This is a genomic window from Paenibacillus sp. BIHB 4019, assembly GCF_002741035.1.
Lineage (GTDB): Bacteria > Bacillota > Bacilli > Paenibacillales > Paenibacillaceae > Pristimantibacillus.
In genome coordinates, this window is sequence record NZ_CP016808.1 from 5,886,632 (window position 1) to 6,001,974 (window position 115,343).

Consider the following 115,343-nt stretch of genomic DNA (forward strand, 5'->3'; position numbering starts at 1 on the left):
ATTACTAAATTTCGCAAGGACAAGTACCGCTGCTTCAAATCCGTGCTGGTGTCCAGCAGTTGCTGATCGTATAGCATATGTCCATGATCCATCAAATAGGCAAGGCGCTTCTCCATTAAAAGTTTGTGCTCATACAGCAGGTGATACGCACGCAGGTCAAATTTTCTATATTCAGATGATGAGGTATCCATATCCTGTGGATCTGTAAGAAGCCGCTGCAGCGCTTGAAATCCAAATTCGAACTGCTGCTCCACCACCATATCAAACGTAGGTTTGGAGTATAAATAATTTTGCATGCCTGCAGCGATTTGTGCCATGTCAATATGGCATTCAAAGTCTGTGTTGCGCTTCAAAAAGCGAATTTCTGTATAGAAATCGTATTCATCGGACACACGCCAATAACCCTCCTCCAGCTCCGAAAAAGGGCATTCCGCCGCTATAAACTGCTCCACAAAGTTGTCTGCGACAAGCGCCATATCCTTGTCCAAATCATATCCGTAAATTAATAGCTCATGCATATGATGGCCATTTTTGTACGAATCTGTCAAGGATATATAATACCGGTCTACGAAAATATGTACATAATAGCCAAGATCTATCGACTCGATAATGACATCCTTTAATGATTTTCCCCATTTGGCAATGACTATGGCCCGAGGAAGCTGATTATAGGATAGGCCGGGACAGATTTTGAGAAGGATATGGTGATTGTCAAAAGCGAACATTTCCCATAAATAAGCATATCTGATTTGAATAAAATTATTGAATACCCACCGCCATAGCGGTTCGCTTATGATGGAAAACAAGATTCCGTATGGGGTGTACGTGCTAACTTCCGGTTCCTGAAGGTAAAGCGCTTTTCTTGACATGACCTGCCTCCATCCGTTGTGTAATGGCCCTTTTAGACTGCTGCCCTAAAAAATATGACAGCCTGCATCGACATGGAGAACTTCACCAGTAATGCCTCTCGAAAGACGACTTAGCAAAAATATCGCCGCATCGCCTACTTCATCCTGATCAATATTGCGCCGCAGCGGCGCCTGCTGCTCCATGGCCGTCAGCTTATCTTGAAAATCAGCAATCGCTGAAGCTGCCGAGGTGAGCACCGGTCCAGCCGAGACGGCATTCACACGAATGCCATGCTTGCCTAAATCCTCAGCCAAGTAGCGAACGCTCGCTTCGAGCGCAGCCTTCGCAACGCCCATGACATTATAATTTTTCACGACACGACCAGACCCTATGTAGGTTTGCGTCACAATGGCGCCTCCCTCTTTCATTAAGCCGCGGGCCTGCTTGGCCATGGCCACTAATGAAAAGCTGCTGGCGTTTTGCGCCAGCAGGTAGCCTTCTCTCGTCGTGTCAATATATTCACCTTGAAGTTGATCCGCATAGGCGATGGAATGCACGAGGCCATGAATCGTCCCGACCTGTTCTCCAATGGCGCTGAATGCCTCTTCAATGCTCGCATCATTCAGTATATCGCATGGGACAATAGCTGCCGCCTCTATGCCGTGCTCCTGAAGCAGCTTCGTCAGTTTACGCAAAGACTTATCCTTTCTGTAAGTAAACACAAGCCTTGCTCCTTCTCGATGAAGCGATTTAGCAACTCCCCACGCTAAACTCTTCTCATTGGCAACGCCTGATACGACAATGGTACGGTCTTTCATCAGCATCAGCTCTATCTCCTCCAGGCAAGTTATATTCCTATAAGCAGCTAGCTGTTAATAATTAATGGAGCATGGAAAGCAGGCTTTCCAGCTCCTCATAATCCAGTTCTTTAAAGATGGGCTCCGTTTGCTGGAAGGTACATAGTGCCAGCGCATGATCATCATCTGCAAAGGTTTGCGTAAAATAAGCGGCAGACGCCCCTGCTTCAAGGCTTGCCGCCACTTCACCATCCTCCTTGATTAAAAAAGAAAAGGAGTCAAGCGGAATCGACATTCCTTTGCCTACTGCCTTGATATAGCTTTCCTTCAACGTCCACAGCTGGTAAAAATACGTGAGCTGGCGATTTCCAGCCAAACTCATCAGCATCTCATATTCAACCGGAGCGAAGAACCGCTCTGCTATCGACAAGTCTTGCGGCTTCATGAGCTCAACATCAATTCCGACCGGGCAGTCGCCGAAGGCGCAGACTACCCAGTCTCCGGAATGTGACACATTAAACTCGCAGTCGATGGCAGCGTTATCTAGCAGCGGCTTGCCAAACTCATTTTTGCAGAAAGAAAGCTCATTATTTGATAACTGCCACCGCTTGCTAATCGCAAGACGGGCCAAAATCTCACCCGTCAGCGATCGGTAAGCGTCAATCGGCCGGCGAAAGCGGCGGACAGCTTCTTGCTTGCTTTCTGAAACGTATTTCAGCATATCGGGGTAAAGCGCCGCAGCTTTCCTCTCATCCAGCCGCAGCATATAAACCTCTATCATGGATAAACTCCTATCGGGAAATTTTTTCTGCTAGACGTGAAGGAGCAAGATAGTCGTTTAATTCATAATACATGCCAGTCTCGTCAATAATTTGATGGAACCAGCGTGTCTGCTCTTCTACCGAAACCTTCTTCGTATCCAAAATGATTTTCAGCAAATCGAGCGCTGTTCTCATTTGTTCCAAAGATGGCTTCTCCCCTGTTTCCTCAAGACGATCCTGGATCTCCTGAATTTTGCGGTACGACTTCACAACCTTCTCCTGGTACTCCTCATTATCCCAGTTTTGGTTAAGGGTAGCTACTGCGACAGCCAGGCTTCGCGTAATAATCGTCGGGATATGCTTTCTTAGACCCGGATATGCGGCTAAAATTTGCTCGATTTTTTTGCGATCCTCCTTCGTGCCGTAGCAAAGCGCTTCAATTCCATCCACGTTCGCCTTCACCATATTGGTCAATACATTTTTAGGTCCCATTTCAACCGTAAGTGTAACGCCCTTATGTTTAAAATATTGCATCGTACGTTCCCATTGTACCGGGCTAGTTAAATGCAGCGCAAGATTTTGCGCTACTTTCTCCGAATGTGCCATCGGCTCGGCATTGCGGTTCGTAATGACCGGATATTTGAAAAAACCGTACTCCAGCCCGGACAATTTGTCCAATAATTGGTCAGCCAGCGGCTGCATAAAGCTGCAGTGGAACGGAGCACTCGCAAGCAGCGGCGTTGCCAGCCCGCCATGATTCGCGAGCCTATCCTCTAGTTCCATAACCGCGTCGCTTTCCCCGGAAATCGCGGTTTGATTCGGCGTATTATAGCAGGACACCCAAACCTGACGGCCCTCCTGCTCCATCGCTTTGCACTCATCCACAACCAGCTTGCGCTCAACGCCATCAATAATGGACATGGCTCCAACATCGCTTGACGCGACCTCGTCGGTCATTTTTCCCCGTTCGTGCAGCAGCTTCACCGCATCGGAAAAACGAATCGCTCCCGCGCAAGTAAACGCCGCATATTCGCCAAGGCTGTGCCCGGCAAGAAATTGCGGAACTATACCAATCTCCTGCATATAAACGCGGAAGCTGGCTACGCTTGATACGAGAATGGCAGGCTGGGCATTTTTTGCTTTGGAAAGCTCTGCAAGCGAGCCTTCAAAGCAGAGCCTTGCCAAATCATAGCCAAGCACATCGTTAGCTTCCTCGAACGTTTGCTTCACGATCGTATATTGGTCATAAAGACCTTTCGACATGCCGACAAAGTGAGAGCCTTGACCCGGGAACAGAAACGCCATTTTTTCCATTATTACTTCCTCCAATATCATATTAGCCGTATTTTTTCCGTAAACAGGCACGCACGACCACCTAACCTGCTATCCTGCTTTCAGCTATACCCTCTAGCCGATGTTCATCGTGAACCTGTTTTGTTTATTCATCCATTCATTCAACACGGCTGATTAAGGTGAGATAGTCTGGAGCACTTTGCAGATGGGCAGCATCATGCTCGAAAATGAGCAGTCCGTCCCGCTCCTCCACGTCCTTAAATCCGGCAAATTTATACGTAAGCAGCATCATGCGATTACGGTCTGTAGGCACAAACTCAGCGCGCAGTACCGCTCCCGCGTCATGCGCCATCCTGGCGATGTATTGAAGCATAACGCTGCCTACGCCTCTGGACATGACACGGCATGACATTAACAGCAGCTTAAGCGTCCAAATATTATCCTTGCATTCAAGCAGCGTTAAGCCGATTTTGCCATACGTGCCGTATTTATCCTCCAATTCGGAAATAAACAGCTTATGGTTCGGTGAATGGCGGAATGCATCCAGTTCCTCATAGGAATACGTGTAACCCGTTGCGTTCAGCTGATGAGTTCTTACCGTCAGCTCCTCCGCCCGCTTCAAATCGTCTCCCTCAACCGAAGAAACCGTAAACACCATACCCAGCGAAGCGAGAAAATCCTCCTGTGAGCCATCGAAGCTGGCTTCAACTTCATTGCGTACGATATCGCTCATGTACAGGCTTCTGCGGTTCCGGGAGTCCTCGGTAACAAAGGTTGGATTAAATTCCGGCCTTTCAAGCAGCCCTTCTGTGTCGGCAGCATCTATGCACAGGACGTCTGGATGGTTGAAGCTGACCTCTTCCCGCTCAAACGGCTGATCATCGATAAACGCAATCGTATCCATCCCAATATTAATCGATTCGACGATTGTCTTAATTGAAGAAGATTTGCGGTTCCAGCTGATTTGAGGGTAGATGAAATAATGATCAATGCCGAGCTCTCTCAATTTTTCCATCGCCACTTCATGCTCATTGCGGCTGGCAATGGACTGCAGGATGCCCCGCTCATCCAGCGTTTTGATGACGTTGACAATATCGCTTCGCAGCTCAACGGTAGTATCCTCCATTAAAATACCATTCCAAATCGTATGGTCCAAATCCCACACGACACATTTGATTTTACGCTTGGCCGTGTCCTTCTTCTCCTCAACATTGTACGCCACAGGCATTCATCTCCTTATGAATTGGCTGTTTGAGCCATTGTCCGCCCTGCTCGGCGGCTGGTCACGAACTGCTGCTCAGCAATCAGCATTTCATGCATCTGCGACGTTCCCTCGATGATTTCATTAATTTTGGCATCGCGGAAATAGCGTTCAACCGGAAAGCCGCTATGACAGCCGTTCGCACCATGAATTTGCACCGTATCGCTGGTGATTTTGCCCAGCATAGTTGAAGCAAAATATTTGGCCGTCCACGTTTCCATAATGCTGTCGGGATCGCCGCTATCGCGTAAATATCCGACTTTATAACAAAGCATTCTAGCCGCTTTCACCTGTACGGCCATTTCGGCAATCATCTTCTGAATCAATTGATTGTCCCGAAGCGGTCGTCCAAATTGGACTCTAGTGCTGCCGTATTCTAGAGAAGCCTCCAGACAGGCCTGCGCCAAACCGACACAACCGCACGCTATGGTGTACCTGCCGTAGTCGAGACAAGGCAGCGCGATATGCGTCAGTCCCATTCCGAGCTTGCCAAGCAAATTCTCTTGCGGAATTCGGCAGTCGGAAAGCACGACCTCGGCAATCATAGATCCCCTTGCACCGAGCAGGCCGGACATGGGCAATACCGATACCCCGATTCGCTCCCGCTCAACGAGGAATGCCGCTGGCTGGCCGCCCACTTTAGCGAAGATGAGAAACAGATCGGCAATTTGCGCGATAGTAATCCATTTTTTGCGGCCATTCAATACGTATTCGTCCCCGTCTAACTCGGCCGTTGTTTCAATACTCTTGGCATCGCTGCCGGCGTTTGGCTCCGTTAGTCCAAATGCTGCCAATGCGCTGCCGGTCGCAAGCTTGGGCAGCCAGTTGTAGCGCTGCTGCTCAGTTCCCCAGCGCAATATAGCAAGGGACACCATTCCGTGAACGGTCAACAAGCTTCTTGCGGACGAGCAGCCGCGACCCGCCTCTTCGTTAAGAATGCCTAGCGTGACGTTGTCCAGCTCCATACCACCGTATTTTTTGGGCAGCATCGATCCTAGATAGCCAGCCTCTGCCATTTTCCTAAGCATATCTGGATGAATACGCTCCTCGCTGTCATTGAGATCAGCTAACGGCACCATTTCGCTATCAACAAACGCGCTGAACTCATTTTGCCAATTTTCCTGTTCTGGAGTCAGTTCAATTTTCATTCTTAACCTCCTGATACTTGCGAAGATGGCTGATCAACCGCTGCTTTCTCTTGAATCAGACTGACCATCCGGTTAATGGAGCGGAAGTTGTCCAAATCCATGTCACGGCTATCGATAGTAAGCGCAAATTCCTTCTCCAGAAACATAACCAGCTGCATCGCGAACAGGGAATTGACAAATCCTAATGCGAAAATATCCTCATCGTCCCCAAGCTCATGCTTGCGGAAAAACCGCGATAAAAACTTCTTGATTTTAACTTTCATCTCTTCCATTATTGGCACTCTCCTCATCCCGATTCGGGTTAATCTAGTACGAAATCCATTCATTAGCAGTCAATAGCATGCATTAGCATGCATGATTACGCATTAATACGTATAAAACCCTTGACCGCTTTTGCGGCCATGCAGCCCCGCGTCGACCATTTTCCTAAGCAGCGGACAGCAGCGGAACTTCGAGTCCTGATAGCTTTCATAAAGGACATTCAAGGAATGTACGACCGTGTCCAGACCGATCAAGTCAGCCGTTTCAAGCGGCCCCATCGCATGTCCGTAGCATTTTTTAAAAATTTCATCGACTTCCTCCGCGGACGCCACCTGATCCTGCACGACATAAGCAGCTTCATTCATAAACAAATGGGAAATACGATTGGATACAAAGCCCGGATAGTCGTTAACGACGATCATTTCCTTGCCCATGCTGCCCATAAGCCCATCGACCGCTCGGATACATTCCTCAGAGGTATGAAAACCGCGAATGACCTCGACCGTTTTTTTGGTTGGCACCGGATTCATAAAATGAGTGCCGATAACCTGCGGCGCACGTGTGGTCACAGCGGCCAGCTTTGTAATAGAGATACAGGACGTGTTAATCATAAAAATGCAATCTTGCTGGCAGATGCCATCAATAAGCTCGTAAATGCTGCGCTTGACGTCCCAATTTTCCGTAGCGTTCTCAATGACAAAGCTGACGTCGCTGAGATTATGATGCTCCGTCGTAAACACGATGCGGTCCATAATTTGCTCTGAAGCCTCCAAGTTTCCCGAGGAGCCGAACAGCCCACGGAATCGCAGCTGGGTGGCAATTTCCTCCCTCGCCTGTTCAAGCTTCGCTTGCTCAATGTCTACAAGCACCACCGATGAGCCTGATTGGGCGAGCGCTTGGGCAACCCCTCTTCCCATTACACCTGCTCCGATTACCCCGATTTTCACAGCGAGCTCCACTTCTTTCTTCATTGGATTTTAATAGGTCTGCTCCCTAGCCAGCTAGCCGGCCAGCACGATTGCAAGACAGCCTTCCTGCTGGCTAGCAAAATGTTGTCTAGTAAGTCGATTGGGTACCTTCCAGCTCAAACGTCTCGGGATGCATGCCCACAAGCTTTGCCGCGTATTCGCGTTCCAGCGCGAGTGCCGAGTCCAGCTGCTGGTTCAGCATAACGGCAGATTTGGCGCTTAATTTGGCGGCAAACACCGCTTTTGCCACTAAGGCACGAATTTGCTTCCAAGCTTCCAGGCTCTCTTCAACCGCGCCTTGCAGCTGAGTATACTCACCAGCTAATTTCTCATAGCGATATAGGTCTACGAGCTTGGCATTTACGATTTGATTAAGTGTATCAAGCAAGCTTTCGCCATAATCTTTGATCAGCTGCCCGTCCCGCAGCGCTTGTTTAACCTTCTCCAGAAAGCTGTACAGCGACTGCATGCTGCTGTCTAGAAGCTGCTGGCGATGTGCCGCGGCGGAAGCAGTCGTTTCTAGCAAGCTATCTGTTTCAGGCACTACATCATTGGTATGAATAGCTGAAAATTCATAATAAACAGGCATTTCGCTTCCAAAATGGTCCATAAAGCCAAGATGCCCCTGCAGCGCATCCTCGTAGCTCACCCATCTTTTCTCATAGGTCAGCCTTTCAATATGGTCATGCTCTATGACGCCGAACATCTGCTTGCTGTCATCAAAGCCGAATACGAGCCATGAATGCGGCCAATGCTGCTTTTTGTACGTTTCAGCCCGGTTTGAGGCGTAGTAGCAGTCAATTCGCACAATAACCGGCTTATTGCTGAGGACTGCTCGCTTGAGCTCCTCAATAACGGAATGGCCGACCGTTCTCGTTTCCGTCCGAATGCCTATTCCTAGCAAAAGCTGCTCTATTGGCTTTGCCGCTGCGTAATCTACCTGAAAGTGAACCGTATCCTCATCATATCGATAGATAACCGTATCATTGGCAAGAATCGGCAGCAGGCTTTGCTGGTAGTAGGACAAAATGGGAAACAGCGAGTGATAGAAACACTCCTTATAAAATAAATCGTTAAACGGTTGGATCCGTTCATCATGCTTGAGCGTCAGCAATGCTGCACTAGCGAATGCTTCAGATTCAAATGCAGCTCGGCTTTTTGGCGAAAAGGTTGCTGCCCCTGCTCCTTCGCCATTCATCCGCCGCAGAAAGCCCCTAATCGTCGGGTAGCGGTAAATCTCCTCGCTTTCGAAGGAAAACCCAGCTTTCTCCAGCTCGACCTCCAGCTTCAACGCTTTTAGCGAATGGCCGCCGACATTAAAGAAGTCGTCGGTTACGCCAACCGTCTCTACCTCCAGCACTGCCTTCCAAATGCGGAGCAGCTTCTCCTCCTTCTCATCTGCTGGCGGCTCGCCGATGGATAGTCCGCTGACCTTTTCATATGGGCTGGGCAGCTGCTTCCGGTCTATTTTTCCGTTTGGTGTATACGGAAGCTCGCTCAGCGGAATATAGAATGAGGGCAGCATATAGTCGGGCAGCCGGGAAGCTATTGCGCTTCTTATGCCATCCGCCAACAGAGCCGCCGAGGAAACATAGTAGGCGCAAAGAATGTGGCTTCCTTCGCCATCTTCCTGTGCAATGCACACAGCCGCTTTTATCTGCTCTAGGCTTAATAGGGCAGATTCGATCTCGCCCAGCTCGACTCTAAACCCTCTAATTTTCACTTGATGATCCATGCGCCCCAGAAACTCAATATCCCCGCCGGGCAGCCTTCGTGCCAGATCGCCTGTCCGGTACATCTTCCCACCGTTTCCATAAGGACATGGCACGAATTTGTCAGCCGTCAGCTCCTCCCGCTTCCAGTAGCCGATCGCGACGCCGTCTCCGGCAATACACAGCTCCCCAGCCACGCCTTCCGGCAGCAAACGCAGAAGCGGGTCGACAATATACATTTGCGTATTGGCGATAGGTGCCCCTAGCGTTATGCTGCTCGCACTCGTCACATCCTTTACTGAAGACCAAACCGTCGTCTCCGTCGGGCCGTACATATTGTAAATGCTGGCCCCTCCGCACCGTTCCCGAAGCTGGTGAAGCAGCTCATCGGGGAAGGCTTCCCCGCCTACCATAAGCGTCGTTAGCTGTTCCAAGCCAGCTTCTGCCGGCTTATCGTTCAGCAGCAGTTGAATCCGGGAAGGCGTCGCCTGCAGCAGCTCGATCCGATTGTGCGCAAGCCACCGCTGGAGCAATGCCGGATTATGCTGCTCCTCCTCGCCCGCAATGACGACAATTAGTCCCTGCGTCAGCGGCAGGAGCGTCTCCAGCACGAATATATCGAAGCATAGCGTCGTAACGGCAGCAATGGTTTTCCCTTCTGTGAAGGCCGGGATTCGGCCCGTAATGCCCGTTATAAAATTAACGACTGCCCTGTGCGGAACCAGCACCCCTTTCGGCAGGCCAGTAGAACCGGACGTATAGATTAAATAAGCGGCATCCTCCGGGTCATTCACATTAGACAGCAGAGGATCGAGCTCTCCATATACCCGATTGTCGTCGAGATTGACGGTTTCCCCCTGAAAATCAACACGGCTGATCAATCCATCCTGTGTAAGCAGGACGCCTGCGCCGCTATCTTCCAGCATATGGCTAATCCGTTCCGGCGGATAAGCCGGGTCAATGGGCAAATAGGCGCCCCCGGCCTTCAACACCGCCAAAATCGCGATCATCATTTCCAAAGACCGATTCGTCATGACAGCGGCAACCCGCTGCCTTCCAATGCCCTTGCTGCGAAGCAGGCAAGCGAGCCGGTCCGAACGATCCTTAAGCTCCCCGTAAGTAAGCTCCATCCCGCCAAAACGAAGCGCGGTCCAATCTGCAGTATTCATCGCTTGGGTGTCAAACAGCTCATGTACCGTTTTATCCTTTGGATAACGTATAGCGGCCGGATTTAACCGCTCAAGCGATTCTATTTCCCCTTGTGAAAGCAAGCGTATCTGGTTCAGCGGAATATCCGTTTGCTGGATCGCCTCTTCCAGAAAACCGACAAAATGATCAAACATCCGTTCCATATATCGCTGCGAATACATGGAACGTTCATAGAGCAGCTCCAGCTGCAGGCGATCCCCCTCCATAATGAAATAAAAGGTAACGGAAGCTTTCGAGTCCTGCATGTATAAAGGAGCATGCAGCGTATTCAGGGCAACGACCGTTTTGAAGGCAGGGACTGCTGCTTCGGGATTGTGCTTAAGCAGCCTGATAATGGCTTGGAAGGGAATGTGCTTGTACTTCCTTGCCTCCTGCACCGTTTGGCTAACTTGCTGTATATATTCTTTGAACGGCAATGCTTCATCGACATGCACCTGCAGGGCAATCAGCCGGTTGGGGGCAGTGTTTTCTGCCGTTTGTTGTCCGGATGGCATGCCGGTGGTCACGATTCGCTCCCCCGTATAGCGATGAAGCAAATAGAGTACACCTGACAGCAAAAACGCATACAAGCCTTGCTGGGAGTACCTGCATAAGGGCAGCAGCCGTTCGGTCAATTCAGGCGGAATCTGGCCTTTGACCAAATCGACCGCACCCGGGCGCAAGCCAGCATCCTTGAGGTCGCCCTCAAACGCATTCGGCTCAGCGGAAGGATCAAGCTTGCTAAGCCAATACTCTCTCTCCTGCTGCCATTTGCCGCTCGTCAACAGCATATTTTCCGAATAGGAATCCATATCCATTCCCTCCCTTCTTTTCTACATGGTTGATGGGAATGCCCGCCTAAAAATTAAAGGAGATTTCCTCATCATCCTCATATAACGGCTCCTCGGTTTTACCGCTGGCCAGTTCAATGTTCTGCAGAAGGATATCGGGCTGCTTGGCGATAGTCCCAAGAATGCTCAAGTAATCCTTCAGCATTCGCTCCGCTGTCTGCCGATCATACAGCCGCGTGTTGTACTCCAGCCTCAGCCGAAGCTTTCCGCCCTGCTCCATAGCCTCCAGCGTCAGTTCATAATCGGTCAGATTATAAACTTCATCGATAGAATGGCCAATCGCCCTTTCATCAACAGGAACATTTTGATAAATAAACACCGTATCGAACAGCGGGTGGCGGTTCGCGCTTCGCTTTACGTTCAAATGATGGATCAGCTCGTCAAGCGGATAATCCTGATTGTCGAAAGCTTGCACTGCGCTTGCTTTTATATGCTCCAAACAGCTTAAGAAGGTCAGTTCCTTACGGGGAGCCACCCGCATCGCCAGCATATTGATGAACATGCCGAGAATTTTGTCCATTTCCCGCTTTGGCCGTCCCGTAACCGGTGATCCGATGACCAGGTCGTCTTGTGCAGAATACTTGGACAGCAGCACGGCATAAGCGGCGAGCAGCAGCATATACATCGTCGCTCCGGATACGCTTGACTGCTGTTTCAGCTTTTCCGTCAGCTCACGGTCAGCCAAGCTCATGACGATACCGCCCTCAAAAACAAAATGCTCGGGCCTTGGCTGATCTGTCGGCAGCCGCAGCACAGGGATTTCGCCCGCAAACGTCTCTTCCCAGTAAAGCTGCTGGCGCTTCATTTGCTCCGTCTGCATGAAGGAGAGCTGCCATTCCACATAATCCTTGTACTGGTACGGCAGGGCAGGCGGCGATTCACCTTTGTACAGCTGGACAAGCTCCCGCATAAAAATTTCCATGGATACGCCGTCCGTAATAATGTGGTGGGCATCGTACAGCAGATAATATTTTTCCTCCTCGACCTTCACGAGGCCAAGCCGGAAAAACGGCGGTTCATTCAAATTAAACGGCTGCTTGAACCGATTAATAATGTCTTTCGCCTCTGCCTCTTCTGCTTCCCAATAGCCCATCTCGAATGGGACTTGCTCCCTGATCACTTGGACAATTTCCCCATCCATGCTCGTAACAGCCGTTCGCAGCACCTCATGCCGGTCAATCATGCGGCGCACAGCCAGCTCCATCCGCTCGGGCTCCACCCGGATGTTCAGCACTGAAACTCTGAACTGATTGGCGCTAGTGAGCTGCGGCTCCCGTTTAAACCCAAGGAACATGCGCTTCTGGGCATGGGATGCTGGATAGTACGGCTTAATAGCTGCATTCTGCATTGGCGGATACTGGCTCGAGCGGACGGGGGTCCGACTGGCGGATTGCTTTTGTAAATGCTCCGCCAATTGAACGACAGTCGAATATTCGAATAGATCGCTGATCGTCACTGCTTCGAACGTATGCGTCTCAATCTCGCCCTGGAGCTTCATTAATACGAGTGAATCTGCACCCATTTCAAAGAAATTGTCATAGATGTCGATCTCCTCATAGCCGAGGACAAGCTTGCAGCATAAGGCAAGCTTCTGCTCCAGCTCAGAGTAGCTGCCGGCCTCCCGGCCAAGCAGGACAACGCCATCCGCGCTGCGTTCCTTCTTCTGCACACTGCCGCCGCTTTGCTTCCGCTTGCTGTCTTTCTTCGCCGCAATCCGCTTCCGAATCGAATCGGAGCAAGCTACACCGGAGCGTTCAAGCAGCATAGCACCTGCGCCATCGTAGTGGATTTGTCCTATTAGCGCTCTGCTTGCACCGGTTTGCAGCAAGGAAGCGAAGCCTTCAAGCGCTAGCTCGGTCGGCAGCGTCCTGAAAATCGTATCGAATACGTGCCCGCCATCAAAGGCCATCCCGGTCTCTTTCCACGTCGTCCAGTTCACAGTAAGCGTGCGCCCGCCTCTTCTTTGCCGATAAGGAGCATAAGCATCCAAATAGGCGTTGGCTGCCGCGTAATCCCCCTGTCCGAAAGCACTGAACATGGTCGCGACCGACGAGAACATAATAAAGAAATCAAGGTGCTGGTCTTGCGTAAGCGCATCTAGCACCCATGCGCCGTACACCTTCGGAGCGTAGATGGCATTGAACATATCATCGCCTCTGTCAGCAAGCGGCCCGTCATTCGAGACGCCCGCACCGTGCACGATGCCCCGTATTTGCCCATACTTGCTTTTCAATTCAGCAATGACCTTCTCCATAGCACTATAGTCGGCTGCATCGGCACTGATGCATTCTACCGTCGCGCCAAGCCTCTCCAGCTCCTTCACTATGCGAAGCCGCTTTCTAAGCTTGTCTGAAGCCGCGCTGCCTTCTAGAACAGCTTGCCATTCCGAGCGCGGCGGCAGCGGAGTACGACTAATCAAAGCCAAATTGACCTTGCTCTGAGCTGCAAACCACTTTGCCACTTCCAGCCCAATGCCGCCTAAGCCGCCTGTAATCAGGTATACCCCTTGCTCCTGCAAATCCAAGCGGCGGCTGATTTCTAACTGTTCGTCCCGCAGCTCAGCAAATATTTCCGTATATCTATCACCATTTCGAAGCGCGACACCGTACACGTCATTCGCCTGAAGCTCTCCGATAAGCTGCGCAAGCGGAACCGATTCCTCTATATCCATATATTTGCATGACACATTTGAGAGCTCCTTGGCTATAACCTTGCCCATGCCGTAAGCAGGAGCATGATCGGGTATAAGCAGCTTCTCTGCGCCGGTAGCTTCTACAGCATTTCTAGTGAGGATATGCAGCGCAAGCGGCTGCTGAATTCCCGCCTGCACCAGCGCTTTTGTCAAATAAAACAAACTGTAGGCACCGCTTGCCTGCCGCCGTTTAAGCGTCTCCAGCGTATCGCTGGCATCATGTGCGTCCAGCGCCAAAAGATGAATGATTTGGCCAAACGGCACATCCTTCAATGCTTGCATAAGCTGGAAATAGCTTGCCTTGGAACCGTCAATCTCGTATCCTTCGCCGCTAGAATTTGCTTTGCAGCCAAAGGGTCCATCATCCTCTGCAAGCTTCACCTCGATAACGAGCCTGCCGCTTTCCCGCAAGGATGCAGCAATGGTCTGCCCGACTCCCGACGCATCCATAAATACGATGGCGGCTCCTTCAATGCCGGTTGGTTCAGGCCTTCTGCCGCACTTGCGCCACTGCATGGCGTAGTGCAGCGAAGCTTCAGCAGTATCATTGCCGTTCCGCTGCGGCATATTGAGCTCAAGCCAGCAGCGTTGCTTCTCAAAGGCGTAGGTTGGCGCATACGTTTTGCAGCGGGCCTCGCCTTGATACAGCTCCTCCCAATTGACATCCGCGCCGCGGACATACAGGCTTCCAATGTCATGAAGCAGCTGCTTGTCCTTTTTTCCGGTGCCGATAAATTGCCGGACCTTCTCGGCAGCGGTGCGGGTCAGCTCCGCATGCTCCGGCTTTTTAATTTCATTTTCAGCCAGAACCTGCTTATTGCCGGAGACGACCTTATGCCTGCCATAGCGGATATCATCATGAATGGTTTCATCAAGAGAATGGTCTGCTAACAGAGCCACTTTGCGCATTAGGTCGGCGGCATCCTCGAAAAGGATGGCAATGCGGTGCGCATAATGCCCCCGGCCGGTGTTAGCCGTATAGCATAAATCCCGCAGCGGAATTTGCGCTTCACGGTTTAAGTACTGCTCGTAGCCAGATACGATTCCAAGCAGCGGCGCGATGCTTTTGGCCGATATCGCAAGGATATGAGGCAGCCCAGCGTATACATCGTCTTCGTGCTCCGACTGCTGCGGCGGAGCATACTCCTCCAGAACGATATGGCAATTGGTTCCACTCAGGCCGAAGGCGCTGATGCCCGCTCTGCGTGGATGCTCTCCAGCCTCCCACTCCCGCAATTGGGTGTTGACATAGACTGGCGAATCGCTAAAGCCAATCGTTGCATTAGGGCGGTTGAAATGGGCCGTAGCCGGTATTTTGCGATGCCTTAACGACATAGCGGCTTTGATGACACCGGCAATGCCGGCGCATTCGTACAAATGGCCCACGTTCGTCTTAACGGTGCTGACTGCGCAAAATTGCTTGCGGTTCGTATGCTTTCGGAACGCCCTGTACAGCCCTTCAATTTCGAGCGGATCGCCAAGCCTCGTTGCTGTTCCATGCACCTCAATGTAAGACAACGTCTCTGGATCAATGCCTGCGTCCTGCCACGCCTTAAGCAGAACCTCAGCCTGGGCAGCCGAATTGGGAGCGGTTATACCGATCGAAGTGCCGTCCTGATTAATGGCACTCCCTTTTATAACAGCATATATCCGGTCCCCATCCTTAACGGCTTGGCTAAGCGGTTTGAGCAAAACAGCAGCACTGCCCTCTCCCCAGCCAGCACCTTCGGCCTCTGCGTCAAACGTCCGTGTTCGTCCGTCCACCGCTTCAACGCCCAGCTTGAGGCCCGAGTTATCGATCGGCAGAAGATTAAGCCTGATGCCGCCTGCAATCGCCATTTTGCAATCGCCGTTATGAATAGCTTTGCTGGCTAGATGAATCGCAACCGACGAGGAAGAGCAGGCTGTATCCAAAATGAGCGTTGGCCCCTTCAAATCAAGCATGTAGGAAATTCTCGTCGGAAGCATGGCGGCAATGTTGCCTGTTAATGCCGTTGCTGCTGATTCCGGCTCGGTTTCCAATATCATGGAATGATAGCTCGAGCTGCTGGAGTAGCCGACGTATACGCCTGTATGGCTTCCAACAAGCTTATTCCCGCCATAGCCAGCATCCTCTATCGCCTCCCAGGCCGTTTGCAAGAAGATGCGCTGGGAAGGATCCATCAGAGCGGCCTCGTTAGGCGTAATGCGGAAAAAGCTGTAGTCGAAGGAAGCTATATCGTGCATATACGCACCCGGCGAATATTTTAATTCCCAGCCCATTTCATCCAGCATATGGGTCAGGTAGCCGTCAATGTCAGCGCTTCTCTCTTTCGGAAAAGCTCCTACTAAATCAACGCCGGAGGCGATTTGCCGCCAGAACTCTTCCGAAGAGTCAGTGCCGGCAATATGGGAGGCCATCCCGATAATGGCGATGTCCTCCTTGCGGCTCTCCTCCTGCTCTGCCTGCGCCTGCCTAAGCAGCGTGACCATGCGGATCGCATCTTCTTTTTCAATTTTTCCTTCGGTAGCTCTCTTGAGAATATAGTGGTAAAGCTTATCCATAGCCTTTTACCCTCCGGGCGTCCAAAGTTGCTGCGCCAATTACTTTTTCCTTGTATCGCTGCTGTTCTGTCCGGTTTTCGTCAACTGGTCAATCGCTTGTTCAATGGATAGTGTGCCATTGCCCAGTTCCTCCATTAGCCGCTTCGTATCTTCCTCCAGGCTGGCGCCTGCACTTACCTGCTGCAATACTTGCGACATCTCGCGGTCGTACGCAAGATGTTCCAGAGCTTCTGTTCCTGTTGCCTCCTGCTCCTCTTCATCCTCCCGCATATACTGCTGCAGCTTGCTGACGGAAGTATATTCAAACAAATCCAGCAACCTGACCTTGCCCGGATAATGCTTTTCCAGTGAAGCGTGAACTCTGCCAAGCAAAATCGAGTCGCCGCCAAGCTCGAAGAAATTATCGTCCATGTCGATTTCATTAAAGCCAAGAACCTGGCAATAGATTTCCGCCAGCTTCGTTTCCAGATCGGTGTAATCGCCGTCTTTTCCCGTAAGCTTGATTTCGCCCTCGAAGCGTCTTTGCGAAGCCAGCTGCCTGGCCTCCCACCGTTTCTGGGACCCCGTTATGGCAGCATCAATCGGCGCATCCAGCAGCTGCGGAACGAGACCGAGCTCCCACAGCAGATCCGAGCCGTAGTTGAGCTCCCCAATTAAAACGTTCGATACGCTCCGGTTCAAAGCTTCTTCCAAACCGCGCATGGCCACTGCTGTAGGAAGTGCCTTGAAGGCGCCGTCTGCATTGACGCCGAACTCCACCGCCATACCGGTTTCCTTCCACGCGACCCAGTTGATGGACAGCGCTTTTTGCTGATTCAACGTTTTGTATTTTGCAAATGCATCCAAAAACGTATTAGCTGCACAGTAATCCCCTTGCCCCGGCACTGCGAAACGCGAGCTCATAGAGGAGAACATCAGGAAGAAATCAGGCCGATCCTGCTCGGTCAGCTTGTCGAGAATCCACGTTCCGAATACCTTCGGATGAACAACCTCGTTGAACACCTGCTCTTCTTTCAAATAAAGGAAGCCATCTCCGCCTACACCAGCGCCATGGACAATGCCATTAATGCGTCCATAACGTGCGCGTAGCCCGCCGACCAACTCTTCCATTTGCTGCATATTAGCGATATCGAGACTGTAGCATTCAACATGGGCACCCATTGCTTCAATTTCACGTACCGCTTTTATTCTTTGGATAGCCTTGCGGTCGGTTCTGCTGTTGCGGTCGATCATATCATCCCATGTTGCTTTGTCCGGCAAAGGCGTACGGTTAATGAGCGCAATATTGACTTTCTTTCTCGCCGCCAAATATTTGGCTGTCTCAATGCCCATGCCGCCTGTCCCGCCTGTAATGAGATAGATCCCTTCTTCTCTGACCTCGATCGGCTGCTCATTTGCCTCTTGCACGCGGTATTCCTTGAAAATTTCGGCATAGCGCTCATTGTCGCGAAAAGCGACAATATAATACGACGGTGCTGCCCCTATTTCGCGTATAATCGTATCCAAATTCGTTGCTTCATCGATATCAATAGCGCGGCACAGCATGCTCGGCAGCTCTTGCCTTGCGGATTTTCCGAGTGCCAGAAGCGGTGCATTCCACGGATTGACCCGGGATTCGCGGCCGCTTACAACATCGACATAATCAGAAATGATAACCGTATCGGTTACAGCGCTTAATCCGACTTGGGCTACCGCTTTGGATAGATAAAACAGGCTGTATACGCCTCGATACTGCGTTTCATTAAAGCCGTTCCAGTTGACCGCCATGCCTTCCGGCACGATGCTGAACAGATGGATGATTTTGCTCCACGTTGTGCCCTTGTTATCCTTCAGCAGCAACACATAATCGTCTACTGTACCGCTTACGTGATAGCTGCCGTCATCGAGCTTGGCATATTGCTTTCGCAAATAAACTTGAACGGTCTTGGTTCCTCTCCGGTTCCACTCAGCAGCGAGCGATTGTCCCAAGCCCTTCTCATCCATAAAGATAAGCACGGGTCCGGCCTGGCTTATCTGCTCTGCCATCAGCTGCTCCTGTCTTACCCACTGCCCCCCGTAATACAAGCCGCCAGCCGTTACTTCAGTCACAGCCTGTTCGTATTCAGGTATCTCAACCCAGCAGCGCTCTCTTTCGAACGGATAGGTTGGGAGGCTGATTCGATGCAGCTCTTCACCGAAGTAGAAAGGTTCCCAATCGGTTTCGACTCCTTGTACGTAAAGCTCGCAAATGTTCGGCAGGCTGCTGGCATCAGTGCGTTCCCCATCTACATAACCGTCGACCAATTGTCCGAACTGCTTCGTCATGCTTATCCGCTGGCTCTCTGTAATTTCGCCGTCGGATTTTTTCGCTTTCGTTTCCGAGACGATTTTATGGAAGCCGTAGAACAACCAAGGCTGTTGTACGTTTTCGAAACCGTATTCGTCCACTTCCGCGAGCTTCCGGTTGAAATCCTCCGCATCGTTTACGATAAGTACCAGCCTGTGCGCGTAGTGGCCGCGTCCAGTGTTTGCGGTATAGCAGGCGTTGCGGAAGGCAGCCGCCGTACCGTCGCCAAAACGCTTCGATTTGTACTGGCTGACGAGGCGCCGAAGTGCGGTATCCGTCAGTGCGGAGAGCGTAAACAGCTGCGGACGTTGACTAAGCTCCTCTTCGCCTTGCAGCTGCAAGGTTTCAGCGCCCAAATACTCTTCCATAACGACATGGCAGTTCGTTCCGCTCATGCCAAAGCCGCTTACACCGCATCTGCGCGGATGGCCTTCCGGCTCCCACAATTTGCGGGTTGCATTGACATACACTGGCGAGTTCATAAAGTCGATTTTTCGGTTCGGACGGTTAAAATACAGATTTGGCGGCAGCTCTTTGTTTTTGAGCGTCAAAACCGCTTTAATGACGCCCGCAATACCCGCAGCCTCTGATAAATGCGTTAAATTCGTTTTTGAAGATCCGACCGCGCAAAATTGTTTCTTCTGGGTATACCGTTTAAAAGCGCGCTGGATACCCTGAATTTCGATCGGGTCTCCCAACTGGGTGCCCGTTCCATGCGTTTCAATGTACGTAACCGTTTCAGGATCAATCGCAGCATCTTCCCATGCCTGAATAATCACTTCCTCCTGAGCAGCCGGGTTCGGCGCGGTCAACCCAGCGGAGCTTCCATCTTGGTTCGATGCGCTTCCCTTGATGACAGCGTAAATATTATCCCTGTCCTCTATCGCCTTCTGAAGCGGCTTAAGCAGTATCGCCCCAACCCCTTCGCCTGTTCCCGTCCCTTCGGAGAGCTCGTCAAACGCCCTTGTTTTGCCGTCTGTCGACTCCATGCCGATGCCTCTTGGCGAGCCTTTGCGGAAAATAGGCATCATGTTCAGCCTTACCCCGCCGGCAATCGCCATTTCGCAGTCGCCCATGCGTATTGATTTGCAAGCCAAATGCACGGAGGTCAAGGAGGAAGAACAAGCCGTATCAACAACGACGCTCGGGCCTTTCAAATCGAACAGATAGGAAACTCTGCCTGTCGCTACCGAAGCCGTATTGCCAACTAGCGAAGCGCCTTCCGACTGCGGCTCTACCTCGCTAATAATGCGGTGGAAATAGACCATATTGGACGCAAACCCGAGATAAACCCCCGTTTTCGTGCCATAAATCTTTTTGCCTCCGTAGCCGGCATCTTCGATGGCATGCCATGCTGTCTGTAAAAATAAGCGATGGTTCGGATCAGTCGTGCTCGCCTCCTTCGGAGACATTCGGAAAAAGCGATAGTCGAACTTGTCTATTTCGTCCAAATAACTGCCCATCTCGTAATCGACCGCATTGAGCGGCCAACCTTTGAAGGCAACGTATTTTTCCATATCCTTTCTTCTAACATCCGGATAGCCGCTGCCGTTATCAACGCCAGCCTGCAGCGCACCCCAAAATTCCTCGTTCGTGCTCGCCTTCGGGAACTGGAATGACATGCCGATTACTGCAATATCGCTGTCTGTTGACAAAGCTTCACGCGCGGCGATCGTCTGCTGAGGCATGCTGCTCTCCGTATCCTGCTCTACGATATATTCCGCCAGCTTGGAAATCGTTGAATGCTCGAACATGTCCGCAACCGATAACAAGCCGGTGTAGCGTTTATCCAGCTCCGCATGGATGCGCATCAGCAATATGGAGTCGGCTCCAAGCTCGAAGAAGTTGTCGTTAATGTCGATTTCGGCATAACCGAGCGCATTTTGGCAAACGGCGGCAATCGTTTTTTCGGTTTCGTTGTATGCCGCCCCGTCACGGCCAGTCAGCTGCACCTCACCGCTCTTTGCCGCTCCCTTCGGCTTCGCAGCCTTATTGGAAGTGGAGCCAGCGCTCGCAAGCTGCTGCTTATGATAATCGAGTTTGCGCTGAAGCGGCTCTGACAGCCTGACCGTCGCTTTTTCCAGCAATAAAATGCCCAACCGGTCATAGTTGAAGCTGCCGATTAACGCTCGGCGGCTTTGCTTGTTCAGCAATGCGGTAAACCCTTCAATGCCACTGGCCGTTGGAAGCGTCTGGAAGATGGTGCTCACCGCCACGCCGCTATTTTTCGCCATGCCGGTTTCCTTCCACGTCGTCCAGTTAATCGTCAGCGTCTTCTTGCCCAGCTTGCTCCGATAATGAGTGAATGAGTCCATATAAGCATTAGCTGCCACATAATCGCTTTGGGTCGAACCGTAATATATGGTAGCGACGGATGAGAACATGGCGAAGAAATCGAGTTGATCATCTTCCGTACATTTGTTCAGAAGCCACGTTCCGTTTACTTTAGGCAGCAGTACGTCGCGTATGACGTTTTCCTGCTTGTCCTTCAGCAGCTGGTCGATAGCCACGCCCGCGCTGTGAACGATACCGTCAATTTTTCCATACACGCTGCGAACTTCCGAAAGCATTGCTCTAAGCTCCTGCTCATCAGAAATGTTTGCCTGATACAGCTTGATCTGTGCTCCGGCTGCTTCCAACTCGCGAATGGCGTTAATTTTGCTGATTAACAGCAGATCCGTCCCGGTCTGGACAATCGCATCCCAGCGTTCCCGCTCAGGCAGCGCCGATCGGTTCACGAGGATCAGATTAATGGAAGAGGCATTTGCAGCTAGCGACTTTGCAACCTCAAGACCGATTCCTCCTGTTCCTCCCGTTATGATGTATACGCCCTGCTCCTTAATCGTTACAGGCTCATCCGCGATGCGATCAAGATCCATTTGGGCAAATTGCTCCACGTAACGGGCATTTGCGCGGAAAGCGACCCCATACGGCGATGATCCTGCGCCATACATAATCTCCTCATTTAGCTGCACCGCATCCGTATCCTGATCCAAATCAATGCTTCGGACATTGAACGGCGGATGCTCCTTCGTCACAACCTTGCCGAAGCCAATCGCGGTTGCGTGTTCCGGGCGAATGAGCGTTTCCACACCGCTCACCTCTTGGGCATTGTCTGTTAGAAGAGCAACGTCAAGCGGCTGCTTTCCGTTCGTATGAAGCCAAGCCTTATATAGATAGAAAAGACTGTATAAGCCGTGTTTTTGGCTCTCATCCAGCTGCTCTACGCTGTTGATAGGAGCGATATGTTCCAAATGGAGCATATGAACGATCTGCCCTAGCGTATCGGCTCCAATGTCTTCGAAAAGTCTAATATAATCGTCCTGCATGTTGCGGATCGTATAAGCACCGGCATGGTGCTGGATGTATTCCTCGCCTAGCGAGACATTAATAATAGCCCTCTGCTCTCGTGCACATGCTGCCTCCAAGCCTTCAGCGATTTGCTTATGGCTATCGCTTCTTCCGCCAAGGAGCAGGACAGTGCCAGCCAAATTTGCTCCGGTTTGGGACGAACGCTCCTCTGGCGTCCATACAGGCGCGAAGTAGAAGCCATCCTCCTGTGCTTCTGCTGGCGTTTCCAGCTCGGGAAACTCCAGCCAGCACCGCGAATTTTGCAGGGCATAGGTCGGCAGGCTAACGCGCTGCCTCCGTTCTCCTTCATAAAGCCCGCTCCAGCTCACATCGCCGCCGCTTGCATAAGCGGAGCAAAGCAAAGGCAGCGTCTGCTCATCCGATTTTCCAGATGCAATCCAGCTCTCCAAATGCTGTTCTGCCTCGCTGCCAAGTCGGCGCTTTTCCTGCTCATCGATTTCGCCTAGTTTCGGCGCGGCGTTGGCTCGTGCTACCCGGTGAACTCCATAGTAAGCCCAAGGGGCCGTGAAAGACTCCAGATCGGTTTCCAGGCAAGCACGGATTTTAACATGCAAATCGTCCAAATCCGCAGCCATTAGCGCCAGGCGGTAAGCATACGTACTGCGGCCCGTATTAGCTGTGTAGCATATATTGGAAAGCGAACATTTCCCTCCGCTTTGCTGCAAATATGCGTCGTAAAGCTGCAGCAGCTCCCGCAGCGCTTTACTGCTTCTCGCCGAAAGCGTAAACACCTCTGGCCCCGCAGATGCAAGCTCTGCAGCCACTTGCTCCGGCGCTTCCTCCAACACGAGATGGCAGTTGGTGCCGCTCATGCCAAAACCGCTCACTCCGCCCCTTCTTGGATGCCCGTCCGTTTCCCAATCACGAAGCTTCGTATTGACATACAAAGGCGAATCCGTGAAGGCGATTGAAGAATGGGGCTTTTGAAAATAAATCGTTGGCGGCAGCTTCTTGTATTTCAGCGACAGCGCCATTTTGACAATGCTCGCGATGCCTGCCGCCTCGCTTAAATGTCCGATATTCGTCTTGACAGAGCTGATTGCGCAAAACTGCTTCTTGTTCGTATATTTTTTAAAGGCGCCTTCAATGCCCCTAATTTCAATCGGGTCACCGAGAATCGTGCCAGTTCCATGTGTTTCAATATAGTCAAGCGTCTCCGGGTCGATGTTCGCTTCCTCCCACGCCTGCTGGATGACAGAGGTTTGCGATGCCGGATTCGGCACGGTAATGCCTGCGGTCTGGCCGTCATGATTGGCTGCATTGCCTTTAATGACGGCATAAATATGATCGCCATCTTTAAGCGCCTTCTTCAAAGGCTTGAGCAGCAACGCTCCTGCCCCTTCGCCGACGCCGGAGCCGTCGGCCGTATCGTCGAACGCCCGGGTTCTCCAATCGCCCGACTCAATGCCGATGCGAATGTTCTCGTCATCGACTGGAATAATATTCAGCTTAATTCCGCCAGCGATAGCCTGGTCGCATTGTCCTTGCTTAATCGCTTGGCAAGCAAGCTCAATGGCTACTAAAGCAGACGAGCAGGCTGTATCTACAACAAGCGCAGGCCCTTTCAAATTTAACAAATAGGAAATGCGGGTTGCCGCCATCGCCTGCATATTGCCCACCGTTGCAATCGGTATTAGCGTCGGATCGATATCCATAATCATTTTGCAATATAGATCCTTCGGGCTTTGCGTATAGCCGAGATAAACGCCGGTTTTGCTGCCTGTCAGTTTATCGCCACCGTAGCCGGCATCCTCAATCGCCTTCCACGCCTGTTCCAGAAAAATACGCTGATGCGGGTCGGTCAAGCTCGCTTCCCTTGGCGACATGCGGAAAAACTCATAGTCAAAGCCGTCAATATCCTCCAAATAGCCATATTCGGGATAAATGATTTTATCCTTGTCAAGCTGCTTAAATTTGATATAATCGTCGGTGTCATTTCTCCGGTTTTGCGGAATTTGCTTGACGGTGTCAATCCCATTTTCAATATTGCTCCAGTATTCATGGATATCCCGGGAGCCTGGAAGTCTCGCAGACATGCCGATAATGGCGATGTCATCCTCTACCTTCGCTCCGCCCTGCTTCAGCATGGCAATCATCTCGACAGCCGTTTCCTTGTCGATGTTGCCGCTTGTCGTCTGATTCACGATAAATGTAAAAATATTGTTCTGCACGGTTTTCCCCTTTTCCTACAGATCTTCAATCACGTGAATAGCTTCTTCCAGACTCATATTGCCCTCTGCAAGCTTTCCGAATATGTCTCTTGCTTCCTGGCGAACGTCCTTGGCTGCAGCAACCAACTGCTGCTCCTGCTCCTCTTTGTTAATATGCTGCGCTAGCCGCTGGACGGAAGGAAACTCGAACATGTCGGTAATCGTCACCTTGCCCGGATATTCCGTGTCAATCAATTTATGAATTCTCATCAGCAGCAGCGAGTCCCCGCCGAGCTCGAACAAAGTATCATGAATGTCAATTTCCGGATAGCCAAGAATGGTGCTGAAAATGTTGGCCACCTCCTGCTCGACCGCATTATAGCCATCACCCTGCTTGCCCCGAAGCGCGGCTTTCGAAGGTTTTGTGCTGTTGCTTACAGGGCTGCTGCCTTTCGGTAAAATAATGAGTCTGCCCTGGTCGAGCATGGCGGCATCATAATTTCCATTGGAGATGATTATATGCCCTTCCTGCTCGGTATTGCCGTTCAACAACCGGCTGACCCGATCATTCAGCTCTTCGGTTAAGTGAAATGGAAACGCCAAAAGCAAGGACAAATATTCCGGACTTTCATTCATTTCTCCGATGAGCACCCTCGTCATATTCCGCTGCAGCGCCGTATCCATGCTTTCAATCGCTTGCACGGTAGGCAGCGCCTTATAGAAGGAATCGACGTTGATGCCGAAGCGGACGGACATGCCCGCCTCCTTCCAGGAAACCCAGTTTAACGCCAGCGCATGGCGCTCCTGCTTTCTCCTGTAGGCAGCAAAAGCGTCCAAATAAGCGTTCCCGGAAACGTAGTCGCCTTGTCCAGCCTCCCCAACCATCGAAACGCCAGAGGAGTGCATAATGAAAAAGTCGGGTTGGTCTTGCCGGGTAAGCCTGTCCAATATCCAGGTTCCCGCCACTTTCGGCTCCAGCACGTTTTTGAAAATGTTCAAATCCTTCTTGAACAAATAACCCGCACCAGCTATGCCAGCGCCATGAATGACGCCATGTATTCGTCCAAACTTCTCTCTCAGCCCGCCGATTAGCGCCGCCATTGCTGCATAGTCCGCTATGTCCACGCTATGAAGCGTAATACGGCCGCCCATCGCTTCAATTTCCTGAAGCTTTTGTATTTTACGAATCGTATCCTCGTCCTCGCCGCCTGCAACAACAGCTGCCCACTCCTCCTTCGGAGGAAGCTGGGAACGGTTCACTAGGGCCATATTTACATTCGCCTTGGAAGCCAAATACTTGGCGTTTTCAAGCCCAATGCCTCCGGTGCCGCCTGTTATGAGGTATACGCCAGTATCGTGAATGGCTGTTTCGGCTTCTTCAAGCTTGAGCGGATCAATCGGGCCGTACTCCTCCGTATGCCGGAAGCCTTCTCGATAAGCCACATGATATTGCTTCGTAAAATGCTCCAATTCCGGCCATATGGCGTCCACTGGCGTGAAATCATCAACATCAATCGCTTTGCATACGATTTGCGCAAACTCCTGTGGAATAACCTTCCCTAACCCAACGAGCGTTGCCCATTCTGGGCTTAATTCAGCTTCCCGCCCCGTTGCTGCATGCAGCAGCTTCGTAAACAGCAGCATATGCCGTTTGGACCTCGGATCATGCCTCATGATGGACCTTGTTAAATAGAGCAGACTGTATATCCCGTACTGCTGGGTTTGCTCCAGCTCTTCCAGCGTTTCGGGAGCTGCATTTTCGGAAAGTCCGCTCATATGCAAAATATGGGTAACGGGACGTCCCACCAAGTCAGCCATGAGCTTGTCATAATCGTCCTCACGGTTGGCAAGCGTATAGCGGAAATCGTCATGCCGCTTGAAGCGATGCCCAAGGGAAGCAACGATGACATTCCGCCCTTGTGCCCGCAGCTTGTCAATCATCGACTGCACGAATGGGGAACGGGCTTCGTCCTCGATAAGGAGCACATCGGCCATTGGTGCGTGGTCCGCATCCTCTGACAGCGCTTCTGCTCTCCAATTAAACCCGTAGAATAGACCACGCTCTGCTTCTTCCGCCAAGGATTGTACTGGCTGCTGCAGCGGCGCATCCATCCAGCATCTGCTTCGCTCGAAAGGGTAAGCAGGAAGCGAAATCTTGGAGGGCTTCACTTCTCCAGCCAGCATTTCCCAGTCCACATCTGCCCCTTTGACATACAGCTGTGCTACTTGCTCGATTAAGCTGCTGGACGCATCCGGCTCAGCCCAGTAAGCAGCTATCAACATCGCCGCTTCTGCGCTTAACCGATCTTGTTCCTTTGTAGGCAGATCGTTTGCTTCAAGCGCTTCCTTCGCGGAATCGATGAGCCGATGAACCCCGTAATAGGCTGCGCCTTCGGCTTCATCAAGACGAGCGCTGAGCAGCTTGTCCCGCAAATCCGCTACGCTTGTCGGAAGCAGCGCTAATCGGTGCGAGTAATGGCCTCTGCCCGAATTCGCGGTATAGCAAATTTCATCTAAATTCAGCTGGCTATTATGCGCCAAAAATTCCGAGTAAAGATGAATTAATTCAAGCAGCACCTGTTCTGACTTGGCAGATAACGTAAACAGATGGGGTATCCCCGATTCCTGTGCAGAAGCTGCTTGAGCTGGCGCCTCCTCCAACACGACATGGCAATTCGTTCCACTAATGCCGAAGGCACTTACACCGCATCTGCGCGGCGCTCCATCCGTTTCCCAAGCACGCAGCTTTGCGCTTACATACACCGGCGAGTCTTCAAACGGTATCGACCGGTTCGGATGATTAAAATGAATCGAAGGCGGCAGCTGCTTCGTCCGCAAAGCCATCACGGCTTTTATAACGCTTACGATGCCAGCGGCCTCGCTTAAATGGCCAATATTCGTTTTCACGGAGCTGACTGCGCAAAACTGCTTTTTGCTCGTATGCTTGCGGAAAGCCGAATGAATACCTTGAATTTCAATCGGATCACCCAAATTGGTTCCCGTTCCGTGAGTCTCAATATAAGCAATTGTTTCCGGATCAATGCCAGCATTTTCCCACGCCTGCAAAATAACGTCCGTCTGCGCTTGCGGGTTTGGCGCGGTAAGTCCTGCGGACCTGCCATCCTGATTGGTGGCGCTCCCTTTAATGACCGCATAGATGGCATCCTTATCTCTTAAGGCATCTTTCAGCGGCTTGAGAACGATTGCGCCAATGCCTTCCCCTACTCCAGAACCGTTAGAATGGTTGTCGAACGTTCTTGACACCCCGTCGGTCGATTCTATGCCCGTTTGCATATAATCTTTGCTGAGCGGCACCGTATTAATGTTGATGCCGCCAGCAATGGCCATTTCGCAAGTGCGGCTGCGCAGCGCCTGGCAGGCCGAATCTATCGCGACAAGCGATGAGGAGCAAGCTGTATCAATGACCATGCTAGTCCCCTTCAAATCGAGCAAATAAGAAATTCTGCCCGAGATGACGGCGTTCAAGTTGCCAACCAAACCTATCGAAAGAGCAGTCGGATCAATGTCCTCAATCATTTTGGCGTACATGTCCCTATAATTGCTGGCATAGCCGACAAACACGCCTGTCTTCGAGCCCTCCAGCCTGCTTCCTCCGTAGCCTGCATCCTCAACAGCCTGCCAGCTTGTCTCCAGAAACATTCTCTGGCACGGGTCCATCAAGCTTGCTTCACGCGGGGAAAGCTTAAAAAACTTATAATCAAATTTATCGATTTCTGGCAAATAAGCGCTTTTGTTATAACGGATTTCCTCCTCGGGCACCCCCTTGAATCGAAGGTAGCGGCTAATATCGCCGCTGCGCGTATCTGGAAAGCCGGTAATGCAATCAACACCGCTCTCGACCACGTCCCAAAATTCCTCTATCGTGCTTGCAGACGGGAGTTTGGCAGCCATGCCGATAATGGCGATATCACCCGCATCCGTTACGGCTTCTGTTTCGAGCAGCTTAATTAAATCAATGGCTACCTGCCGGTCTATCTTTTTATCCTGAACACCCTGCACCAAATATTTGTACGCCTTATCCATATTCTCACCTCTCTTTGGAGCCAAGCTTGGAGAGCACCTGTTCAAGATCGAGCGCCCCATTATCAAGCTCGTCAAACATCCGGTTTAATTCGTCATCCTGCAGTGCCGTCCGATTGCTTACTGGAGCAGCTGCTGCGACCACCCCTGCTTGTCGCCGTTCGATATGCTTAGCCAGCTTATGAACCGTCGGATACTCAAACATATCGGTAATGACAACCTCTTCGGTGTAAAGCTGTGAAAGCTTCTGATAAATCTGCCGAATCATGAGCGAGTCAGCACCCATTTCGAAAAAGCTTTCGTGGATGTCGATCTCGGAAAATCCGAGCACCCCTTTGCAAGTTTGAGCGACCTGCCGCTCGGTCTCGCTGAACGCATCATGCTCGCTTCCAATCAGCTTAACCGCTGCGTATCCGGCAGATTTGGATGATCTTTCCGGCGCTTGCGCCAAACGTTCATTCAGCGCATCCAGGCTTGCCGTAATGTCGTCGGACAATTGAATTTCATAATTATGCAGCCATAACGCCATTCTGCTCTCCAAATTCAACTCCCCGATCAGTACGTTGCTTTGTCGCGTTTGCCATACAGCATCCAGCTCTTCCATCGCCCGGGCAGCCTGTATCGTTTTGAAAATGGTATCCGCCTGAAAATTGTGATCAGAAGCCATCCCTTTGTCTCGCCATGTCGTCCAATTGATCGTCAATCTTCTTCTTCCGTCGCTTGATGGCGCCGAACTATAAGCATCGAGGTAGGCGTTTGCCGCAAGATAGTCGCTTTGATAGCCAGTCTCGAACATCGTTGCAATAGAGGAATACATAAGGAAAAAATCAAGTCGATCTTGCAAAGTCAGCTGATCCAGCAGCCATGTGCCGTAGATTTTGGCACGAATGACTTGCTCAAACGTATCCAAGCTTTTCTCCATTATGGACTCGGTGCGGGCAATTCCTGCGCCGTGTACAATTCCTTTGATTTCCCCATGCGTTAGCCGGATGTGTTCCAGCATGGCTGCGGTTTCATCGTAATGGGATACATCACATCGATACAAAATCACTTCTGAGCCGCCGGCTTCGATCTCCCGAATGCTCGCGATTTTTTCACATAACTTACGATCCTCGTGGTTCAGCAAAATGCTATCCCATACCGGCCGATCAGGCAGTTCAGAGCGATTGACTAACACCAGTTTTATGCGGCCTTTGCGGCTTAGCCATTTTGCCGTTTCAAGGCCAATTCCGCCTGTACCGCCCGTTATCAAATAGACGCCTCCGGCTTGAACGGTCAGCTCTTTGCTGCTGGACTCATTCAGGCTGCTGCATGGCTCTAACAACTCGACATAGCGAATACCGTTTCGAAAAGCTACGAGTCTGGCGTCTGAATTTACCGATAATTCAGATAAAATCTCATCCAGCTGCACCTCTCCGTCCATGTCGATACTGCGGCAGCGTATATTCGCATGCTCTTTGGAAAGGGCTTTGGCTAGCCCAAGCAGCGGTGCATTTTCCGGTCGGAGCTGACGTTCTTCCCCCGTAATGCGGCTGGCATTTTCAGTCATTACAATGACTTCCGTATCGTGCTCGAAGCCGCAGGCTGCCCATGCCTTCATCAGCAGGAACAAGCTCATAGCGCCTCTTTGCTGGCTTGCTTTCAGCTCATCTATGCTGGAAATGACTCTCCCCGCCAGGCTACCGCAATGAATGATTCGAGCAATGCCTTGCTCCGCTTCCTCCTGCAATAGCTGACTATAACGGTCCAGCCATTTTGCTTCAATCGCACCCATCTCTTCTGCAGCGGACAAATCAGGAATCTCCGCTAACAGCACCTTCCTGCCCTGATCTCTTAACTCGCTGGCCAAACGCTCAGCAAAGCCTTCGCTGTCCTTGACGATTACCGTCACACCAGCAGCGGGCTCTGCCGCAGAAACGGCTAACCTCGCCTGCTGCTTCCAGCTCATCGTAAAGGCGGATGGCTGTTTTTTCATATCAGCAGCAGCAGCTGCCTCAGCGGAAGCTGCCTTGAGCAAAGTTTGCTTCGCAAACTTAGGAAACTCCGCCCAGCATTTCGTCCTCTCAAACGGATAAACTGGCAGTTGAACTTTGCCGTGGGTCTGTTCCGCATAGAACTGCTCCCACGAGATATCTGCACCCTGTACATAAAGCTGGCATAGCTGCTGTAACGCTTCGGTACGGTCCAGCGCCAGCGCCGGCGTATTTTCCAATGCCAAGACGGCTTGTTCTCCTTCTCGACTGAGCTCGCTTTTTCTCGCCTCTGTAATGTCGCCTGGGTTCCGAATGCTGCGCTCGTCGCTTACCGCCCGGTATTCTCCGTAATAAACACCCTCCATCGGAAGCGGGCTAAAGGTTTCCTGCTCGGCCAAAAGCTTCAGCTTTCTAGCCAGGTCAGCCGCATCGGCGACGATCAGGGCGAGGCGATGGGAATAATGTCCTCTTCCCGTATTCGCCGTATAGCAAATATTAGCAAGTGATCCGACGTTGCCATCCACAAAGCGACTGGCATACTGCCCTGCCAACCTTATAAGCGACCCTCTGCTAGCTGCGGACAAGGTCAATAATTGAGCCGAAGCTTTCGGCTCCTCTGCCTGTTCCGGTGCAGCGGCTTCCGGTCTGTACTCCTCAATAATCATGTGGCAGTTCGTGCCGCTTAGGCCAAAGGAGCTGATCGCGCCTCTCATCGGCTGCTCATCATTTTCCCATTTTCTTGATTGGGCGTTGATGAACAACGGTGAATCCTGCAGGTCGATTTTTGGATTCGGCGTTTGGAAGTAAAGGGTCGGCGGTATTTCGCGATGCTTGAGCGCCATGACAGCTTTTATAATGGAAGCCATTCCAGCCCCTTCATTCAAATGGCCAATGTTTGATTTGACCGAACCGATTGCACAAAACTGCTTTTTGTCCGTATAAGTCTCGATTGCCTGCTTCAGCCCGCTGAATTCGATTGGATCGCCAAGCGCTGTCCCTGTGCCATGCGCTTCGAAGAAGGCAATCGACTCTGGATGAATGCCCGCCTTCTCCCACGCCCGCGTAATAACGTCCGTCTGTGCTGCTGGATTTGGCGCGGTTATGCCCATAGATGCGCCGTCCTGATTAATGGCGCTCCCCTTAATAACGGCATGGATATGGTCGCCATCCGCCTTGGCTTTGCTAAGCGGCTTGAGTATAATGGCCGCTGTCCCTTCGCCGCTGCCTGAGCCATCGGCGTAGGCGTCAAAGGCGCGTGTTTTTCCATCTGTGGATTCAATACCGATTTTGTTATGCTCATGGTCAAACGGAATGAGAAACAGCTTGACGCCTCCAACGATCGCCATGTCGCAGTCGCCGCCCCGGATCGCATTGCTCGCCAAATGCACAGCAACTAAGGAGGAGGAACAGGCGGTATCCACGACCATGGTCGGCCCCTTCAAATCCAGCAAATGGGAAATGCGGCTTGGAAGCATCGCTGATACGTTGCCGACAATGGCTTCCGACATCATGACGGGGTCCACATCGGTGAGCATCTTCTGATACGAATCGCGAATAATGTTGGCAAACCCGACATAAATGCCGGTTCGGCTGCCGCGCAGCTTGTCTCCCCCATACCCCGCATCCTCAATGGCATGCCATGCCTTCTGCATAAACACCCTCTGGCAAGGGTCCGTCAAATTCGCTTCCTTGGGCGATATTCGGAAAAATCGGTAATCAAACTCGTCGATACCTTCTACAAACGCGCAGTCCATATAACCGGGATGTCCATCTGGAGCTTGCCCAATAGCTGCCAGATATTCCTCTGCGTATGCGCGCCGCTCTTGCGGGATAGGCCCCGTGCAATCTACGGCATTGCTGATGTTCGTCCAATATTGGTCAACCGTATCCGCTCCTGGAAACAGCGCGGACATTCCGATTATCGCGATATCATCATCATGCGCAGCAGGAACATGTGCAGCAGAGGCATGGCGCTTGACTGCTTTGTTATCTTCCTTCGTTAAAAATGACGCCAGCTTGGCTATTGAAGCGTATGCAAACAAGTCGGCGATGGAGGTTTGTCCCAAGTAACGCTGCTCGACAAGCTTATGCAGCCGGTGCAGCTGCACCGAATCCCCGCCTAGCTCGAAGAACGTATCGTGGATGCTCAGCTCCTCGTAACCAAGTACTTCCCGGTACAAGCCCGCCAGCGTCTGCTCCACTTCGGAGTAGGAGCCGTTTTTGCTGCCTAACAGCTTCACCTTCGCTTCCTGCATGGGCAGCGGCTTGCTTTGAACAGCCTGCTCACTGCTGCTGTCACTAAACATGATAGCTCGCAGCTTTTCTGGCAAATGGAAGACATCTTTGCTGAACAGCTCCAAACCGCTCGGGTTAGACGTGTTTACTTCCCCAATTAATACACGGGCAATATCCTTGCTGACGACTTTATCGAAGCCTTGGAGCGCTAACGTTGCAGGCAGCGTTTTGAAAATGCTGTCGATCGTTTCACTCGTTCCTTCTCCCATTCGCGCCCCATCCCAAACGACCCAGTTGATGGAAAGAGCGGGCTTGCCGAGCTTTCTTCTATAATCAGCAAAAGCATCAAGATAGCAGTTTGCAGCTGTATAATCGCCTTGCCCCATTTCGCCAACAAGCGCCACGCCTGACGAAAATAATACAAAGAAGTCGAGATCATCCTGCTCCGTTACTTTATCTAAAATCCAAGTGCCCATCACTTTCGGGTTAAGTACTTCCTCGAATACGGCTGTGTCCTTGCGGATGAGAAACCCTCTGCCCGCTACGCCCGCCGCATGAATGACGCCGTTTATTTTCCCATACGTTTGCCGCAGCCTCTCCATGGTGGCGCTCATTTCATCCAAGGAGGTGACGTTAAGCGAGATGCACTCCACTTGTGCTCCAGTGGCAGCTATTTCATGCAGCTTCTTAATAGTGTCATGCAGCCGTGATCCGCCATCCTGCTCCAAATACGAGGGCCAGTCCTCCTGCTTCGGCAGCGGGGAGCGGTTTAACAGCGCCACATTTATTTTCCCTTTGGACGCCAAATGCTTGGCCGTAAGCAGCCCGAGGTTGCCGGCGCCGCCTGTAATGACGTAAACGCCTTCCTCCTTAATGGAAACGGGATCATCGGGCAATTGCTCTACATCGGTCTCTTCCATTATTTCTGCAAAACGCTTGCCATCCCGATAAGCGATTTGATAGGTCGTTTTGTTACGGCCAAGCTCCGAAATAACTTCGCGGGCAGTTGTCGAAGCATCCATATCTATTGCTCTGCAAGTAATATGCGGATATTCAATGCCAATGACTTTACCCAAGCCGAACAATGGCGAGTTTTCTGGCTTCAAGCACGCTTCCTCACCGGTAACCCGGTTCACATAGTCGGCTGCGATAATGATTTCATGCTTATGCCCAACGCCGGCACTCAGGAGCGCTTTAGTCAAGTGGAACAAGCTGTACACACCTAAGCTTTGCCTTTCACTTAGCTGCTCCGCCGACATCATCCCATCGGGCCCGTTGCAGCAAAGCAGATGCAATATTTTCGTAAACCTCACATGTTTAAGTGCTTCCGTCAGTTTGTCGTAATCTTCCTCTTTCTCGCTGATCATGTAGGCTTGCGGGCTAACCACCTGATAGTGTGTCCCCCGTTTAACCTGTATGCAATGAACGCCTTCCTCCTCTAGCTGCTGGGTAAGCTGCTGCCATTCGCCCAAAATAATGACCGTTTCTCCCCGCATAGCGCGGGCGGGTTGATCCGCTGCTTCCTCTATCCAGTTCATCGTGTAATAGAGTGCGTTTGTGCGTTCAGCAGGCGCACGTTCGGGGATTTGCAGCCAGCTGCGCTTCCTCTCAAACGGGTAAACGGGTATATGCGCCCTTTTCGCCCGGCTTCCCCTGTACATAGCGGACCATCCAATGGCTGCCCCAGCGGTGTACAGCTCTGCGATTTGCTGTAGCAGCACTGGGCGCTCAAGTTCGGCAGCGGTTTTCAACTGTTTGACAAGCTGCTCCGCTAGCTGAACGAAAGGAGTATGATCGCCTGCCGGCTTCGCTGTACCGTAAGTGAACCAGGAAGCATCCAAGCCGGATAAGTGCTGCCGCTGTGCGATTAACTGCTTTAGCTTCCCTTTCAGATCCGCGATATTTGAAGCGACAATAGCTAAACGAATCGGATGGTGATCGCGTCCTGCTGCCAGCGTATAACTAATATCCTTAAGGCTGGCCCAATGTGCTCCATCAAAATATTCGTCCATATGCAGAAGCAGCGTATGCAGCGCTTCCTCGCTTTTTGCCGATAGCGGAATGATATAAGGCTGCTCTGGCGCGCCAGCCACCTGATCAACGTTCGCGGGCTGAGCGATATATTCTTCCAGCACAACATGGCAATTGGTACCGGACAAGCCGAATGAGCTGACACCGCAGCGCCTTGGCGCCTCTCCTTGAGCCCATGGCTTCTGCGACGTGTTTATGTATACTGGCGAATCAATAAACGGAATTTGTTTATTCGGCGTTTTAAAGTGAATGCTTGGCGGAAGCAGCTGGTGCTTTAGTGCCAGCACGGCTTTAATGAGCCCCGCTATTCCTGCGCAATCATACAGATGGCCGATATTCGTCTTCACGGACCCGATAGCGCAGAACTGTTTTTTGTCCGTATATTTTGCGAACGCTTTGCTTATTCCTTCAATTTCAATCGGGTCACCCAGCTTTGTCCCCGTACCGTGTGTTTCGATATAGGCAAGCGTTGCCGGATCAATGCCCGCTTCCTTCCAAGCCTTATTTAGAACGGCTGTTTGAGCGGACGGATTTGGAGCTGTAATTCCCATGGAAGCGCCATCCTGATTCACTGCGCTGCCCTTAATGACACAATAGATGGCATCGCCGTCCCGCTTAGCTTTGCTAAGAGGCTTAAGCAGAACAACGGCTGCGCCTTCTCCCATTCCCGATCCGTCGGCTTCGTCATCAAAGGCGCGGGTTTCATCGTCCGTAGACTCGATACCCAGCTTCGCATGATTTTTGTTTTGCGGAAGCAGGTTAATGCGGACTGCGCCAGCAATCGCCATTTCACAGTCTCCCTTGCGAAGCGCCTGGCAAGCCAGATCAACAGCTATGAGCGAGGAGGAGCACGCGGTGTCCACCGTCATGCTTGGCCCTTTAAGGTTAAGCAAGTAGGAGATACGGCTCGGAATGATGGAAGACAAATTTCCCGGCATCGCTGCTGATATCAAAGAAGGATCAACAGCTTCAATCATCTCCCGGTATACATAGCTTTCAACGTCTCCAATATGTCCGGCATACACCCCGATATTGCTGCCTGCCAGCTGCTGCGGCCCATATCCTGCATCTTCAAACACATTCCATGCTGCTTCCAGAAACACACGCTGGCGAGGATTCATCAATAACGCTTCTTTGGGCGGAATGTTGAAAAAAGAATAGTCAAATGCGTCGATATCCTCCAGATAGGCGCCGTTGGAGTAGGGGATTTCCGATTTACCCGAAAATCGGACAAACCGATCAGCATCCTCCCGGCGCTTTTCCGGAAATTTCGTGACGCAGCTTACCCCATTTTTAATATTTTGCCAGAATGCCTCTGTATTGCGGGCATTTGGAAAACGTGTGTAAATGCCGATGATGGCAATGTCATGGTTGCTCACTTCCTTTATCGCTGCCGTTGGCAGTTCGTCCTGGCTTCTTAGACGCAATTGCGTCAAATCCGGCGATTTCGTCTTCAACTTCATCCCCCTGTTCTTCAGCGGTTCGCTAGACCGAAACCTTATCGCTATTTTCCACGATGTCAGCGAGCAACAGCATGTATTGGGTAAAAAGCTCCTTTATTTTGTGCTCCTTCAGTTTTCGCGAGTTAAAGCCGCACAGCACCTCGACTTGCTCATCGTATTCTGCGAGCTCGATCACAAGATCAAACACTTCGAGCCATTGGCCTTGCGTGGATGAGCCATCAGCATGAATAACGAAAAGCGGCAAAATCCGAAGCTCCTCACTTTGTTGAATGCGATCCAAATCTTTAGCGGCATAGACGGATTCAACGCCATCGCCATTGCCGCTGCGGGCTTCCAGCTTCGTGGCAGCGAGCACCATTAGCGTCTCCAAGGAATCCACCCCGGCAAAATCGATGGTCAGAGAGCGGAACTGATTTTCATCAGCCGCCACTTGAACATGAATCATACCCTCACCGGATGCCAGCTTCAGCAAATAGAGAAAGCCGGACAACAGGACATGCTTGAGGTCCGTCTTTGCCTCATCGGCTATCGCTTGAAGCACCCTGCATGTTTCGCTATCCAGCTCAGCCTCAAAGGCTGAAACGCCCTGGCTGCCCTCCTTGTTAAAGTAGGCTTCATCCATACCAACGGACGGCAGGCTTAGACTGCCGCCGCGGTCGATAAATGCGGTCAGCTTAGCGATCGTCGGATATTTGTATAGGTCAGGAACGGATACGCTGAAGCCATGCCATTTTTCCAGCTCATCGGAAAGCTGGGTGAGAATAAGCGAATTGCCTCCGCTCTCATTAAAATGGTCGTGAACACCGAGCTCCCGCCCGAGCAAGTCCTGGCAGAGCCTCAGCAGCATCTGCTCGGTATTTTCAAAGGCAGCCTGTTTGGTCTTGATGGTCTCCATGTCATGAATGATGGAATCGAACTGCCCGCTTGTATATTGCTCGCCCAGCTTATAGCGCTGGATTTTTCCGCTCGTTGTTTTAGGTATCGATTTCACAGGGATTACATGGTCGATAAAGAGGCCCATTTTCCGGTGAATATGCTGCTTAACTCGGCTCGCAAGCTCGCAGAACGCCTCCAGATTTTTACCTCTGTACAATAGGAACAGGCACGCTTCCTCCGTATCCGCAGTCGTTCCACCCGTTCCACAGGCTGCCACATTCCAAAGCTCGACCCCGTCTACCTCCTCTGCCACTCGCTCAATATCGTGGGAGAAAACATTTTGCCCGTTGACGAACAAAATGTCCTTTGCCCTTCCGACAACGATTAGCCGCCCATTCAGCATAAATCCAATATCCGCTGTATTCAGCCACTCGTCTGCCTGCCTTTCAGCAGCTTCTGGTTCGTTGTAATACCCTCTGGTGACGCTCGGCCCTTTAATGAAAATGTAACCGACTGTGGACATCGGAAGCGGGCTGCCGTGCTCATCAGCAATCATGATTTCACAGCTTTCAATCGGACCGCCTACATCCACATAGAGCAGGCTGCCCGCTTCACCTCGCTTAAGCAAACGAACGGTCTCTCCAATCCGAAGAAATCTCCGGTCCACAGCCACATACTTGAACGGCTCGTTTTGCGGGGTAAAGCATACGCCAACCGTTCCCTCTGCAAGCCCGTATGCCGGCCTCATGGCCGTCTGCGGGAGATTATATTTGGCTAGCTGCTCCATAAAACGCTCGCTAATTTCCGTTGAAATAGGCTCGGCGCCGTTGCAAAGGCAGGAAAGGCCAGATAAGTCCCAGCCGTAGTCATGCTCAGAATCGTAAAAGGCCAAAAAATATTTATAGCCGAAATTAGGGCTGTACAGCCTATTAACGCGGTGTTTATTCGCCTTCTCTATCCAGAGCAGCGGGTTAAGAATAAACAGCTTCGTCCGCATAATAAACTGCGAGGATTGTGTAAAGGCATGCAATAGATGCATCGCAATTAATCCCATGTCATGCGTAAGCGGCATCCAGCTTAATACCCGTTCGCCAGCCTCGATATGCCATATTTTCTGCATGGCAGCGACGTTGGCCATCACATTGCTATGGGTCAGCACAACGCCCTTCGGATCGCCCGTCGATCCAGAAGAGAATTGAATAAATGCGATATCATCCGGCTCGGCCTCCATCAGATCCGCGCTGCTCTCTCCTTTTAAGGAAGCAATGTCGATGAATCTACTTTTAATGGCGTCCACGCTAGGAGCAAATTCTGGCTGCTCCTCTGCGAATGAAGCCATCCCCTTCATCGTCGCTTCACTGCCCATAAAATGCGGGGTGCTTAATTTGCCCCACACCTTGCAAACCTTCAGCTTCGTTTCATCATTGGTGGCTACGGTTACCGGGACGGCGATAATCCGCCCCAGTATGCAAGCCCAGAAAACTTCAAGAAACAGCCGATTATCCTGTATTTGCAATAACAGCTCGTGTCCTGCTTGTACCCCGTAATGACGCAAATCATGAAGGAGACATAATGAACGCTCGTACAGCTGGCGGTAGGAGACAAACTCCTCCTCGTCTGCCTCGTTGATAAATGTGATTCCCCGGTCAACCATTTCACGGTTTGCTGCGAAAATTTGATGCATGAGCCGGTGCTTGTCCATAACCGCTGGCTCACCCCCATTCGTTTTATAGGTTCAGCGCAAGGCTTTATGCTCTGGCTTCGTGCACACTGCCAAGCAATGTGCGATTAATATGCTGAATGACCGTATCAAAGCTGTCATTAATATAAAAATGACCGCCCATAAATTTGTGAACTGAAAATTCGCCAGTCGTGTGCTTGCCCCATTCAGCAAAATCGCGCTTGTTGACATCCCAATCTTTCACGCCTGTCATCGCATTAATGGCAATGGACAACGGCTCTCTGCTGCTGTCATAAACATAGGACTCCATTGCATAAAAATCGGCACGCAATATCGGTATAAAAGCATCCGCAAGCAGCGGGTTTTCAAACAGCTCCGGGGATGTTCCTCCCAGCTCCAGCAGACGCTCTTTAAGCTGATCGTCTGGCGTGCTTGGATTGACCAAATCCGGTCTCTGGATATGGGGAGCCCATCTGCCGGATACAAAAATCATCGTAGGGTCATGGCGTTGCTGCTCCCTCAGCTTATGCGATAATTCATAGGCCAGCATGCTTCCCATGCTATGGCCAAAAAAAGCATAAGGCCCATCGTCTATAATGCTGTCAATTTGCTTATACACGTCCTCAATCGCCTCATCAAAGGTATGGTACAAAGGATCTCTTGGCCGGGCGCCCCTGCCTGCAAGCTCCACAGGCACGAAATCGATTTGGTCAGAAATATGTTTTTTCCACTTGTAGTAGTACATAGACGAGGCACCGGCAAAAGGAAAGGCAAGCAGCTTCAGCTTCTTCATCCTGCTGCCTTACTGCTTAGCCGAGAGGGCTACTACGCGCTCGGATGGTTTGAGATGAACGAGACGGAGCGACCAAAGCTCAATAAAATGCTCTGCTATTTCCGGTTTCGTCAGCGTGGTGCCGCCCAGCTCATCGGCAAGCTCATCCAGCGATTTTTGGCCGTCTGAATGCTCAAGCATAAGGAATATTTCCTCCGGTATCGCTTTTTTGTACTTATCGCCAAAATGAAGCCGGACTTCATGAAGCGTGCGTTTCGTCCCGTCAGCGGAATAGCCGATCGATTTTTTCAATTCGGAATTGACCAGCCTCGTCGGCACCATATGCAAATAATCGGCCTTATCAACTTCCTTCTTATCCACCATATAATCGCCGATAGCCAAGTAGTGGATATTCGTCGTCAGGAAGCTTGCGATGGCATCCTCCTCCGAGTCTACGATTGGCTCAACATTGTTGTTGAACGACGTGTTCAGCAAAATCGGCACCCCGGTCAGCTTGCGGAATTCATTAATGAGCTCCCAATACCGCACGTTCGTTTCCTTGGATACGGTTTGAATGCGCGCCGTGCCATCCACATGGGTAACCGCTCCAAGCAGCGGCTGCTTATCCTCTTTAGTCATCAGCACGAAATTCATATACGAGTAAGGCGCTTTCGTCTGCGGCATTTCGTAATAGTCGCCCACGTATTCTTCCAAAATCGATGGCGCAAACGGCCGATAGCCCTCACGCTTCTTCACCATCTCGTTAATAATGCTCTTGTTCTCCGCCGGCCTAGGATCAGCAAGAATGCTGCGGTTACCTAACGCGCGCGGGCCAAATTCGGAGCGCCCCTGAACCCAGCCGAACACGGCCCCATCCGCAATTCGCTTCGCTGTCTCTTCAGCGATGTTATCCACCTTGCGGAAGCTGACGAAACGTTCCCAGCGGTTTAAAATTTGCTCCAGGCCGTCGTTGCCTTGAATTTCGCTCCCCCAATAGAGATGCTGCAGCTTCTCCAGCGACTTGTCAGGCGCAAATTTATTGGATACGAACAAGGCGCCGCCCAGCGCATTGCCTGCATCATGTGCAGCCGGCTGTACGAAAACTTCTTCGAAAAGCCCAGCATATAGTACCTTTCCATTCATAGAGCAGTTATGCGCTACACCGCCTGCCATCGCAAGCTTCGTATGTCCGGTTGCCTGCTGATAATGCGTCAGCATATGCATGACAATCGTTTCGAGCGCCTCCTGCAGGGATGCGGCCAAATCCATATGCTCCTGAGTAATTGGCCCGCCCTTCTTTCTTGGCGTCATAAAATCGAACAGCGCGGTAGACCAAGCCAAATTGATTTTGAATTTGCCTTCGGGAAGCAGGACGTAGGCTTTTCTCAGCATCCGTCTGAATTTGCTTGCATCGCCATACGGCGCGAGTCCCATTACCTTGTATTCATCGTGCTGGTGATAGCCCAGCATGCGGATAACTGAAATATAGAAGGAGCCCAGGCTATTTTCATTGGTAATCCGGTCAAGAATTTTGAAGCTCGTTCCTTCAGCGCTTATAATATAGCCGGCGTAGCCCTCCTGAGATTCTCCATCAATCGTAACCGTCAAGCTGCGGTCAAAGCCGGACATGAAATGCGCGCTGGCTGCATGGCAGATGTGGTGGTCAACAAAAACGATATTATTCGGGTCGTATTTCGTCCCATCAATCTGGTGAAAGAAGTCTACCAGCAGCTCTCTCGTATTTTTGTGCAAGGAATCGCGATAGAAAAACTCATCCCGGACTAGCAGGTTAGTCTCCTGCTCTCTTGTCGTAATGACAACTTTATCAATATCCGCGAATGTAATGCCGAGCCGCTTCAAGCATAAATGGATCGTTTGCAGCGGAGCCTTGCCGGTATGCTTCACCCGGTTCAGCCTTTCTTCCTCTGAGGCGGCGATTACCACCCCGTCTTTAATAAGAACAGCAGCAGAGTCGTGCGCAATTCCGCCGTAGCCAAACACCTTCAAATCCTCATGCGGCAATTCTATGCCGCCATTAAGACCTAATACTAGCATGTTCATCCTCCTATCTATTCTATTTACTATGTTTTCCTTCTTTTCCTTTTACTCAATCCTTCAAACTGTGGCTAAAGCAACTGTCTCAAAGGGCCGTAAATAAATGAGCCGCAAAGACCATAATGCTATCAATTCATCTACGACATCCTCTTCGGTCTTATTGCCGCAGCCTGCAAGCTCAACCAGCTCTGCCAGCGTCTTCTCCCCGTCGGCTAGCTCTAGCAGCCGATACATCTCTTCCGATAACGCAGTCTTGTATTTATCTCCGAAGTGGAGGCGTATTCCGTACTCGGTTTTCTTGCTTCCTTCGGCTGTATAGCCAACCGACTGCTTCAGCTCCGAACTAAGCGGCCGCTTCGGCACAAACTTCAAAAATTCTTCCTTGCCGACCGTTTTTTTATCGATGATGTAGTCTCCAATAATCAAGGTGTTAATATTTGTTGTCAGGAAGCTGACAATGGCGTCCTCTTCTGAATCAACAATCGGCTCCGCATTGTTGTTGAACGATGTATTCAACAGCACCGGCACTCCCGTCAGCTTGCGGAATTCATCAATTAAGTGCCAGTACTTCTCATTCGTTTCACGAGATACCGTTTGAATGCGCGCCGTGCCGTCAACGTGAGTAACCGCGCCAAGCAGCTCCTGCTTGTCCTCCCTTGTCTTGAGCACGAAATTCATGTAGGCGTAGGGGGCTTTCGTCTGAGGCAGCACATAATAATCGTCTGCATACTCTTCCAATATGGAAGGGGCAAACGGCCGGTAGCCCTCCCTTTTTTTCACCATTGCATTAATAATGCTTTTGTTTTCCGCTGGACGCGGATCAGCCAAGATGCTCCGGTTGCCTAGCGCTCGTGGGCCAAACTCCGAGCGTCCCTGCACCCAACCGATAACGGCTCCCTCCGCAATAAGCTTAGCCGCAGTTTCGACAACATGATCCGCTTTGCGGTAGGTAACGAACCGCTCCCATTGCTTCAAAATATCCAGCACGCGATCATTGTTCTGAATGGCGCTTCCCCAGTAGAGATGCCGCAGCGTTTCCGTCTGTGTGCTTGGAGCCAGCTTGCGGGACTGCAGCAGTGCTCCTCCCAGCGCATTGCCCGCATCATGGGCGGCAGGCTGCACAAACACCTCGTCGAATAAGCCGGAATACAAAATTTTTCCGTTTAGCGTACAGTTGTGCGCTACGCCACCAGCCATGCACAGCTTTTTTCGCCCAGTCGCCTGCTGATAATGGGTGAGCATATGCATGACAACGTTCTCAAGCGCCTCCTGAAGCGAAGCGGCGATGTCCTTATGCTCTTGGGTAAACAGCTCGCCCTTTAGCCGCGGGTTCGATATTGAATCCATAAGCACATAATAGAAGCTTCTATTAAGCCGGAATTTCCCCTCGGGAAACAGCGTAAACGCTTTCTTGAACAGCCTTCTGAATTTGGCAGGATCTCCATATGGAGCGAGCCCCATTACTTTATATTCATCATGAGTCGTATAGCCTAGAAATTCGATAATCTGTGTATAAAAGGCACCTAAGCTGTCATCGTTGGAAATATGGCTTAGCGGCTTGAGCGAATTCCCTTCAGCATTGAGCACAATTCCAGCATTGCCTTCCAATGAAGCGCCATCGATTGTAACGACGAGTGCTTCATCAAATCCGGACATATAATAGGCGCTCGCAGCATGGCAGTAGTGATGATTTTCAAATACAACATTCTCTTTTTTAAAATCCGTATCAAAAAATTGCTTCAGCCGTTCAACGATCCACGCCTTCGGATCGCTGTACGGAAATTGCCGATACTTATGCCGATGGGTAGTCGTTTCATATTTAAACTGGGTTTCCTCGCAATAAAAGACGATTTTATCCACATCGTCCAAACGTATGCCACCCAGCTCTAAACAACGGCGAATCGATAAAATCGGCAGCTTCCCTGAGTGCTTAATCCGATTCAAACGTTCTTCCTCATAGGCCGCAACCACCTGCCCGTCCTCAATTAATACGGCAGAAGCATCATGAACCTCTGAATTCAATATGGTCGTGACAAACCCGTCCTCATGAGGGAAATCGATTCCGCCGCTAATACCAAGTATCCTCATTATTTTACCCTCCTTTATTTAATCGGAATTTAGTGTGCAGCAACGCTGCCGCAGCCATAACCCCTTAAGCTTCTTGCTGCATCGCTTGCGGAAGCCACTCCTGGGTTCGCTTCTGTGTATGATGCAGGCGGCTGTATGCGCCTCCAGCTGCCAGAAGCTCGTCATGCTTGCCCTGCTCCATAATTCTTCCACGGTCAACGACTACAATCGTGTCCGCTTGTTCAATGGTGGACAGCCTATGGGCGATGGCAATCGTCGTTTTCCCTTCCATTAGCCGCTCGATTCCTTGCTGGACCGCCAGCTCTGAATCGCTGTCCAGTGCTGATGTTGCCTCATCAAGCAGCAAAATAGGGGCATTTTTCAATATGGCTCGGGCAATGGCTATTCGCTGCTTTTGACCACCGGACAGCCTCACGCCTCTTTCGCCAACCGCAGTGTTGTAGCCATCTGCCTGTTCCGTAATAAAATCATGGGCAAATGCTGCACGTGCTGCCTCTACAACCTCGTCAGCGGTGGCGTCCATTTTTCCGTAGCGGATATTTTGCTCAATCGTTCCTTCGAACAAATACGGGTCCTGGGAAACGTAGGCCATCTTATCTCTTAGCTCCTCCAGCGAATAATCTGCAAAGCTTTTGCCCGCAATACGAATATCGCCATCAGAGAACGGATAAAAGCCAAGCAGCAGCTTCATAATCGTGCTTTTGCCGCCTCCGCTGGGCCCAACAAGCGCAACAAGCTGTCCTTTGTCTACCTGAAGGTTCAACCGGTCCAGCACCTTTTCATCTTTGCGATAGGCAAACGATACATTTTTGAAAGCAAGCATTCCGTCTTCATTCAAGCCGGAGGCCGCCTCTTCCCTTGACACAGCCACATAACGCTCAGGTTCTTCCGCCACCTCCAGCAGGTCAAACACGCGGTCAGCCCCCGCCAGCGAGGATTGCAAATTGGCCCAGAAAACACCTAAATTGCGGAAGAGATTCGTTACGTTCTCCAGCAGTAAAATAACCCCCAGCAAGCTGCCGATTGTCAGCTGGCCGTTAATCAGCATAAAGGCTCCAATAATAAAAGCGCCGCCATTATTAATCCAAAGCAGAAAATAATTGGTGCTTGTTAAATAGGCGCTTTTCTTCGCTCGCAGTAAAAACAAGTCGGCAAGCCGAGTCGTCGTCTCCTTGTACTTGCGGTTCATCCCATCAACCATCTGAAACGTTCTGCTCACCTGCGTGCCGGCAACGAGATTCGTTAATCGCTCAAGCTGAACGCCGGATTGCTCTTGAATTTCAGTGCCAATCGTTCTAAAAGGCTTGGCATATCTCGTGTTTACATACGTAGACAGCAATCCTAAAAAAATCATGGCCACGGCGAATCTCCAGTCCAGATAAAACATAATAATGGCCGATATCGTCCCTGTAGCCATTAAGGAAAGAAGCGTAAGCGCTTCACCAGAGAATGCATTTTCCATCGTCTGCAAATCATTCGTAATTCTGGACAGGCTGTCACCGCTATGGCTGTTCTCATAATAAGTAACAGGAAGCTTCTCCATATGATGAAAAACGCGAAGCCGCATGCTGTTCATGATCGTCTTGACCGTTTTGCCGTACCAATATTGGAAAAGTGGCGTTAGTATGCACATAGCAACGACGATGAGCATGAACTGGATGCTGAGCGTCATAACCGCATCCATATTTTTCTCCGTTATCGCATCGAGAAAAGTAGAGACCAGCATGGCTGTAATAATCGATACGCTTGAGCTCATGAGACCGAAACCCAGAAAACTGAGAATAAAAGATAGTTTACGCCGACCAAGCAAGCGGGCAAGTCTCGCAATTTGTTGTTTATTGCTTTTTTTCAAGCAACTATGCCCCCTCTTGACCAAGCCCATAGGGCTGGTCTTCACGATTGCTAGTCTGATTGTTGTAAAGACGATAATAAATGCCGTTTTTGGCAAGCAGCTCTTCATGTGTGCCGCTTTCTTCAATACGCCCCTCGTTCAGTACAAAAATGTCGTCTGCATTCATAACCGTAGACAGACGATGTGCCACTACCAAAACCGTTTTGTTTCGCATAATCCGGTTAATGGATTGTTGAACAAGCTGCTCCGATTCGGAATCAAGCGCCGAAGTCGCCTCATCCAGCAGCAAAATGGGAGCATCCTTTAATATGGCCCTGGCAATCGCTATCCGCTGCTTTTGTCCGCCCGATAGCTTTACTCCCCGTTCACCGACAAGCGTATCGTACCCTTGTGGAAGTACCCGAATAAATTCATGGATATTAGCAAGCTTAGCTGCGCTTTCTACATCTTCTATGCGGTAGCCGTCATCCGTGCACGCAATATTTTCAGCGATGGAGCCTGGAAAGAGGAAAGTATCCTGCGAAACATGTGAAATAAGCGCTCTGGCAGATGATAGCTTCCAATCGGTGAGCGGCTCGTTGTACAGCTTGATTTGCCCACCCTTATAATCATAAAATCCGGTGATAAGTTTAAAGATAGTCGATTTGCCTGAACCGCTTGGCCCAACCAAGGCAACCGTTTTACCTTGCGGCAGCGTAAAGCTGATCTCGTCAAGCACCTTCGAATGGCCGTCATAGGAAAAAGTAACCTGTTCAAATTCAAGCGCAGGAGCTGACGACGAGAGGTTTTCCAGCTGCTTGCCGTCCATCCGTTCGGTTTCAGCATCCAGCAATTCAAAAAGATGGTCGACAACGCCCGCTGTTATTTTGAACCGGCTAATCTGATTTGGAATTTCTCCCATTCCGGATACGAGATAATTGATGAACTGCACAAACGCGATTAAAGCGCCTATTAAAAGCTGTCCTTCGCTAACCAAATATCCGCCGAACAGAAAGAACACAACCAGCGGAGCCGTTCGGACAAATACGCTGAGAGCCCCCATAACAGCAACGCGTTTTTCGATTTTCAAAAAATGTCCGAGCAGCTTGTCAAGCAGCAGCTGGCACTTTTGATACATCACCTGTACCAAATTGTAAGACTTGATCATATAAATGCCGCCAATTGTATCTTGAACAACTGTGCTCATCTGAGCCATGCTTTGCTGTACCTCTGCCGCATATTGATTTAACGGGCGGCTGATTTTTTCGCTCAAAAAGGTCATGAACAGCAGCATAACGAAGCAAAACAGCGTAAGCTGCCAATTCATGTAAAACATAACCGCAATACATGCAACGACCCGGACAATATGAAAAATAAGAGCTGCAAAATCATTGTAAATAAACCCTTCGATTTGATTGATGCTGTTCGTCATTCTGGAGCTAAAGTCGCCGGAATGGCGAGCTTCCATATACGAAATAGGGAGTTTATTAATATGCTCGCTAACTTTATTTTTCAAATCTCGGGTTACAAAGGCGCTGTAGCGTCCCGATGAATAAACGCTGAAGAAATTCACAATGATGCCTGTCACTATAAAAATGAGGATTAATTTTACAGCCTGCATCACGCCATCCATATCACCAGTCTGGGTGGACGAAAATAAAAGGTTAATAATATAGATAAGCAAAATATCATTTGCCGCTATGATGATCGTGCTTATCAGCTTGAGCGCTATCCAAAACCGATAGGGCTTAAGAAAAACAAACAACCGGCGCATCGAGAAGAAAGCAGAGTTACGACTTGCTATTTGCATAATTGCCCTCCACTATAGGGTAAGATCGCCGCACAGAGCCCCGCGAGCGGAGAAAATTAATGATCTTGCCCTTCTACTAGCTTTTGTACGCTGTCCTTAAAGTGGCCCAAGGTAGCAAAATGGTCGATAATTAAAATTTCATTTTCAAACTCGACATCGAATTCATTTTCCAATGCGACGATTAATTTAACAAAGGAAATCGAGTTTAGGCCCACCGTTTCTAAATCCGATTGCAATACACTCTCATCAACAGTCAACAGCTCAATATTTTTTTGCAAAATTTCATTAAACCTCACATTAAAATCCGCTACTTTTACTTCTCCACTCATCATTTAACCTCCCTAAAATCGTTCATTTTCACTTACAAGGCTGCCTTAAACCATTCCTCCATCGACAATAATCGTCTGTCCATATATGTAGCTTGCATCGTCAGAAGCTAGAAATAAGGCTACCTTTGCAATTTCATCCGCCTCGCCTAACCGGCCGCAGGCAATTTTATCGACAAAATGACGGCGCACGCGATCGGGGACTTTCCCGAGCATATCCGTAACGATGTATCCTGGTGCAATGGCGTTCACACGGATGTTTTTTCCAGAAACTTCTCTTGATAGCGATCGAGTCAAGCCAATGAGGCCCGCCTTGGACGCACTATAATTCGTCTGACTTGAGGCACCCGCCAATGCGGAAACGGAGGAAATATTCACGATGGCTCCGCGCCTCTTGCTGATCATCGAAGGCAGCACTGCTTTGCAGCAATTGTAGGCGCCTTTCAAATTTGTATTGATGACCTTATCCCAAGAGGATTCCTCCATCAGCATCAGAAAACCATCTTCCGTTACGCCCGCATTGTTGACCAGCACATCAATCTTTCCAAACTGCTGAACAGCCTCCTCGATTACGGCAAGCGTATTCAAATGATCGGATACGTCCAGCGCGAACGCTTTCGCCTTGCCCCCATTTTCCTGCAAGGAAGCCTCCAGCTCCGCAGCTTCGTCCTCACTACTTTTATAGGTAAAGAGAACGGTAGCCCCTTCGCTAGCAAAAGCTTGTACGATGGCATATCCGATTCCTCTTGCTCCTCCGGTAATAAAGACGACTTTATCGGCAAATTTCAATGGCTCACCTCCTAACTGCTCCAAGAATGACGCTGTGCAAGCAGCCGTTGACGTCATAACCATTTACTAATAAATATTCGTAGTCGCCTACACGCGGCTCATGATGGACGATATCCAGCTCTAAAGCGGCATCTGGCTCGGTGCAGCCTGCGGTTAAAGGCATACACCCTTTGGCAATGGCAAGGGCGCCCGCTGCGACATTCATCATAAAGGATGCGCCAAGCGTTTCGCCCGTTGCTCCCTTTATCGAGGAAACAGGTATGGAAGCAGCACGCTGGCCAAAAACCTCATGAATCGCTTGGGCTTCCGCCTTGTCGGAGTGTCGTCCACCTCCGGCAGCCAGCAAAACGCCGTCAATATCGCCAGGAGAAATGGAGGCATGCTTGAGAGCCATATCCATTACGCGAGCGAAAGGCTTAAAATCCGCATCGGCACGATCTTTGCCCATGTAGCCTTTGCCTATCAAGCTTGCATACCCGACAACCTCGCATACGATGCGCTCTGGACAGCGGGCTAATACGCTCTGCGTCTCAAGCAGCAATGCAGCGGCGCCCTCGGTCATCCTCGTTCCGCTTCTATTTTGATCCAAAGGCCTGCATAAATAGTTTTCATCCTTAGTTGCATAGTCCTTCTGTTGAAAAGAGTCAAGCAGCTCTTGGCAATATTCCTCTACTCCGCCGCATAATATCGCATCCGCCTTGCCGCTTTTGAGCAGATCAGAGGCATAGGCAATCGCATTGCTGCCCGTTAGCACGGTGCTCGCGCCCTTCAGCTTTAAACTCAAGCAAACATGTCCGATTCCCGAGTTGTATACTGTACTAGCGAATACGGTCGGACTAACCATATCGACGCCACCAGACAAAATTTGATTGCTGAGAGCCAAATTAGATACCAATGGACCGTATCCCGTCGTAAAAACAGTACCAATCCGATTATGATCCAGTTGCTCCTGCTCGATCACAGCTTCATCCAGCACTTGTTTCGAAGCGCTCATGGTCAACCGGGAAAACCGATCCATCCGTCTAGCGACCCGGTTTTCAATATTTTGTGGAATATCCACGGGCAGCTTAAGCTCATCCGGCCTGATGCCCGCCTGTGCGTTAATGCCTTCCCAATATTCATCTGCACCGGACCCTGCACAGCTTATCGCTCCTACAGCCGTAACAAATATTTTATGCATATGGATTCTCCCAAATTTATGAAATTATGCTCCAAGCAGCTAAACACCGCTTATTTTAATCGGAATAGCTTAAGGTCAGCATCCCGGAGGCGACAACTTTATCTCCGACTGAAGCCGTACATTTGATCTGGTGAAAGGTGTGGAACGACTCGACTAACTCTGCTTCTACTTCAAATGTATCGCCTGGCACAACTGGCTGTAGAAACTTGATTTGGTTAACTACACTTAAATAAAATTTGCGGTTTGCCCCGCTCTCCCCGTTGTAAAAAATAAATCCGCCGACCTGCGCCATCGTCTCAATCATGAGAACGCCTGGATAAATAGGTTCATCCGGGAAATGTCCCACTGCCCAAGGCTCGTTATAGCTTATGTTTTTGTAGCCTTTGGAGCGCTTCATATGAAGGGCCTCGGTAATTCGGTCTACCATCACAAACGGGTAGCGATGAGGCAAGCCTTTTGCAATATCAATGGTTTCCATCCATGACAGCTCCCAGCATGTGGTGTGTATAAGGAAAATTTAAGCCGATAGAAGCTTATACCTTTCCAACAACTATACTTGCAGAATGGCCGAAGAAAGCGTATGAGTTGGACATCGCATATTGGATCGACCGTTCCTCATAGTTCCCTTTAACAATTTGGAGTTCCTGAAAAGGTTCAGGCTGCTCCTTCAGAAATGCAGTTGGAGGCACAATGCCGCGATCTATAGCGAGCAAGGTTGCCGCCAGCTCAACGCTTCCCGCAGCTCCCAAACAATGGCCGGTAACCGCCTTCGTTGAAGAAATCATAACCTGGGACTGCTTCTCCTCGGTGCCAAAAACTTTGGACAGCGCTCGCATTTCCATTAAGTCATTCAGCTCCGTCGCTGTTCCATGGGCATTGACATAATCTATGTCACCTGGCTCTAAACCAGCATCCTCCAGAGCCATCAGCATCGTCCGCACAGCCCCTTCTCCTTCGGGATCGGGACTTGTAATATGATAGGCATCATTGCTTAAGCCGTATCCCAGCAGCTCGCCGTAAATATGGGCTCCTCTTGCCTTCGCTCCTTCAAGCGTTTCCAAGATAAAGACCGCCGCTCCTTCTCCCAGTGACATGCCATCCCTGTTCTTATCAAACGGCACACAGCCACCCAGGCTCATGGACTGGAGACTGTGAAACCCGGCAATATAGTTGTCCGATAAGGGCTCTGCCCCAACAACGACCATTAAATCCGCTATTCCATTACGAATGGCGTCAAGAGCTATTCCTGCTCCCGCAGTTCCAGCGGCACAGGCCGACATCGTTGTGTAGGCTTGGCCCCTTATGTCTATATACGAAACAATATGTGAGAGCAAAGATGGAATTTCGATTAGTCCATCGGGATCATTCCACTTCTGTTCCCGGTTATTTTGAATATATCTCATCGTTTTAATATGGCCGGGCACAGATTCTGAAAGGGACAAGCCCGCTCTAGTTTCCAGCTTGCTGATGTCCTCCTTCGTCAGCCCGCTGTCTGCCAAAGCTTCATCAAGTGCGGCATACGTCATTTGAACGGCCCGCTCATCCTCTTCCATCTCTCGATACAGCTCGTCAACGCTGCCAGCGACCTCGCCACTAACGCCAAGCTTTTTCAGCTTTTCATGAGCCCGAAGCCCGCTGGCACCATTCACAATCGACTGGAAGAAGGCTTCTCTGTTAGAGCCGCCTGGCGCGATGATGCCAATTCCGGTTACTACGGCTTGCGGTCTGCTCATCGATTAATCCCCGATCGTGCTGCGGATCACGTCGGCAATGGAGCGAACGCTTTTGAAAACAGACATATCGCTGCTTTGCGGCTTAACGCCAAAAAGCTCCTTCAGTCCAACCGCAAGCTCCAAAGCATCAACGGAATCCAGGTCCAGCCCTTCTCCCTGTTCATTAACATCAAATAGCGGATCATCATCGTTGATTTCTTCCGGGGAGATATCCAGTCCAAACTTGGTAACAATCATGTTTTTAATTTGATTTTCAATCGATAGCTGTACGTTTTCCATTGTTTCAGCTCCTTTATTGGATAAAAGATTGCATGTCATTTCAGTGGCAGCATAAATAGCCGTTAGATTAGAAAGCGCTTTCAATGTCTTGGGATAGACATTGCTCGGCACTCACTCCTCAAATGGAAATGACATAGGCAGTGCAGCTTAAAACAGCAGGCTTCAATTGTACAAACTCATCTGGATGAATGTGTGTTAGAAAGGAAAACAGTAGGTGTGGGTGGGTTGAGAGAAGATCATTCATAGTTGAATGTGTCGCTAAAGGAGTAGACGACTATATCTCTTGAGGAATGATGCTTAACGAAGATGCGGTCGTCGATGCAACCAATAGTGCCGTTAATAAAGTTATACCATAATTCTATGTTTTTTTACAATATTTATTTTTATGTCTATATTTAGATTTAAGTTACAAATCATGTAACTTTAATTTGTCGCTGATGCTGTCGTCACTTTCTATTTTTGGCGAATAAACGCCGTTGTTTAAATAAACCGCTCTTAAAATTGCTGATACTAGTCGTTGCGCGCCTCATAAGCGCGCATAAATTTTGAAACCCATTTCATTTTACAAGAGATATTTGCGGACCTTGGAGTGATATGCTTAGCTTCGCGTAGACAAAAGATGCTCTAGAGGGGTCGGGAAATGTCTAGGGGCATGCCCACTTACGGTGGAAAAAACGGAACTATTCCCAATATACCACAAACACCATCCACATAATACCATAAAAATACGTCATCAAATCACCCAAAAATTGGACATTTGCCAGACATTTTCCCTGTCTACCGCCAATACCACTCTCGCAGAAATATGAACTTATGTACTGAATGCCAGCCTCATGCTCTTCGTTTCAGGGGTTACTCCCTGCACAATAGACTTGGTGGACACAGCAGTCGCTATTCGGGCCAAATACGGGTTTTGGCACATTCTGCGGACTCAGGAGCTGCTAATGCGTTGCCAGAAGCCATTATGACCGGATTATGAGGACAATAGCGGCCTTCCTGGCCGCATGCAGCCTGAAAACGGATTAAAAGCTATAATAGTGGAACCTCAGTCCGCCAAAAAGTCTCAGGCTGCTTGGTTTCAATAAACAAAGGATGCCCTTTGCTTGTTGCGCAGCAAGCAAAGGGCATCCGCATAGAGCACTTTAAAAATGATGAACGCCGCCTAGCGGCATAGCAAAAAGGACGACATTTCCCCGTCATCCACTCGCAGCGGGTAATCGCCCTTTTTCGGCAAAATCCAACATAAGGCTGACCTCACGCATGTGAGGCCAACCTCTGTTTTTTAAAATTTCTTACTTATTTATCGCTACGCATTTCCTATTCGTTGTTTTCCATCCATTGGAAATGGAAGCTTCCTTGTTGATCCAGACGCTCAAACGTATGCGCTCCAAAATAATCGCGCTGTGCTTGCAGCAGGTTAGCCGGCAGTCTTTCTGTACGGTAGCTGTCATAATAAGCTAGTGCCGATGCGAAAGCAGGAACTGGAATCCCTCTAGTTACGGCAATGGCAATCACTTTTCTCCAAGCTTCTTGGTAGTTATCTACGATGCCGCCGAAATAATCATCGAGGAACAAGTTTTTCAGTTCCGGATCACGGTCATACGCATCTTTAATGTTTTGCAGGAAGCCGGCACGGATAATGCAGCCGCCACGGAAAATCATTGCAATACTGCCGTAGTTCAGGTTCCAGTTGTACTGGTCAGAAGCAGCGCGCATTTGCGCGAAGCCTTGGGCGTACGAAGCGATTTTGCTCGCGAATAGCGCTTTGCGGACCGCTTCAATAAACTCTTGCGCATCGCCGTCATAGCTCGATACCGCAGGACCGTTCAGCTTTTTGCTTGCCGCTACGCGCTCCTCTTTCATCGCAGAAATAAAGCGCGAGAATACGGACTCGGTAATGATCGACAATGGAACACCAAGATCAAGAGCGCTTTGGCTCGTCCATTTGCCAGTTCCTTTTTGGCCTGCGGAATCGAGAATTACATCGACCATCGGCTTGCCTGTAGCTGGGTCTGTTTTCGAGAAAATGTCAGCTGTAATTTCGATCAAATAGCTGTCCAGCTCACCATTATTCCATTCGGTGAAAATGGTATGCAGCTCGGACGTGCTTACACCGAGTACATCTTTCAATAAATGGTATGCTTCGCCAATCAGCTGCATGTCGCCATACTCGATGCCATTGTGCACCATTTTCACATAGTGTCCAGCGCCGCCTTCACCAATATAAGTGGAGCAAGCATCGCCATTCACCTTCGCAGAAATAGCTGTCAAGATCGGCTCAACGAGCTCATAAGCGTCTTTTTGACCGCCTGGCATAATTGCTGGACCTTTAAGCGCACCCTCTTCGCCGCCGGAAACGCCCGCACCGATAAAGCGGAAGCCTTTAGCTGAAAGCTCTTCATTTCTTCTTTGCGTATCAGGGAAATAAGCGTTGCCGCCGTCAATCAAAATGTCCCCTTGGTCTAGAAAAGGTACAAGCTGATTAATCGTATCGTCAGTTGGCGCGCCTGCTTTGACCATTATTAAAATTCTGCGCGGCGTTTCAAGCGAGTTTACAAACTCTTCTACGCTGTATGCACCTACAAAATTTTTGCCTTTTGCTTCTTCCAGAAGCTCATTTGTTTTTTCTGGGGAACGGTTGAATAGCGCAACCGAGAACCCTCTGCTTTCAATGTTTAATGCGAGGTTTTTGCCCATAACGGCAAGACCAACGACACCAATTTGCTGTTTGCTCACGGAAATCTGCCTCCCAATCCTATTCAAGCTCTTTTTATATAAGCGTAAACGGCTATCGCCGTTCTTAAAATAAATGCCTTATTACATATTACTTATCGCTTTAAACTCCCCGTCTTACAGGGAAGTTTTTTTCCAGTCAGCAGCAAATTTCTCCATTCCTTGATCGGTAAGCGGGTGCTTCGAAATTTGCTCGATAACCGCGAATGGCACAGTTGCAATATGCGCGCCAGCCATCGCTACGCGAGTAACGTGATCCGGGTGGCGAACCGAAGCTGCAATAATTTGCGCATCCAGCTGGTGCGTGCGGAACAATTCCGCAATTTTAGAAACCAATAGAACGCCATCTTCGGAAATATCGTCCAGACGACCAAGGAACGGAGAAACATAGGTTGCGCCAGCACGAGCAGCCAACAGCGCTTGGTTTACTGTGAAAATAAGCGTTACATTCGTTTTTACGCCTTTTTTCGTCAGGTAACGGCAAGTTTCTAATCCAGCAAGGTTCATCGGAAGCTTGATTGTAATGTTTTTATCGTTGTTGTTGATTTTGATCAGCTCGTCCGCTTCAGCGATCATTTCTTCAGCTGTAATCGCGTTAGGCGTTACTTCTGCAGAAACAGATTCAACCTCAGGCACGATTTGCAAAATTTCAGCAATACGGTCTTCAAATTTCACGCCTTCTTTAGCAACCAAAGACGGGTTAGTGGTAACACCAGACAAAACGCCGATTTTGTAAGCTTTCTTGATATCTTCCACATTAGCCGTATCGATAAAAAATTTCATAGTCAATTACCTCCGTTTTTTGGGTTCATTTTTGATCTACATTTTAATTTTAAATTTGATTGCCTTGCATTTCAATTATTTCAATAATTCTTTTGCCAGGCTAACGACATTTTCCGTTGAGAAGCCAAAGTACTCCATCACTTGATTGCCTGGGCCGGATGCGCCAAAAGTATCAATGGACAACACTTTGCCGCTTGGTCCTGCATAACGCTCCCAGCCAAGCGAAATGCCCGCTTCAATGGCGATACGGTTCGAAACGGCATCAGGGAGAATGCTTTGCTTGTAAGCTGCTGGCTGACGCTCAAACAGCTCTCTGCTCGGCATAGCTACGACGCGAACGGATACGTTATCGTTCTCCAGCTCGGTTTTAGCACTTACAGCAAGCGACACCTCGGAACCTGTAGCGATCAAAATGACGTCTGGCTTATCGTTCGTTTCTGTCAGCACATAAGCGCCTTTAGCTACTTCTGCAACGTTAGCTTTCGTCGCTTCATAGATCGGCAGATTTTGTCTGCTCAGCACGAGCGCTACCGGACCATCATTTTGCTGCAAAGCATAAGCCCAAGCACTTGCCGTTTCATTGGCATCCGTTGGACGAATGACAGTGAGCCCTGGAATGGTGCGAAGCGCAGCCAAATGCTCAACTGGCTCATGTGTAGGACCATCTTCGCCGACTGCGATGGAATCATGCGTGAATACATACGTCACAGGCAGCTTCTGCAAGGCAGCCAGACGAATCGACGGGCGCAAATAATCGCTGAATACGAAGAAGGTGCTCACAAATGGTTTTACGCCGCCATGCAGCGCCATGCCATTGCCCGCCGCGCCCATCGCATGCTCGCGAACGCCGAAATAAATATTGCGTCCTGCATACGATTTAACCGCGAACGTCTCTTCGCCTTTAATGTCCGTCATCGTGGAATGCGATAGATCTGCACTGCCTCCGAAGATGGAAGGAACGGTCTTCACATAATGATTGATGGCTTCGCCGCTCGCTACGCGAGTTGAAAGTGTTTTGGAGGCATCGAAGGTCAAAATGTCAGCCGCATCAATCGTTACGGAACCATCGATGACTTGAGCCAGTTCCTTGCCTTGCGCCGGATATTGTGCGGTGTAGGAAGCAAGCTGTTTGTTCCATTCCGCCTCTTTAGCTGCACCCGCAAGCTTCAACTGCTCGTAATGCGCTTTGACCTCAGCCGGAACGGTGAACTCTTCTTCGTACTGCCAGCCATAAGCGGCTTTCGTTGCGATTGCTTCTTCCTTGCCAAGCGGATTGCCATGCGCTTTATTCGTGCCCGCTACTTTGCTTCCGTAACCGATAATCGTCCGAATTTCAATAAGCGTTGGCTGTGAATCGTTTTGCTTGGCAGCTGCAATTGCCTCAGCGATGGCCGAAATGTCATTGCCATCTTCCACGCGGAGATATTGCCAATTCGCAGATTCCGCTCTTTTTTGAATATTCTCCCCAAAAGAAAGGTTTAATTCTCCGTCGAGGGAAATATCGTTTGAATCATAGAGCACGATCAATTTGTCCAGCTTCATATGGCCAGCCATCGACATAGCCTCATAGGAAATCCCTTCCATTAAACAGCCGTCGCCAACTAGCGCATACGTATAATGGTCGATGATTGGGAAACCATCCTGATTGAATTTTGCAGCCAGATGCGCCTCTGCCATTGCCATGCCGACAGCCATTGCAACCCCTTGGCCTAGAGGGCCAGTCGTCGCATCTACTCCATCCGTATGTCCAAACTCAGGATGGCCTGGCGTCTTGCTGTTCAGCTTGCGGAATTGCTTCAAATCGTCGAGCGACACTTCATAGCCGGATAAGTGCAGCAGGCTGTAAAGCAGCGCTGAACCATGGCCCGCCGAAAGCACGAAACGGTCGCGGTTGAACCATTTGGCATGACCGGGATTGTGGCTTAAAAATTTGGACCATAACGTGTAGGCCATTGGCGCTGCGCCCATAGGAAGGCCCGGATGACCGGAATTGGCGCTGTTAATGGCGTCAATCGATAAAGTACGAATCGTGTCAATCGCTAACTGATCAATGGTTTGTGTGATAGGCATATTGTTGTCCTTTCTCTGTTTCAGATTGTTGTTCCAGCTTGGAATCGAACCACCAGTGGTAGCCATCCTGCGCTAGCAAAGCATCGGATTCCGCTGGCCCATAAGTACCGGCCGCATAATGATGAAGAGGAACCTGATTTTCTGCGAAAGCTTCCAAAATAGGCTGAACCCAGGCCCACGACATTTCAACTTCATCCCAATGCGCAAAAAACGTAGGGTTGCCGTTCAAAGCGTCGTGAATCAAATTTTCATAAGCTTCTGGAAGTTCTTCCTTGTTCGGGTGAAAATCGATTTGAATCGGCTTGAATTCACCATTTTGCTGCGAATCCTTGGAATTGAGCTGAAGCGTAATGCTTTCATTAGGGCTCATTTCAATGACGAGCAGATTCGGAGCCACTCCTTCTTCGTTTACGGAAGGAGCTTGTTTTAACGGCTCTTTAAATTCAATGACGATTCGTGTCGATTTTTCCTTCATTCTTTTGCCGGTACGAATGTAGAAAGGAACGCCCCGCCAAAAGAAATCATCAATTTGCAATTTAGCTGCAATAAAGGTGTCATTCATCGAAGTTTCAGCAATCCCCGGCTCAGACTTATAGCCGACAACCGGCTTGCCCTGAATGCTGCCAGCGCTGTATTGTCCGCGAACGATGCTGAGGGCAACATCTTTCTTTTGCAGCGGTTCAAGAGCTTCCATCACCTGTTTCTTCTTAGAACGAACCTTTTCCGGATCGCTCTTCTGCGGCAGCTGGATCGCCGTCATCATAAGCAATTGCAGCAAATGGTTTTGGAACATGTCTCTTAGCGCGCCGACATGATCGTAATAACCGGCTCTTTCCTCTACGCCGACCGTTTCATTCGCTGTAATTTGCACATTGGCAATGTAATGATTGTTCCACAGCGCCTGAATGACCGGGTTCGTCTGCTGCAAAGCCTCAAGACGCTGCACCATCGGCTTGCCCAGATAATGATCGATCCGAAAAACTTCTTTCTCCTCAAAAGACCGGCTAAGGCTTTCATTCAGATCGCGTGCAGATTGCAAATCATGGCCGAAAGGCTTCTCAATGACGAGGCGCTTCCAGCCCTGCGCAGAGCCAAGCCCGCTTGCCTGAATGTTGGAGGCGATCGTTTCGAAAAATTCAGGCCCAACCGATAAATAAAACAGGCGATTCGGGGCAAGATTTAAAGCTTCCTCCCGCTGTTCAATCATGTGAAGCAGCTTCTGGTAATCTTCCTTATGGTCTATGTTCAGAACTTGGTAACGGAAAGCTTGTAAAAAAGCTTTCACGCTCGCCTCGTCCTTTATTTCCCGTCTGGAAAAATCACGGAGAGATTGCTCGACATTTGCCTGAAAGGTTTCATGCGTCAGCTCTCTTCGTCCAAGGCCAATCAAGGAGAATGCTTGCGGCAGCTTCTGCTCGATGAACAAATTATACAAAGCGGGGTAGATTTTTCTTTTCGCTAAATCCCCTGTCGCTCCAAACAACACAAAAGTGGTTGGCTCCATCTTCCGTTCTCCTTCCAATTCGTTAGCTATGGTTTCTTTTTCTTAGTTACACTATAATACGTTTAAGAGCCATACAAGTAATTAATATATTTAAGAGGAGGTATAGATGACATCTATGATCAATAATTACGAATTATATAAGGTTTTTTATTGGGCCGCTAAAACAGGCAGCTTAACGAAAGCGGCTAATGCGCTGTACCTCACGCAACCGAGCGTCAGCCACGCCATTAAGCAGCTGGAAAACAGCTTCGGCATCACTTTGTTTTATCGAAATTCCAAAGGGGTAGCGCTAACGCAGGAAGGTACGATTTTATATTCCTACATCGAGCAGTCGCAAATATTGATAACCCTTGCAGAGGAGAAAATGGCTGCACTGAAAAATCTAGAGAGCGGCGAGCTGCGTATTGGCGGCAGCGATTCGCTGTTCAAGCATTATTTGCTGCCGTATTTGGAAAACTTTCATTATATGTATCCCGAAATTAGGCTTCATCTTAATCACGGCACGACGCCGGAAGTCATTTCTTTCCTGAAGGAAGGCAAAATCGATCTTGGTGTCGTTCGCATGCCGATTGTCGATTCCCAGCTGGAAGTTCGTGAAAGCATTCAACTGAAGGATTGTTTTGTTGCAGGGGAGCGCTACGCGAAGCTGAAAAATGAAGTTTTGACGCTGGACCAATTGTTGCAGCATCCCGTCATTCTTTTCTCACGCAATAGCCGGGCGCGAATGGCCATTACAGAGCTTTTTCAAAGCTTCGGTTATATGCTGAAGCCTGAAATCGAGGTCGGCAGCGTCGATCTGCTGATCGAATTTGCCCGGAGAGGACTCGGCATTTCGTACGTAACGCGGGAATTTGTATCGAAGGAGCTGGAGGAAGGCTCACTCTTCGAAATTCAATTGGATGTGCAGCTGCCTCCCTCCCATGTCGGCATAATGAAAATGCGGAATTTGCCACTGTCGAGTACAGCTAGCCGATTTATTGAGCTTGTGCATTAAGGCTTTGTAAATAAAATAAAAAGAGAAGAATTGAAAGTTAACTTTCGCTCCTTCTCTTTTTGAGTCCTCTTGCAAATTTAATTTGTTCCTTTTTTGCCTGATCATTTAAAAGCCCTATGGATTTATAAGATAACTCCCGCAGCGACTCTTCGTCCATTTTGGCAAGTACTCGCATAGCCGTGTCCATAATGTCGCTTTCCTCATGAGCAAGTTCGTTTTCTTTCATGAATTTTTCTAAATCAATGCGATTAATTGGATTTTCAAATTTCAGTCCAAAATGTTGGGCGGCGTATACAAAATCTTTATCGTTCTTACTATAAAGCTGTGCATCTAAATCAATGCTTGTGGCTGCAATAATAGCGTCAGGCGATGGAAGCTTTTTGCCTTCTGACTCGAACCACAAAATACGAATATCAGCTGCATTTTTAGCAATATTATCATTAATATGAACCATCAAACCCTCAGACTTTGGGTATTCAATATATTCTTCAATAACATCCTTATACGATAAATCTTTTTGTGTTCTGGGAATGGACAATAGTTCTACTTGGACAATTGTAGGCATTAAAAGCTCTATATCATCATCAAAGCGAAGTTCGTTAATAAATTGAACAGCAGGTTGATATCCCCATGAAGCATAGATATAAATATTCGTGTCACAAATAACCTTCTGTTTATTTGACATCAAGTTCCTCCATGTCCGCATCTTCATCACTGATAGGATAAAGATCCTCGGCTTTCTCGGCCGGTTTTACTTTACTAAGCGCTTCTTTAGTTCGACGTACTGCTTCAATTTGTTTTTGATATTTGGGCACAGCAAATTGAGAGCGCACAATTAAATTTTTGCTGCTTCCAGGTGTCTCAAGCTTCTCTGTATCTATCTTCCCAAGCTTGATCCATTTGTAAACACCTTGGACACTAATTCCGAACATCTCGGCGACTTCATCGGCACTGACATATTTGCTATTCTTCTCTTGATGCTCTAACGGGACGGCTAGCACATTTCGAGCTTGAATATAATCTTGCGCCTTCCTGATTCGAATAATCGCAGCGGCTTTTCGTAACGTTTCAAGTTCTTCTTCAACTAAAGTAACACTTGTTGTGAACACTTCAATCTCTTGAGCCAGCTCTTCACTTGTTTTTGACATGCTGTTCACCTCCCATTCATTTTACTATACTTTACAATCAATATAAATATTAAACCAAACAAACGAATTAAACTTATTAAACCCGCACTTTAAAGATCAAATATACCGAATTTGGCTTTGTTTCTAATCTTCCACTCGATTAATCGCCCAAATATCCTCCACCATTACTTTGTATTTCAAGCAATCCCGCCCTCTTAAGCTCCTCAGCGTGAATTTCTGACAATGCTTCCAACAAACCCATGCCACGCTCGGTCACCTTTATAAAAATGCTTCTTTTATCCTCAGGATTCGGGAACCGGCTTACGAGCTCTAAATCTTCACAGCGCTTAATGAGCTCCAGGCAGGCATGCGGCGTAATTTGCAAACGCTCGGCCAGTTCTTTCGGCGTCGCATAGTCCCTCTCTGGAAATCCCATGATAGCTAACATAAGTTGATGGTATTGGGGAGTTAAACCTTTGCTTCTCGCTGCCTCTTCACTAAACCGAATAAACTTGCGAATGCGATATCGAAATAAAGCCAATTCTTCATATACCTGCTTGGACAAACGGTTATTGGTCATATAAGGGCTCCTGCTTTTCTTCTAGTCTATCCCATAGCTGTCATTCATTCAATCACAACGATGAAGTGAAAATCATATCCTGATAAAGTTAAGTTTCCTCACCCGATTCGGAGTCAGACAAATTAAAATGAAAATAAAAACGTTTTCATGTTACATAACATAACACAAACTCATTGACTTAGATCGTAGTGCGATATATATTGAGCATATCTAGTTATAATCCGTTAAGTTTGAAAACCAAAACTCACTTCTTTATTACATTCCTATTAACTTCTAACGCTGGTGGTGAACCTGCTTGCCTACTGAAAAAATAAAAAGCGTCTGCCCTTATTGCGGTGTTGGATGCGGCATCATCCTTGAGGTATCGGAAAATCGTGTCATTAAAGTAACGGGAGACAAAGAGCATCCTACCAATTTTGGGCGATTGTGCACGAAAGGCAACACGTGCGGCGAAGCGGTTTCGGAGTCAGGACGAATGGAATACGCTTATGAACGCCTCTCGCGCAAGGGCGAGCCGCATAAATTAGCCATCGGCGAAGCGATAAGCAAAACAGCAGCACAACTGCGCTCCATACTTGACGAGCATGGGCCAAATGCCCTTTCCTTTTATGTATCCGGCCAAATGTCACTGGAGTCGCAGTATTTAATTAATAAGCTCGCCAAAGGCTTCGTGGGCACGAACAATATTGAATCCAATTCCAGGCTCTGTATGGCAAGCGCCGGCAGCGGTTATAAGCTGTCTCTTGGAGCAGATGGCCCGCCAGGCTCCTATCAGGATTTTGACCAAAGCGATCTTTTTTTCGTCATTGGCGCAAATATGGCTGACTGCCACCCTATTTTGTTTCTGCGGATGATGGATCGAATAAAAGCGGGTGCAAGGCTTATTGTCGTTGACCCACGCCGCAATGTTACGGCCGATAAAGCATCCTTATATATGCAAATAAAACCGGGAACCGATCTGGCTCTGCTAAACGGACTTTTGCATCTACTTGTGAAAAATAATGATATTGACGAAGCATTTATTGCTGACTTCACTTCCGGCTGGCAACCGATGATTGCGTTTTTGGACGATTACCCTCCGGATAAAGTAGCTGAAATAACGGGCATCCCGGAGGCGCATATTCGCAAGGCCGCGGCTTGGATCGGCGAATCGCCGAATTGGATGAGCTGCTGGACGATGGGCCTCAATCAAAGCACACACGGCACTTGGCACACGAATGCGATTTGCAATTTGCATTTGGCTACCGGCAAAATATGTCGTCCAGGCAGCGGCCCCTTCTCCCTCACCGGTCAGCCCAATGCAATGGGCGGTCGCGAGATGGGCTATATGGGACCCGGCTTGCCCGGCCAGCGTTCCGTCCTCGTAGAAAAAGAACGTGATTTTATCGAGAGCCTATGGAAGCTGCCATCAGGAACCCTTACAACCGAGGTAGGTACAGGAACCGTCTCGATGTTTGAGCAAATGCAGGCTGGTCAAATTAAGGCATGCTGGATTATTTGCACGAATCCCGTAGTGACGGTTCCCAATCGAAGAAACGTCATTGCCGGTTTAGAGAAAGCCGAGCTTGTCATTACGCAGGATGCTTTCCTTGAAACGGAAACGAATGCCTATGCGGATATTATGCTGCCCGGTGCGTTATGGTCGGAGGCTGAAGGCGTGATGATCAACTCCGAGCGTAATTTGACTTTGATGCAGAAGGCGGTAAAGCCGCCCGGCGAGGTGCTGCCCGATTGGCAGATCATCGCTCGTGTAGCATGTGAAATGGGCTTTGCCGACGCTTTTTCATATAGCAGCTCCGAGGAGGTTTATCAAGAAATTCAACAGGCCTGGAATCCCAAGACCGGCTATGATATTCGCGGCGCATCCTATGAGCGGCTACGCAGCACACCGCTGCAATGGCCGTGCGCTCCTGAAAGCGAAGCGGATCGCAATCCTATCCGCTATATCAACAATGGAATCAGCCAAACGTTGAAGCTCAAGGAAGATGGCAGCCTGCCGAGACTTGTATTTCCGACCGAAAGCGGCAAAGGCATTTTTCTCGCCCGCCCCTTTTTGCCTCCGGCTGAGCTTCCTGATATGGAATTCCCCTTTATTTTGAACACGGGACGCGTTCAGCATCAATGGCACACGATGACGAAAACCGGTAAAATAGCCAAGCTGAATAAACTGAACCCTGGTCCCTTCGTGGAAATCCATCCAGAGGACGCGGCCACTCTTGGCATTACAGCAGATAATCAAGTCGAGATTCGCTCTAAGCGGGGGGTTGCTATTTTACCTGCTGTCGTAACCGATCGGGTTCGTCCCGGCAATTGCTTTGCCCCGTTTCATTGGAACGATATTTTCGGCAAAAATCTGGCTATTAATGCTGTGACCAACGATGCTATTGATCCGATCTCCTTTCAACCTGAATTTAAATTTTGCGCAGTGTCTCTTATTCGCGTCGCCGCTTCCGCAGAGGCTAAGCCGATTATTCATTCTGATGAGGAAATGACAGCCTCCCACTCGACATTCCGTAGTGTGAGCAACGATTATGAGGAGGAGATTTATATGTCTAAAGTCGATACTCTCGCCAGTATGCTTGGCATTGAATCAACATCTGTTATGACGCTGGAAAACCATGAAAAAACGTATGTGACCGGTTTTATTGCCAGCCTAAAAACGAGCGAGCTCCAGAGCGCGCCTGGCATCCCTGTTCTTCCTCCATCTGCGCCGCTGGAAGCCTCCAAAAAGCTATTTCTCGATGGGCTGCTCGCAGGCATGTTCTCCCGCACTTACTTGCCGGAATCCGGCGCAGCCTTGAGCGCTGCGGCAAGTACCGGGCAAGCGACGCTAGAACCGCCTGTACCTTTTGCCCACACGAAAGACGCAGAAGCTTTGCGAATTACGATTGTATGGGCATCTCAAACCGGAAATGCCGAGGAAGCCGCTCAAGCTTGCGCCAAGCAATTATTGGCAGCGGGTCATCATGTCCAGTTGTTAAACATGGATGACTACGATATAAAGAATCTTGCTAATGAACAGTATGTGCTATGCATTGCGAGTACATTTGGGGCTGGCGACCCGCCTGACAATGGCACCGGCTTCTGGCACTCGCTTCAAGCTGACGATGCACCTAAGCTGCCTGGAGTGAGATTCGCTGTACTCGGCTTTGGCGATTCCAGCTATGATTTATTTTGCGGGTTTGGACAACATTTGGATGCCCGATTCGAGCGTTTAGGGGCCAAGCGCCTAATGCAGCGAACAGATTGCGATACTGATTTTCAAGAGCAGGTATCTGCATGGATCACATCGCTCGAAACAGCTTTGCAAAAAGCTCAGAAGGACATGGGAACGAACGACGCAGCGTCTTCTTCTGCACATGAGACTGCCATACAGATTCACTATGATCGGAACCAGCCGCTTACAACCGTCTTGCTCGCCAACAAGCCGTTAAGCAAGGAAGGCTCTGAGAAAGATACCCGCCATTATATTTTTGATTTAAAAAATACGGGCCTGCACTACGAGTCCGGTGACGCTTTAGGCGTTTGGCCAACAAATGCTCCGGCACTTGTGGAAGAAGTATTGGAAGCTGTAAAGCTCAGCCCTACCGAGATCGTGTCCGTTAAAGATTTTGGAGAGCTCCCATTAAGCCTTGCTCTTGCCAAGCATTACGATATTGCCCGAATCACTCCGAGCATTTTGCAAGCCGTATGCGAACGCACAAATAGTGATGTTTTATCCCGGCTTTTAAGGAAGGAAAATCAGGATGAATTAAAGCAATGGCTGTGGGGACGTCAGCTCGCCGATCTGCTGCAGGAGTTCCCTTTCCCGATTCAAGCAGCTGAGCTTGTTCAACTGCTGAAGCCGTTGCAGCCGCGGCTCTATTCCATTTCTTCCAGTTCAAAAATGAATCCGGATGAAGTACACATTACCGTATCCACCGTTCGTTATCCGTTCAATGGCAAGCAGCGAAACGGCTTATGCTCCACCTTTCTGGCTGACCATGCGGAGAAAGCAGCTGGCGTATCCATTTTCGTTCAGAAAACCTCCCATTTCCGCCTGCCAAGCGATACTGATAAACCCGTCATCATGGTAGGCCCCGGAACAGGCATCGGCCCCTTCCGCGGTTTTTTGCAGGAGCGTCAAGCAACTGGCGCCAAAGGGAAAAACTGGCTGATCTTTGGAGAACAGCGCGCGGCATGCGACTTTTATTATAAGGAGGAGCTGGAAGCGATGCAGCAAGGCGGCATTCTCCATCGTTTGGATACCGCCTTCTCACGCGATCAAGCAGAAAAAATATATGTACAGCATCGCATGATTGAGCACGGCGCTGAATTGTGGTCCTGGCTTCAGGCGGGCGCCTATTTCTATGTATGTGGGGATGCCGGCAAAATGGCAAAGGACGTAGACGCCGCACTGAAGCAAGTCATTAGGCAGCATGGCGGAAAATCGGCGGCTGAAGCGGAGCAATATGCGAAGGAAATGGCCAAAGAGAAACGATATGCCCGCGACGTTTATTAAGCTAATGCATACAGGGTAAGACGACCGCATCTACTCGCGGTCGTCTTTATTTTTCACACCTCCTCTACTCTATCAAAATTACAAAAACTAGAATACTTGAATTAGAGTATAAATTTCTGGTATATTTGTAAATAACAATGGTAATTTGAATTGGCCTGATGACTCTCTATTCCAGCAGCCTTACTATTGCGATGAATCATTATCGTACGACAGGTTTCACCGCAGCGACTAAAGGAGGAATATGCAATGAATAACCATGTCATTTCTTTAGCTGATATTACGAGCTTTCAGTCTAAAGAAGAAGAGTTCAGCCCTTATAGTTGGTATCGCCGCATGTTGAATCAAGACCCGGTCATTTTTAATGAAGGATCAAATGCCTACCATGTGTTCAAGTACGATTACGTAAAAACGGTGCTTAGCGATTTCAAAAACTTTTCCAGCGTTAGAACACGCAGCATCGTCCAGGTCGGTTATCAGAGCAATGACGACAAAGATAAAGAAATGGTCAAAACGTTTCCCGATCAGCTTGATATTCACAATGTTGATCCGCCAGAGCATCGCAAACGGAGATCCCTGCTCGCCGCTGCTTTCACACCAAGAAGCCTGCGGTTATGGGAACCGCGCATTCAGGCTGCTGTCGATGAATTAGTGGCCCAATTTGCCGATCAATCAAAGGTGGATATCGTTGAAGCCTACACAAGCGTATTGCCAGTTGTCGTCATGTCCGACCTGCTTGGCGTCCCTTCCAAGGACCGCCTCTTATTCAAAGCATGGGTGGACAAGCTGTTTTTGCCAGCAACTCATGAAAACTTCAATGAGATTAATGAATTGAAGAAGAAGGCCGGCGACGAATATTATCAATACCTATATCCGCTCGTTGTAGCGAAGAGATCCCATTTAGAAGACGATATTATTTCCGATTTAATTAGAGTAGAAGTAGATGGCGGGCATTTTACAGATGATGAGATTGTACGCACGACGATGTTTTTACTTGGGGCGGGAATTGAAACAACGAGCAATTTGCTGGCTAATTCCTTTTATGCTTTTTTATACGACCAGCCCGAGCTGTATCAGGAACTTAGAAATAATCCCGAGCTCGTGCCAGACGCGGTTGAAGAGCTGCTCCGGTTTCGGTTTCACATTAGCAAAATGGACCGGACTGTCAAAGAGGATAATGATGTGCTAGGGATTCCGCTCAAAAAAGGGGATACCATCGTGGCTTGGATGAGCGCAGCGAATATGGATGAAAGCATGTTTGAAGATCCTTTTACATTGAATATTCACCGGGAAAATAACAATAAGCAGCTCGCATTTGGCTATGGCGCCCACTTTTGTCTAGGAGCACCTCTAGCGAGGCTGGAAGCCGCTCTTGTTCTTACTGCCTTTTTAAAAACATTTTCCAAAATTGCGCCCGATACAACCTTTATTTTGGAAGACAACCTTGTCCCTAGTGCTGCCGGACAAAGCTTGACTCGATTGCCTATCCAGCTTTTTAAATAAAAAATACCGTTTGATGCTGCTTCATTCGTTTCATGCAAAAAAATGGCCTAAGCAAGCTGCCTTCGATTTGGAATCGGAGTCAGCTTGTCCCTGCAAACCTATACAAAAACCTCATCTTCGAGTGAAGATAAAATGCCTTCATTAAATAATTCAATTAGAACGGCAGCAATTTGCGGATCAAAATGCATGCCGCTTTGCCTTTTCACTTCTTCAATCGTCTCCTGAATCGTCCAGGCTGTCTTATAGGGACGCTCATGGGTGAGCGCATCATAAAAATCGGCAAGCGCCACGATTCGTGCTTCCAGAGGTATTTCTTCCCCTTTCAAACCAAGCGGATAGCCGGAACCATCCCATTTTTCGTGATGGGATTTCGCGATAATCCCCGCCAGCTTCAAGATGGAAAAGGTGCTGCCTTCCAAAATGCTGGACCCAATAATCGTATGAGCCTTCATCTGCTCAAATTCATGAGGCTCAAAACGCCCGGGCTTCAGCAAAATCTCATCGGGAATACCGATTTTTCCAATATCATGCAGCGGCGCTGCTTTGCGAATACGATCAGCGGCCTCTTCCGAAAGCCCCAAACGGCTGGCAATAAGCTCCGCAAGCCTACCGACCCGCAGCGTATGCCTGCCCGTCATATCATCCCGATATTCTGCCGCGCGCCCAAGCAGCAGCAAAATTTCCAGCTTAGCCTTTTGCAGCTCCTCCGTCCGCTCCAACACTCTCATTTCCAACGTATTTTTATGCTGTTGGATCTGATTGTGCAGCTGCCGGGTTTTAAGCAAATTATTAATTCGCAAAATGACCTCGGTCCGGTCATACGGTTTAGTCAAAAAGTCATTCACTCCCGCCTCCAAGCAGCGCCTCTTCACTTCAGGGGTGACATCAGCGGTAAGCATCAAAACGGGCAAATAACTGTCGGCCGAGAGCTGCTCACGAATGAGCGTCAATACTTGCAGTCCATCCATGCCCGGCATATGCATGTCCAATAGGATGATGTCCGGCTCAATTTCCACTAGCTTTTGCTGAATCTGGAGAGGATCCATTATACTATATATATGAGTAAACCCTGAGCGGACCAGAATCCGTTCTAAAAGCGTAATGTTGAGCTCCTGGTCGTCCACGATTAATATTTTTGCGCGTGAAATGTCCTCCATCATTCTTCTCCATTCTGTATTCGTGAAATGTCTGCTTACGCTCTTTCTTTCTCCAAAGCAGCCTTCATCTTCTCTAGCAGCCGCTCAAGCACAACCGGTTTCGTATCAAAATCGTCACAGCCCGCCTGATAGGCCTTTTCCTCATCGTCCGTCATCGCATGAGCGGTCAAGGCGATAACGGGAATATGCTTTGTATGAGCTGAGCTTTTGAGAAGGCGGGTTGCCTCCCATCCATCAAGCACCGGCAAGCTCAAATCCATCAATATTAAATCCGGAAGCATTTCTTCAGCGAGATCTACCCCTTGCCTGCCATCTTCAGCCGTTATGATGCGATACCCTTTGCGCTCCAGCCGCCGGGATAACATATCGCGATTCATCTCGTTATCTTCAATCAGCAGAACGGTGTTCATCGTTTAGCAGCCTCCCCATTACACCATTTGATTGAGCACTTTAGCCTGCTCTTCCAGCTTGCCTGCCGCCTCGCTAATTCCTGTAAAGTCCCCAACAGCCTGCTGGATTTCATGCTTGCTGCTTATAATCGCTTCTCTGGAGCTTTTTGAGCTACCGCTAACCTTGTCCACCTGCTTTGAAATTCCTTCCAGCGAATTTTGGATTTCGCTAGCAGCCCCTTGAACATGCTGGGCAAGCTTTTTGACTTCCATCGCTACAATATTAAACCCGCGGCCATGCTCCCCTGCGTGCGCAGCTTCAATCGCTGCATTCAAGGCAAGCAAATTCGTCTGTGACGCAAAATCCCGAATCGTCTGGACAATCCCCCGCACGGCTTGCGTTTGCTGCTCCAGCGTTTGCAGAAAATCGATTTGAATGGCATTATCGCTCACGACATGCTCGATAACCGAGGCGACTTGCTCGCTGCGATTGATGCCTATTTGGGTCCGCTCCAGCAAATCCGCCGCCATCTGCTGCAATTCGTCGGTCATTTTGACTACGGCCTTCTCGCGCGCAGAAATATCTGTTGCAACCTTTACGATGGCAAATGGAACGCCCTCATCATCACATACAGGCATATAGGTCGCTTCAAGCCAAATACTCGATCCGTCCTTTGCTAACCGAACAATTTTCTCTTGAAAGGCCTTCCCTTTGCGCAAATTCTCCCAAAACTGCTTATATTCATTGCTATTTGCAAACTCAGGCCTGCAAAACTGCCGATGATTTTTCCCTGGCAATTCATGTGCTGCATAACCCATCGCCTTGGCAAACTGCTCATTTGCCCACAGCACCTCTCCTTGCAAATTAAATTCGATCATCGCCAGCGACTGCTCTAATGCGGATAGAACCGCCTTCCCTTCAAGCACCTGCGTACTTTGGGAAACCAATTTCATAACGTCATTCACTTGCTATTCCTCCTATTAAAACTATCTATCAGGTTGATTCATGATTCGCTTGCGGTGCAGCCTCTGATTTATTATCCTTGGCAAGAGCCATCAATCGGCGAATCTCCGAAAGCAGCGAATGGTATTCGAGCTTTTCTTTTTGGATTATATTTTTGGCATAGCTGTTTAATTTCTGCCGTTCTTCCTGTGTAATTGACTTAGCTGTCACAACGACAACCGGAATCTCGTTCCATTCCCCGTGCTTGCGCAGCTCCGAAATAAATTGAAAACCATCCATTTCCGGCATCATAAGATCTAGCAAAATAAGGGAAGGCATTACGCTTGCCATATGCTCTAGTGCGAGCCTCCCATTACGGGCTTGCGCAACGACATATCCTTCTCGCTGTAAAAGCTTGGTCATCAGCTCGCTTGTCGTCGCATCATCCTCAATGACGAGAATTTGGTGATCGTCGCTTTGCTTAATATATTTGTCCATCACCCGGATCATCCGTTCCCGTTCAACCGGCTTGGTTAAATACTCGGAAACGCCCAGCGTGTAGCCCTGCTGTCTGTCGCTGGTCATCGACCAGATAACTACGGGTATATCGGCAAGTTCGGCATCATTTTTAAGAGCATTAAGCACACTCCAGCCATCCATATTGGGCATAAGAATATCTAAGCAAATAACTTTTGGCCGCAGTTTTTTGGCCAGCCGCAGCCCCTCTGAACCATTATCCGCAAATGCCAGCGTCCACCCTGTTTTCGCTAGGTAACGCTCCATCAGCTCCCGATTGAACACCTCGTCATCAATTAGCAAAATGCTCGTCTGTCCATGCTCATCCACCGTATGTACAGGTAGTTCAGCTGTAGGATAAGACAAATGAACGGGGGAATCCTCCATCGTATTCGGCAGCCAGCAAATAAACGTTGTCCCGACGCCAAAGCTGCTTTCTACCTGAATATCTCCGCCCATAATTTGGCTAAACCGCTGGCTTATAGCTAGCCCGAGCCCTGTGCCGCCATATTTGCGGGTAGTAGAAGCATCGGCTTGGGTAAAGGGCTGAAACAGCTTTTTCAGTTGATCTGGGGTCATGCCTATTCCCGTATCCTGAACGCTAAAGCTGTAGCCTTCTCGCTGATTGCGCGTTTCCTTCCGCACCTCAAAGGTAATAAACCCCGAATCCGTAAACTTGTTGGCATTGCTCAGCAAATTAAAGAGAATTTGCCGCAGCTTCGTAATGTCAGCGGTAATGTCTCCATTTTCCTCGCAATTCATTTGCAGCTTATTGCCTTTCCCAAGCGCAAGCGGACGTATCGTAGTCAGTACATCCTGCATTAAACTCGGCAGGCTGCAGGTCTCGGGGTGCAGTTCCATTTTGCCGGCTTCAATTTTAGAAATATCTAAAATATCGTTAATGAGCGCCAGCAGATGGTTGCCAGCCTTGCTGATTTTAGAGAGGTCCTCAACGAAAACAGACTCGCCAAGCTCCTCCGCTTCTTCCTGAAGCATCTCGCTGTAGCCGATGATCGCGTTCAGTGGAGTACGAAGCTCGTGGCTCATATTGGCCAAAAACTGGCTTTTAATCAGGCTCGCTTCAATCGCCTCGTCATGCGCTTTGGCAAGCTGTTCCGTTCGTTCGGCAAGCGCAGTTTCTGCCTTTACCCGATCGGTAATATCGGTACGAATGGAGATGAACTGATGAGGAATGCCATCCTCACCGAGAAAAGGCACAATCGTCGTATTCATCCAATATTCACTGCCGTCCTTAGCGCGGTTTTTGACCTCGCCTTTCCATACATGGCCTTGTTTAATCGTTTCCCACATCACTTTGAAAAAAGCTTTCGGATGAAAACCCGAATTAATGACCCGATGCGTTTTCCCGATCAATTCTTCGCGTTCATACTTGGAAATGACACAAAACTTCTCATTTACGTAAGTAATAACTCCTTTATTGTCTGTAATGGCAACAATTGAGGATTCGTCCAAAGCATTTTCAATATCGCGCAAGCTTTCCATGTTTTGCATTAATTTCAGCTCATTGTGTTTGCGTGTCGTGATATCGCTGCCAATCGCCATATATTTATAAACGATCCCGTCATCATCAGTGAACGGCAGAATCGTCATATTCACCCAATATATGCTGCCATCCTTGGCCCGATTTTTCACTTCTCCCTTCCACACTTGCCCATCGCTGATCGTCGCCCACAGCTCTTTAAAAAACGCTTGTGAATGAAAGCCGGCATTTAAGAACTTATGGCTGGAGCCTATTATTTCATCTCTCGCATATTTTGAAATCTCACAAAAATAATCATTGGCAAAATGGATAATACCTTGTGCATCCGTTATCGAAACGATCGAGGATTGTTCTAAAGCAGATAAAGCATAGTTTATATCTTTTATGTCTTTGAGTTCTTTTAACATCTGTGTTTCTCCCATCCTACACAAAAAGGTATTAAGTCTACTCATTACTATACGACAATATTTTGAAACATTTTTGAAAGATGAGAATTGCGCTGCTTTTTTAATAAGAGTGGCCTGATCTATCGAGCTTTTCCTGTCTCAGTCCATCTGTTCACACGCTTCTCCAGCGATCGAACCACAACCGGATGGAGTCGTGCGGCTCCATATCCAGCTCCTGAAGCAGCATTTTTCGCAATAGCTCATACTGGGCTTCGACCGAACGCCGATCCTCAAGAGAATCATAAATGCGCATCAGCTCAAAATAAAGACTTTCTTCCGTTGGAAGCACACTTTGCATTTCTAAATAATGTTCGGCAGCCGCTGGGAGATTATGGCTTTCAATAAAATAATTCGCAATTTGTTTGGCATGCGACAGCCACTTCATCCGGAGCCGCTGCTTCTCGGTCTCTGCCCACAAGTAGGCATATTCTGCGAGATAATCGCCTTTATACTGGGCGGATAGCTGCTTATGCTGCTCCAGCGATTCGCTTGCCAAAGGCGGAGCCGTATCCATTTGCTGCTCCCATTCCTCAACATCAAGCGGGAAGCCGTTCAAATCCAGCCTGTAGCCTTCATCGACGTTTTCAATGCGAATGTTCAACTGCTCATCCTGTAGCAATTTGCGAATTTGATAAATCGCCGTATATAATTGCGTAATTCCTTTTTTCCAATCAATATCCGACCATAATTGGTCGACCAGCGTCTGTTTGCGGATGGGCTTCCCGCGCAAATGCAGCAGCAAGCTGAATAGTTCCTGAGCCTTTAACGTCTTCCAGCGCAGCGTTGCCGAGCCGCCCGCCGCCCGCTCAAACTGCAAGGAACGAAAGCATTGTACCCGGACCCAGTCCTGACGGGGCGCAGCGGGCAGCTGACTGCCAGCTCTTTGCAGCAGCCGTTCGGTTGTTTGGGCTAGTCGCTTCAGCTGAATGGGCTTCAATAAATAATCTATAGCGTTAAGCTCAAATGCCTTAACCGCATATTCTTCATAGACGGTTACAAATACAATTTGCGTATGCGGGCGCTGCTGTAAAATTTTCTCCGCCAGCGCGATGCCGCTCATCTCCGGCATTTCAATATCCAGAAATACAGCATCCGGCGCCAGCTTGCCGATGTCGGCAAGCGCCAGCCTTGGATTGCGATAGGTGCCGATCATTTCAAGCTCTGCAAAGCACGCAAGCTCCTCGGCCAAATGACTTAATGCTAGCGGTTCATCATCAACCAGTATAACTTTCATGTATACCTACCTTCTCCATCGGCAATCGGATGAGTATTTCCGTGCCTTCGCCCGGACGGCTGGAAATCGTTAATCCGTATCCAAATAATTGTTTCATCCTGCGGTCAATATTGGCCAGGCCAATTCCACCAGCTAGCGGTGCTGCTTCCGCATGGGGCGGCAACTCTGCTGGCATGCCAACCCCATTATCCTTCACCGTAATCAGGATGTCTCCGCCTTCCTGCCAGACACAAATTTCAAGATGCCCGCCATCCGCTCTGCGCATAATGCCATGCCGAACCGCATTTTCCACCAAAGGCTGAATCGTCAAGGGCGGAATCCAGAAAGACAGCTCTGTCATCACTTGAATATCAAACGTCAGCCAATCCTCAAAACGAACCTTCTCAATATGCAGGTATGATTTCACCAGCTTCAGCTCACGCTCAAAAGGCACCAGCGGCTCGGAGCTGTCAAAACGAAAGCTTTCCCGCAAATAATGCCCGAATTCCGTCAATAAATCCGTCATTTTCTCCGGCTGTTTTTTACTCAAAGCGGCAATTGAATTTAACGTATTAAATAAAAAATGCGGCTTGATTTGCGCCTGTAAAAAGGCCAGCTCCATCTGAATACGCGCGCCGACCGAGAGCTTCAATTGCACCAGCGTCAAAATCCGCACTCGAAGCTCTGACCACTCAACAGGCTTCACCAGAAAATCATTCGCTCCCGCTTGGCTCGCCGCTATCGCATGGTCAGAGTAGCCAGCGGACGTCATGAGAAGAATGGGAAGCTCAAAGCTGGTAAAATGCTCACGGATATTCCGGCATACGTCAAGCCCCGACATATCCTGCAAGATGCGTTCTACAATTACGAGATCCGTATCCCGCATATGGTGAAGCCGTTTAAGCGCTTCTCTGCCTTTTTTAACAACGGTTACCCGGTATTGATCCATGGCAAGCAGCTTCACCAAAACATTGATGTTTAATGAATCGTCGCTTACGATCAGAATTTCAGCTCTTTCTGTTTCCTGGCTTTGATTTAGCTTGCGACTTCTGAATGGCTGATTCACTAGCCCCTGTGCCTGTGAGGACAGATCCACACTTTTTCCTTGAAATTCAGGAAAGCTGCCAGCGCTGGCTCCTGCCAATATCTCTATAGCAATCGGAAGCGATAGACCGATGACAACCTCCTGGGCCAAGCCAGAGGCGACGCTGATTCTCCCTTGATGCAGCTTAACCAGCGCATGGACAAGGAATAATCCCAGATGCTCGTCATAGGGCAGCGGTCTGCTCGCTTCGTCCTCCAGATGCAGCATTTTCACAAGAGTCGCGGCTGTATCGTCCGTTATGCCCGTTCCCTGCATGATGATTTCAAGTTCCATCCGATTGCTAACCAAGCTTGCCTTTGTTGTAATCGTACCTTCAATGGTCAACCTCAAAGCGGACTGTATAAGTCCGGTCAATATTTGCTGCAAACGCTGCTCATCCGCTACAATTGGCGGCAAGCCCTGTGGAATCGTATTCATTAATGTAATCGAATCGCTAAATACCAAGTAGCGGGTGCGTTCCATGACTTCACCTACAACAGATGGCAAATGAATCGGACGCACCGTAAGCGCAATGCCTGCTTCAAGCAAACGGGCAAAATCCATCATATCGTCTACCAGCCTTCTCATCGTCCAGCCAACTGAAGTAATCAGCCGCAAATCATGAATTTGCTCCGCGGACAAGCTCTCATCCGCATGCAGGCGTGCTTCTGCAACGCCAATCATGGCATTTAAAGGCGTAATCATCTGTTCGGAAATACCCGTCATAAATTCAGACTTAAACCGATTCACCCGATGGAGCTCCAAGGTAAGCGCCTCATTTTTTCGATAAGCCTGAAAAAACTGGTGCAAAAACAAATACGAAATTGCGATGCTAAACCCGATCATTTGCACAAAATACCATAGGGTTAACTCACCAAAGCCAAACAGCACTAGCGAATTAAGCAAGGCCTGTGCCGAAAACAGGAGAAACGACCAAAACTCATAGCGATTTTGCTCGTCCCCGCTGCGTAAGTTTCGTAAAACTACGAGAAGGATATATGTATGTACAATAAAAGATACCATTAGCCACAGAGGCAGCAAGCGAGTGGAAATAGCCGTCGGCATGACGAGTATACAGGCAGCCATTGCGGAGGAGATGACGAGCAAACCTCTCTTGAACAGGCGGTTGACGTGCTGCTCCTGTCGTACAGCTAAGTACATGAACATGCCTACCAATATGGAGATTGAACATAGCCAATATACGGTGACCGTCATCCGGTAAGGCATTTCCGGCCAGATGGCCAGCAGCCACCTCGTCCCTTGAACGGAGTTCAACAGCGCCGTACATAAGAAAAAGAACGATAAATAGATCCAGCCGCTGCCCCGATCCTGTAGATGCAGCACACCAAAATAAAGGCCAAACACGATAAAAAAAGCAATGGTGCCAAATTCGAAAGCGGCAAATTGCTGCTGCTCCTGAACGATTAAATCCGGCGGCCCCATCCGTATCGCTTGAATGATACCCCCACTTGTTGCATGATCGAAATTAGCAACCTGTACAAAAATGTCGATGCTATCCGTTCTAATTTGCGTATAGGCAATATACGGCTTAATTTTCCCCTTATACCGCTTTAAACCATCATCAAGGGCGCCGCTCGCTCCAATTTCTTCTCCATCGATCAACAACCGATGCGCGCTGCGGATAAGCGGTACTTGAAAGGCTTGAAGCTCTGGCTGATGCTCGCCAAATTGTATGCGAAGATGAAAGGTGCCATATCCGAAAGCTTGACTATCGTACATATCCAAGAGCATATTGCTCCAATTTCCAGGAACATGCGCCTGTTCGGATAATGGGCCTGTCTTCGCTTCTGCCATGCTCCCCCACAGCTGCTTTGGATAAAAGTCCCACTCCCCCTTCAGCTTAATGACCTTCTGACCGAACCCGTCCCATTTACTTAAGTCGAGCACGCCATTTCTAGCTTCCGGCTGATCGTCCCACTTCAATTGCGAGGCTACATTAGCGCCAATAAGCAATAGCAGAATAAATCCTAACATGCCAAATAATGCTTTGTTTTTCATATTTCCAATTCCCCAGTTAAAAAGTTCCTTGTTTATGTTTCATCATAACATGATTAATGTGATAACACACCGCAATACTAAAGTAATAAAAAAGCATCTGATCCGCAGATCAAATGCTTGGATTCAACCATCGTTAAGGAAAGATTCCATGCTTCATTGCAGCTTAAAAGCACTCCTCCAGCACAGCCCGATTTTTCCCGGCTTGCTTCGCTTTGTACAGTGCCGTTTCAGCTTGGGCAATTAGTTTCAAATCGTCATTCACCGTCTTTGGCGCGATGATGCTGGCACCAATGCTGACCGTCACAAAACCATCGGTTTCACTAGTGGAAATGGGAAGCTGCATCGCACGCACACCCGCAAGGATCTCTTCCGATATCGCTACAACCCGCTCAGCCACCGTATTGCCTATCTTGAGTACAAACGTACCGCCTTCCAGCCTTCCCGCAACGACTTCTCCCTGCCTGCCCATAACCGAAAGCAAATCGGCGATATACTGAAGACAGGAGTCACCAACGTTAAAGCCCTGCAGGGCATTATAAATACGCAGATCATCCATGTCAACCATTAAAAGCGCAACTGAATAGCCGCGCTCTGCCCCTTCTCTCACATCGTCAGCCAGCTCCTTATAGAAGGCTTGGCGATTAGGCAGCTCGGTTAAAGGATCCGTTGTCGTGAGCGATTGCAGCTGCGTTAACATGTCGGAATACACATTTTCCATATTGGCATCCGTTTGATATTCCCGGGCAATGGCCATGATGGAGTTCTCGCCTCCATAAACGACTGATACGAGCATGAACTCAAGAACGATCATTTGACCATCCGGCTTGTTTATCCGGCCGATAACCGTTGTGATGTTTAAAGGGTCCTGTTCCAAATTTTGAAACTGCGCCTCAAACTCAGCTTGGGAGCTGCCATGCACGAAGGACATAAACGGGCGTCCCATAAGCGTTTTCGCAGCGACTTCTCCGAGCAGTCTCGCCGCTTGGCCGTTGGCGTAAACAAATGCACGATTGGTTAAGGTGAAAAAAGGGACCGACGATGCTTCCATGAGCTGAATATAACGCTGCTCGTTTTTGCGGACAATGGCGGAATTGTGCATAGCTAAATATTGGGCTTGACGAAGCTGCTCCTCCGTATGCCTCATGACGATGCTCTTAAGCTCAGGCAGCATTCGCAGCTCTTGATCCGACCAGGATAACGCTGTTGATTCTACGACCTGTCTCCATTTCTCGAAAGATTTACGCGGTGACAAGCGAATGCCGTCATCGCCTTGAATAACTGCTTTTGCCGGATCGCCAGCCCAGTGTACCACTTGCACTTGCTCGGGCCGGAACCACATAATGAAGTTTTCATGTCCTGGAGACAACGCCAAATAAAGCACACCCGAAGCAATATGTTTGTAGCTTATCGCATAATCAAGCTCCAGACTTAAACTTGAAGTCTGGTACACATGATCTATCGACCGCTCGGCCAGCCATTGTGCCAGTTTCTCCACCTGCGCTTCCGCCGGCGTGTCCCCAAGCAGCAGCAGCTTTTCCTGATAACAGACTGCCGCTCCGGTTGCGCTCATCAAATTCAGCAGGTTCGATTCCTCCTGCTTCAACTGGTCCATAATGCGAATGGGATTATTATCCCCCACAAAAATATTGGCAAGATGGGAAGCCCATTTCCGCAGTCTCGCTTCACGCTCATATTCGTCAAGCTGCTGCCGCTGAAACAATTCACTGGAGAAAAAAGAACCGAGAAAATTACACAAATTGCGGACCCGATGAGAAATATATTTGCGCGAATAATGATGGCAAGTAATTAATCCCCACAGCTGATTATTATGAATCAACGATATGGTCATCGTTGCTCCCACGCCCATGTTTTGCAAATATTCAATATGCATGGGCGATACGCTGCGAAGCACCGACAGGCTAAGGTTAAGCGATTTGCCCGTGAGCGGTTGAACGGCAGGCACAATTTCTACCGGATCATAAGCTGCATCTACGATGACGCGAAGCCAGTTGCGCAAATACAGCTCCCTCGCCTGCTTGGGAATATCCGATGCGGGATAATGGTGGCCGAAAAAAGATTCAAGTCCCTCATCCTTGGACTCGGCGATCACCTTGCCGTTCCATTCCTTATCGAACTCATAGACCATGACCCGATTATAATCCAATATTTTGCGAATTTCCTCAGCAGCTACCTGGCTCGCTTCCGCCCGGTTTTCTGCATGCTTTAGCTTTCCGAAAAAATGGCGGATCCAGCCAAAATCATCATGATCCGGCCCCTGATCTTCCGATACCGGCTCAAGTTCCACGATAATGAGCCCTTCGCTTTCGTGGACAACACAGAAAAAGTCGGACGGTTTCCCGCCGACTTCAATTGTAACATTTAAATAATTTAAGTCAGATGTGTTGGATGCTTCCAGTTCACGTTCCAAAATCTCCTTAACCGACTGCTCTCCAATCAGCTCTGCCAAGGAGCGTCCCAACAACCCCTCCGAACATATGCCCAGTAATTCGCTTGTATTGCGGCTGCATTGCACAATCTCGTTCGGAGCATCCATTCTAGCTGCCAGCAGCACGCCATGCGGTTGAATATAGCCTGGAATATGTATCGGTTCCTTATCGCAATTCGTCAGGTCAATGGTGTCTTGGGTGACAAAATCTTCTCCTGTCAATAACGTGCGGTTCAAGGCAGGATTGTCTAGCTTTCGGTTATACATTAAACCAAACCTCCAGAGTCAGAAACGTTTGCTTCGCCGTCTCAACGACCTGAGTAGCCTCTTCTTCCGTTAATACGGATTCGCTTACAAATTGGCTGAATTCCGCCCATTTCGCTCTCGTTTCGGTACCATAAGCATTAAAATACGCCGTGCCTTCGCTTGCGTTCTCCGTAAGCGGCAGAAATTTGCGAACCTGCTTCGTAATAATTTGCCCACCCATTGTGGAGCCTTCAATGACATACATATAACCAAGCATCTGGGCCACTGTAGCTAGTTCAGGAAGCTGCTGGCATTCCGGAAGCTGCTGCAGCTGCTCTTCGCTTAAACCAAGTGCCAGCAAATCGCGTTCCAAAAGCGGGGATTTGGCCCGGTTTTGAATAAACTCGCCAAGCTCGTGCACGTTTTGCGCTTCTGATAGCGCGGCCATATGGCGTTCTACCGGCTTAATAAAACCGTAAAACTTCTGTAAGTAAAGGGAATAGTCCGTTACGTTTAAAGTTTGATTCATAATGGCTTTGGCAAAGCGGTTGTCCTCGATCTGCTTGTGATTCACAGCAGTCTCTTCCTTCAATCGAGCCATGACGTTCATATGGGCGTTCACTCCTATCCATTTATAGGCTTTTCGCCTTAAAGAAGAAACACTTGTCTGCATAAACACCGCTGTGCTTCACGCTGAAAATATGATTTTTCACCTTATAATCAATACATAATTATAACTGAGAAAATCAATATAATCAAAGTGTTTCTCCATGGATTTTTGTAACAAGCCTTACTCGTTAGCCGTTATAACATCCTTTTTCGAACGGGTTAAATAGGCAATCATGCCCAAGATGCAAACCAGGAAAATCGCGCTCGTTCCTACCGTTCCAAAGCCTAATCCGCCGTCATCCGTTGACTGGGACAAATAATCGCCAAGCGATGCTCCTAATGGCCGCGTAACAATATAGGCGATCCAAAATGCCGACACCGCATTGAATTGAAAACGGTAATAGGCAAACGTTACAGCGCCAATAATGGCTGCGAATATAAGTGCTGAAGTCAAATAGCCAAGCTGCATGCCTTCCGAAATGAGATCGCCCGCAGCTGTTCCCAGCGCAAAAGTAAACAAAATGGCCAGCCAATAAAAAGCTTCACGCTTAGCTGTAACGATGGAGTGAATGGACAGTGTACCCTCGCTTTTGTACCACATAAGAAACGTGCCTAATAAGGCGATTGAAAATACCGCTGTTGTCGTTGCCAACGGAACCCCAAGCTGGTCGGTCAAATTATCGGTGACAAGCGTACCTAAAATGCTGATCATCACAACAGCCACCCAATATACGCTGGGGACATATTTTGCTGCTTTGAATTGGACGACTAATACAATAAGAAATACAACTGCCGTCAAAACTGTCGTGCCCGCAAGTCCCCAATGAAGATTAAAGTTTAGAAAATCCGCTGCCGTTTCTCCTACTGTGGTCGCCATAATTTTAATGAACCAAAAAAATATTGTAATGCCCGGCACTTTGCTTAGCAGGGATTGATTATGGAGCAGCCTGTTTTGTTTGCTCCCTAATCCGGCTCCTATTTCCTCTCCCATTCCTTCCGCTGATACAGCCTGTTCGCTTTTGTTAGTCATCATTGTGCTGCCTCCCATATGCAAAATTGAAATTGCATTCTATTTTGTAGCTGCAACCAGCAGGTAAATCAGAAACACGAACGCGAGTGCAAAGCGGTAATAGGCAAAAGGGGCCAGCTTCAACCTCTCCAGCAGCTTCAAAAAGGTCATCACCGCAAGCAGCGCTACGACAAAGGCGGTCATAAAACCTGTTGCAAAAAAGGCAGCATCGGCAGCAGTCAACGTCTGATAGCTTTTCAACAGCTCATAGCCGGTGGCCGCAACCATCATCGGGACGGCAATTAGAAACGAAAAGTTTGTAGCTGCCCGGTAATTGATACCTGTTAGCAGACCTCCAGCAATCGTTGCCCCTGAGCGGGAAAAGCCGGGCCATAATGCCAAGCATTGGTAAAGACCAATGATGAAAGCCTGCTTATAGGACAGCTCGTCGATTCCTTCCACCTTTACTGCTGCTTGCCGCTTCTCCCCCAGCAGCATAAATGCGCCGCCCAGCACCAGTCCAATCAAAACGGTATATGGTGAAAACAAATACGTTTTAATCAGCGAATGCAGCGTCAAACCAAGCAGCATAGCGGGCAAGCAAGCCAGAGCAATATGGATAAGATTCAGCTTTTGAGCTTTCTGGCGCTCTTGTGAAGCATCACCTACGGCAGGCTTTAGTCTAACAAGCCCGAAAAGATCGAATATTCGCCGCCAATAAATGACAACAATAGCTAAAATGGCGCCAAGCTGAATAATAATTTCGAACGTATCCGCCTTCTCTCCGGTAAACCCCAGCAAAGCACCGCTCAAAATCAAATGCCCCGTGGAAGAAACGGGAAGGAATTCGGTCAAGCCTTCGACAATGCCCTGAATGATAGCGGTGAACAAATGATCCATAAAATGCGCTCACTTCCTTTTACGAGTTGGACAAAGAACAATCTCTTTGTTTGAGATAGCCCTAGTTTAGAGCCCAATGCTAAACTCCTTATAAATTGGTTATTAAAATTTTCTTAACTCCGATTAAAAGCAAAGTTAAGCAAGTTAAACAAAGTTAAGCAAGTTAAACAAAGTTAAGCAAAAAAAGCCCGCCTACAGTCAGGCGAGCTCCTCTTTCTATTTTACAAGTACCTAAATCGTGTTGCTTGTCACCCTTTAAACCGGTATCCCGCTCCCCAAACGGTCTCGACATAGGTCGGCTCCGCGCAATTGCTTTCCGTTTTTTCACGTATTTTCCGAATGTGTACCGTAACGGTCTGCATATCGCCTAAGGCATCAATACCCCATATGCGCTCGAATAAATGGGTTTTGCTAAACACCTTGTCCGGATGGCTCGCGAGAAAATAAAGCAGGTCAAACTCCTTAGTCGTCAGCACCGTCTCCTCTTCATTGACGAACACCTTCCGCGTATCGGGGTTGATGAGCAAGCCGCGAATTTGAATTTCATTTTTCACATCCTTCGCACCCACTAAGCGCTCATACCTGGCAATATGCGCCTTGACTCTGGCAACAAGCTCACCTGGCTTGAACGGCTTGGTCATGTAATCGTCGGCGCCAAGGCCCAATCCCCGGATAATGTCAATATCCTCGCTTCTGGAAGATACCATGAGGATCGGGATATTCTTCTTCTCCCTAATCTTTTTGCAAACGTCAAAGCCGCTCAGCTTAGGCAGCATGAGATCCAAAATAATCAGATCGTAGCTGCCAGCAAGGCTCATTCGCAGTCCCGTTTCGCCGTCAGCAGCCATATCTACCTGGTAGCCGTTTATTTCCAAATAATCGCGTTGAAGCTCTGAAATCGTAATATCGTCCTCGATCAGCAAAATCGATTTCATCGATTAATCATTCCCTTGTCGTAGTTGGGATGCACAGCTTTATCGTCGTTCCGACATCCAGCTCGCTGGACGCTGTTATAACGCCGCCATGCCCTTCCATAATTTGCTTGGCAATTGCAAGCCCAAGGCCGCTTCCGCCTGTATGCGCATTCCGTGATTTGTCCGTCCGGTAAAACCGTTCAAAAACATGCTGAATCGCCTCAGTCTCAATTCCTTTGCCATTGTCCGCAATTTCCAATACGGCAGCCTGTTGGGTTGAATAGACGGCCAGGTGAATTTTCGGCTGCGCTTTATTCATATATTTCAGGCTGTTTTGAATAATATTGTTAAGCACGCGTTTGAAATGATCGCGATCAAGCGAAACAACCGTCTCTGAATCAAGCGAAAGATCGGCCACAAATGCGATGCCCCGCTTTTCCAGCTCAAATTCAAGCTCCTCGATCCAATCGCTTAAAAATGGCAGCAGCTGCACCACTTCAAACTGGAACGGCTCACGGTTTAAATCCAGCTTGGAATACAGAAACAGCTCATTGATGAGATGATCCAGCTCATCGGATTTGAGCGCAATGGTCTGCATATATTTCAAGCTTTTCTCCGGTGTGTCTGCTATTCCGTCCATCATGCCCGCTACATAACCACGAATGGCCGTCAACGGCGTTTTTAAATCATGGGAAATGTTTGCGATTAGCTCCTTGCGGTTTTCCTCGTATTGCTGCTGTACCGAGGTGGAATGCTGCAGCCGCAATCTCATTTCTTCAAAGGCTACCCCTAATTGCCCGATTTCATCTTTCCCGGCCACTTGAATTTGCAAATCCATCTTGCCTTCCTTCATTTCTTGGGCCGCTTCTCGAAGCTTGTGCAGTGGGCGAATGATGCTTTTGGACATTATCGTCGTCAATAGCACATGGGTCAAGATGAATATAAGAATCAGCAAGCTAAATAAAACGATAAAATATTTTCGAATAAAATTCGTTAACGGATTAACTTTGGCCATCATAAACAGCGATATTTGCTCGTTGCCGGAACGATTAAGATCGTATTGCAGGAACGCATAGGCAGCATTGCCTACCTTTTTCTCTGCATAAGCTTGCCTTGTTGTATGCCCTGCGTAAGCAGGCAATTCCGCTAGCCATGCTGCATCCTGCGGAAGCCCCAGTGAACGGTAGACAATAGCATCGTTTAAACGCACGACGATACCTGAATTTTGGTCCTGCAGCTGCAGCGTCATTTCATTCAAATAGCTGTCGTCCCTAAGCAAATCAGGCTGGCGCTGAGTCGCACGAATGATTTCTTTGGCGACCTGCTCCAAATCCTCATGATTGAAAATATCTTCCGTCGATTCATAAATGCCCTTCAAATTTTGCAAATCGCCACGAAACATAACGAGCATCAGCAAGGAAATAAGCATAATAAAAAATAATGGAATGACCAGCATTGCCGCATAGGACAACAGCAATTTCAGACGAATCGACATACTCGGAAAACTCCTTTGCTTGCAGCTCCATTTCAGCCCACTTTGCGATTAAACATAAAGGATTCATTCGAAAAAAACAAGATCGCCTCCTCCTGACAGCACCTCGTCCAAGCATCTTTTTCTTAGCATATACAAAGCTAATAAATTATTAGTTAACCGGTTATTAAATTTCTATTAATTTAAAAATAAAAAAAAGCCTGGAAGACCAGACTTTTTCGTCAAACCTCATTTAGACATCAGGGTGTGTATGCATATGTATGCATATAAGAGTCGGCCAGCTGTTCCTGGCTTGGCGCTAATTCGCAGCCAATCGCTTCTGACGATTCAAGGCTTAAGGACCGACAGCATACGGTTGTGGCCGGAACCACTCCTGATGAGTCCACTGGTGACGAGACCGCTGTTTTTGAAATCACGGTTGCTGAGAATCACAGTTGCTGCAATCACGCAGCACGGGACGCTCCTTCCTTTTTTGAAGGACTGAGGTTCCGCTATTCTGGCTTTTTTTCTGATTTCAGGCCTCACGCGGACAGGAAAGCCGCTATTGCCCTCATCATCCCGTCAAAATGGCGATGGGCAGTGCAATAGCAGCTCCTGTGTCCGCCGCCTATGCCATAACCCGCGAATCGGTTGAAATAGCGGCGGCTGTGTCCACCAAATCTGGCTTTGTGGCTTTGTGGGGTTTGCTCATGGAGCAATCCCCTGAAACGAAGAGCATGACGCACCCTTTCGGATACGCAGGTTCACATTCATGAGGAGAGACATTCCTGACTGTATCCATTAGTAGTAGCGGGAATACTTGTGACGCTAAACCAATCAGGATCTGAATCTGGATTGCACACTTTAGCATACACGCCCAAGTAGAATCCTATTACTTGAACACCGTTACACCTTACAAATAGCTATCGTATGCAAAATGATACTGGCCAGAGCCCAGCTCCAGCGTAACGCTGCCCGCTTCATCATAAATCGCGGTGATGCCCGCCGTTTGCGATAGTGCAGTGCCATTTTCCAGCACATCGGCTGCCGCTTGCGCTTCTGGAAGCTTGAGCGTCGCTCGGGCATTGCCCGGCACCGTCACTTGAATTTCCATTCGTCCTGCTTCCTTACGGCGCCAAGAGGAAACGACTACCCCATACATCGTCGTAAGCCTTGCTTCCGCCCATGTTAAACCGGGTCCCGGCTGCGGGCTGATTTTCACATGCTTGAATCCCGGCTCCTCCTCGTCTGGCTGAATGCCAGCCACGTAGCTGTACAGCCATTCTCCGATTGCACCGTAGGCATAATGATTGAAGGAATTCATATCCTCGCTCCAGAAGCTGCCGTCTTCCTTGATGCCATCCCAATGCTCCCAAATCGTCGTCGCCCCTTTCGTAATTTGATACAGCCAGGAAGGATAATCCTCCTGCAGCAGCAGACGATAAGCTAAATCATTGCGCCCAGCCTCGCTAAGCACTGGATTCAAGTATGGCGTACCGACAAATCCTGTCGTCAAATGGTCATCTTGTTCTTTTAACAGCTCGGCAAGCTTCTGCTCGGCTCTCTCTTTCGCCGCCCCTGACACAAGGCCAAAGCGCAGCGCCAGCACCTGTGCCGTTTGTGTCGGTACAGACAGCCGCCCGGACGGGGTCAGAAACTCATGCTGGAATGCGGCAATAATTTGTTTATGCCAAGCAGCAAGACGCTCCACTTCCGTTTCCTTCCCTAATGCTTTCGCTGCTTTAGCGACGAGCGATACCGAATAAGCGTAATAGGCCGTTGCAATTAAATCTCTGTCCGTTGCCCCGACATAGCTGTTCGGCTTGGAATCAAGCCCCAGCCAATCGCCAAAGTGGAATCCCGTGTTCCATAAATAAGGGTTGCTCCCCTGCCCATAAATGTACTGAATCCATTGGTTCATGCTGTCATATTGCGCCTCCAGCAGCCTAGCATCGCCATACGCTTCATAGATCGTCCACGGACAAATAACCGCCGCATCGCCCCAAGCCGCAGAGGAATGGCTTGTGTCTCCCCAGCCTTCGGAAAACTCAGGCTTCAGATTAGGGATGTAGAAGGGAATCCCCCCTTCCCGCGTCTGGTCCGCTTTCAAATCTTGCAGCCATTTAGTGAAAAATGGGGCAACATTCATCACATAGGAAGCCGTTCGAATGAACATTTGCGCGTCGCCCGTCCAGCCTAGCCGCTCATCGCGCTGCGGGCAGTCGGTCGGCACATCGACAAAATTGCCCTTTTGCCCCCAGACGATATTATGATGCAGTTGGTTCACCTTGGCATCCGAGCATTCGAAAAACCCTGTACGCTCCATATCCGAATGCAGCACAATTCCACGGAAAGCTTCGAGGTTTATCGGCGCTTTAAACCCTGTCAGCTTCACATAACGAAAGCCTTGAAAGGTGAAATGCGGCTCAAACGTTTCCTTCCCGCTGCCTTTCAACGTATATTGGATACGCTGCTCGGCCCGGCGAATATTGCCCATATAGAAGTTTCCAGCGTGATCCAGCACCTCGGCATGCTGCAATTCCACCCGATGTCCAGCGGCACCTTCAACCTCGAATTTTACCCAGCCGACCATGTTTTGGCCAAAATCAAGCACCGTATCGCCCTCCGGCGTTTGGATTACAGCAATCGGCTTAAGTGTTTCGGCGGGTCGAACAGACTCATTTACCTGCTGGGTTATGATCGAATTAGGGTGTATAATCGTTTCGACCGGCTGCCATGCGATTGAATCCGCAGCTTGGCCGCTATGCCAGTCCAATTCAAGCCTGGCGTCATAACGCTCGCCATGATACATTTCGGACATTAGAATCGCGCTTCCAGCCGCTTGCCAATCGTTATTCGAAACGACGATATCCTCCGTACCATCCTCATAGCTAATGTGAAGCTGAAAGAGCAGCGCCGCACGTGAACCATACGTCTCCTTCTCCTGCTTCCAGCCCAGCTCCCCTTTGTACCAGCCATTGCCGAGCAGCGCGCCAATCGCATGCGTGCCAACCGCCAACTGGTCCGTTACATCATACACCTGATATTGCAGCCGTTTGCCATAGCTGGTCCAGCCCGGTGTAAAATAGTCGTCGCCAATGCGATTGCCATTCCATTGCAGCTCATACATGCCTAGTGCCGTAGCGTAAATCCGGGCGCTTTTGACCATTTTTTCAACGGTGACAAAAGTTCGGAGCAGCGGAATGCGTTCCGCGTCCTCTTCCGTCGCAGCGAAATCAGAAGGCGCGCTAATCCATTCCGCTGTCCATGCGCTGTAATCCATGAGACCGGTTTCAAAATAGGCCGTTTCCGACCAAACGCTGCCTTCCAAAGACAACCCGGCAGTCCACACCTTGACCCGATAATAATATCGCGTACGCGCTTGCAGCTCGATTTGATCAAGTACAACATGAACGGATTGACCAGAAGCATTCTGGCCAGAATCCCATACATTATGTCCAAACTCTGGCTCCAATGAAACTTGCAGCTGATAAGCCTGCTGCTGAATGCCTCTTTCATCGGATTGGATTTGCCAGCTGATTCTAGGATGCGGCACATCAATGCCAAGCGGATTTTTCAAATATTCACATCTGACTTTTGCGATCTGGACCATGGGACGACCTCCTCTAATCAGGAAAAGCTGCTGTTCATCACTTACCCTGTTATCGTATAATTATAGCGTCCATTTTCAGTGACAACCCTTGTAAAAAGGCCAACATATCCCGGTCATTCAGCCATCTAATGAAGGAGGTACTTATCGATGAAAAAACCTGTGCAATGGTATAAAGGCGATCATTTTTTCGGCAATCAGCTTCCGATTTTCGTCAATCGCTATCAGGAGGACTTCAAGGTTCCCCTCCATGCCCATGATTTTATTGAGTTCAACTTTGTGGCTGAAGGGAAAGGCTTTCATCATATTGGAGACGATATTGTTGCCGTGAGCAAAGGGTTGTTTTTCACGATACCAGTCGGCGTTCCACATGTGTTCAGGCCTACCTCTACAGACCCTTCCCAACATCCGCTCATCGTATATAATTGCTTATTTGCGCCGCAGCTGCTGCTTGCGATGCCCACCTTGTTTACCGATCCGCTGCTGGAGCAGTATTTAGCTGAGCTGCAAAATGGGCAAGCCACCTATCATTCGATTCAGGATCACGATGGTTCAATTGAAAAATTGCTCGTGGCGATGTATCAGGAGTTTTCCTTCTCGGCAGCGGGAGCGGACACTTATCTATATACGTTATTCCTGCAACTGGTCATAACCATTCACCGACTGCGAAGCGACAACCGCCCGTTGAAAATAAAAGATGTGTCGCACTTCAACCTTCTCATTCAGTTTATGGAGCAGCATGTTCATGAAGAGCTGACACTCGCGAAGCTGGCCACAAGATCCGGCTGGAGCATCCGGCATTTGCAGCGGCTGTTTCTCCAGCACACCGGACAAACGTTTGGCAACTATTTGAACCAACTGCGCATACAAAAAAGCTGTGAGCATTTACGCTTAACACAGCTTAAAATTAGTACAATTGCCGAAATGGTCGGCTATAGCCACATTGATTCGTTTAATGCGCTTTTCAAGAAAAGAGTCGGCCAGACGCCTGGCCAATATCGCAAGCAGTTTAGATAAAACTGACAGCTTAAAGCAGGCTTTTAATAATTTGCATCGGATTCCCCGTATAGCCATGCGTATCGCTTGTCATCGTTATGACGATTTCTTCTGATGGTACGACGCAAATATACTGCCCGCCCATGCCCATCGCAAAATAAAATGGTTCTCCTGTTGACGTTGTGCAGGTCCACCAATGCCGACCGTAAGGGCCAAAAAAGTCATAGGTTGCATATTCGGGCCGCGTAGTCAAAGCAATCCATTGCTCGCTAATGAGCCTTTTGCTGCCCCACTTGCCGTTGTTTAAATACAGTTCACCAAATTTGTGCATGTCCTGAACAGCCATATGAATGCCGAATCCACCAATCGGAATACCTTGCGGATCTTCATGCCAGATATAATCGCCAAATTTCAAAGGGGAAAAAAGATACTGCTCAGCGAACTGCTTCACGCTTTGATTCGTCTGTTTTTGCAAAATCGCCAGCAGCAGGTGGCTGCAGCCAGAATTATAATTCATGCTTTCCCCAGGCGCTTGGAGCAGAGGTCTGTCAAGCACATAATTCACCCAGTTGGGGCTATGAATCATCTGCGGCCAGCCGCCCCACTCGCCCATCTCGGGCCAATCAAAGCCGGGGCTCATCGTGAGCAAGTGATCAATCGTAATGAGCCGCTTCCGCTCATCCGTTCCCTCTCTTGCAAAAGCTGGAAAAAACTCGGAAATCGGCGTCGAAAGCTCTGGAAGCAGCCCTCGATCATAGGCGATGCCAATTAAGCTTGAAGTAATGCTTTTCGTACAAGAATTGATTTTATGTAACTTCTTCTCCGCTTTTACATTTTTAAAATATTGAAAAAGAAGCTCCTGCTTGTGGCTAATCAAACAAGTATGAATCTTTGCTCCTCGTAAAGTGCCGGATAAAGGCTTAAGCTTCTCATCCCATTTTGCTACCAGCTTGCTATCCCCTCTCTTGCTTGATTCCTTCGAAAGCGACCGTTATTAAAGACTTAATCACGCTTTCCTCCAGCCCGTCTCCTGTAACTAACAACCGATAAAAAATCGGCCCATAAAGCAAATCAATACTCAATTCAATATCTAGCTCCCGTTTCAATTCCCCGCGCTCTACCCCACGCATGAGCAGCTGCCCTGCTTCCAACCGGCGAGGACGAACATACTCCTCCCTCAATGCGGCAGCAAGCTTCGCATCAAATTGCCCTTCTCCAATAATTTCAGTAATGACCTCTCCTTCACGACTCGTTAAAAATCGGGATAAATTAGTCGCATGAAGCAAAATATCTTCATATACAGCACCCGTATCCGGTATCGGCAGCCTTGCAGTTATGGCATGCATAAAACCAGCCATCACAACGGCTCCTTTATTAGGCCACCATTTGTAGATCGTCGCTTTGCTCACTTGTGCCTGCTCGGCAATTTTCTCAACGGTAACAGCACTAAATCCGATTTCAAGCAGCAAGTTGTAGGAGGCCGTTAAAATAGCACGCTCCGCTTCAACGTTGCGAGGTCGCCCTCTTTTTATATTCAATGGTCATAGCTCCTTCTGTGGACTTTCTTTACATTATATAAAATTTTGGGCGCGTTGAAAAAAACATTTTAAATACTGTACGTATAGTATATAATATAGCCATAATTAAAAAAAGGAATCGCGCCATCCATTTGAGCAGAAAGAAGGCATGATGTTATGAACAACTTACAGTCCAAGGTGAACTCTATTCCGAACTGGCTAATGTTTCTTTTAGCCGCTGCTTGCGGTCTTATTGTAGCTAATCTTTATTATGCCCAGACGTTAATCGGGCCGATCAGTTCCTCCATCGGAATACCGCTAGGAGCAGCAGGGTTAATTGTAACGCTGACTCAAGTTGGCTATGTGGTCGGTCTATTATTTATCGTTCCACTCAGTGATTTGATTGAAAACCGCCGGTTGGTTATCAGCTCATTAGTTGTCGTCATTATCGCCCTAATCGGAATGATATTCGCCCCTAATACAGCCACCTTCCTCATCTCCGCTTTGTTTATAGGAATAGGCTCGGTTGCTGCGCAAATTCTTGTCCCTTATGCCACTTTCCTGGCAGCAGATGAACAGCGCGGCCGTGTTGTTGGCAATGTAATGAGCGGCCTGCTGCTAGGCATTATGTTTGCCCGGCCATTAGCCAGCCTCATAACGGAATATTGGGGATGGCGGGAGGTATTTATTTTATCTGCTATCGTGATCCTATTGCTCGCAATTGTTCTATCCCGTGCGCTTCCACAGCGGAAACCAACACCGTCCCTCCAATATGGGGCATTGATCCGCTCTTTAGGCTCGCTTTTGAAAGCAACGCCTATTTTGCGCCGCCGCGCCTTTTATCAAGCTTGTTTATTTGGCTCCTTTAGTTTGTTTTGGACTGTCATCCCTCTTCGTTTAACCGAATATTTTCATTTGACGCAGCAAGGCATCGCTTTATTCGCTCTCGCTGGTGTAGCAGGAGCCGTAGCGGCGCCTATTGCCGGAAGATTGGCTGATCGGGGTTTGACTAAATGGCTGAGCGGCATCGCGATTGCCGTTTCTGCCCTTGCTTTTTTAACTGCCTATCTTGTGCGGGGGGATTCTTTCGCCGCTTTGGCATTACTGCTGGTTGCTGCTATCGTTTTGGATATGGGGGTGTCAGGAAATCTTGTGTTGGGCCAGCGCGTTATCTATTCGCTAGGCAGTGAGATGCGCGGACGCCTTAATGGCCTATTCATGGCTATTTTCTTCATCGGCGGAGCCGTAGGGTCTTTTTTGGGAGGATGGGCCTATGCTTATGGGGGATGGGCTTTAGCTTCCCTGATCGGTATCGCTCTGCCGGTGCTTGCCTTTCTATATTACTTAACCGAGGCCAAACAACCATCAGGGAATGCATAAAACCTTTGTGCTTGGTAAAAAGAAACTTCTTACAGCGGATAGTGTCTTAATTGCTCATTATCCTCCTGTTTTTTGACTGCGTCCCATAATGAATAATGCTCAAATACACCGGGATTAAAAAATAAGGGGAAGCGCTGCTTGAACCAGTCTTGCATTCGCAAGTCCAGCGCCATCTCCGTTTCCGCTACAGCTTCTTTTCATATAAATGGGCGCTCCAGCCCTCTGCATCGTATCTGCCGCATAAGCTCAAGCCTTGGCTAACATAAAAAGCGTTAAGCGACGGATTTTCCGCCATGCAATCAAGGCGCATCCAGGCTTTTCCACGCGAGCGAATATATGCTTCTGACCACGCGAGCATTTGACCGCCAATGCCTTGCCCCTTGAAGCTGCGCGATACAGCCAGCCGATGCACATAACCGGCATCCGTATGAAACTGCGCTCCCCAAAGCGGCTCGTCATCCCATTCGACCGAAAAACAGCCCGCAAGCTCGCCCTGCAAGTAAGCGACGAACACTTCTTTTTCACTAATAAATTTCTCTAAATATTCCATTGTAAAAGAATCCTCGCTCCACTGGCGCAAGCCCTTCGCCTCATATATCCAGCGGGCTGCTTCCTTGTATAAACGAAGCATCGCTTCCAGATCATCAGATGCGGCGCGTTTAATGGCTACTTTTATCATCTGTTCCAATTTGAACTCTCCTTAAAATAGAAAAGTATTTGGTCAGTTGACCAAATACTTTGCCCAGGCGAACGGCTGCTATGACATATGCGCTCCCCCGCAGTGCTCTGCGTTTTCGCCAGTTACGCATACCAAATAATTACTGCTAGTATAACGAAATACAGCTATTTGTCAATCATTAATTCCGACTTTCTAGATTGGCATTGAATTCCCTTCATGATCAACAAACATAAAACGGCTGTCCGGCGTGCGGCGCTGCTCCAATAGCCCAATAATGCCGCGCGCGCTATGGCTTGCATCCAGCGGAGCCTCGCCACCCCCCATATCCGTCCGCATCCAGCCGGGATGAATGCTAAGCACTTGAATGCCCCGCTTTTGTAAATATACATGAAGCTGCTGCGTGAACATATTGAGCGCTGTTTTGGATATCGCATAAGGATAATCGCCTGGATAAGCATGCGTGATGCTGCCCGCTTCAGATGAAATATTAAATATTGCGGCATCCTTCTCCGTTAACAGAGACAGAAAATGCTTGACTACACGCATAGGGCCATATACATTGATATCCATCGTCAGCGCCACATCGGTGAAATCCAGCTGTTCGATTTGCGTATTTCGAGCATTGAGAATCGCTGCATTATTAATAATCGCTCCAAGGCTCATGCCCTGCTCCTTCAATTGTGAAGCGAGTGCGGCAATGCCCTCCTCCTTCGTGACATCCAATTCCACAATCGACAGCCGATCGCCGTACTTTTCTGCAAGTGCCGACAGCTTTTCATTAGTCTCATTTGGCGATCGAACGCCCGCCACAACTGCATGCCCGCGCTCCAGCGCCTCGCTTGTCATTTCATAACCAAGTCCTCGTCCAGCGCCTGTAATTAAAATGTTCATGCTCCCAGCTCCCTCTATTCGATTTCTTTCCCGAAGAAAGCTTCCGCTTCCTTAAGCGACTGCTCTAATCTGCTGCGCAGCTGCATCATCCATGCTGGCTCATTATGCCACGTTTCCCCTATTGCCCGCTTTACACGAGCATAACTGTACAGGTTATCAAACCGTTTGCAGCCAGGCAGCATCGCTTCCGTCTCCACATTCCATACAAATTCGGACGTGTAGCCGTCGACAAAATGCTGCTTTTTACGCTCCCAGTCCTCCCGTGCTATAAACTCCTGCAAGCTTTCCAGTGCTGCATAAATGTCCATCGCATACCAGTGGTACATCGCATCATCGAAATCAATGACATGGCACAGGCCCGTCTCCCTATCATAAAACACATTATCGCATTCGAAATCATAATGAATGAGACCGAAATGCGCAGCAGAAACAGGCCACGTCTGAAAATAATTCCTTAGCTGCTTCACTTCGCAAAGCGCTGCTGTTTCCTCCGGGAAGGCTGACAGCTCTTCTTCGATCCAATCGAGCACTTCTTCATACGTCCATCGGCGGTGCTTCTTGGGCGTATATGTGCTGGACAAACGGTGAAGCTCGCCTAACGTCTTCCCATAAACAAACAGGGTCGCAGCGTTGAAATCGGCTTGATCAAAGGACTGGCCAGGCACTCGCTTGAATACCGAAGCTGCGTAATTTCCCCAAGGTGTCGCTGTTTCAATCAGCTCGGCACCTTGCTTTGATGCAATCGCTTCCAGTACGTTGAAGCCATTTTCCTTCAAATAGGCGATAAATGCAAGCTCCGCCAGCGTATTCGCCTTATTTTTCTCCGATTGGGGAGCGAAGCGCAGCAGCCTTGTGTTTCCCTCGAAGCGAAATGGATAAATCGCATTAGACGAAATCCGGTAATATTGAAACAGATCCAGCGAATCCGCATCATAGCTCCAATTTTGCAGCAGCATTTCAGCCAAGTCGGTATTATTAAACAAATATTTAAGTTTTATCATTGATTTTGCTGCTCCTTCGGCTCGGTTTACGCCATTTTTGTGCGCAAAAAAAAACCGCAGGCATAGCCATGCGGTTTTTAACAACAAACAGCAACTATCCATGAGAGTGACAGACGGCTAGCGCCTGCCTGACTATTTAATTCACAATCACCATCATATTCATGGTCATCATCTTAGCCCGGCGTTTCATGCCGCTCACTCCCTTCGACTGCAAAATGGATCGCTCCTGCTAAAGTTCCAGCTTTGAAAGCACTTTCAGTGTACAGCATCCTTATTGAATTTGTAAATAAAAACCTGTCTTAGAGTCCTCTTCGGCTTGAGAACAGTTGTTTATTTTCAGGAAGGAATCGCTTCTCCTTCTAGCTTTACCGGCCTGTCTGGGCGGGGCTCCAGCTGCTTGCGCCTTGCCGTAAAACCGGCCAACGCAATAAAGCATAAGCTGAACATAAACAAATACAGCTTATTGACACCCCAATGCGAAATGACCACGCCGCCCAAGGCACTGCCGATAATTCCGCCAATGCCGGAAGTGAGCGCCACAAACAGGGTCTGATATGTCGCTTTCGCATAGCTCGGCGCATAGCGGTTAATCACCTCAACCGAAGCGCTTGCCATGAACGCAAAAGCAATGCCATCAAACAGCTGCACTGCAAGCACCAGTCCCATTTGAGTGGAGAAAGCCATAACGAGACATTTCACGCTGTAGCATAAGGCCGCCAGCATCATCATCGGAATTAAGCCAAAGCGTCTATGCAGCTTAACCGCAAACCAGAACATCGGCACTTCAATAATGGCGGCAATGCTGTAAGCGGTTCCTATCCAGCCTTTATTAAAGCCTGCCTCCTTGAAGTAAATCGGGAGAAAGTTAAAATTAATGGCAATCGATGTGGCGATGAGAAAGCTGAACAGCACGAAGGTTAAAAAGCTTTGGTGCCGCAATATTTGCGCAGCATGCTGCTTCAACGACACTTTAGCTCTCGTCACAGCCTTATACGGGACGGTATAAAACGTAACAAGTGCCAGAACCATAAGCAGGGCGTAGCTAATAAAGCTGGCGCCATATCCGACTTTGCCATAGACGAATCCGGTAATGAACGAGCCGAGCGCAAAGCTCAGCGCGCCCCAAAGCCTAATGCTGCCGAAGGAGAATCCTTGGCTGTTAGCGATTTCAACCGTCAGCACATCGCTCAAAGGGGCAGAGGACGATTGGAACATCGCATAGAAGAAAGACACCAGGCACAGTGCAATGACCGTATCAAAATAATAATAGCCTAATGCAAATACCGGCATGAGCAGCAGGCACAGCAGCACGATACGTCTGGGGTCAGATAAACGATCATTTAAAATTCCCATAATCGGCTGAGCGAGGATGCCTGTCAGCGAAAGCATCGACAAAATCAAGCCTATGCTTATGAGGCTAATCCCCTTCTCGCTTAAATAAATGCTAATGTACGGGCCGAAGGATGACGCAGCTAAATAATAAAAGAAATAATAAAGGCTCAGTTTTCTCAAGTTGTCATCTCCAAAGTCAGCATCAAATCGTATTTTCTATCACTTTATCATTAGTAGCCATAGAAAATCTGCTTTCTTGATCAAAAAAGCACAATCGCAAATGAACTCGCCATAAAACAGGAAAAGAGCCGGCCCCGGAGGCCAGCTCTTCTATCCCGCGCAATATTAGATTCGTTCATACAAATGAATTAGGACGTGTAGTTTTTGCCTAGACCCAGCTCTGTTAACAGCTGGCGATAAGCGATAGAGGTACGGTCAGCCGGAATATGGGCCTCAGCCTGAAGATCAAGCGGCAAATCCTCCGGCGTCTGCGCTTCGACCATTTCGGCATCCTCTTGGAACACCTTTAAGTTAAAATCAATCGTATCTTGAATCGGAGCGTTTTTATCGAAATTACGCGATATCGGGCAAAACAGCCTTGTATATCGGGCCGATACTGGAGATGCGCAGTTTAAAATATTCAATCTCCCCTCATCGGGAAAATAAACGGTGAGCGATGCAGCGAATGGCGGAAATACGCGGAATTCGCGCAGCCACATAAAATCATCAGGAGCCGGATTATCTTGTCCCTTGCCATAGTTGCTGACGGTGCTCCAATATTCCGCAAGCAGCTCCTGTCCTTCCCGCTTCACCTTGTATTGCGGTACCTCGGTGTTATTGCGGTCGCCGAACGTTTCCGTATGCACATAGGCAAAATGCGATACATCCAAGAAGCCTTCCATTTGGCGGCCAGCAGAGCCGGCAATATCAAAGCTCGGCGGCAAAACGTTCAAGTAATCGGGTTCTTCCCAGCCGGGGAACGGCGGAATATTTTCCTCCAAGGACATCAGTGACGTCCAGATCAAGCCGTAACGCTCTACGGCCGGATACGTGATGAGCTTTAGTTTAGGCGAGATGCGCGAATCGGGATGCGCGGGCACCGCCGTGCATTTGCCTTCGCAATTGTAACGGAAACCGTGATACGGGCACACAATTTCGCCATTTTCAATCCAACCCTTGCTGAGCGGGGCTCCGCGGTGAAAGCAAAGGTCACGGGCGACGACGACCCGGTCGCTGCTGCGGTAGCAAACAAGCTTCATATCCAGCAAGGTTACCGCCACCGGCTTATCTGCAATTTCGCTTGCAATCGCGATCGGATACCAATATTGCGCCAATACATGCCAATCCTCAGCAGAAAAGGTACAGTTTCGCGGCAGCTCGCTCTCTTCTCTTTTTTTAGCTGCCGTCCTTGTGTTTTGCTCCATAATCGTCATATTGTCCACCTCTTTATCGTAATTAACTGCTTTGACTTAAGCATATATGGACTATCTGTTTGTCGCTTTTTGCATTTAAACCTGGCTAAGAATGCGCACCGGGACGTGCAAGTCTTCCTCCAGCTTGCGGTAATGCTCGCCTTTGGCTATGATCGCCTGCACGCCGACAAGCTTTACACCCATCTCTTCCATCTGCACAGCAATCGAGCGTATCGTTGCACCGGAGCTGATGACATCATCAACGAGCAGAACGCGGTCGCCTGCCTGAAAGCCGTCAAAGCAAATGCGATTTTCGTTGTATGCCGTTTCGCGCTTGGCCTCCAGATGAATATCTTTATACAAATCCGTGCTCAGCCTTAAAATGTTAATCGGCTTCAGCAGCTTATACGCCGCAAGCATCCCCCATGTGTGGCCACCAGGCTCTGGCGATACGATATAATCGTAATTCAGAAAATGGCTCTCTATGCTCACCGCTAAATTATCGGTAATTTCATTAATAAGCTCTGGCGCGATATAGGTTCCCCGCTCGCCGAACGGATATAGTTTAAAGTCATAAAAGGTATCATTCGTTTTCTGAATTTTGACTGTTCTGGCATTAGCAATGGAATCGGAAAGTCTGGTGTTTGTGAGGCTCATATGCTTCTCTCCCTTAAATTTCTCTATTGTCGCCCTAAGTGTGAAACTTATAAGCTCTTCTATTCCAAAAAACCCAGACTTAAGAGACTTCAGCTTCATTTCCCTGCTGCGATCAGCCCTGGGGCATCACTAAATAGGAAAAATGCGTCGCTTTCAGTCTCTTGTAGCCTGGGGCAATTCACGGTTGCCTGTAGAAACGCCCATTCCTTATTAATGGGCTTATACAAGAATAACGCTTTTATAATTTAATGTTAACTTATCTAACATTAAAGGTTTTAATTATAATAGCACCACCCTTTTCCACTGTCAATAACGAATTTAGCGTCATATTATCTATCATTAAAATGCTAGAACTATTTTAGCAATACAAATAGCGGCAGCCCTGGACAAGTCAATACCGTCCTGGACTACCGCTATTTAAACCTCTATCGTGCCTTGCGAGCTTTCGCGTTTGTAGTTCTCATCCTACATCTCAAAGCATATTTGGCTGAAGGTTCCCATCTCATACCCTCTGTAGATGACTTTTGGCTGTTTCACCCCAGACGAACTTCCTAAAGCATGAAGGATCGGAACGAAATGCTCCGCTCTCGGGACAGCCCGCTTGGCATGCGGCGCTAACGTTTCATATTGCAAAAATGCGGCTATGTCGCGTTGAACGATCTTATCCGCTATCCAATCATCAAATTCAACCGCCCATGCTTCAGGATGCGCTTGATTCATTTTGATTTCATTGAAATTGTGAACGGTCGTTCCGCTGCCAATTACCAAAATATTTTCCTCACCCAAGCCTTTAAGCGCTTCGCCTATTTGGAGCTGTTCTTTCGCAGATAGAAAAGGGTTTACCGATATCGTCACAATTGGAATATTAGCCTCTGGATACATGTATCTTAGGAAAATCCAAGAGCCGTGATCTAATCCCCGTTCATCATCCCTATCAACCGTTATGCCACTTCGTTTAAAACGTTCTTCTAATTCAGCAGCCAACTCAGGCGAGCCTGGGGCAGGATAAGTCAATTGATACAATTCATCCGGAAAACCATAAAAATCATAGATCGTGTTTAATGTCCCCTCAGCGAACGAAATCGTCGTATGCCGCTCCTCCCAGTGAGCGCTGAACAGCACGATCGCTTGCGGTTTGTACTTTTTCCCGATATCGGATAAAAACCGGGTATAATCCGATTCAGCCATCGCGGACAACGGTGAACCGTGGCAAATAAAAAGGGATGGCAGCATGCTTTTTCGCCTCCTTATTGTCTGTTATTAGCAAGCAGCTTTATCTGGCCAAAAAACACGATCAAAGCTAAAACCAGCAAAATCAATGGCATGCCTGCTACTTCAAAGCCTTGGCCTGCCTTTAAATGTGTAAATACAGCTCCAGCCATAACAACCGCTAATACTCCGCTAAAAATAGGAATCAGCTTATTTCTCCAATACCCAATCAATAACCCGACTGCCCCCAAAATTTCAACAATCCCCACAACGTACATGAACGCCGTGCCATATCCATAAATGTCATTAAAGGCTTCCACTTGGGTCGGATCTCCACTAACCTTCATAAACCCAAACATTAAAAATCCAAGCACGAGCAGTCCTTGCAATATTCGCACAAGCCATTTCACTGTAACGATTCCTCCTTGAGTATGTTTAAATCATAGATGTATAATAAGCTCTAGAGTTATTTATTAGAAGTAGGAACTTTAATTAAACCTAGTATACAAAAAGATACCATAGGAAACGAAAGGGGAAAACGATCAAATGCCTGAGGAATGTAAAGTGGAAACGGCTTTAGAAATTTTAGTCGGCAAATGGAAGCCTATTATTTTGTATCAGCTTTTTTCACAAGGGACGATGAGATTCAGCGAGCTGCAAAAATCATTGCCGGACATCACCAAAAAGATGCTTACCTCCCAATTGCGGGAATTAGAATATCATGACATCGTTCATCGTGAAATTTATTTGCAAATCCCCCCTAAGGTCGAATACTCTATTACGGAATACGGCATGAGAATGGCGCCTTTATTGCAGGCCATGAATGAATGGGGAATGTCTCATATTGAGCATCTCAATGAGCTATATGGAGAGAAAAACAAGTCAAACAATCTGTAAGTGTAAACAAACAACCGACCTTTGAGGGTCGGTTGTTTGTTTCATCCGGTTAATTCATATACGTGCCGCCGTTTAAATTGATCGCTTCGCCAGTAATAAAATCAGACATGGACGAAGCAAGGAACAATACGGCATCCGCTACATTTTGCGGCGTGCCAAGCTTGCCTAGAGGGATTCGCGCGATCGCTTCCTTCCGGTATTCCTCCGTCCATTGCTGGCTCATGTCCGTGTCTATCGGCCCTGGGCAAATGGCATTCACATAAATGTTGTGCTTAGCCATTTCCAGCGCCAAATGCTGCGTCAAATAATTGACCCCTGCCTTTGAAGCTCCATATGAAGGCGCCGCATTGCGATGAGGCGTCTTTGCGGTTGTCGAGGTGACATTGACGATTTTGCCATACTTCCGCTCGATCATAAACGGCAGTGCAGCCCGGCAAAAATATAAGGTGCTATTTAAATTGACATCCATCACCTTCTGCCAGTCCTCGATCCCCATCTCAAGCGTAGAGCTGCGGTTATTAATGCCAGCATTGTTGACGAGAATGTCAATTTTGCCGAAATGACTTACGGCCCCCTCAATCACACAGCTTGCTACCTTCTCATTGGATACATCACCCGCACAGACGATGCTGTTTCCGCCAAGCTGGCGAATTTCATTCCTTAAAGTTTGCAGCAGCTCCTCATTCGTCCCATTAATGACTACTGATGCGCCATGCTGCGCTAATGTCAGCGCAATGGCTCTGCCAATGCCTCTGCTAGCTCCTGTAACGACAGCAGCTTGCCCTTGCAATAGCATCCTCTTCACTCCTCTGTCTTATGTCCTATTTCATAGCAGCTCTGATTCGTATGCCTTTATTCCGCAATATAAGGCTCGGTTAGAACAACGTATTTAATCGCTTGCCGGAAATAAGTGAAAGCGATATGAAGCTTGCCATCTTTCGATTGCTTTATCGTCGGATACGAATATTCACGATTTAGACGCTCCTTGGAATTGTTCGTCATCGCATACCCATCGCCCACTTCAATATTGCGTTTAATCGGCCAAGTCAAGCCATTATCCTTGGAAATTGCCAGCGTCATTGGCGCACGAGGCGCGCCCCAAAATGCTTGCCGTTCCTCGCCGGAAGGCATCTCTGTCAGGAGAGGCGCTGCAGCCTCCCGTTCATCCGCTTCCTCGTCTTCTATTTCATCGTACAGCGAAGCACGGCGCTCCATTGAATCACTTGCGCTTTTATGATTGTATACTAGCGCCAAATCGCCATTCGCAAGCTTCGTAAATTGAATGGAGGAGTTGTTGTTAGGCAGCGATGTCGGTACAGGCTCGCTCCACGTTTTGCCGTGATCTGCCGAAACGCTTCTATAAATATAATCCGCCCAGCGGCTGCGATAGAGCGCAAGAAGCGTGCCATCATCCAGCTTCTCAATATTCATATGCACGCAGCCAACACTGCCCGGCACCGTTACTTCCTCCCATGTTTTCCCTTGATCGGACGAAATCTTCACGGCACTCACATCTTTGTTCCCTGTCCATTTCTCGCCCGGATTTGTGTAGCAGTACCAGATCGGCAGCAGCCAATCACCATTGTCCAACACCGTAATCGGCTGTCTAATAAAGATGCCAGGCGTGTCGAACAGCGTATCAATGTCGTTCCACGTATAGCCATTATCGTCCGAAATGCGCCGTCTAATGATCGCTGTATCCTGATTGCCCGATTTTTGCGCGGTGTAGAGCAGCCAGAGCTTGCCGCCTGGGGCAGAAAACAACACCGGGTTTTGCTCCGAGCGTGCCGGATCATCCGATAGCTTGACCGGCTCCGTCCAAGCCGTTGCTCCTTTATTTAGTCGGGACAAATAAATGGAGATGTCCGGAATGCCTTCCTGTGTTCCTGCAAACCAGACGCAGAGCACATCGCCATTATCTAAAATATGAAGAAAGGAAGCATGATTTTGTACCTGATGGGATGGAATATAAGCATCGGAGCGATACAGTTCTCCCGGCGTTGCTGTAATTTCATGGTGGAAAGCAGAATGTTGTTCACTCATTGGCAATAGCCCTCCTAAAAGCAATATAAGTTTGAATGCATGTAAGCTTATTTATTCGGCCCAGCTGCAGCTTTGCTGATCCAGCGGTCAATAACCATAACGATGAAAGGCGCGACGACTGCAATATACATATTATCAATGCCGAATGGGTCATCTAGCAAATACCATACCGTTGTACCTAGAGCCGCTACAGACAACCCAATTGTCGCTCCGCGGTTGGAGCTGTACAGCGGAAGGAAGAAGCCCATTCCCGCTACGACAGCAATAGACGCCCGCAAGGCACGGGTAAAAAAGGACAGCGTAAGCAAATCCGGCGCAAACACGACACCGATGAGCGGCAAAATGCCGATAATAACAGAGGCGATACGCGTCGCCTTCATTTTTTGCTCAGGCGTCATCGCTTTACGCGGCACTACAAAGTCTTCAATGACAAGCGTTGTAGTAGACAAAGCTACAGTAGAAACCCCGACAAAAATTGAAGCGACCAGCGATGTAGCGACAATGGCACTGAGAATCGGATGCATATGCTGCATAAACACCGGAAACGCATAAAGCGGATCTATATCCGGGTACAAATAGCGCGCGCAAACGCCGATGATCGCTACAGCCACAGCAAGCGGCAGAAACAGCAGTCCAGCATAAATTGTAGCGCGTTTAGCCGCCTTCGCATCTTTTGTGGAAGTAATCGCCTGGATAATGAACTGTGTGGAGAAAATCGTTCCCATAGTTCCGATAAGCCAAGCAATGATTGTGCTTACACCAATTTTGCCATCCCAAGTAAAGTAATACTCAGGCAGCTCCAGCTGCATCGGCTTCAAACCGCCCACCATATAAAGCGCAATAAAGGCGGTCAGCAAAATGCCTGCGTATTTAAAGGTCGAATGGATAATCGTAATCCATGCAACCCCTTTCATTCCGCCGAATGTAAAATAGATCGTACTAATGATCATCGTAATGATCGCACAGGTCATAATAGGAATGCCCAAAATAGACGATATTGCAGCAGCGCCGCTCAAATAGTTTCCCAGATTCACGAGCAGCAGCGCCAAAATCATAATAATAGAAACGACCAGCTTGGTCGAGGTGCCATATTTTTCTTTAATGATGCCTGAAATCGTAAAATGCCCGGTATTATAAAAACGCGTTACGAGAAAGAAAGCGAACAGGAAAAAGCCGATTGCGCCAGCGAGCAGCGACCAGGAAGCGGCAAATCCATTTTTGAATGCCGATTCCGCGGTGCCAATCGTTGATTTGGTGCCGAGAAATTCGGACATCAGCAGGACGCCCACAACTAGCGCTGGCAATGACTTAGCCGCATTATTGAATTCAGAGTTGGATTTGCTGCGCATTTTAAAAGTCAAATAGGTTGTAATGACGATATAAACTGCGATGACAATTAAAATAAATATAATTGTACTGGAGCTTAATTTTTCCATTTGAAGAAACCTCCACGCTTTCAGCTTCGGGTACCATCCTCATGCAGGATAACGCTTACATTTCAACTCGAAGGGGACCGAACGAAGCCGATCATCCCTTCTCTCAAGCTCATTGGCAAGGGCCCCGCTTATTTCGGCGACAGCTCGACAGCAGTAGCAAGGGCGGCAAGCATGCTTCTCTCATCGGCTATATTTTTCCCTGCGATATCAAAGGCTGTGCCGTGATCCACAGAAGTGCGGATAAATCCGCCTTTTAAGCCAACCGTAATGTTGACGCCTTCCTCCAGCCCGAGCACTTTGATCGGCACATGGCCTTGATCATGGTAGCAGGCAATGACGATATCAAAGTCTCCGCGCACCGCCCGGTAAAATAGCGTATCGGCCGGATAAGGACCGCTTGCGTTAATCCCCTCTTCAATCGCTTGTTGAATGCCGGGAATAAGCTTTTCTTCCTCTTCTCCTTCACCAAACAAGCCGTTCTCCCCCGCATGCGGATTTATGCCGCATACCGCAATCCGCGGACGGTCATAGCCCGCTCTAGCCAACGTAGCATGCGCAAGGCGAAGGACGGCGAGCGTTCTCTCTGGCGTTATATTGTCAATCGCTTTTCTTAGCCCGACATGTGTCGTGAGATGAATCACCTTCAGCTTCGGCGACGACAGCATCATCGAATAATTTTGCGTATCGGTCAGCTCGGCGAAAATTTCCGTATGCCCCGGGTACAAATGTCCGCCCTTGTGCAGCGCTTCTTTATTCAATGGAGCAGTACATACGCCTTGCAGCTCGCCTGCCTGCGCCAGCTCAACCGCTTTTTGAATAAACTGGAATGCAGCATCACCCGCAACCGCCGATACTTCGCCCTGCTTTAAATCCGCTGGCAGCAAATTTAGATCAAAGCAGTCAATGACGCCTGGCTTAAATTCGCATTCCGCTGTGCCGCTTACCGTGTGAACCGTAAATGCTGCACCGGTTTGCTCGATAGCCCTCCGCATGCTCTTCGCATCACCGATCACGACCGGACGGCATATATTCAGCACTTCCTCATGCTGCAGCGCCTTCACAATAATTTCCGGACCGACGCCAGCGGCATCCCCCATTGTAATACCGATAATCGGCTTGCTCATATCCCTTCGCCTCCATGCAGTTTTTTGATGACATGCTCCATCGTTCGATCAGAACCGAAATTTCCAGCCTTCGTCACCATATAAAGGCCGCGAGCTTCATATTTGCCTAGCAGCACGCCCGGCTCCAGCTCCTCCATAAGCTCAAACGCTGATATGCCAAGCTGCTCCAACACCTGATAAGCGGTATCGCCGCCTGTCAAATACAGCTTATGGATTGCTAGCTTGCCGAAAAGCTTAACGGTTATGCTGCCAAGAGCGGCGGAAATCGCATCGCTAATTTGGATCGGTGCCATGCCTAGCCTTAGGCCGGCCGCTTGTGTGTCGGCGATATTGTCTGAGGCGACGATAACGGTATCGCGACCGTCTGCCAAAGCACGGCTCGCCTCGTCGATGACGCGAACCAATTCCTCCTGCTTTCCAGCCTCGTCAGCGAGCAGCTTCTCGGAACGGGCCATGATTTGCACTGCCAGATTTTGATTCATTAAATTGCGCAGCTGCTCACGCCCCATCTTGCTCACGCTGCCTACGACGAGCAGAACGGGATCATTGCCAACTAGCAGCGGAATTTGCAGCGGCTTGTCATTTTCAGCCACAGCATATGCTTTCGGAAGATGGTTCATCAGGCCAGCTGAGCCAACCCAGACCAATTTATAGGACAGCTGTGCCAATGCATTCGCCAGCCGCTCCAAATCCCCCTCGGTAGCTGAATCTGCGACAATATAGGTCATATTTTGTATTTTGCATGCTTTAAGCCTGTCAGCAAGATGCACCTTTCCTTGGTCAATATCTAATATGGAAAGATGGGCAACTGCCCGTCCCGTCTGGCTAGCTACCAGCTCTACAACATCGGACTGGAGCACCGGCGTCTTCGGATCACGGCTTACCTCCGTCTCATGCAGCAGCTCGCCGTTCAAATGATGAATGCGTTCAATAATTTGCCGGCCGTTCTGCGGATAACCGGGGGCGATAATTGTAAAGTCCGGCTGAATGACATCGGACATCGCATTTAGCTCAGCCCCAATATTTCCACGAAGCGTGCTGTCTATTTTTTTATAAATCAGGTCAAAGGGCTGCTCATTAATATATTGGCTAATCTGTTTGACGATTGAAGCAGCTTCATTCGCAGGCAAGGAGCGGCTTACCGTGTTGAATACAACGGCATCATATTGCGGCTCCTCCGCCATAACGGGATTAATTCGAACCGATACGCGCATGCCATAACGCACCAGCTGCCCTCCGCAATCGCTTGCGCCCGTCAAATCGTCGGCGACAATCGCAATTTTCACGGTAATCCTCCCTTATTTCACAATCAGGCTGCGATAAATCATTTTCATATCGTCCAGGCTTAGCACCTTCGGGTTGTTGTTTAACAGTCTCGTAACCTGCGAAGCGGCTTGCGCTAAGGCCTCGACATTTTCCTCCTGTACGCCATAAACGGTTAAATCCTGCGGTATTTCCAGCTTCTCTGTCCACTCGCGAATTTTCGCGATGACACGGTGCGCTGCTGCTTCTGGCTCAAGTCCGGCTGTCTCAATACCCATTGGCTCAGCAACGAGATTGAGCCGATCTATACAATGATCCATATTAAACGCCATCACACCAGGCAGCAGCATCGAATTGGCGACGCCATGCGGAATGCCATATTTGCCTCCAAGCGGATAAGCGAGCGCATGAACCGCCGCTGTTCCCGCTGCTGTAAGCGCCATCCCGCCATACGTTGAACCAAGCAGCATTTTCTCACGCGCCTCTAGTGACGAACCATTCTCGTAAGCTTCAATAATGCTTGACGATATGAGGCGGATGGACTCCAAGGCGAACATGTCGCTGAAATAATTAGCTTTGTTCGAAATAAAAGATTCTAGCGCATGCGTGAACGCATCCATGCCTGTTGCAGCCGTTATCGGCTTCGGCAGCTCCAGCGTCAGCACCGGATCAAGAATAACGAGCTTCGGCAGCAGATAAGGGCTGACAATTCCGATTTTCAGCTCCTGATCAGGGAATGTAACTATCGCATTCGGCGTCACTTCTGAGCCCGTGCCAGATGTCGTCGGGATCAATACGGTGGCCACTCCTGGCTTAGCCACTACATTTGTGCCAAGCATGTCAGCAATTTTTTGCTCATTCGTCATCAGCACCGATAAAATTTTAGCTGCGTCCAGCACGCTGCCGCCGCCAAGGCCGATAATGATTTCATAGCGATTGCCGTTATATGCCGCGAACGTTTCTTCTATATTTTGCGCTGTCGGCTCTGGCAAAATCGCTGTGCATACATCAAAGGCGATGCCCTGCTCCGTTAACTGCTGCTCAATGACGCCAGAGTAGCCCTTGCGCTGAACCGTTGGCTGCGTAACAATCAAGGCGCGCTGAATGCGAGGATGAATAGCAGGCAAATGCTCCTTCAACTGCGACAAGGTGTTTGCGCCGGCAATGATGCGTTCTGCTGTCTGAAAGTGATAAACATTCAGCATGCGTTATCCCTCCTGATTCATTTTATAAAATTGAACGGCTGCTTCAATCTGCTTGAGCGCCTCGCCGATCGGCTCTTGAATCGGCGCTCTGGCGGGCCCGACCGGAATACCGGCTAGCTCAACTGCTTTTTTCAGCGAAGCCGGGAGGCTCGTCAAGCCAAAAGTATCTCGCAATGGCTGTAAAGCTTGCTGCGCTGCCTGTGCTTTTTCATCATCTCCGGCTTTCCAGCTGTTATAAATCGCAACAACCGTTTCCGGGAGCAAATTCGCCGTTGCCGCGACAGCACCACTGCCGCCAGCTTGAAGCGTTTTCAAAATAAGCGAGTCAGTGCCTGCTATGACGGAAAAATGCTCGCCGCGTGTATGCGCAATATATTGCTCAATGTTGCCAAAATCTCCGCTGCTGTCCTTAATGCCAACGATATTCGGCAGTTTAGCCAAACGTCCGACCGTTTCAGGCGCAAGGGAAAATCCTGTTTTTGACGGGATATTGTACAGCACGACCGGAAGCGATACAGCCTCCGCCACCTTACGGTAATGCTCTTCAGCTTCCTCCTGCGTTGGCGGGATAAAATATGGCGTTATGACCGACAGCGCATCGACACCAAGCTTCCCCATCGCTTGCGAAAGCTCAATGACCTCGCGTGTACTGTTTCCTCCGCTGCCCACCATGACTGGTACACGGCCTGCCGTTTCCTCGACAACGATTTTGGTTATGTTTAATTTTTCCTCGCGGGACAGAACATGAAACTCCCCATTCGTTCCTAATGCGAAGATACCGTTCACTTTTGCAACAATCAATCGATTGACAAGCTGTTTTAATGCAGCCTCATTTACCTTTTCATCTTTTGTAAAAGGAGTCAATAATGCGGGATAAATTCCCTCAATTGCTAGTGGCATCTCGTATCCTCCTAAACTTTTCATCCGTATAATGCGAAGCGTTTACATTAGTGAGTGTAAATCAATATGACCTTTTTAGCAACAGTTATTTTAATAAACTCAGCATTTCTGACTAATTAGTTGCATTTTGAAACACTTTTTATAAAAGGAAATGGTTTGAACGTATTTTTTCGCATCACTTGATTTTAGACAACGTAAAAAAGAGCATTCTCATTTGCGAGAATGCTCTTTAATGACGCAGCTTATATTTTAATAAACATATATTCAACTGCACAAGCTAGTTACATCCGTTGAACGTCTTATCTTACTATTTCTCTCATACGATTTGGCGAATGCGTTCGCCAGCCTCTTCGATCGTGATGAGCTCTTTCTGATTGCCCTTGCGCTGAATAAATTCGACTTTCCCCTGCTCCGCGTCTTTGCCAATAACTACCCGCAGTGGAATGCCGATCAGATCCGAATCCTTGAATTTTATGCCTGGCCGCTCTTCCCGGTCATCAAGCAATATTTCCACCCCGCTGCTTTGCAGCTCATTGTAAAGCTGCTGGGCTACTTTCATATGCGTTTCATCCTTCACAGAAATCGGAACCAGGTGAACGTGGTACGGAGCAAGTGCCAGCGGCCATACTATTCCTGCCGCATCATGGTGCTGTTCTACCGCAGCGGATAAAATGCGAGATACGCCAATCCCGTAGCAGCCCATAATCATCGGCACGCTTTTGCCTGCTTGATCGAGGAAAGCAGCGCCAAGCTTTTCGCTATATTTGGTGCCCAGCTTGAACACATGCCCCACTTCAATGCCGCGGAAAAATTGCAGCTTCCCTTCATCACAGCGCGGACAGCCGTCTCCTTCGGCCGCGCTCCGGAAGTCGCCAATATGCTGGGGAGCGAAATCCCGCGCAGGAACGATGTGACGATGGTGGTAGTCCCGCTCATTCGCCCCGGCGATAGCAGCCGTCATTTTCATAACCGCATCATCAACGAGCAATGGAAGATCGAGACCGATCGGGCCAATAAAACCTACAGGCGCTCCTGTTAGCCGCTGAATGGTATCAGCATCGGCAATAGCTGCGTTTTCGGCGCCAAGCGCGTTTTTCACTTTAATATCGTTCATTTCATGATCGCCTCGAATGAGAACGGCAACTAAGCGGTCATCGACGAGACAAATTATCGTCTTGATGATTTCAGCTGATTTAACGTTCAGCTCTTGAACCAATTCATCAATCGTCTTCAGATTTGGGGTATGAAATTTTTCCACTGGCTGCTCGCTATTCATAGTCTCTGCTTCTTGCTTCGCCTCAAACGATGCGGCCGCCGACTCCGCCTTTTCTAAATTGGCAGCATAAGCGCAGGTGTCGCACACCGCAATCGTATCTTCGCCAATATCCGCAAGCGCCATAAACTCATGCGTGCCGCCCTCTCCACCGATGGCTCCGGCATCCGCCTCCACTGCACGGAAATTAACGCCGCAACGATTGAAAATTCGTTCATAAGCACGGTACATTTTCCAATAGGAAGCGTCCAGCCCCTCCCAATCGGTATCAAAGGAATAAGCATCCTTCATTAGAAATTCCCGGCTGCGCAGCAGGCCGAAGCGCGGACGCCGCTCGTCCCGGAACTTCGTCTGAATTTGATACAAGGTGACGGGCAGCCTTCGGTAAGAGCTGATTTCGTTGCTTACTAAGGAAGTAATGACCTCCTCATGCGTTGGCCCTAATACAAATTCCCGCTCGTGGCGGTCCTTCAATCGAGTCAGCTCTGGGCCGTAAGCGGTGTAGCGCCCGGATTTCTGCCATAAATCAGCCGGCTGCATCGCAGGCATAAGCAGCTCCTGAGCATCTTCCCTGTCCATTTCCTCCCGCACAATCATCTCCACTTTGCGCAGCACGCGCCTTCCAAGCGGCAAATACGTATAAATTCCCGCAGCAAGCTGGCGAATGTATCCGGCACGCAGCATCAGCTGATGGCTCATCACCTCGGCGTCCGCAGGTGAATCCCGTAATGTATGTAGCAATAATTGACTTTGGCGCATGAGCCGCACTCCCCTTTTTCCGACCATCATTTAGTATGAAAAAACAAAAAAGACACATCGTCAGGGACGAATGTGTCGTGATACCACCCTAGTTTGACCGCAAAGCTAACAGCAAGCCTGGCGATCCTCAAACATGATAACGGCATGTACCGGCAACGGTTGAATTCCCGTCACAGCTCGCAAGGCAGGAGAATGCTCGTTCGCAGCGAGAAACCTTTCAGCCGGTGGGTTTCTTCTCTGGACAGCGAAGCTGGAGCGCTTCTTTCTTGGTCAACGCTATTGCAATAGGTTTATCATTATATCCATATAATTTCTATTACAATAACGGAAATGACCCAGCGAGTCAAGGGCTTACTTTTAAAATAAAGCTTGGTCCTTTCAGCGATATTTCTCTTAATATAACCATTTCGAAAAAATAATTCACATTCCCCTCCATAAGTGTTTTTATTATAACTTAATAAGTATACGTATATTCAATAGTAAGATATGGTATTATTAGTACGTTAAATAGAGAAGATAAATATTGGGAGGTTTTTTTGTGAAAAAGAATGCAGCAATCTATCTTGTATGTGTACTCGTTTATTGTATGATGGCATCCTCAGTTTTGGCACATTCCGGGCGCACAGACAGCAACGGGGGACATAACTGCTCGGCAAAATCGCAAGCGAAAGGACTCTGTACAGGTTATCACACTCATAATGGCGGCAGTAGCTCCTCCTCCGGCTCTAGTTCCAGTTCGTCCAGTTCAAGCTCGTCAACGCCAATTACAAAAGTCAATGTAATCAGCAACCAGAATGCACCCTACCCTCATTGCAAAAAGGTAGAAGACCGTTATACATCCAGTGATACTTATTATAACTATTATGAAAGAGTTTGGGACTGTAACTATTATACGGATAGCGGCTTGATTTATACTAATCTTGATTTAAATCTGTCAATTAATAACAAAGCCTTTACCCTAAGCAAAAACCTAATCAGCATCGAAGATACTTCATATATTTCCCTGCGTGACTTTTCTAAAGCATTTGGATATACGATTACGATTGCAGCTAATGAGGATATTACGTTGAAAAAAAATAAAACTAAGCTCGTTATTCAAAATACGACTTATAAAATTTACCTCAATGGCTCTTATACCGATGTAAAGGCAGTTAAAGCAAACGATTCTTATTACCTTCCTCTTCGTCCTGCCATGAAATGGGTCAATGGAAAAATCACTTCTGTCGATCAATCCACTGTGCACGTTTCCGTCAAATAAAGCTTTAATAACACAAGCATTTATGAAAAAAAGAGCGGCCCTCACCGGGACCGCTCCTTTTGCTTTAGACATTTAGATTGCCCAGTTGCCGCCCCGGAAAATAGGCTCTGCCGAGCCATCCTGCGTAATGCCGTCAATGTTCATCTCAGCTGAGCCGATCATAAAATCTTCATGCACCAAGCTGCGATTCGCCCCATGTGCAAGCAATTCTTCCGGCGACATGGTCGTGCCGCCGGCAAGATTAACCGGATAAGCCTGCCCCAGCGCCAAATGGCAGGAAGCATTTTCATCATAGAGGGTATTAAAGAAAATAACATTTGAGTTGGAAATAGGCGAGTTATGCGGCACAAGCGCAACTTCACCAAGCTTCGCCGCCCCTTCATCCGTTCCGACCAAATGCGATAACGCCTCATAGCCCTTCTCAGCCGAATAGTCCGTCACCTTGCCATCCTTGAACGTCAAGGAGAAGCCGTCGATAACCTGGCCGTTGTAATTGAGCGGTTTTGTGCTGCGAACCGTGCCATTCACGCCATCCTTATGCGGCATCGTAAATACTTCCTCAGTAGGCATATTCGGGTTGAACAGCACGCCTTTCGCATTCGCCTTTGCCCCGCCTAGCCAGATGTGGCCTTCCGGCAAATCTATTGTTAAGTCCGTGCCCGGCGCTTGATAGCGCAGCTGACGATAACGCTTGCCATTAAGCAGCTCCACCACTTGCAGCAGCTTCGCATTATGCTCGCTCCAAGCCTGAATAGGGTTTTCCAGGCCGATGCGTGTCGCCTCAATAATTCTTTCCCACAGCTTCTGCACCGCTTCCTCCGGCGATACATCCGGGAACACTTTAGCTGCCCACTCTGGCGTCGCGTAAGAAATAAGCGTCCATGCGTTCGAATGATTCATCAGTGCGCCGCGATAGCCGCTGAGCGCAGTCGATGCGGCTTTCGTTGCGGCCGCGACCCGGCTGGCATCCACTCCCGTGAGCAGATCAGGATTCGGCGAATAAATCGTAATAAACGCCGCTCCTTGCTCCACATACCCTTCCCACGCCTTGGCGCGCCACATTGGGTATTCGCCAAAAGCCTCTTCCGGCGCCAGCTTATACTTAATGCGGGCTAGCTCCTCATCGTTATACTCCACTTGTACATGCCTCGCTCCTGCTTCATAAGCCTTCATGGCAATCAGCCGAGCCAGAGGAGCTGCGCTTATTGGCGTCATCAGGACAACCGTCTGTCCTTGTTGGACATTGACGCCTGTTCTAACGGCAAGCGCCGCATAATTTTCTAATTGCTGCTGTGTAGGATACATATGTAAATTCCCCTTTTCATTTGGATAATTGTGTAAAGCACATTTGTAAAACAATCGCGAACTTACTTTCATTATAATCATCTTTACGGATGATCTCAAATGCGGCCAGCCTACGGTCGTTCCACAAGCGTTAGAAGCTTATGTGCAAGCTGGGACGTCGAACAGTCGGCAAATACCTCAACTGAAAAGGAGCGATTATGAATCGTGATGCTGCGAATATCTTTCTTAACAATTCCCATCCATAAAGGCGAGTGCCACGTTTTACGGCAAACTAAATAGCTGTTCCCATTAGCGACTACCTTCCACTTCATACGCAAACCCCCATCCTCTTCCCTAATTATGAAAAAAAGAGATCGAGGTACAAGTCTCATCCCCCGATCTCCTGCTGATTTATGCTTTTATTCGTTGCTTGTACCAAAACGTTTGGCTGATTTCGCGCGAGCGCGCTCCATCTCGATTTCACGATTGCGCGGCTCGGCATTCGTCACAAGCGAACTCATCAGCTTCTCTGCCGCAGCCGCCACTTCTGCAACAGCGATGCGGAAAGCTTCTTCATTCGCTTTCGAGGGTGCGTTATAGCCGGATATTTTGCGGACAAATTGCAGCGAGGCTGCCATAATTTCATATTCCGTTGCTGGAGGGTCAAAGTTAAACAAAGGCTTAATGTTTCGGCACATTTTCATTCTCCTCCTGTCATTGATTGCATGCTAGCTCTGGCAATAAGCAACAACCTGCTCGTAAGGCAAGGCGCCGCCATAAATATCTAATGCACTGCCAATTGTAATATCCAGCTTACCGCCAGAGAGGCTCTCGAACAGCTCTAGGTCAGCCAGCGAGCGAGCGCCCCCCGCATAAGTACAAGGAATCGTCACCCATTGCGCCAACGCCTTCACCAAGCTTTGCTGGATGCCGCTCTGCTTGCCTTCCACATCAACAGCATGAATGAGAAACTCATCGCAAAATTGCTCCAGCATGCGAATATTAGCTTCATTCACTTCAAAATCACTGAACTGCGTCCATTGGTTCGTCACCACATACCACTTGCCGTCACGCTCTTTGCAGCTCAAATCAATGACTAATCTGTCTTTGCCAACTTCAGCGACGATCGTCTCCAGGTTGTCTTTATTAAGCTGTCCATTGCTGAAAATGTAAGAGGTCACAATGACATGCGATGCGCCTTGCGCAAGGTAGTGCTGGGCATTGCCTGCATTAATGCCTCCGCCAATTTGCAAGCCGCCCGGATACGCCTGAAGGGCGCGAACCGCTTCCTCTTCGTTGCCGCCTCCCAGCATAATGACATGCCCGCCAACGAGCTCGTCCTTCTTGAACATTTCGGCATAATGAACGGAATGATGGCTGGAAACGAAATTTTCCACGACCGCATGTTTGTCCGTACTAAGCGTCTCGCCCACAATTTGCTTCACTTTTCCATCATGCATATCTATACAAGGTCTGAATTTCAATGTGATTCCCCCAAAGTTGAGACGAATTATGAATTCGTATTATTTTTCAATGCATATGCCTTAAAGCTGTTATTCCTTCCAATAACCATCGTTTTTGATCGTATCGATACTGATTTGCGCACGATTGTTAAGAGACCTTTTGTCTCTAAGCTTAAAAAGGGACAGCTCATGCCCCGGATCAACGACCAGCGGCTTTTTCATAATATCCTCCAGCAAATGAAGCGCCGCTTCATAAGCCTCAAAGCGGACGGAATCGGAAACGGTTTGTCGCATCGCCTTAATCATTTCAAGGATATGCTCGGCGTACATCAGCTTGACGATGCTGTCCGCACTCATTAATTGCTTCGTCACGAAGGCGACCACATTTTTTATAATTCGCTCATTATTGTGTACCTTTATAATGGCCAGCAGCGATGCAGCCGCATCCCAGTCTCGAATCGACAATTGCTTCGTGCAGCTGTCTATACATTCGTTATACCACTCGTTTTCTACTTCCCTATCAATTTCGAACTGCTTGTACGCTTCATAAACGCCTGCCTGGCGCATGCTCATAAAGCTGCCGAAATGCAGAAGGAACAGCTCCTTCGCTCTTTCCATCATTCATTTCCTCCTACATGTATAGAGGCGCTTGCCTTGTCCCTTCCCATTATAAATTTAATTGAACGGGATTCCAACCGACTAATCCGATTTATTCCGCTTTTATGGCCAATTATTTGAATAAAACGGTAACCTTTTGGCCTAAATTACGTCTAGTAATTATTGGAATTATTTAAACTGAAAGTGAGGATAACTTATGAAACGACGTTTCTTGCACGTAACCAAGCTTGCTGGCCTGACGCTAGTCGCCACTGTAACCGCATTCACCGCAGTGTCCGACGTTTCTGCCAGCATGTCCAGCCCTTGGACGGACGATACCGCTTCTGACAATAACAATAATACGGCGCGCTCGCAAGTTTCCGTCTCTTTTCAAAATACGCCTGTCAGCCTTCCTCTTCCTCCGCGAATGATCGAAGGAACAATAATGGTTCCCGGAAAAGCCGTTCTGGAAGGATACGGCTACAAGCTCACCTGGCATGCCGCTGAGAAGCGGTTAACCGCCGAACACCCGAGCAAACTGGGGCTTGTATTTTGGGCGGATCGCAAGGAAATGGAGATGGGTGGCAAACGGATAAACGATTTGAAAACAGCCCCTTATTTGGACAAAAAAATGATCTGGCTGCCGCTGAGGCTCGTTGCAGAAGCATCTGGACTGAGCGTCACCTGGGACGCCTTCAATCGAACGGCATTTGTGAGCGATCCGCATGCCCTCCCGCAATTTAGCGTGATGACTAAGCCAAATGACGGCACGGCAGCTTCACCTATGCCGCTGCTTAAATATATGCAGGAAAATATGAATGTCGATGTGCGGCTGCAATTGGCTGATCCGGAATTTTATAAGGAAAAAACAACTGTCCTGTTCGCTGCGGGTGATCCTGCTTCTATCATGCTGCTTGAGGATCCGTACCAGTACAACGATGAGCTGCTGGAGAGCCTTGCGGTCGATTTGACGAAGCAGCTGGAAGCTTATCCGCGTTTAAAGGCGCTTGCGGGCAATAACGCCTTGGGCGGCCGAGTCATTAATGGGAAACTTTATGGCATTGCCCGCCCCGGCGATCAGCATGACGCGCCCTTCCCAGCCATTAGGCAGGATTGGCTGGATAAGCTGAATTTAGCCCAGCCCAAAACAATGGATGAACTATATG

76 protein-coding genes, 1 pseudogene and 2 riboswitches (2 of these 79 running past the window's edge) are annotated in these 115,343 nt (G+C 48.9%); of the genes and pseudogenes, 8 read left to right on the top strand and 69 right to left on the bottom strand.

Annotated features, from left to right (window positions below; translation table 11 throughout):
- The 29 genes from BBD42_RS25560 to zwf form a co-directional block, all read right to left on the bottom strand.
- Positions 1–869, bottom strand: the 5' portion of a protein-coding gene (locus BBD42_RS25560) for a cysteine peptidase family C39 domain-containing protein (protein ID WP_099520456.1). The gene continues 118 nt to the left of window position 1, outside the view; the window shows 869 of its 987 coding nt (coding positions 1–869); it begins with the start codon at positions 867–869; its stop codon lies off the left edge, out of view.
- A gap of 45 nt (positions 870–914) precedes the next feature.
- On the bottom strand, positions 915–1,673 hold the full coding sequence (locus BBD42_RS25565) for an enoyl-ACP reductase FabI (RefSeq protein WP_099520457.1): 759 nt from the start codon (positions 1,671–1,673) through the stop codon (positions 915–917).
- A gap of 55 nt (positions 1,674–1,728) precedes the next feature.
- The gene (locus BBD42_RS25570) at positions 1,729–2,427 is read right to left on the bottom strand and encodes a 4'-phosphopantetheinyl transferase family protein (protein WP_099520458.1); all 699 of its coding nucleotides are present in this window, start codon (positions 2,425–2,427) and stop codon (positions 1,729–1,731) included.
- Positions 2,428–2,437: 10 nt separating this feature from the next.
- Positions 2,438–3,721: an ACP S-malonyltransferase gene (gene fabD, locus BBD42_RS25575; RefSeq protein WP_172455624.1), complete on the bottom strand. Its 1,284-nt coding sequence runs from the start codon at positions 3,719–3,721 to the stop codon at positions 2,438–2,440.
- Positions 3,722–3,857: 136 nt separating this feature from the next.
- On the bottom strand, positions 3,858–4,922 hold the full coding sequence (locus tag BBD42_RS25580) for an HAD-IIIC family phosphatase (protein ID WP_237163233.1): 1,065 nt from the start codon (positions 4,920–4,922) through the stop codon (positions 3,858–3,860).
- Positions 4,923–4,936: 14 nt separating this feature from the next.
- Positions 4,937–6,109 carry an acyl-CoA dehydrogenase family protein gene (locus tag BBD42_RS25585; RefSeq protein WP_099520461.1) on the bottom strand — a complete coding sequence of 391 codons (1,173 nt, stop codon included), beginning with the start codon at positions 6,107–6,109 and terminating at the stop codon, positions 4,937–4,939.
- Positions 6,110–6,111: 2 nt separating this feature from the next.
- Positions 6,112–6,381: an acyl carrier protein gene (locus BBD42_RS25590; protein ID WP_099520462.1), complete on the bottom strand. Its 270-nt coding sequence runs from the start codon at positions 6,379–6,381 to the stop codon at positions 6,112–6,114.
- Between the two features lie 93 nt (positions 6,382–6,474).
- The gene (locus tag BBD42_RS25595; protein WP_099520463.1) at positions 6,475–7,341 is read right to left on the bottom strand and encodes a 3-hydroxyacyl-CoA dehydrogenase family protein; all 867 of its coding nucleotides are present in this window, start codon (positions 7,339–7,341) and stop codon (positions 6,475–6,477) included.
- A gap of 85 nt (positions 7,342–7,426) precedes the next feature.
- Positions 7,427–11,050, bottom strand: coding sequence for a non-ribosomal peptide synthetase (locus BBD42_RS25600; protein WP_172455625.1), 3,624 nt, complete (start codon positions 11,048–11,050; stop codon positions 7,427–7,429).
- A gap of 46 nt (positions 11,051–11,096) precedes the next feature.
- Positions 11,097–16,325 carry an SDR family NAD(P)-dependent oxidoreductase gene (locus BBD42_RS25605; protein WP_099520465.1) on the bottom strand — a complete coding sequence of 1,743 codons (5,229 nt, stop codon included), beginning with the start codon at positions 16,323–16,325 and terminating at the stop codon, positions 11,097–11,099.
- 39 nt (positions 16,326–16,364) lie between these two features.
- Positions 16,365–24,194 (bottom strand): SDR family NAD(P)-dependent oxidoreductase, encoded by a 7,830-nt coding sequence (locus BBD42_RS25610; RefSeq protein WP_099520466.1) that lies wholly within the window; start codon positions 24,192–24,194, stop codon positions 16,365–16,367.
- A 15-nt stretch (positions 24,195–24,209) separates the two neighbouring features.
- Positions 24,210–28,217, bottom strand: coding sequence for a type I polyketide synthase (locus BBD42_RS25615; protein WP_172455626.1), 4,008 nt, complete (start codon positions 28,215–28,217; stop codon positions 24,210–24,212).
- 4 nt (positions 28,218–28,221) lie between these two features.
- Positions 28,222–35,910 (bottom strand): SDR family NAD(P)-dependent oxidoreductase, encoded by a 7,689-nt coding sequence (locus BBD42_RS25620; RefSeq protein ID WP_172455627.1) that lies wholly within the window; start codon positions 35,908–35,910, stop codon positions 28,222–28,224.
- A gap of 28 nt (positions 35,911–35,938) precedes the next feature.
- Positions 35,939–38,494, bottom strand: coding sequence for a non-ribosomal peptide synthetase (locus BBD42_RS25625; RefSeq protein ID WP_099520469.1), 2,556 nt, complete (start codon positions 38,492–38,494; stop codon positions 35,939–35,941).
- Between the two features lie 46 nt (positions 38,495–38,540).
- On the bottom strand, positions 38,541–39,266 hold the full coding sequence (locus BBD42_RS25630; protein ID WP_099520470.1) for a thioesterase II family protein: 726 nt from the start codon (positions 39,264–39,266) through the stop codon (positions 38,541–38,543).
- Positions 39,267–39,275: 9 nt separating this feature from the next.
- Positions 39,276–41,300, bottom strand: coding sequence for a carbamoyltransferase family protein (locus tag BBD42_RS25635; RefSeq protein ID WP_172455628.1), 2,025 nt, complete (start codon positions 41,298–41,300; stop codon positions 39,276–39,278).
- A gap of 60 nt (positions 41,301–41,360) precedes the next feature.
- Positions 41,361–43,388: a carbamoyltransferase family protein gene (locus tag BBD42_RS25640; RefSeq protein WP_099520472.1), complete on the bottom strand. Its 2,028-nt coding sequence runs from the start codon at positions 43,386–43,388 to the stop codon at positions 41,361–41,363.
- A gap of 64 nt (positions 43,389–43,452) precedes the next feature.
- A complete protein-coding gene (locus BBD42_RS25645) occupies positions 43,453–45,240 on the bottom strand; it encodes an ABC transporter ATP-binding protein (protein ID WP_172455629.1) in 1,788 nt (595 codons plus the stop codon).
- Positions 45,241–45,244: 4 nt separating this feature from the next.
- The gene (locus tag BBD42_RS25650; protein WP_099520474.1) at positions 45,245–47,029 is read right to left on the bottom strand and encodes an ABC transporter ATP-binding protein; all 1,785 of its coding nucleotides are present in this window, start codon (positions 47,027–47,029) and stop codon (positions 45,245–45,247) included.
- A 56-nt stretch (positions 47,030–47,085) separates the two neighbouring features.
- Positions 47,086–47,361, bottom strand: coding sequence for a phosphopantetheine-binding protein (locus BBD42_RS25655; protein WP_099520475.1), 276 nt, complete (start codon positions 47,359–47,361; stop codon positions 47,086–47,088).
- A gap of 42 nt (positions 47,362–47,403) precedes the next feature.
- Positions 47,404–48,144 carry a 3-oxoacyl-[acyl-carrier-protein] reductase gene (fabG, locus tag BBD42_RS25660; protein WP_216364883.1) on the bottom strand — a complete coding sequence of 247 codons (741 nt, stop codon included), beginning with the start codon at positions 48,142–48,144 and terminating at the stop codon, positions 47,404–47,406.
- 4 nt (positions 48,145–48,148) lie between these two features.
- Positions 48,149–49,324 carry a beta-ketoacyl-[acyl-carrier-protein] synthase family protein gene (locus tag BBD42_RS25665; RefSeq protein ID WP_099520477.1) on the bottom strand — a complete coding sequence of 392 codons (1,176 nt, stop codon included), beginning with the start codon at positions 49,322–49,324 and terminating at the stop codon, positions 48,149–48,151.
- A 55-nt stretch (positions 49,325–49,379) separates the two neighbouring features.
- Positions 49,380–49,802, bottom strand: a complete 423-nt coding sequence (gene fabZ, locus BBD42_RS25670; protein ID WP_099520478.1) for a 3-hydroxyacyl-ACP dehydratase FabZ — start codon at positions 49,800–49,802, stop codon at positions 49,380–49,382.
- A gap of 55 nt (positions 49,803–49,857) precedes the next feature.
- On the bottom strand, positions 49,858–51,057 hold the full coding sequence (locus BBD42_RS25675) for a beta-ketoacyl-[acyl-carrier-protein] synthase family protein (RefSeq protein WP_099520479.1): 1,200 nt from the start codon (positions 51,055–51,057) through the stop codon (positions 49,858–49,860).
- Positions 51,058–51,060: 3 nt separating this feature from the next.
- The gene (locus tag BBD42_RS25680) at positions 51,061–51,336 is read right to left on the bottom strand and encodes an acyl carrier protein (RefSeq protein WP_099521808.1); all 276 of its coding nucleotides are present in this window, start codon (positions 51,334–51,336) and stop codon (positions 51,061–51,063) included.
- Between the two features lie 1,317 nt (positions 51,337–52,653).
- Complete coding sequence (gene gndA / locus BBD42_RS25685; RefSeq protein WP_099520480.1) at positions 52,654–54,072, bottom strand: NADP-dependent phosphogluconate dehydrogenase; 1,419 nt, start codon at positions 54,070–54,072, stop codon at positions 52,654–52,656.
- A gap of 114 nt (positions 54,073–54,186) precedes the next feature.
- On the bottom strand, positions 54,187–54,852 hold the full coding sequence (gene fsa / locus BBD42_RS25690) for a fructose-6-phosphate aldolase (protein WP_046230868.1): 666 nt from the start codon (positions 54,850–54,852) through the stop codon (positions 54,187–54,189).
- Between the two features lie 75 nt (positions 54,853–54,927).
- Positions 54,928–56,916 carry a transketolase gene (tkt, locus tag BBD42_RS25695; protein WP_099521809.1) on the bottom strand — a complete coding sequence of 663 codons (1,989 nt, stop codon included), beginning with the start codon at positions 56,914–56,916 and terminating at the stop codon, positions 54,928–54,930.
- Complete coding sequence (gene zwf / locus BBD42_RS25700; RefSeq protein WP_099520481.1) at positions 56,900–58,426, bottom strand: glucose-6-phosphate dehydrogenase; 1,527 nt, start codon at positions 58,424–58,426, stop codon at positions 56,900–56,902. The genes tkt and zwf overlap by 17 nt, the downstream gene beginning before the upstream one ends.
- Positions 58,427–58,541: 115 nt before the next feature.
- Here zwf and BBD42_RS25705 point away from each other — a divergent pair, with 115 nt between their 5' ends.
- The gene (locus BBD42_RS25705; RefSeq protein ID WP_056035684.1) at positions 58,542–59,420 is read left to right on the top strand and encodes a LysR family transcriptional regulator; all 879 of its coding nucleotides are present in this window, start codon (positions 58,542–58,544) and stop codon (positions 59,418–59,420) included.
- Positions 59,421–59,457: 37 nt separating this feature from the next.
- Here BBD42_RS25705 and BBD42_RS25710 read toward each other — a convergent pair whose 3' ends face one another.
- From BBD42_RS25710 to BBD42_RS25720, 3 genes are all read right to left on the bottom strand, one after another.
- The gene (locus tag BBD42_RS25710; RefSeq protein WP_172455630.1) at positions 59,458–60,105 is read right to left on the bottom strand and encodes a type II toxin-antitoxin system VapC family toxin; all 648 of its coding nucleotides are present in this window, start codon (positions 60,103–60,105) and stop codon (positions 59,458–59,460) included.
- A complete protein-coding gene (locus BBD42_RS25715; protein WP_099520483.1) occupies positions 60,095–60,568 on the bottom strand; it encodes a helix-turn-helix domain-containing protein in 474 nt (157 codons plus the stop codon). The genes BBD42_RS25710 and BBD42_RS25715 overlap by 11 nt, the downstream gene beginning before the upstream one ends.
- 139 nt (positions 60,569–60,707) lie before the next feature.
- Positions 60,708–61,127 (bottom strand): MarR family winged helix-turn-helix transcriptional regulator, encoded by a 420-nt coding sequence (locus tag BBD42_RS25720; protein ID WP_099520484.1) that lies wholly within the window; start codon positions 61,125–61,127, stop codon positions 60,708–60,710.
- Positions 61,128–61,422: 295 nt separating this feature from the next.
- Here BBD42_RS25720 and BBD42_RS25725 point away from each other — a divergent pair, with 295 nt between their 5' ends.
- Together BBD42_RS25725 and BBD42_RS25730 are read left to right on the top strand one after the other, a co-directional pair.
- A complete protein-coding gene (locus BBD42_RS25725; protein WP_099520485.1) occupies positions 61,423–65,628 on the top strand; it encodes a sulfite reductase subunit alpha in 4,206 nt (1,401 codons plus the stop codon).
- A 246-nt stretch (positions 65,629–65,874) separates the two neighbouring features.
- A complete protein-coding gene (locus tag BBD42_RS25730) occupies positions 65,875–67,128 on the top strand; it encodes a cytochrome P450 (RefSeq protein WP_099520486.1) in 1,254 nt (417 codons plus the stop codon).
- Positions 67,129–67,226: 98 nt separating this feature from the next.
- Here BBD42_RS25730 and BBD42_RS25735 read toward each other — a convergent pair whose 3' ends face one another.
- From BBD42_RS25735 to BBD42_RS25795, 13 genes are all read right to left on the bottom strand, one after another.
- A complete protein-coding gene (locus tag BBD42_RS25735; protein WP_172455631.1) occupies positions 67,227–68,288 on the bottom strand; it encodes an HD domain-containing phosphohydrolase in 1,062 nt (353 codons plus the stop codon).
- A gap of 32 nt (positions 68,289–68,320) precedes the next feature.
- Positions 68,321–68,695: a response regulator gene (locus tag BBD42_RS25740; protein WP_099520488.1), complete on the bottom strand. Its 375-nt coding sequence runs from the start codon at positions 68,693–68,695 to the stop codon at positions 68,321–68,323.
- An 18-nt stretch (positions 68,696–68,713) separates the two neighbouring features.
- The gene (locus BBD42_RS32700; RefSeq protein ID WP_269467256.1) at positions 68,714–69,640 is read right to left on the bottom strand and encodes a methyl-accepting chemotaxis protein; all 927 of its coding nucleotides are present in this window, start codon (positions 69,638–69,640) and stop codon (positions 68,714–68,716) included.
- Between the two features lie 28 nt (positions 69,641–69,668).
- The gene (locus BBD42_RS25750) at positions 69,669–72,041 is read right to left on the bottom strand and encodes a hybrid sensor histidine kinase/response regulator (protein ID WP_172455632.1); all 2,373 of its coding nucleotides are present in this window, start codon (positions 72,039–72,041) and stop codon (positions 69,669–69,671) included.
- Positions 72,042–72,192: 151 nt separating this feature from the next.
- The gene (locus BBD42_RS25755; protein WP_099520490.1) at positions 72,193–73,314 is read right to left on the bottom strand and encodes a response regulator; all 1,122 of its coding nucleotides are present in this window, start codon (positions 73,312–73,314) and stop codon (positions 72,193–72,195) included.
- The gene (locus BBD42_RS25760; protein WP_099520491.1) at positions 73,295–76,396 is read right to left on the bottom strand and encodes a hybrid sensor histidine kinase/response regulator; all 3,102 of its coding nucleotides are present in this window, start codon (positions 76,394–76,396) and stop codon (positions 73,295–73,297) included. Before BBD42_RS25760 ends, BBD42_RS25755 begins: the two co-directional genes overlap by 20 nt.
- Before the next feature lie 163 nt (positions 76,397–76,559).
- A complete protein-coding gene (locus BBD42_RS25765) occupies positions 76,560–79,109 on the bottom strand; it encodes a diguanylate cyclase domain-containing protein (RefSeq protein WP_099520492.1) in 2,550 nt (849 codons plus the stop codon).
- A complete protein-coding gene (locus BBD42_RS25770) occupies positions 79,102–79,698 on the bottom strand; it encodes a biliverdin-producing heme oxygenase (protein ID WP_099520493.1) in 597 nt (198 codons plus the stop codon). The genes BBD42_RS25765 and BBD42_RS25770 overlap by 8 nt, the downstream gene beginning before the upstream one ends.
- A 180-nt stretch (positions 79,699–79,878) precedes the next feature.
- Positions 79,879–80,730: a COG4705 family protein gene (locus BBD42_RS25775; protein WP_237163234.1), complete on the bottom strand. Its 852-nt coding sequence runs from the start codon at positions 80,728–80,730 to the stop codon at positions 79,879–79,881.
- A gap of 36 nt (positions 80,731–80,766) precedes the next feature.
- Positions 80,767–81,606: an undecaprenyl-diphosphate phosphatase gene (gene bacA / locus BBD42_RS25780; RefSeq protein ID WP_099520494.1), complete on the bottom strand. Its 840-nt coding sequence runs from the start codon at positions 81,604–81,606 to the stop codon at positions 80,767–80,769.
- A 248-nt stretch (positions 81,607–81,854) separates the two neighbouring features.
- Positions 81,855–82,541: a response regulator transcription factor gene (locus BBD42_RS25785; protein ID WP_099520495.1), complete on the bottom strand. Its 687-nt coding sequence runs from the start codon at positions 82,539–82,541 to the stop codon at positions 81,855–81,857.
- Positions 82,542–82,548: 7 nt separating this feature from the next.
- Positions 82,549–84,015, bottom strand: a complete 1,467-nt coding sequence (locus tag BBD42_RS25790; protein ID WP_099520496.1) for a sensor histidine kinase — start codon at positions 84,013–84,015, stop codon at positions 82,549–82,551.
- A gap of 889 nt (positions 84,016–84,904) precedes the next feature.
- Positions 84,905–87,604 (bottom strand): alpha-L-rhamnosidase, encoded by a 2,700-nt coding sequence (locus tag BBD42_RS25795; protein WP_099520497.1) that lies wholly within the window; start codon positions 87,602–87,604, stop codon positions 84,905–84,907.
- 147 nt (positions 87,605–87,751) lie between these two features.
- Between BBD42_RS25795 and BBD42_RS25800 the strand changes: the two genes are divergently transcribed.
- Positions 87,752–88,618 carry an AraC family transcriptional regulator gene (locus tag BBD42_RS25800; RefSeq protein ID WP_099520498.1) on the top strand — a complete coding sequence of 289 codons (867 nt, stop codon included), beginning with the start codon at positions 87,752–87,754 and terminating at the stop codon, positions 88,616–88,618.
- A 10-nt stretch (positions 88,619–88,628) separates the two neighbouring features.
- On the opposite strand, the gene BBD42_RS25805 is transcribed toward BBD42_RS25800, so the two are convergent.
- Entirely contained in the window at positions 88,629–89,474 is an 846-nt protein-coding gene (locus BBD42_RS25805; protein ID WP_237163235.1) for a serine hydrolase domain-containing protein, read from the bottom strand.
- Positions 89,475–89,550: 76 nt separating this feature from the next.
- The gene (locus tag BBD42_RS25810; RefSeq protein WP_099520500.1) at positions 89,551–90,135 is read right to left on the bottom strand and encodes a TetR/AcrR family transcriptional regulator; all 585 of its coding nucleotides are present in this window, start codon (positions 90,133–90,135) and stop codon (positions 89,551–89,553) included.
- Positions 90,136–90,291: 156 nt separating this feature from the next.
- On the opposite strand from BBD42_RS25810, the gene BBD42_RS25815 reads away from it, so the two are divergent.
- Positions 90,292–91,494: an MFS transporter gene (locus BBD42_RS25815; RefSeq protein ID WP_099520501.1), complete on the top strand. Its 1,203-nt coding sequence runs from the start codon at positions 90,292–90,294 to the stop codon at positions 91,492–91,494.
- 29 nt (positions 91,495–91,523) lie between these two features.
- Here the strand turns inward: BBD42_RS25815 and BBD42_RS32415 are convergent.
- The 9 genes and pseudogenes from BBD42_RS32415 to BBD42_RS25855 all read right to left on the bottom strand — a co-directional run.
- Positions 91,524–91,670, bottom strand: a pseudogene (locus BBD42_RS32415) (DNA mismatch repair protein MutT); the annotation flags it as partial.
- Between the two features lie 8 nt (positions 91,671–91,678).
- The gene (locus BBD42_RS25820) at positions 91,679–92,173 is read right to left on the bottom strand and encodes a GNAT family N-acetyltransferase (protein ID WP_237163561.1); all 495 of its coding nucleotides are present in this window, start codon (positions 92,171–92,173) and stop codon (positions 91,679–91,681) included.
- A gap of 54 nt (positions 92,174–92,227) precedes the next feature.
- Positions 92,228–92,309, bottom strand: a riboswitch (ZMP/ZTP riboswitch).
- 56 nt (positions 92,310–92,365) lie between these two features.
- Positions 92,366–93,064: an SDR family oxidoreductase gene (locus BBD42_RS25825; RefSeq protein ID WP_099520503.1), complete on the bottom strand. Its 699-nt coding sequence runs from the start codon at positions 93,062–93,064 to the stop codon at positions 92,366–92,368.
- 14 nt (positions 93,065–93,078) lie between these two features.
- A complete protein-coding gene (locus BBD42_RS25830; protein WP_099520504.1) occupies positions 93,079–94,065 on the bottom strand; it encodes a phosphotransferase enzyme family protein in 987 nt (328 codons plus the stop codon).
- A 336-nt stretch (positions 94,066–94,401) separates the two neighbouring features.
- A complete protein-coding gene (locus tag BBD42_RS25835) occupies positions 94,402–95,577 on the bottom strand; it encodes an MFS transporter (protein WP_172455633.1) in 1,176 nt (391 codons plus the stop codon).
- A gap of 188 nt (positions 95,578–95,765) precedes the next feature.
- Complete coding sequence (locus tag BBD42_RS25840; RefSeq protein WP_099521812.1) at positions 95,766–96,821, bottom strand: aromatic ring-hydroxylating oxygenase subunit alpha; 1,056 nt, start codon at positions 96,819–96,821, stop codon at positions 95,766–95,768.
- An 84-nt stretch (positions 96,822–96,905) separates the two neighbouring features.
- The gene (locus BBD42_RS25845; protein WP_172455634.1) at positions 96,906–97,466 is read right to left on the bottom strand and encodes a phosphoribosyltransferase; all 561 of its coding nucleotides are present in this window, start codon (positions 97,464–97,466) and stop codon (positions 96,906–96,908) included.
- A 144-nt stretch (positions 97,467–97,610) separates the two neighbouring features.
- Positions 97,611–97,713: riboswitch (purine riboswitch) on the bottom strand.
- A 218-nt stretch (positions 97,714–97,931) separates the two neighbouring features.
- Positions 97,932–98,699 (bottom strand): dioxygenase family protein, encoded by a 768-nt coding sequence (locus tag BBD42_RS25850; RefSeq protein ID WP_099520507.1) that lies wholly within the window; start codon positions 98,697–98,699, stop codon positions 97,932–97,934.
- A 14-nt stretch (positions 98,700–98,713) separates the two neighbouring features.
- Positions 98,714–99,085: a DoxX family protein gene (locus tag BBD42_RS25855; protein ID WP_099520508.1), complete on the bottom strand. Its 372-nt coding sequence runs from the start codon at positions 99,083–99,085 to the stop codon at positions 98,714–98,716.
- Between the two features lie 136 nt (positions 99,086–99,221).
- Between BBD42_RS25855 and BBD42_RS25860 the strand changes: the two genes are divergently transcribed.
- Positions 99,222–99,572 (top strand): winged helix-turn-helix transcriptional regulator, encoded by a 351-nt coding sequence (locus tag BBD42_RS25860; RefSeq protein ID WP_099520509.1) that lies wholly within the window; start codon positions 99,222–99,224, stop codon positions 99,570–99,572.
- Positions 99,573–99,621: 49 nt separating this feature from the next.
- Here the strand turns inward: BBD42_RS25860 and BBD42_RS25865 are convergent, their stop codons facing one another.
- From BBD42_RS25865 to BBD42_RS25900, 8 genes are all read right to left on the bottom strand, one after another.
- Entirely contained in the window at positions 99,622–100,368 is a 747-nt protein-coding gene (locus BBD42_RS25865) for an SDR family NAD(P)-dependent oxidoreductase (RefSeq protein WP_099520510.1), read from the bottom strand.
- A 56-nt stretch (positions 100,369–100,424) separates the two neighbouring features.
- On the bottom strand, positions 100,425–101,615 hold the full coding sequence (locus BBD42_RS25870) for a sialidase family protein (RefSeq protein WP_099520511.1): 1,191 nt from the start codon (positions 101,613–101,615) through the stop codon (positions 100,425–100,427).
- Between the two features lie 47 nt (positions 101,616–101,662).
- On the bottom strand, positions 101,663–103,051 hold the full coding sequence (locus BBD42_RS25875; RefSeq protein ID WP_099520512.1) for a sodium:solute symporter family protein: 1,389 nt from the start codon (positions 103,049–103,051) through the stop codon (positions 101,663–101,665).
- 128 nt (positions 103,052–103,179) lie between these two features.
- A complete protein-coding gene (pdxA, locus tag BBD42_RS25880) occupies positions 103,180–104,175 on the bottom strand; it encodes a 4-hydroxythreonine-4-phosphate dehydrogenase PdxA (protein ID WP_099520513.1) in 996 nt (331 codons plus the stop codon).
- A complete protein-coding gene (locus BBD42_RS25885) occupies positions 104,172–105,461 on the bottom strand; it encodes a four-carbon acid sugar kinase family protein (RefSeq protein ID WP_099520514.1) in 1,290 nt (429 codons plus the stop codon). Before BBD42_RS25885 ends, pdxA begins: the two co-directional genes overlap by 4 nt.
- 12 nt (positions 105,462–105,473) lie before the next feature.
- Positions 105,474–106,643: an iron-containing alcohol dehydrogenase gene (locus BBD42_RS25890; RefSeq protein WP_099520515.1), complete on the bottom strand. Its 1,170-nt coding sequence runs from the start codon at positions 106,641–106,643 to the stop codon at positions 105,474–105,476.
- A 3-nt stretch (positions 106,644–106,646) separates the two neighbouring features.
- Entirely contained in the window at positions 106,647–107,543 is an 897-nt protein-coding gene (dapA, locus tag BBD42_RS25895; protein WP_099520516.1) for a 4-hydroxy-tetrahydrodipicolinate synthase, read from the bottom strand.
- A gap of 316 nt (positions 107,544–107,859) precedes the next feature.
- Entirely contained in the window at positions 107,860–109,575 is a 1,716-nt protein-coding gene (locus BBD42_RS25900) for a proline--tRNA ligase (RefSeq protein ID WP_099520517.1), read from the bottom strand.
- A gap of 538 nt (positions 109,576–110,113) precedes the next feature.
- On the opposite strand from BBD42_RS25900, the gene BBD42_RS25905 reads away from it, so the two are divergent.
- Positions 110,114–110,833, top strand: coding sequence for a stalk domain-containing protein (locus tag BBD42_RS25905; protein WP_172455635.1), 720 nt, complete (start codon positions 110,114–110,116; stop codon positions 110,831–110,833).
- 72 nt (positions 110,834–110,905) lie between these two features.
- On the opposite strand, the gene BBD42_RS25910 is transcribed toward BBD42_RS25905, so the two are convergent.
- From BBD42_RS25910 to BBD42_RS25930, 5 genes are all read right to left on the bottom strand, one after another.
- On the bottom strand, positions 110,906–112,138 hold the full coding sequence (locus BBD42_RS25910; RefSeq protein WP_099520518.1) for an aminopeptidase: 1,233 nt from the start codon (positions 112,136–112,138) through the stop codon (positions 110,906–110,908).
- Between the two features lie 110 nt (positions 112,139–112,248).
- The gene (locus BBD42_RS25915; protein ID WP_099520519.1) at positions 112,249–112,449 is read right to left on the bottom strand and encodes a hypothetical protein; all 201 of its coding nucleotides are present in this window, start codon (positions 112,447–112,449) and stop codon (positions 112,249–112,251) included.
- Between the two features lie 87 nt (positions 112,450–112,536).
- On the bottom strand, positions 112,537–112,815 hold the full coding sequence (locus BBD42_RS25920) for a DUF2277 domain-containing protein (protein ID WP_056035556.1): 279 nt from the start codon (positions 112,813–112,815) through the stop codon (positions 112,537–112,539).
- Positions 112,816–112,845: 30 nt separating this feature from the next.
- Positions 112,846–113,601: a phosphoribosylformimino-5-aminoimidazole carboxamide ribotide isomerase gene (gene hisA / locus BBD42_RS25925; RefSeq protein ID WP_099520520.1), complete on the bottom strand. Its 756-nt coding sequence runs from the start codon at positions 113,599–113,601 to the stop codon at positions 112,846–112,848.
- A gap of 69 nt (positions 113,602–113,670) precedes the next feature.
- Entirely contained in the window at positions 113,671–114,201 is a 531-nt protein-coding gene (locus BBD42_RS25930) for a hypothetical protein (RefSeq protein WP_150131608.1), read from the bottom strand.
- Positions 114,202–114,394: 193 nt separating this feature from the next.
- Here BBD42_RS25930 and BBD42_RS25935 point away from each other — a divergent pair, with 193 nt between their 5' ends.
- A protein-coding gene (locus BBD42_RS25935) for a stalk domain-containing protein (protein WP_099520522.1) crosses the window boundary here: on the top strand, positions 114,395–115,343 show its 5' portion. It continues 899 nt past the right edge of the window; 949 of the gene's 1,848 nt are visible here — the first part of the coding sequence; it begins with the start codon at positions 114,395–114,397; the stop codon falls past the right edge of the window.

Coding starts and splice junctions, on each gene's coding strand:
- pdxA (WP_099520513.1), bottom strand. CDS start 104,175: ATGAGCAAGCCGATTATCGGTATTACAATGGGGGATGCCGCTGGCGTC.
- BBD42_RS25735 (WP_172455631.1), bottom strand. CDS start 68,288: ATGATGGAGGACATTTCACGCGCAAAAATATTAATCGTGGACGACCAG.
- BBD42_RS25590 (WP_099520462.1), bottom strand. CDS start 6,381: ATGGAAGAGATGAAAGTTAAAATCAAGAAGTTTTTATCGCGGTTTTTC.
- BBD42_RS25665 (WP_099520477.1), bottom strand. CDS start 49,324: ATGCATAAAATATTTGTTACGGCTGTAGGAGCGATAAGCTGTGCAGGG.
- BBD42_RS25595 (WP_099520463.1), bottom strand. CDS start 7,341: ATGAAGAAAGAAGTGGAGCTCGCTGTGAAAATCGGGGTAATCGGAGCA.
- BBD42_RS25800 (WP_099520498.1), top strand. CDS start 87,752: ATGAAAAAACCTGTGCAATGGTATAAAGGCGATCATTTTTTCGGCAAT.
- fabZ (WP_099520478.1), bottom strand. CDS start 49,802: ATGGAAACCATTGATATTGCAAAAGGCTTGCCTCATCGCTACCCGTTT.
- BBD42_RS25740 (WP_099520488.1), bottom strand. CDS start 68,695: ATGAACACCGTTCTGCTGATTGAAGATAACGAGATGAATCGCGATATG.
- BBD42_RS25650 (WP_099520474.1), bottom strand. CDS start 47,029: ATGCAAATAGCAAGTCGTAACTCTGCTTTCTTCTCGATGCGCCGGTTG.
- BBD42_RS25920 (WP_056035556.1), bottom strand. CDS start 112,815: ATGTGCCGAAACATTAAGCCTTTGTTTAACTTTGACCCTCCAGCAACG.
- BBD42_RS25775 (WP_237163234.1), bottom strand. CDS start 80,730: ATGATGACTAACAAAAGCGAACAGGCTGTATCAGCGGAAGGAATGGGA.
- BBD42_RS25640 (WP_099520472.1), bottom strand. CDS start 43,388: ATGAGGATACTTGGTATTAGCGGCGGAATCGATTTCCCTCATGAGGAC.
- BBD42_RS25570 (WP_099520458.1), bottom strand. CDS start 2,427: ATGATAGAGGTTTATATGCTGCGGCTGGATGAGAGGAAAGCTGCGGCG.
- BBD42_RS25825 (WP_099520503.1), bottom strand. CDS start 93,064: ATGAACATTTTAATTACAGGCGCTGGACGAGGACTTGGTTATGAAATG.
- BBD42_RS25870 (WP_099520511.1), bottom strand. CDS start 101,615: ATGAGTGAACAACATTCTGCTTTCCACCATGAAATTACAGCAACGCCG.
- bacA (WP_099520494.1), bottom strand. CDS start 81,606: ATGGATCATTTGTTCACCGCTATCATTCAGGGCATTGTCGAAGGCTTG.
- dapA (WP_099520516.1), bottom strand. CDS start 107,543: ATGCCACTAGCAATTGAGGGAATTTATCCCGCATTATTGACTCCTTTT.
- BBD42_RS25790 (WP_099520496.1), bottom strand. CDS start 84,015: ATGTCGATTCGTCTGAAATTGCTGTTGTCCTATGCGGCAATGCTGGTC.
- BBD42_RS25910 (WP_099520518.1), bottom strand. CDS start 112,138: ATGTATCCTACACAGCAGCAATTAGAAAATTATGCGGCGCTTGCCGTT.
- BBD42_RS25770 (WP_099520493.1), bottom strand. CDS start 79,698: ATGAACGTCATGGCTCGATTGAAGGAAGAGACTGCTGTGAATCACAAG.
- BBD42_RS25705 (WP_056035684.1), top strand. CDS start 58,542: ATGATCAATAATTACGAATTATATAAGGTTTTTTATTGGGCCGCTAAA.
- BBD42_RS25815 (WP_099520501.1), top strand. CDS start 90,292: ATGAACAACTTACAGTCCAAGGTGAACTCTATTCCGAACTGGCTAATG.
- fsa (WP_046230868.1), bottom strand. CDS start 54,852: ATGAAATTTTTTATCGATACGGCTAATGTGGAAGATATCAAGAAAGCT.
- BBD42_RS25600 (WP_172455625.1), bottom strand. CDS start 11,050: ATGGATTCCTATTCGGAAAATATGCTGTTGACGAGCGGCAAATGGCAG.
- BBD42_RS25615 (WP_172455626.1), bottom strand. CDS start 28,217: ATGGATAAGGCGTACAAATATTTGGTGCAGGGTGTTCAGGATAAAAAG.
- BBD42_RS25765 (WP_099520492.1), bottom strand. CDS start 79,109: ATGTATAACCGAAAGCTAGACAATCCTGCCTTGAACCGCACGTTATTG.
- BBD42_RS25730 (WP_099520486.1), top strand. CDS start 65,875: ATGAATAACCATGTCATTTCTTTAGCTGATATTACGAGCTTTCAGTCT.
- BBD42_RS25760 (WP_099520491.1), bottom strand. CDS start 76,396: ATGAAAAACAAAGCATTATTTGGCATGTTAGGATTTATTCTGCTATTG.
- BBD42_RS25915 (WP_099520519.1), bottom strand. CDS start 112,449: ATGAAGTGGAAGGTAGTCGCTAATGGGAACAGCTATTTAGTTTGCCGT.
- BBD42_RS25890 (WP_099520515.1), bottom strand. CDS start 106,643: ATGCTGAATGTTTATCACTTTCAGACAGCAGAACGCATCATTGCCGGC.
- BBD42_RS25830 (WP_099520504.1), bottom strand. CDS start 94,065: ATGATAAAACTTAAATATTTGTTTAATAATACCGACTTGGCTGAAATG.
- BBD42_RS25840 (WP_099521812.1), bottom strand. CDS start 96,821: ATGGAGCAAAACACAAGGACGGCAGCTAAAAAAAGAGAAGAGAGCGAG.
- BBD42_RS25845 (WP_172455634.1), bottom strand. CDS start 97,466: ATGAGCCTCACAAACACCAGACTTTCCGATTCCATTGCTAATGCCAGA.
- BBD42_RS25635 (WP_172455628.1), bottom strand. CDS start 41,300: ATGCTAGTATTAGGTCTTAATGGCGGCATAGAATTGCCGCATGAGGAT.
- BBD42_RS25820 (WP_237163561.1), bottom strand. CDS start 92,173: ATGATAAAAGTAGCCATTAAACGCGCCGCATCTGATGATCTGGAAGCG.
- fabD (WP_172455624.1), bottom strand. CDS start 3,721: ATGGAAAAAATGGCGTTTCTGTTCCCGGGTCAAGGCTCTCACTTTGTC.
- BBD42_RS25860 (WP_099520509.1), top strand. CDS start 99,222: ATGCCTGAGGAATGTAAAGTGGAAACGGCTTTAGAAATTTTAGTCGGC.
- BBD42_RS25710 (WP_172455630.1), bottom strand. CDS start 60,105: ATGTCAAATAAACAGAAGGTTATTTGTGACACGAATATTTATATCTAT.
- BBD42_RS25585 (WP_099520461.1), bottom strand. CDS start 6,109: ATGAAAATTGAACTGACTCCAGAACAGGAAAATTGGCAAAATGAGTTC.
- BBD42_RS25930 (WP_150131608.1), bottom strand. CDS start 114,201: ATGATGGAAAGAGCGAAGGAGCTGTTCCTTCTGCATTTCGGCAGCTTT.
- BBD42_RS25795 (WP_099520497.1), bottom strand. CDS start 87,604: ATGGTCCAGATCGCAAAAGTCAGATGTGAATATTTGAAAAATCCGCTT.
- BBD42_RS25850 (WP_099520507.1), bottom strand. CDS start 98,699: ATGCTGCCATCCCTTTTTATTTGCCACGGTTCACCGTTGTCCGCGATG.
- BBD42_RS25715 (WP_099520483.1), bottom strand. CDS start 60,568: ATGTCAAAAACAAGTGAAGAGCTGGCTCAAGAGATTGAAGTGTTCACA.
- zwf (WP_099520481.1), bottom strand. CDS start 58,426: ATGGAGCCAACCACTTTTGTGTTGTTTGGAGCGACAGGGGATTTAGCG.
- BBD42_RS25675 (WP_099520479.1), bottom strand. CDS start 51,057: ATGAGCAGACCGCAAGCCGTAGTAACCGGAATTGGCATCATCGCGCCA.
- BBD42_RS25655 (WP_099520475.1), bottom strand. CDS start 47,361: ATGATGAGTGGAGAAGTAAAAGTAGCGGATTTTAATGTGAGGTTTAAT.
- BBD42_RS25750 (WP_172455632.1), bottom strand. CDS start 72,041: ATGTTAAAAGAACTCAAAGACATAAAAGATATAAACTATGCTTTATCT.
- BBD42_RS25605 (WP_099520465.1), bottom strand. CDS start 16,325: ATGGATAAGCTTTACCACTATATTCTCAAGAGAGCTACCGAAGGAAAA.
- BBD42_RS25875 (WP_099520512.1), bottom strand. CDS start 103,051: ATGGAAAAATTAAGCTCCAGTACAATTATATTTATTTTAATTGTCATC.
- BBD42_RS25755 (WP_099520490.1), bottom strand. CDS start 73,314: ATGAAAGTTATACTGGTTGATGATGAACCGCTAGCATTAAGTCATTTG.
- BBD42_RS25625 (WP_099520469.1), bottom strand. CDS start 38,494: ATGGACAAGCACCGGCTCATGCATCAAATTTTCGCAGCAAACCGTGAA.
- BBD42_RS25720 (WP_099520484.1), bottom strand. CDS start 61,127: ATGACCAATAACCGTTTGTCCAAGCAGGTATATGAAGAATTGGCTTTA.
- BBD42_RS25785 (WP_099520495.1), bottom strand. CDS start 82,541: ATGAAATCGATTTTGCTGATCGAGGACGATATTACGATTTCAGAGCTT.
- BBD42_RS25900 (WP_099520517.1), bottom strand. CDS start 109,575: ATGCGCCAAAGTCAATTATTGCTACATACATTACGGGATTCACCTGCG.
- BBD42_RS25865 (WP_099520510.1), bottom strand. CDS start 100,368: ATGCTATTGCAAGGGCAAGCTGCTGTCGTTACAGGAGCTAGCAGAGGC.
- BBD42_RS25565 (WP_099520457.1), bottom strand. CDS start 1,673: ATGCTGATGAAAGACCGTACCATTGTCGTATCAGGCGTTGCCAATGAG.
- BBD42_RS25630 (WP_099520470.1), bottom strand. CDS start 39,266: ATGAAGAAGCTGAAGCTGCTTGCCTTTCCTTTTGCCGGTGCCTCGTCT.
- BBD42_RS25680 (WP_099521808.1), bottom strand. CDS start 51,336: ATGGAAAACGTACAGCTATCGATTGAAAATCAAATTAAAAACATGATT.